Raw genomic sequence first — 103,620 nt, 5'->3', positions numbered from 1 at the left:
CCGCGCCGTCCGGAAGGGACCGCGTCCCACTGCATCTCGGGATCGAACCAGACGGTCAGCGAGCCGCGCTGCCTCAGCGCCTGGTTATACGCTTGCCAGTTGATCGTCTTGTAGATCGGCTTCGGAGGTCTGCTCATGCTGCCCGGCTAGCATGCTGCATTCACGAGATGAATCCCCTGGATTTGCGCAACAACGCCATCACGGCCTCATCGTCGTGGTTGCCGATGATCAGGTGCTTACGGCCGGGGAGACTGTGAAACCAGCTCTCGAACTGTGCCGTATCATCAGCGCGGCCGAAAGCGAAATCTCCCAAGATCCAGAGGCCGTCATCATGGGCGACACAGGCCTGGAAGTTGGCGATCAGGCTCGCGTTCATCTCCGCGGTTGAGGCGAAGGGGCGCTTGCAGAAGTCGATGATGCGGTGGTGGCCGAAGCGCAGGCCGGCCGAATACCAGCTGGCCATACCTGCGCCGTCCCGTGTTCGTCAGACCTCAGTCTAGGGGCGAGGTCGCACGGGCGCAAATGCCTGGTAGTTCAAAAGGATTCAGGACGATGAGGCGCTCGGAACGTCAGAAGATGCCAGTCTTGCCCGAGCAAGATGCCAGGTCGGACCGGATAGGCGTCAACCTTGGGCGAACATGGCAGAATGAGATTTGGCTGGGGCGGTAGGATTCGAACCTACGGTGCGCGGTACCAAAAACCGGTGCCTTACCACTTGGCTACGCCCCAACGGTGGAGGCGTAGATACGGGATGCCCGGACGGGCTTCAAGCCCAATTTGGCGAAAAAATGCGCCCGGGCCCCCAGATCTCAGACCGATAGAGGATGGGCCTTGGCCAGTCGGTCAAAGCCCATCAGCGTTTCGATCAGGCCGGGCATCTCGGCCAGCGGAATCATGTTGGGACCGTCCGAAGGCGCGCGGTCGGGCGCCTCGTGGGTCTCGATGAAGACCGCGGCAACGCCCACGGCCACGGCCGCGCGCGCCATCACCGGGGCGAATTCGCGCTGGCCGCCGCTCGACCCGCCCTGACCGCCCGGCTGCTGCACCGAATGGGTCGCGTCCATCACCACCGGGTAGCCCAGACGCGCCATGATCGGCAGGCTGCGCATGTCGGCGACCAGCGTGTTGTAGCCGAAGGACACGCCGCGCTCGGTCAGCAGGATCCGCCGGTTGCCGGTCGATTCGATCTTGGCGACCGCATTGGCCATGTCCCAGGGGGCGAGGAACTGGCCCTTCTTGACGTTGACCGCGGCCCCGGTTTCGCCCGCGGCCAGCAACAGGTCGGTCTGGCGGCAGAGAAAGGCCGGGATCTGCAGCACGTCGACCGATTCGGCCGCGGGCGCGCATTGCTCGGCGGTATGGACATCGGTCAGAACCGGCACGCCCAGCTGGCGGCGCAGCTCGGCCAGGATCTCGAGCCCCTTGTCGATGCCGACGCCACGGCGCCCCGACAGCGAAGTGCGGTTGGCCTTGTCGAAGCTGGCCTTGAAGATATAGCCCGCACCGGCCGCCGCGCAGGCGTCCTGCATGGCGCGGCCGATCATCAGGGCGTGGTCCAGGCTTTCAAGCTGGCAGGGGCCAGCGATCACCGTCAGCGGGCGGGCATTTCCGACGGGCAGGCCGCCGATCTCGATATGTTTCATGTCAGGCTGATACTTGTTCGCGTAAGATGGACAGGGTCAGCGAGATCATGAGGTAAATGCCGCCGAAGATCAAAAGGGCAAGCGCGGTATTTTCGAAGGCGCGCGGATAGGCCGCCTTGTCCGGCGCGACCGGGCTGACCCCGAGCGACAGGTAGCGGACCTGACGGTTGGCCTCGATCCGGGCGGTTTCAAGCTGTTCCAACGCCTGTTGCAGCAACAGCTGGCGGTTGCCCAGATCGGCTTCGGCGATCCGCAGCTCGGCCGAGACCCTGGCCAGCGAGCCACCGCTGGAACTGCCCTCTGTCATGACCGCGCGCAGTTCGCGCACCATGGCATCCAGCCGGCGGATGTCGCCCTCGACGCCCGAGACGCGCGCGGCATTGGGGGTGGCATTGTCCAGAAGCTGCTGCAGTTCCAGCCGCTTGTGTCGGAGTTCGATCTCAAACGTATTGATCTGGCCCATCAGCGCGGCGGTTTCGCTGGCGGGGTCGATCACGCCCAGCTTTTCCTGCAGTGCCAGCACCCGGTTCTGAGCCACGGCCACGCGCTCTTCGGCTGCATCGTAGCTTTGCCGGGCGCCCGCCATCTGGTCCTCGCGCAGGCGCTGGGTCAGGCCGTCGACCCGATCCTCGGCGTAGGAAATCAGCGCCTTCGAGAATGCGGCCGAGACCTGCGGGTCGGCCGCCAGAACCTCCATCTTGAGGATGCCCTCGGTCGGGTCGTAGCCGATCTCGACGGCGTGGCGGTAGACCTTGTAGGCGTCCTCGATCCCGCCGCTGCCGCGCAGGCGCTGGATCGGGTCGATCGAGGGCTGGCTGAAATGCGCGCGGAACTCCTGATCTTCGTCGAGGCGCAGCATCGCATCGCGCGATTGCAGATAACTCTGGACCGCGATCGAATCCTGCTGCATCGCGAGGCTGCTGCCCTGGAAAAGGCTGCCCAGCCCGCCGCCGCCGCTGGGCGCGTCGGCCTGCTGGATGACGAATTCGGACAGCGTGGCGTACATCGGCGTGGCCACGGCGAAGAAGTAATAGCCCGCCAGCGCGGCCGGCAGGACCACGAAAACCGACAGCCGGGCCATCAGCATGGTCAGCGCCCGGCGGCGCCGGTGGGCGATGTCGCGCTGGATGTCGCTGACCGCGCTGGCGCGTTCGGCGGCGGGCGAGGTCAGCGCGGCAGGACCCGGTGCCGGGGCAGGGGCGGCAGGGGTGGCCTGCGAACCGGAGGCCTTGGCGGGGCCGGGTGTCGCCCCCGCCGGAGCGGCAGGGTCGTTGGCCCCGGGCGCGATGGGCCGGCCCTCGCCGAAATTCAGCACGGCGTTGCGGCTGAACTGGTGGATCCCGCGGCTGCGAAGCTGCCGGACGGCGTCGAAGTCCGATGTGATCGACAGGCCCTGTTTTTGCGCGATGCGGCGGGCCATGCGCAATTCCCTGCCGGACAGACCTTCGCGGCGGATCTGCTCGATTTCCTGGAGCGGGGTTCTATCGGCTGAGGCAGAGGCCGGGGCCGGGGCAGGGGGGGGCAGCGCCGATCCCGCCACCGCCCGGCCGTCCCGGGCTGCGCGGGCACGCGCTGCCGCGGCCAGCACGGCCTCGGTGGTCCGGGTGTTGAACGTCCTAGCCTTGGCTTTGGTAGTCATAGAGGGATCTTGCCTCTTCCAGGGTATCGAACAGATGCAACTGGCCATCCCTGAGCACCGCTGCCGAGCGGCAGAACTTTTCAAGCGTCTCGGGTTGGTGCGAGACAATCACGACCGTGGTGGTTTCCAGCCGCTCGCGCAGGATCGCCCCCGCACGGCGGTTGAACTCGACATCGGTGGTCGAGGGCATGCCCTCGTCGATCAGGTAGATGTCGAAATCGAGCGCCAGCATCAGCGAGAAGGTGAACCGCGCCCGCATGCCCTGGCTGTAGGTGCCGACCGGCATGTCGTAATATTCGTCGATCCCGCACAGCCAGCGCGAGAACGCCTCGACATAGTCGGGGTCGAGCCCGTAAAGCCGGGCGATATAGCGGGCGTTTTCGGTGCCGCTGTGGCGGTTGACGACGCCGCCCATGAAGCCCAGCGGAAACGAGATCCGGCAATCGCGCTTGATCCGCCCCTCGTCGGGCTTCTCGATCCCCGCCATCATGTTGATCAGCGTGGTCTTGCCGGTGCCGTTCGGAGCCAGCACGCCCAGCGAATGGCCCAGCTCGACGCGGAACGAGGCGCGGTCAAGGATCACCTTGCGCTGCTTGCCCGTCCAGAAGCTCTTGCTGACCTCGATGAACTCCAGCATGCCCCGATCATCCGCGCGCCCACAGGGGGAACGGCGGTCCAGAATTGTTTCCGGATCGGAGCGTAAAGGACGATTTGGGCCAGATTATGTCCGGCAGCCGGAGCCGATCCCGGCTGCCGAAGCGGTCAGTCGCGCTTCTGCACGCGCATCAGCTTGCCCGCGCCGATGGCCATCAGGGCGGCGGCGAAACTGAACAGGGCGCCCATCTTGGCGGCTTCCTGCACGTCGATGCCGTCAAGCGTGATGCCCGAGTTGAAGGCGACGGATGCGATGAACAGCGACACCGTGAAGCCGATGGCGGCGACGCAGCCGACCACCAGCAGATCGGCGGTGCGCATCCCCTGCGGCAGGCCCAGCCGCAGCCCGCGCGCGGCGATCCAGCCGAAGACCAGCACCCCCACCGGCTTGCCGATCAGCAACCCGAGGAAGACCAGCCAGGTCGGCACCCCGATCGACGAGAACTCGACCCCGGCATTGCAGAGCCCGAAGAAGAACAGGACGATCTCGACCGGCACCTTCAGATTATGCTCGATATGGTTCAGCAGGTCGGTCAGATACTGCTCGGCCTCGGAGAAGATGCCGAAGGCGCGATCCGCATGCGGGATCGCGGGCACCACCGGCAGAAGCCCCAGCGCCGGGTGCAGGCCCGCCTCCTGAAAGCCGAACCAGCTTGCCGCCCCGGCCAGGGCATAGGGCCAGACGTTCAGATAACGCCGCACCCAGCTCGAGACCGGCCGCATCTGCCGGCCCCGGTCCAGCCGCCGCGGCAGCCAGTTGCACAGAACGAACACCGCCAGCGCCGCCCCGCCCGACAAGAGAAGCCACAAGGGCTGCAGGTCGCCCGACGGGTAGAAAACCGCAAGGATGATCAGCCCGGCCGCATCGTCGGCGATGGCCAGCAACAGCAGGAACCGCACCGCCGGATGCCCGGCCCCGAAGACGATCCGGCCGACCAGATAGGAAAAGGCGATATCGGTCGCCGTCGGGATCGCCCAGCCGCGATGCACCGCATCGAAGGTGGTCGAGCCGAGGATCGCCGCCAGCCCCAGATAGACCGCGATGGGACCAAGCATACCGCCCAGCGTGGCGAAAAGCGGCGTTGCTGCTTTCCGCCCCCGCAACGACCCGTTCCGGAGGATGATCGCCTCCCAGACCTCCTTGGCGGCGATGGCGAAGAAGAAAGCCATCAGCAGGTCGTTGACCAGATAATGCACGGTCAGGGTCCGGGTGACATGGCCCTCGACCTCATGCGCATGACCGATGAAAAAATCGTCGATCAGAACGTATTCGACGAAATCATGATACGAATTCGGGTGCAGGTTGACCCAGACCAGTGCCGTGACGGCGCCCCCGATCAGCAACAGCGAATAGGCCGTCACGAAATTCCAGACTCGGTACATTCCCCCGTCATTCCCTTCCGTTCCGTTTGCCGTGGCTTAATCGAACCCTTGCCGATGGGCAACCTGCCCTGCGGTCATATGCCCGCTGGTCCCCGGCCAAAGACCGCCGGGTGCCCGGCGGCCGACCCCGAGCCGCCAGATTTTCGGCACGACAGCGACAGCCCGGAGGCCCGGCGGCCAGGGACCGGGCCGCAGGGCCCCGCCCCTGTCCCCACCGCCTGCGCGCCTCGGGCGCGTCCGGTCCCCGCAGCTTCGGGGCGGGCGCGATTGCGCGGATGCCGGTTTCGCCCTAGGTCCGGGACATGACCGCCGCCCTTGACGATCTGCGCGACCGCATCGCGGCCTGCCGGCTCTGCGCCGACCGCTTCGCCGCGACTGCCACCGCCCATGCGCCGCGCCCGGTGCCCTGGTTCGGCCCGGCGCCGCGGGTGCTTGTCTGCGGCCAGGCGCCGGGGCTCCGGGTCCACAAGGCCGGGCGGCCCTTCCTCGATCCCTCGGGCGACCGGCTCCGCGCCTGGATGGGGATCGGCCCCGAGACCTTCTACGACCTCTCCCGGGTCGCGGTGCTGCCGATGGCCTTCTGCTTCCCGGGCTATGACGGCGCAGGCGCCGACCTGCCGCCGCCCCCGCTCTGCGCCGAGACCTGGCATCGCGCCGTCCTGGCCGCGCTGGGCCCGGTGCCGCTGACCCTGCTGATCGGCGGCTATGCCCAGCGCTGGCATCTCGGTCGCGCGGCCCGGCCGGGCGTGACCGCCACCGTCGCGGGCTGGCGCGCCCATGCGCCGCAAGTCTTCCCCTTGCCACATCCCTCCTGGCGCAATACCGCCTGGCTCAACCGCAACCCCTGGTACGAGGCCGAACTGATCCCCGCCCTCCGCCAGCGCGTCGCCGAGGTTCTCGCATGACCGCCGACACTCCCGCTTCCCAGCCGCGTGGCCGCGCCGCGGCCCTCGACCGCGCCCATGCCGCGATGACCGCCGCGCCCGACGATCCGGGCCCCCGGCTCGCCTATTACGGCCGCCTCGCCGCCGGTGAACTGGTGCTCCTGCTCGATCGCGACGCCGAGGACGACCGGATCGCGCCCCGCATCTTCGACCTCGATGAAGGCCGCGTGGTGCTGGCCTTCGCCGACGAGGGCAGGCTGACCGATTTCACCGGCACGCCCTCGCCCTATGCGGCGATGCCGGGCCGGACGCTGGCCGCGATGCTGGCCGGGACCGGCCTCGGCCTCGGCGTCGATCTCGGCACCGAGGCGGGCGAGCTTCTGCCCGCCGCGGCGGTCGACTGGTGGGCCGACATGCTGGCCGCGGCGCCCGAACCGCTCGATCTCGTCGCCGAGGCGCTGACCCCGCCGGGCGATCTGCCCGCGCCGCTTCTGGCCGCGCTCGACACCTGCCTGGCCGATGCGGCGGGGCTCGCCGCCTGCGCCTGGCTCGCCGGGCTCCGCCACCCTGCGGGCGAGACGACGCTGCTTCTGGCCTTCCTCGACCCGGCCGAGGGCGCCGAACCCGCGCTCGCCCGCGCGGTCTCCGAGGCGGTCCGCTTCAGCGGTCTCGACAGCGGCGCGCTCGATCTGGCCTTCTTCGCGTCCCAGGCACCGATGGCCGCCCGGCTCTCGCGTCTCGGCCTCCGCATCGACTTGCCCCAGCCCGAGCCCGAAACCGTGGCCCCGGTCGCCGATCCCGACGCGCCCCCCCGCCTACGTTAGACCGCCTACGTTAGACCGCCTCTTCTTCTTGGCGAAAATACCCCCCGCCGGAGGCGCCGCGCGCGCCCAGCGCGCGGCCGGGCCCAAGGCCGGACCAGCAGGGCGCAAGCCCTGTGCAGGCCGGCGGCGGGAGCGGCCGGGCCTGACGCCCCTCAATACCCCCGCGCGCGGTCGACCCGGAACAGAAGCGGCTCGCCCGCCTCCGAGCGGCGCACATTCTCGGCGATCACTCGCGCGGCCGAGGCAGGGCGGGTCTCCGAGGCGATATGGGGCGTCACCGTGACCCGCGGATGGGCCCAGAACGGATGATCGGGCGGCAGCGGCTCAACCCGGAAGACATCCAGCGTGGCATGGCTCAGCCGCCCGGCATCAAGCGCCGCCAGAACCGCCGTCTCGTCCAGCAGCGCCCCCCGGCCCGGATTGAGCAGCACCGCGCCCTGGGGCAGCCAGGACAGCCGCTCGGCGTCGATCAGCCCCTCGGTCTCGGGCGTACGCGGCAACAGCAGCACCACGATCTCGGCCCGTTCCAGCACCTGGCGCAGCCCGTCCTTGCCGTGATGGCACTCGACCCCCACTACGGACCGCGCCGTGCGGCTCCAGCCCAGCACCCGGAACCTCAGCGCGGCCAGCGCCTCGGCACAGGCCCGACCGAGTTCGCCCAGCCCCAGCACCGCGACCGTCCGGTCGCGCGCCAGCGGCGGCACGCGCTTGTCCCAGTGCGGGCCGTCGGCGCGGATGTAGCGGTCGATCCCCAGATGATGGCGCAGCACATGGCCCGTCACCCATTCGACCATGCCTTCCTCGAGGCCCGCATCGACCATCCGGCAAAGCGGCTGGGTCAGGGTCGGGTTGCCGACCACGGTCTCGACCCCGGCCCAGAGGCTCAGGACCGCCTTCGCCCCGGTGAAGGGCGTGAAATCCGAAATCCCGCCCCTCGGCGCGAAGACCACATAGTCGATGGCCGCCGGATCGCCGGTCTCGGTCGTCACCTCGGCCGCGATCCCCGCCTCGCCGAAGGCGCGGGCCAGCGGCGCGCGATACTCGGCCCAAAGCTCGGGCGGGGCCGAAAACAGGATCCTTGGCATCAGCGCCCCCGCGGCCGGTGGATATGCGCGCTCTGCACCAGCCCGAAGGCCGCCAGCAGCACCAGCATGGCCGAGCCGCCATAGGACACCAGCGGCAAGGGCACCCCCACCACCGGCGCCAGCCCCATCACCATCGACATGTTGACCGCGAAGAACAGGAAGAAGGTCGCCGCGATCCCCAGCGTCAGCAGCGACGAGAACCGGTCCTTGGTCTGCATCGCCGACGAGATGCAGAAGACGATGATCAGCACGTAAAGCGCCAGCAGCGAGACCCCGCCGACAAAGCCGAACTCCTCGGCCAGCGTGGTGAAGATGAAATCGGTATGCTTCTCGGGCAGGAAGTTCAGCCGCGACTGCGTGCCCTGCATGAAGCCTCGGCCCGCCCAGCCGCCCGAACCCAGGGCGATCTTCGACTGGGTGATGTGATAGCCCGCCCCCAGCGGGTCCGAGGACGGGTCGAGGAAGGTGTCGATCCGGCGGAACTGATAGTCTTTCAGCAACTGCCAGGGCGTGCCGCGGCTGGCGAAGACCGCCGAGACCAGCCCCACGCCCCCCGCGACCACCACCGCGAAATAGGCCCAGTGCACCCCCGCCAGAAACATGATGATCCCGCCGCCCGCGATCAGCAGAAGTGCCGTGCCCAGATCGGGCTGCTTCAGCACCAGCGCCGTCGGCAAGAGGATCAGCAAAAGCGGCAAGGCCACGAATTGCGGCTTCGAGACATGGCGGATATCGAGCCAGTCGTAATAGGCGGCCAGCATCATCACCAGCGTGATCTTCGACAGCTCGGAGGGCTGCAACCGGAAGACCCCCAGATCGATCCAGCGCTGGGCGCCCATCCCGACCGTGCCGAAAAAGTCGACTGCGACCAGCAGCAGGACCGAGATCCCGTAGGCCAGCGCCGCCATGTTGCGCCAGAACCAGATCGGCACGAAGGCGACGACGAACATCACCGTCATCCCCAGCGCAAAGCGTTTCATCTGCGGATCGGCCCAGGGTTCCAGCCGCCCGCCCGCCACCGAATAAAGCATCATGAAGCCGATGCCCGCCACCGCCGTCAGCAGCAGCACCAGCGCCCAGTTGACATACAGCACCTTCGACAGGCCGGTCGGCACGCGCTTGACGTTATATTCAAGATAGCTCACGCCCGGCTCCTCCCGCCCGACGAGAACGACCCGGGATCGCGCAGCGGCAAGTCGTTCAGGCGCCGTTCGGCCTCCCAGCGCTGGTCGCTCGGATAGGCCTCGCCCGGAGGCACCCGGCCATAGAGCGCGCGCAGCGTGATGTCGCGGGCGATGGGCGCGGCCACGGCCGAGCCGCCACCGCCATGCTCGACCACGACCGCGACCGCGACCTTGGGCGCCTCGACCGGGGCGAAGGCCACGAACAGCGCATGGTCGCGCCGCTCCCAGGGCAGGTCCTCGTTGCGGAAGACGCCCGCCGCGCGCTCGGCCGCGGTGATGTTGCGCACCTGGCTGGTGCCGGTCTTGCCCGCCATCGCCATGCCCTCGGCCACGACGCGCGAGCGGTGCGCCGTGCCGCGCCGCGAATTGACCACCGCATCCATGCCCTTGCGGATCCGGGCGAGGTTCGCGGGATGAATGTCCAGGGCCGCGCCCGCGCCCGAGGGCTGCTCGACCCCGTCGATCGAGCGCACCAGCCGCGGTGTCACCGCCCGCCCGCTGGCGATCCGCGCCGACATCACCGCCAGTTGCAGCGGCGTCGCCAGCACATAGCCCTGGCCGATCGAGGCGTTCAGCGTGTCGCCGACCTGCCAGTCCTGCCCGTAGCGCGCGCGCTTCCACGCGCGGTCCGGCGCCAGCCCTTCGGCCACGGCCGACATCGGCAGCTCGTGATGCACGCCGATCCCCAGCTTGCGCGCCATCGCGGCGATATTGTCGATGCCGACGCGCTGGCCGACGTCGTAGTAATAGACGTCGCAGGACTGCTGCAGGCTCTCGGTCAGGTCGACATGGCCATGCCCGCCGCGGCTCCAGCAATGGAACCGCCGTTCGCCAAGCTTGAGATAGCCCGGGCACCAGACAGTGTCCTCGGGCGTGATGACCCCGGCTTCCAGCGCGGCCAGCGCGGTCACGACCTTGAAGGTCGAGCCCGGCGGATAGGCCCCCTGCACCGCCTTGTTCGACAGCGGCCGGTAGGGCGTGCCGGTCAGCGCGCGGTAATCGGCGACCGAGATGCCCTGCACGAACTTGTTCGGATCGAAGCTCGGCGACGAGGCGATGCCCAGCACGTCGCCCTGCTCGATGTCCAGCACCACGGCGGCGGCACTTTCCTCGCCCAGCCGGGCCTGCATGAAGTTCTGCAACCCGGCATCGATGGTCAGCTGCAGGTCCGATCCAGGCTGTCCGTCGATCCGGTCAAGCTCGCGGATCACCCGGCCCGCGGCATTGACCTCGATCCGGCGGGTCCCGGCCTTGCCGCGCAACAGCTCTTCTTCCTTGGCCTCGACCCCGGTCTTGCCGATCTGGAACCGCGGGATCTGCAACAGCGGGTCGGGGTCCTCGAGCTTCGACAGGTCATAGTCCGAGACCGGCCCGACATAGCCCACCACATGGGCGAAATCGGGCCCCATCGGATAGTGCCGCGACTGCCCGACCTCGGGCGTGATGCCCGGCAGGACCGGCGCGTTGACCGCGACGCTCGCGACTTCTTCCCAGCGCATCCGGTCGGCGATCGTGACCGGCACGAAGGGGCTGTGGCGGCGGATCTCCTTCAGCGCGCGTTCGACGGTCTCGTCGTCCAGCCGCACCAGCCGGGTCAGCCGCGCCAGCGCCTGTTCGGGATCGCCCGCATCCTCGCGCACGATGACGATCCGGTAATTCTGCTCGTTCTCGGCGATCACATGGCCCTGGCGGTCATAGAGGATGCCGCGCCCGGGCGGGATCAGGCGGATGTTGATCCGGTTCTCTTCGGCCAGCAGGCGGAACTCGTCGGCCTGGGTCACCTGCAACTGCCGCATCCGCAGTGCCAGCACCCCGGCAAACAGCGCCTGGGCCCCGCCCAGCACCAGCGTCCGCCGGCCGATCCGGCGGCTGCTTTCCTCGGCCTCGCGTTGCGACCGCTTCATCGGTTCAGCCCCCTCGGGTCCAGATCGCCCGGCGTGACCCGGCGCACGCCCAGCGCATAGCGCGAGGCCAGGGCGACCAGCGGATAGACCAGCGCCGTCACCAGCGCGAGGAACATCAGCCGCCCGAAATCGGCCTCCGGCACCGAGAACAGCGCCAGCACCATCCCGTCGGCCAGATAGATTGCGAAGATCGTGCCCCCGGTCAGCAGCCATTCCGGCCCGAAGGCCGTCTCGACCGAGACCTGCTGGCGCGCGCGCAGGAATTCGGACCCGACCAGCACGAGCGCGGTCATCAGCCCCGGCGGGCGCATCAGCAGCATGTCGAGCATCAGGAACACGCCCGCGATCAGCCAGGGCGGCAGGTAGTCGGGGCGGCGCTGCAGCCAGGCCAGCGTCAGGCACAGCATCCAGTCGGGGGCGGGCAGGCGGCCCGGGCGGGTTTCCAGCGGCAGGATCATCACGAAGACCGCCAGCCCCGCGAGGCCCAGAAAGATCAGCCGGTACAGCCAGCGGTCCAGCGTTGTCGGGTCAACCATTGCCGGGCTCTCCGCCCGCATCGGCCGCCGGGGCGGGCATCGGCTGCGGCCCCACCGGGGCCGGGATCACCAGCGCGCCGGGATCGCGGATCACCTCGTTGGCGTGGCTTCTGAGCACCCGCAGGAATTCCAGCCGGTCGTATTCGGCGGCCAGCCGCACCCGCAGCCGCTGGTCGCGCCCAAGCGCCAGATGGCCGACCAGAAGCCCTGCCGGAAACACCCCGCCATCGCCCGAGGACACCACCCGGTCGCCGGGCCGCACCACGGCCGGGTCCTCGACGAAGTCGAGCACCGGCGCCGTCGAGTTGTCGCCCGCCAGGATCGCGCGCTGGCCCGAGGGCTGGATCGTGACCGGCACGCGGCTGTTGGAATCGGTCAGCAAGATGACCCGCGCCGTGGTCTCGCCCACGCCCGATATCCGGCCGACCAGCCCCAGCCCGTCGGTGGTGGCCCAGCCGTCGACGATGCCGTCGCGCGCGCCCACGTTCAGCAGCACCGACTGCCGGAAGGGCGACCCGCTATCGGCCATCACCACGCCCGTCACATAGGTCAGGCTGGGATCGAGCCGCACATTGTTCAGATCCAGAAGCTTGGCGTTTTCCTGTTCCAGCTGCAACGCCGCCTCTTTCCAGGCCTTCATCTGCCGCAGCTCGCGGCGCAGTTCCTGGTTCTGTTCGGCGAGGCGCGCATAGGACTGAAAGCCCTCGACCAGCTCGGCGCCCTTGGTGACCGGCGCCATCGCCCAGTCGAAGCTGGGGACCACCCGGTCGATCAGCGCGGCGCGCATCCGTTCGACGCGCGGGCTGTCGATTCGCCACAGCACGAACAGCGCCATCAGCACGAAAACGGTGCCGCCGATCAGGATGCGGCGGATCGGGCGGGCATAGTCGATCTGGGTGTTGCGATCTGCGGCCAAGTCAGCCTCGCTTGCGCCACGCGCGGCCCGCCGGTGTCATGCCGGGGTCAGGCCGGGCTCAGCTCTCGTAATCTATCACATGCCGGAGCTGTTTTTCGTATTCCAGCGCCTTGCCGGTCCCCAGCGCCACACAATTGAGTGACTCGTCGGCGACCGAAATCCCAAGCCCCGTCTGCTCGCGCAGCGCCAGATCCAGCTCGCCCAGCAGCGCCCCGCCCCCGGTCAGCATCACGCCCCGGTCGACGATATCGGCCGCCAGATCCGGCGGCGTCGCCTCAAGCGCGGTCATCACCGCCTCGCAGATCTGCTGCACGGGTTCGGCCAGCGCCTCGGCGATCTGGGCCTGGTTGATCTCGATTTCCTTCGGCACGCCGTTCAGAAGGTCGCGGCCGCGAATGTGCATGACCGCGCCGCGCCCGTCATCGGGCATCCGCGCCGAACCGATCGAGGTCTTGATGCGTTCGGCCGTGGCCTCGCCGATCAGGATGTTCTGCTGGCGGCGCAGGTAGTTGATGATGGCGTCGTCCATCCGGTCGCCGCCGACGCGGACCGAGCGGGCATAGACGATGTCGCCCAGCGACAGGACCGCGACCTCGGTGGTGCCGCCGCCGATATCGACGACCATCGACCCCGTGGGATCGGTGATCGGCATGCCCGCGCCGATGGCCGCGGCGATCGGTTCGGCGATCAGCCCGGCGCGGCGGGCGCCCGCCGACAGCACCGACTGGCGGATCGCGCGTTTCTCGACCGGGGTCGCGCCATGGGGCACGCAGACGATGATCTTGGGCTTGGTGAAGGTGGTGCGTTTGTGGACCTTGCGGATGAAGTACTTGATCATCTCTTCGGCCACGTCGAAATCGGCGATCACGCCTTCGCGCATCGGCCGGATCGCCTCGATGGACCCGGGCGTCCGGCCCAGCATCAGCTTGGCATCCTCGCCGACGGCCAGCACCTGCTTGCGCCCGTCCTTGACGTGGAAGGCCACCACCGAAGGCTCGTTGAGGATGATGCCGCGTCCCTTGACATAGACGAGCGTGTTCGCCGTGCCGAGGTCGATCGCCATGTCCGACGAGAACAATCCGCCAAATCCTGCCATGTCGTGGAGTCCCGCTATTGAAGTCTGGGTCCGCGAGTCAGCCACCGGGACCGGCCCACGTTATAGGCGGTCGGCGGCGGGGCGGTAAAGGGCGCATTCGGCTGGGTGGAAGCGTCTTTCCGCCGCTTTCACCAACCGAACATCTGCCTTGCGGGGTTCCCAAGGATCTGCGGAGCGGAATTTCAGTTTTCGAACATCGGCTGGCCGGGGCAGGGCGCTGGACGCTCCGCCCCGGCCGCCGGGGCGCGGATCAGATCGCGGCCAGGTTCCCTTCGGGCTTGGTCTTCTCGCGCCGGACCATCAGCCGATTCAGGGCGTTCACGTAGGCCTTGGCGCTGGCCACCACGGTATCGGTGTCCGAGGCCTGGCCGGTCGCGATCTTGCCATCCTCCGACAGGCGCACGCTGACCGTGGCCTGCGCGTCGGTGCCTCCGGTTACCGCATGCACCTGGTACAGCTCCAGATGGGCGTGGTGCTCGACCAGCTCCTTGACCGCGGCGAAGGTGGCGTCGACCGGCCCGTCGCCCTGCGCCGTGACCCGGTGCTCGACCCCGTCGATCGACAGGATCAGATCGGCCGATTGCGGCGCCTCGGTGCCGCAGATCACCCGCAGGAACTTGACCTGGATGCGGTCATGTTCGGCATCCAGATCGCTGTCGCGCATCAGCGCCAGCAGGTCGTCGTCATAGACCTCCTTCTTGCGGTCGGCGAGCGCCTTGAACCGCACGAAGACGTCCTTCAGCTGGTTGTCGCCCAGGTCGTAGCCCAGCTCCTTCATCTTCGAGCGCAGCGCGGCGCGGCCCGAATGCTTGCCCATCACCAGGTTCGTGGCATTGAGCCCGATATCGGCGGGGCGCATGATCTCGAAGGTCTCGGCATTCTTCAAAACGCCATCCTGGTGGATGCCAGATTCATGCGCGAAGGCGTTCTTGCCGACGATGGCCTTGTTGAACTGCACCGGGAACCCCGAGACGGTGGCGACCTTGCGGCTCAGCCCCATGATCCGGGTGGTGTCGATGCCGGTCTGGAAGGGCATGATGTCGTTGCGCACCTTCAGCGCCATCACCACCTCTTCCAGCGCGGTATTGCCGGCGCGTTCGCCAAGCCCGTTGATGGTGCATTCGATCTGCCGAGCGCCCGCCTCGACGGCGGCCAGCGCGTTCGCCGTCGCCATGCCCAGATCGTTGTGGCAATGCGTCGCAAAGACGATCTGATCGGCGCCGGGCACGCGTTCCAGCAGCATCTCGATCAGTTTCGCGCTTTCGCGCGGCGCGGTATAGCCCACGGTGTCGGGGATGTTGATGGTGGTGGCCCCCGCCTTGATCGCGGTCTCGACCACGCGGCAGAGGTAATCATGCTCGGTCCGGGTCGCGTCCATCGGCGACCATTGCACATTGTCGCACAGATTGCGGGCATGGGCGACGGTCGCCTCGATCCGCTCGACCATCTCGTCCTGCGTCAGCTTGGTGATGTCGCGATGCAGCGGCGAGGTGCCGATGAAGGTGTGGATGCGCGGCCGGGCGGCATGCTGGACGGCTTCCCAGGCGCGGTCGATATCGGGGAACTGGGCGCGGGCCAGCCCGCAGATCACCGCGTTGCGCGAATTCTTCGCGATGTCGCGCACCGCCTCGAAATCGCCTTCCGAGGCGATCGGAAAGCCCGCCTCGATGATGTCGACGCCCATCTCGTCGAGCATCGCCGCGATTTCCAGCTTTTCGTCATGGGTCATGGTGGCGCCGGGGCTTTGTTCGCCGTCGCGCAGGGTGGTGTCGAAAATCAGGACGCGGTCCTGGTGCGAATTCTCGGTCATGGCAGAATCTCTCTTGTCTTTAGCCTTAGCCTACGGGGGAGTGCGGCGCGGAAGATACCCTCTGAGCGGTCGCGCCTGTCCGGCACGCTCAGAGGCGGCTAAGGAGAAGAAGAAGGCCGAGGGACAGCGTCCGCGCAGGCTGCGCGGTAATGATCGCAATATGTCCGTGGCGTTCCATGGGACGAAGTATAAGCGGCCCGGCCGCGCAGGGGAAGGGGCTTTCGCGGGGCCCGCCGCGCGGTCTGGCCGCAGCCCGGTCCGCCCGGCGGAACGCGTTATAATATGACTTGGAGATTTCCCTTACGGCGTGCATTCGGAGAATTGAATATGTCAACGGCCAAAGCCGGGACGAGTCGCCGTCGGAGGAGGAGGGCGCCCGGCCCGGGGCCTCGCGGGAGGAGCGTGAATGGTGCATGTCGTCGTGTTGGGGGCGGGTCTCGGCGGCACGCTTCAGGCCTTCGAACTGAAGCAGGATCTTGGGCCGGACGACCGGATCACGGTGATTTCGGACAAGCCCTGATTCCAGTTCACGCCGTCCAATCCCTGGGCCGGGATCGGCTGGCGGCGCGGCCTTTCTGGCGATGCCGCAATTGCCGCCGCGCAATGTCGGCTGGTCCTCGAAGGGCCGCTGGGTGCATGATGCCAAGCTTGCCTTCGAATGGTATTTCCTGCGCAAGGTCCGCACCGGCATCAGCGAACCCTTCTACGAGAAATTCGTGATGAAGACGCTGAAGATCACCAAGATCAAGGCCTGAGAAGCCCTATTCGCGATCCTGGCCGAACCGACCGGGCGGACCGGATTTGCCGGGCGACGCTGCGTCGTTTTGCGTCGCGCCGCCTTTTTCTTTTGCGTGGCCCGGGTTTTCAGAGACTGTTTTCTCCGGTCCCTCCGATTGCGGGAGAGGGAAGGATCCCGCATTGGCGGACTTACAAAGAAAGCCGGTCGCCGTTTTCCGATCATTTCCCGGGAGCTCGGCCTCGCGGCGAAAGTCCGATTGCAATTTTTATCGCAGGTTGAAATCCGATGCGCATCGCAATTGTCGATCTGAACAATTTCTCCCGCTATCCCACGCTTTCGGTCGGCCAGATCGCCGCCATCCTGCGTCAGGCCGGCCACGAGGTCACGGTGATCTCGCCCTTTGCCGTGGGGGTCGGCAGCTACCGGCGCGTGACCCGGCCGCATGCGCTGGGCTATTACGACTCGGTCCTGCGCCATGCCACGGCGGTCAGCGGCGTCCAGGCGGTGCGCGCGCTGCGCCGGAAACTCGCCGCCGCCCGCAGTCCCGCCCGCGCCCGCGCCCAGGCCGCGACCCTGGCCGAGGTGCAGGGCGTGCTCGACCGCGGCACCGATCTCTTGCTGATCTCGGCCTACAGCATGTATCGCGAGGTGTGCGGGGCGATTGCCGCCGAGGCGGCGCGCCGCGGCGTGCCGGTGGTGGTCGGCGGGCCGATGTTCGGCATGCCCGAAATCGCGGCGCACTGGCTCGACCTGCCGGGGATGTCCGGCGTCTTCGCGGGCGAGGCCGAGGGGCATCTGCTGGATCTCGTCGACAGCGTCATGGGCGGCGGGCACGCGGTGCCCGGGCTGGCGACGCCCGACCGGCCGGACCTTGTCCCGGCGGCGCCCTTTGCCGATTTCGACGCGCTGCCCTTTCCCGACTATGCCGACTTTCCCTGGGACCGCTATCCCAACCGGATCGTGCCGATGATGACCGGCCGGGGCTGTGGCTGGGGGGTATGCACCTTCTGCAGCGACGTGCGGACAAGCGCGGGCCGCACCTTCCGCAGCCGGTCCTTCGCGCATGTGCGCGACGAGATGGTCTGGCAAAGCCGCCGCCACCGCACCGGCATCTTCACCTTTCTCGACCTCAAGCTGAATTCGGACCTCACGGTCTGGCACGGGCTGATCGACGAGGCCCAGAGCGTGGTTCCGGGCTGCGAATGGACGGCCTCGGTCCATGTCCAGACCAATGGCGAGACCGGGCTGGGGCCCGAGGCGCTGAAAGCGGCGCGCCGCGCCGGGCTGTCGCGCATCACGACCGGGCTCGAATCGGCGGCGCAGGGGGTTCTGAACGCGATGGGGCGGGGCACCACGGCCGAGGCGCTGTCGCGCTTCGTGCGCCACGCCTCCGAGGCCGGGATCAGCGTGCGCATGACCTCGATCCTCGGCTATCCCGGCGAAACCGCCGAGGATGTGCGGCTGACGGCCCGGTTTCTGGCTGACCACCGGCCCTATATCGACCGCGTGGTGGTCAACCGGCTGGCCATTGTCGGCGACACGCCGCTGGGCCAGGCGATCCGGCGCAACCCGGACCGCTATCCGCAGATCGGGGCGCTGGCGCCGAACCTCGAGACCGGGCTGATGGACCACGAGAACGCGACCTTTCGCAGTCCCGGGCATCTTTCTGCGGTCCTGCAGATGCTGCACGAGGTGCACCGGATCAACCGCAAGCCGCTGAAGGGCGCCTCGCTGACCTTCGAAGGGGTGATGTAGTCCGCCGCCCCGCCCGGCGCCCAAAGGCGTCGGGGCGCCGACGATCGTCACACGGTCCGAGGGGTTCAGCTGGCGAAAGCTCAGCCGGTGGAAGATCAGTCTGTGGAAGATCAGTCGGCGGGCGGCGGGGCGCTGGGTGCCTCGGGGCGGTCTGCCGTGCCCGCAGGCGCCGTCGTGAGCACCCCGTTGGTCCAAGTGCCCGAGCGGATCTCGCCATCCGAGTATTTCATCACGCCCTCGCCCTCGTAGCGGCCATCCGAGAACATGCCCTCGTAGATGTCGCCATTGGCATAGGTGGCGCGGCCGCGGCCGTCGAACTTTCCGGCCTTCCAGCCGCCGGTATAGCTGAACCCGTCTGGCATGGTGATGGTGCCCTGACCCTCGCGCTGGCCCTTGACGAAGCTGCCCGAATAGACCGAGCCGTCGGCATAGGTCGCGGTGCCCTCGCCATGGCGCAGCCCGCCCATCCAGTCGCCGGTATAGCTGTAACCGCCGGCATGGGTCATCGTGCCCTTGCCGTCATAGGCGGCATCCTTGAACTGGCCCTCGTAGACCAGCCCGTTGGGGAAGGTGGCCTTGCCCTCGCCGCCGATCACGCCGGCCGTCCATTCGCCCTCGTAGGTCGAGCCGTCGGCATAGGTGACCTTGCCGGTGCCGTCAGGCAGATCGGCCCGGAACTGACCCTCGTAGACCGCGCCGTCGGGATAGGTCAGCTTGCCCAGCCCCTCGATCCGGCCCGCGACCCATTCGCCCTCGTAGCGATAGCCGTCGGCGCCGATCAGCGTGCCCTTGCCGTGGCGCTTGTCGTTGCGGTATTCGCCCTCGTAGACGTCGCCATTGGCGAAGGTCACCTTGCCGGTGCCGTGCCGCTCGCCATTGACGAAGAGGCCCTCGTAGATGTCGCCATTGGGCTGGGTCAGGGTGCCGAGACCGTTCATCTCGCCATCCTTCCAGGACCCGGAATAGCTCAGCCCCTCGGGCGTGGTCAGCGTGCCCTTGCCGGACCGCTGGTTCTGGGACATCTCGCCTTCATAGACGCGCCCGCCCGGGTAGGTGATCTTGCCCTTGCCGTCCTTGACGCCGTTGACCCAGGTGCCCTCGTAGACATAGCCGTTGGGGCTGGTCATCTTGCCGATGCCGTGATGGACCGCGTTGCGGAATTCGCCTTCGTAGCGCACCCCGTTGGCATAGACCGCGACCCCGGTGCCGGTGATCTTGCCGTCCTGCCATTCGCCCTCGTAGGTGCCGCCATCGGCGAAGGTGATCTTGCCGGTGCCCTCGGGCTTGCCGTCCCGGAACTGGCCCTCGTAGACCGACCCGTTCACGAGCCGCGCGACCCCGGTGCCCTCGATCCGGCCGTCGACCCACTGGCCCGAATATTCGTAGCCATTGGGCAGCCGGTAGGTGCCGGTGCCGTCCTGCTTGCCGTTCTTGAAGGTGCCCTCGTAGATGCCGCCATTGTCGTATTGCTTCGTGACGACATCGCCATCGTCCTGGGCCAGAGCGGTTCCGCCCGCGGCCAGCGCCGCGACCAAAGCCAGACGCGCCGTGATCCTGCCTGTTTTCTGCACCCGAGCCCCCATCGCCCTGCCGTGTCGCGGTTCTCTTTGAAAGCGCGGAAACCCTAGTGGAGCCTCGGCGGGCTTACAACGCTTTTCACCACCCGATGTCTTTCACTTGGCCGTCAGTCTGCTAAGAGGCGGAACAGGACGCGACGAGGACTTCCATGGCCGACGACCGGTTCCGCCTGACCCTGGCCCAGCTCGACCCGACGGTCGGGGCGCTGGCCGAGAATGCCGCCAAGGCGCGGGCCGCCTGGGCGGCCGGGCGCGATGCGGGCGCCGACATGGTGGCGCTGCCCGAGATGTTCCTGACCGGCTATCAGGTGCAGGATCTTGTGCTGAAGCCCGCCTTCCTGGCCGATGTCGCCACCCATCTCGAGGCGCTGGCGCGCGAGTGCGCCGAGGGGCCCGCGCTGGGCATCGGCGCGCCGGTTGCGGATGAGGAGGGGCGCTACAACGCCTATTTCATCTGCGAGGGCGGCCGGGTCGCGGCCCGCATCCTCAAGCATCACCTGCCCAATGACGAGGTCTTCGACGAAAAGCGCGTCTATCGCAGCGGGCCGATCAGCGGCCCCTACCGGGTCGGGCCGCTCCGGATCGGCACACCGATCTGCGAGGATGCCTGGTACGAGGACGTGGCCGAGGCGCTGGCCGAGACCGGGGCCGAGATCCTGCTGGTGCCCAACGGCTCGCCCTATCACCGGGGCAAGCTCGACCAGCGGAAGACCATCATGGTCTCGCGCGTGGTCGAGACCGGGCTGCCGCTGGTCTATCTCAACCTCGTGGGCGGGCAGGACGACCAGATCTTCGACGGCGGGTCGTTCGTGCTGAACCCGGGCGGGGCGCTGGCGCTGCAGATGCCGGTGCTGGACGAGGCCCTGACCCATGTCGAGTTTCGCCGCACGCCCGAAGGCTGGCGGGCCGAGCCGGGCACGCTGGCCCCGCTGCCCGATGCCTGGGAACAGGACTACCGCGCGATGGTGACCGGGCTCGGCGCCTATGTGGCGAAAAGCGGGTTCTCGAAGGTGGTGCTGGGGCTGTCGGGCGGGATCGACTCGGCGCTGGTGGCGGCGATCGCGGCCGATGCGCTGGGACCAGGGAACGTCCATTGCGTGATGCTGCCCTCGGCGTTCACCTCGGCCGCGTCGCTCGAGGATGCGGCGGCGGTGGCGACGGCGCTGGGCTGCCGGCTCGACGAGGTGCCGATCTCGGGGCCGCAGGCCGCGGTCGGCGCCGCGCTTGGCCCGCTTTTCGACGGCACCGCGCCCGGCATCACCGAAGAGAACGTGCAGTCGCGGCTGCGCGGGCTGATCCTGATGGCGATCTCGAACAAGTTCGGCGCGATGCTCCTGACCACCGGCAACAAGTCGGAAGTGGCGGTCGGCTATGCCACGATCTATGGCGACATGGCGGGCGGCTACAATCCGATCAAGGATCTCTACAAGACCCGCGTCTTCGAGACCTGCCGCTGGCGCAACGCCCATCACCGGCCCTGGATGAAGGGACCGGCGGGCGCGGTGATCCCGCCCCGGGTGATCGAGAAGCCGCCCTCGGCGGAACTGCGCGCCGATCAGAAGGACGAGGACAGCCTGCCGCCCTATCCGGTGCTCGACCGGATCCTAGAGGGACTTGTCGACGAGGACCTGTCGGTCGCGGATCTCGTTGCGGAAGGGTTCGACGAAGAGACGGTGAAGCGGGTGGAGCATCTGCTTTACATCAGCGAATACAAACGTTTCCAGTCGGCTCCCGGAGCCCGTCTGACGCCGCGGGCATTCTGGCTTGACCGGCGCTATCCCATCGTCAACCGCTGGCGCGACCCGTCCTGAACGGGACCCCGATTTTTCGCAGAAAAATCGCGCCCGGTCGTTCCGTGCCGCGCCGCACGGATGCCCTGCGCCTGTGGCGACTGGACCCAAGGCGCCCGCCCCATATCTCAGGACGCAGAACCACCTGACTGCAACCTGACCGGAGGGACCCGCCATGGCCCAACCCAAAGTCGCCGTGATCTTCTATTCGACCTACGGAACCAACCACCAGATCGCCGAGGCCGCCGCCGAGGCCGCTGCCGCCGCGGGGGCCGAAGTGCGCCTTCGTCGGGTGGCCGAGACCGCGCCGGAAGAGGTCGTCAAGGGCCAGGAGGCCTGGGCCGCCCAGGCCGAGAAGATGGCCCATATTCCCGAGGCCACGCCCGAGGACCTGGCCTGGGCCGACGCCTTCTTCTTCTCGACGCCCACCCGGTTCGGTGTCGCCGCCAGCCAGTTGCGCGCCTTCATCGACACGCTCGGGCCGGTCTGGCAACAGGGCAAGCTCGCCAACAAGGCCGTGACCGCCACCTCCAGCGCGATGAACCTGCATGGCGGTCAGGAAGGGACGCTGCTGACGCTGTACCCGACCTTCATGCATTGGGGCTCGATCCTGGTGCCGCCGGGCTTTACCGACGAGTCCGTCACCGCGGCCGGGGGCAATCCCTATGGCTACTCCGCCAAGGCCGGCGAATTCGACGACGCGGGCAAGGCCGCTGTCACGTATCAGGCCCGGCGCCTGGTCGAGGTCGCGGGCAAGCTGATCGCCTGACCGCGCGGCGCCAGGCTGCCCTCAGAGTTCGGTGACCGGGCAGCGGTCGAGAAGCGCCTCGGTATCCTCGCGGGTGCAGAGCGCGGTGGCATCGGTCATCACCGCCGCGCTGGCCGCGGCCGCGCCCCATTGCAGCGCGCGGGCCAGTTCGGCGCCGCGCGCCAGCGCCAGCACGAAGGCCCCGACGAAGCTGTCGCCCGCCCCCACCAGCGAGCGCACCGGCACCTTGGCCGCCGCCACGTGCAGCCTCAGCCCCTCGGCCGCCAGCACGTTGCCCTCGGCGCCCCGCGCGATCACCACGACCGAGGCCACGCCCCGCGCCACCAGTTCCGAGGCGAAATCGACGCTGTCCTTGCGGTCGGGCAGGGCGCGCCCGGCCAGCTCCTCGGCCTCGAGCCCGTCCATGCGCAGCACATAGGGCACCGCGTCCCGCGCCTCGGCCAGCCGGGTCAGGGCCGGGCCCGAGGTGTCGGCGATGACCCGCGCCCCGCGCGCCCCGATCTTGGCGCAGACCCGTTCGGTGAAATCCTCGGGCAGGCCCCGCGGCAGGCTGCCCGAGACCACCACGTAGCCCGCCTCGGGCACCGCCGTCGTCACCGCCGCCAGCGTGGCCTTCAGCCCGGCCTCGTTCCAGATCGGCCCCGGCAGCACGAAGCGGAACTGTTCGCCCGTGGTGCTGTCGGTGACGGCAAGGCTCATCCGGGTCTCGCCCGGCGCCACCAGCGGAATGAGCCGGATGCCTTCATGTTCCAGCAACGCCCGCAGCTTGTCGCCGTTATGGCCGCCCAGCGCCACCAGCGCGAGGCTTTCGCCGCCCAGAAGCCTTATCGCGCGCGACACGTTGATGCCGCCGCCGCCCGGATCGGTCACCGGCGGGGCGCAGCGCAGCTTGTCGCCGGGCACGACATGGGCGACCGAAGTGGACAGGTCCACGGTCGGGTTGAGCGTGACGGTCAGGATATCGTGCATGGATGGGATGGTCCTTGGCATTCGCGCCGCGAGAGTGCCACCCCCGCCGCGCGAGGCCAAGCCCGTTTCCTGTCACCTCGGCCGTCCGGGCCGCAACGACCTTCTGCCTGCCGCCTAGTCCAGCATCATCTGATAGCTGGCGGGCACATAGCGATAGCCGTCGTCCAGCGACTCGACAAAGCCCAGCGCCGGGAACGGCATGTGATAGCCGATGAAGGGCATCCGTTCCGCCGCCAGCATGTCCAGAAGCCGGCGGCGGGTGGCCGCCGCCGCCGCCTTGTCGCGGTCGTAGCGCACCTCCCAGTCGGGATGGGCCAGCGACCAGACATAGTGATTGGCGAAATCGGCGCCGATCAGCAGCGCCTTGCCCTGGCTTTCCAGCCGGTAGGCCATGTGACCCGGCGTATGGCCGAAGGCCGCCACCGCGGTCACGCCCGGCGCGGCCTCGCCGCCATCGTCGAGAAACCGCGTCTTGTCGGCCAGCGGCCGCATCTTGGCCTCGAAGCCCTCGTCGCCCGACATGTCCCAGGCGTCGAACTCGACCGCGCCGGTGACATAGCGGGCGTTCGCGAAGGTCTCGGCCCCGTCCTCCATCAGTCCGCCGATATGGTCGCCATGCATATGGGTGATGACGACGGTGTCGATCTGGTCGGGAGTGTAGCCTGCAGCCTCGAGCGCGGCGACGGTGCCCTGGGGGGCGAGCCCGGTATCGAAGAGGATCAGCTCGGACCCGGTATTGACCACGGTCGGGGTGAAGAAGAATTGCGCCCGGTCGGCCGGGATCATCGCCTCTTGGGACACGGCGGCGAATCGTTCGGGCTCGACATTCAGCCCGAAGATCGTCTGCGGGTCGGGCACCGTGCGGCTGCCGGCGAGGATCGTCGTCACCTCGAACCCGCCCAAATTGAACCGGTTGAAGGGCGGCCGGGCCGGGCCCATCATCGGGGCGGCGGCCCGGGCCGGCGGGGCTGCGGCCGCGCAAAGCGGCAGCGCGGCCCCGGCCAGAAGCGCGTGGCGGCGGGTCATGTCGGTCATCGCGGGTCTCCCTCTGCTGTCCCGGCACACGTCCGGATCTTCCCTGCGGGGAAGGATAGGCGCGATCCGCCGCCTTGCCATGTCACGACCCTGTCACGACGGCGCGAGCCGCGGACAGGATCGCGGGCGGGCGCGCCCTGCAGCAAGAAGGCACCGGGGCGGATCATTCCCACCAGGGGTCGATCGAGGCGATGTCGTCGTCGGACCAGCCGAAATGATGCGCGATCTCGTGGATCAGCACATGGGTGACCAGTTCGGTCAGGGTGACCTCCTCGCGCTCGACCCACTCATCGAGGATCGCGCGGCGGAACAGCCAGATCGTGTCGGGCCGCTGGGGCTGGTCCATCACCGATTTCTCGGTCAGCGGGATGCCGTCGTAAAGCCCGGTCAGATCGAACGGGCTGTCGATGTCAAGCTCGTCCAGCATCTCGTCGGGGGCGAGATCCTCGACCCGGATCGCGACTTCGCGGGCCGGGCCGCGGAACGGCTCGGGCAGGGCGTCGCGGGCGGCCGCGGCAATGTCGGCGATATCGTCGAGCGAGGGCGGAAGGCCGTGGCGGATCGGGTCTGTCATGGGCCCGATATGGACAAAACGGCGCCGGTGTGGAAGAGCGGGCGCGCAAGGAGAATGCCCATGACCACCGTCACCCGTTTCGCGCCGTCGCCCACCGGCTACATCCATGTGGGCAACCTGCGCACCGCATTGTTCAACTACATGATCGCCCGCAAGGCCGGCGGGACCTTCATCCTGCGCTTCGACGATACCGACCCCGAACGGTCCAAGCAGGAATATATCGACGGCATCCGCGAGGACCTCGAATGGCTGGGCTTCAGCTGGGACCGCGAAGAACAGCAATCGGCGCGGCTTGACCGTTATGCCGAGGTCGCGGCCGAGCTGCGCGCCTCGGGGCGGCTTTACGAGTGTTTCGAGACCCCGACCGAGCTGGATCTGAAGCGCAAGAAGCAGCTGAACATGGGCAAGCCGCCGGTCTATGACCGCGCCGCGCTGGACCTGTCCGAGGACGAGAAGGCCGCACTTCGCGCCGAGCGTCCCGGGCATTGGCGTTTTCTTCTGGACCGCGAGCGGATCGACTGGACCGACGGCATTCTGGGCGACATCTCCATCGACGCGGCCAGCGTGTCGGACCCGGTGCTGATCCGGGGCGACGGGCAGGTGCTCTATACCTTCGCCTCGGTGGTCGACGATGTCGACATGGGTGTGACCTATATCGTGCGCGGATCGGATCACGTCACCAATACCGCGACCCAGATCCAGATCATCCGGGCGATCGGCGGCACCGCGCCGCGCTTTGCCCACCATTCGCTCTTGACCGGCGCCCAGGGCGAGGCGCTGTCCAAGCGGCTGGGCCATCTGTCGCTGCGCGATCTGCGCGAGCAGGGGGTCGAGCCGATGGCGCTGTTGTCGCTGATGGCGCGGCTCGGGTCCTCGCAGCCGGTCGAGCTGGCGGGCAGTCTCGACGAGCTGATCGAGGGCTTCGATATCGGTACCTTCGGCGCGGCACCGACCAAGTTCGACGAACACGACCTGTTTCCGCTGACTGCGAAGCACCTGCACGGGCTGCCCTTCGCGGCGGTGAAGGACGAGATCGCGGCGCTGGGCGTGCCGGACGATCTGGCCGAACGGTTCTGGCAGGTGATGCGCGAGAACATCGTCACCCGGCGCGACCTGCCGGGCTGGTGGGCGCTGTGCCGCGACGGCGCCGAACCGCTGGTCGAGGAGGAAGACCGCGCCTTCGTGACCGAGGCGCTCGCGCTGCTGCCCGAGCCGCCCTATGACGACGCGACCTGGGCCGCTTGGACGGCCGAGGTCAAGGCGCAGTCGGGGCGCAAGGGCAAGGGGCTTTTCATGCCGCTGCGCAAGGCCGTGACCGGCCGGGCCAAAGGCCCCGAAATGGGCGATCTGCTGCCGCTTCTGCAGAAGAAACCGGGCTAGGGGTTCCCGTCCGGGTCCCGGTCGCGGAAAATTCGACCGGCCCCGGCCGCGATCCCTTCAGGAAGTTTGCGCGAGGGGCCCTGCCGGGGCCCCTTTTCTTTCGTTTTCCAGCCGCTTTCGGACAGGGTCCGCCAGAACGGCCCTTGCCGGAAAACGACGCATGATCTACGTCTCGCGGCATCCGTCCCCGGGAGAATCCGGCGCTTGTCGCCGGTGCCGAAGGAGCAACCGCCCCGGTAAACTCTCAGGCAGCAAGGACCGCGGACGGACACGGACTCTGGAGAGAGGCGCGCGAGCGTCCGCCGAAGGGATAGCGATCTCAGGCAAAGGGACAGAGGGGGCATCGGATGGGACGTCCATGGGGGGCGTCTGCGATGCCGCGATGCAAGCACGCATCCGGCCAGGGGAATGGTTTGCCATGTTGGGCTTGCAGCGCACCGCGCTTTACGATCTGCATCTGGAACTGGGCGCGAAGATGGTGCCGTTCGCGGGCTACGAGATGCCCGTGCAATACGGGCTTGGCGTGATGAAGGAACACCTGCATTGCCGGGCGCGTGCGGGGCTGTTCGATGTCAGCCACATGGGCCAGGTCAGCCTGCGCCCGAAATCGGGCATGGTCGAGCATGCGGCCATCGCGCTGGAACACCTGGTGCCGGTGGATCTGGTCGGGCTGAAGCTCGGCCGCCAGCGCTATGTGATGTTCACCAATGAGGCGGGCGGCATTCTCGACGACCTGATGGTGGCGCGGCGCTGCGACGATCTGTTCGTCGTGCTCAACGCCGCCTGCAAGACGGCGGACATCGCCCATCTGCACGCCTCCATCGGCTGCGATTGCGACATCGTCGAACTGACCGACCGCGCGCTTCTGGCGCTGCAGGGGCCCGAGGCCGAGGCGGTGCTGGAAACCCTGGCGCCCGGCGTGTCCGACATGCGCTTCATGGATGTGGCGATCATCGACACGCTCGACGGGCCGCTCTGGGTGTCGCGCTCGGGCTACACCGGCGAGGACGGGTTCGAGATTTCGGTGCCGGTCGAGCGCGCCGAGGCGCTGGCCCGGCAGTTGCTGGCCCATGAGGCGGTGGAACCGATCGGGCTTGGCGCCCGCGACAGCCTCAGGCTCGAGGCCGGGCTTTGCCTGTACGGCCATGACATCGACACCACGACAACGCCGGTCGAGGCCGATCTGGCCTGGGCGATCCAGAAGGCCCGCCGCAGCGGCGGCGCGCGCGAGGGCGGGTTTCCGGGCGCTGCGCGCATTCTGGCCGAGCTTGACACCGGCGCCGCCCGCCAGCGGGTGGGGCTCCGCCCCGAAGGCCGGGCGCCGATGCGCGAGGGCACCGCGCTTTACGCCGCAGAGACCGGCGGCGATCCCGTCGGCACGGTGACCTCGGGCGGTTTCGGCCCGTCGGTCGAGGCACCGGTCTCGATGGCCTACGTGCCCGTTGATCTTGCCCTGGAAGGGGCCAAACTCTGGGGCGAGGTGCGCGGCAAACGCCTGCCGGCCGAAATCGTGCGCCTGCCGTTCCGCCCGTCGACCTACAAGCGCTGAGGGACACTAGCGATGAAATTCACCGAACAGCACGAATGGCTCCGCGTCGAGGACGATCTCGTCGTCGTGGGCATCACCGATCATGCCGCCGAACAGCTGGGCGACGTGGTCTTCGTCGATCTGCCCGAAGAGGGCACGACGGTCTCGAAGGATGACGAGGTCGTGGTGATCGAAAGCGTCAAGGCCGCGTCCGACATCCTGGCCCCGCTGGATGGCGAGATCGTCGAGGTCAACCACGCCCTGACCGACACGCCCGCCAAGGTGAACGAGGACCCGACCGGCGACGGCTGGTTCTTCAAGATGAAGATCGAGGACCTCTCGGCGCTCGACGAGTTCATGGACGAAGCCGCCTATCAGGCCTTCATCGACTGATTTCGGGACACTCATGCCTTATACCCCCAGCACCTACCTGCCCTACGATTTCGCGAACCGCCGCCATATCGGTCCCTCTCCGGAGGAAATGACCGAGATGCTGGAGGTGCTGGGGCTGCAAAGCCTCGAAGAGCTGATCGGAGAGACCGTGCCCGACAGCATCCTTCAGGCCGAGCCGCTCGATTTCGGCAAGCCCAAGTCCGAACGCGAGATGCTGTGGTTCATGCGCCAGATCGCGAAGAAGAACCGTGCCTTCACCACGCTGATCGGACAGGGCTATTACGGCACCGTCACGCCGCCAGCGATCCAGCGCAACATCCTGGAAAACCCCGCCTGGTACACCGCCTACACGCCCTACCAGCCGGAAATCAGCCAGGGCCGGCTCGAGGCGTTGCTGAACTACCAGACGATGGTGTCGGACCTCACCGGGCTTGAGATCGCCAATGCCTCGCTCCTGGACGAATCCACCGCCTGCGCCGAGGCGATGACCATGGCCCAGCGGGTGGCGAAATCGAAGGCGGGCGCGATCTTCGTCGACCGCGACTGCCATCCGCATAACATCGCGGTGATCCGGACCCGGGCCGAGCCGCTGGGGATCGAGGTGATCGTCGGCGACCCCTTCACCGATCTCGAGCCCGAAAAGGTCTTTGCCGGCCTCTTCCAGTATCCCGGCACCTACGGCCATATCCACGACTTCACCGGCCCGATTTCCGATCTGCACGCGGCCGAGGCGCTGGGCATCGTCGTGGCCGATCCGATGGCGCTGGTCGTGCTGAAGGAGCCGGGGGCGATGGGGGCCGACATCGCCGTGGGCTCCACCCAGCGCTTCGGCGTGCCGATGGGCTTTGGCGGTCCGCATGCGGCCTACATGGCCTGCCGCGGCGCCTACAAGCGCGCCATGCCCGGCCGGATCGTCGGCGTCTCGGTCGATTCGCGCGGCAACAAGGCGTACCGCCTGGCGCTGCAGACGCGCGAGCAGCATATCCGCCGCGAAAAGGCGACCTCGAATGTCTGCACCGCCCAGGCGCTGCTTGCGGTGATGGCGGGCTTCTATGCCGTCTTCCACGGGCCGAAGGGGCTCAAGGCCATCGCCCAGCGCATCCACCGCAAGGCCGTGCGCACCGCGCGCGGGTTGCAGGAGGCGGGGTTCACCGTGGAACCGGCCGAATTCTTCGACACCTTCACCGTCGATGTGGGCCCGATGCAGGGCGTGATCTACAACGCGGCTCTGGCCGAAAAGATCAACCTGCGCCGGATCGGCACGACGAAGCTTGGCATCGCGCTGGACGAGACCACCCGCCCCGCGTCGATCGAGGCGCTGTGGCGCGCCTTCGGGATCGTGCGCAAGGACAAGGGCGGCGACGGTGAATACCGCTTCCCCGAGGGCATGATCCGCGAGAGCGATTTCCTGACCCATCCGGTCTTCCACATGAACCGGGCCGAGACCGAGATGATGCGCTACATGCGCCGTCTGGCCGACCGCGATCTGGCGCTCGACCGGGCGATGATCCCGCTGGGGTCCTGCACCATGAAGCTGAACGCCGCGGTCGAGATGATGCCGATCACCTGGCCCGAGTTTTCCAACATCCACCCGCTGGCCCCCGCCGATCAGGTCCGGGGCTTTGCCGAGATGCTGGACGATCTGGCCGACAAGCTCTGCCAGATCACCGGCTATGACGCGATGTCGTTCCAGCCCAATTCGGGGGCGGCGGGCGAATATGCGGGGCTCATGACCATCGCCGCCTATCACCGGGCGCGGGGCGAGGGGCACCGGCGGATCTGCCTGATCCCGACCTCGGCCCATGGCACCAACCCGGCTTCGGCGCAGATGGCGGGGATGAAGGTCGTCGCGGTCAAATCGGCCGCGAATGGCGATATCGACCTCGAGGATTTCCGCGCCAAGGCCGAGGCCGCGGGCGGCGATCTGGCGGCCTGCATGATCACCTATCCCTCGACCCATGGCGTCTTCGAAGAGACGGTGCGCGAGGTCTGCGAGATCACCCATGCCCATGGCGGGCAGGTCTATCTGGACGGCGCCAACCTGAACGCGCTGGTGGGCCTCGTGAAACCCGGCGAGATCGGGTCGGACGTGAGCCACCTGAACCTGCACAAGACCTTCTGCATCCCGCATGGCGGCGGCGGGCCGGGCATGGGACCGATTGGCGTCAAGGCGCATCTGGCGCCCTATCTGCCCTCGGACCCGGTGACGGGCGAGGGCGGCGCGGTCAGCGGGGCGATGCACGGCTCGGCCTCGATCCTGCCGATCAGCTATGCCTATGTGCTGCTGATGGGGGGTGCGGGGCTGACCCAGGCGACCAAGGTCGCGATCCTGAACGCCAATTACATCGCGAAACGGCTTGAGGGCGCCTATGACGTGCTCTTCAAGGGCCGCAAGGGCCGGGTCGCGCATGAATGCATCGTCGATACCCGCGATTTCGTGGACACGGCCGGGGTCACGGTCGATGACATCGCCAAGCGGCTGATCGATTGCGGCTTCCATGCGCCGACCATGAGCTGGCCGGTGGCGGGCACGCTGATGATCGAGCCGACCGAGTCGGAAACCAAGGCCGAGCTCGACCGCTTCATCACCGCGATGCTGGCGATCCGCGACGAGATCCGCGAGATCGCCGAGGGCCGGATCGAGAAGGGCAACAACCCGCTGAAGAAGGCGCCGCATACGGTCGAGGATCTGGTGGCCGACTGGGACCGTCCCTATTCGCGCGAGCAGGGCTGCTTCCCGCCGGGCGCGTTCCGGGTCGACAAGTACTGGCCGCCGGTCGGACGGGTCGACAACGCCTATGGCGACCGCAACCTGATCTGCACTTGCCCGCCGGTCGAAGAGGTCGCGGACGCGGCCGAATAGGCCCGCGCGGTCAGGAACGCGGCCCCGGCATCTGTCCGGGGCCGACGCCGTTTCGGGCTACGATCCGGCCAGACGTCTCAGCGCGGCCTTGTCCTCGTCGATCACCAGCGCGGCCTCGGCATGGGTCAGCGCCCGGCGGGTCATCGCCGCGGCGGCGCGGGCCAGGGCAGGATCGTCGCCCTGGCGCAGCGTGTTCAGCGCATGCATGAGCCGCAGCGCCACCTCGCGCATCGGCGCACCGTCGCGGGCGATGGCGGCGAAGGCGTCCTCGACCAGATCGTCGGCGCGGAGCGCCGGGGCATGGAGCCTTGGATAGCGGATCTCGTTGCCCGCCGCCGGGCATTCGGCCAGAAGCCGTTCCAGCCGCCCGAGAATGTCGATGGCGGTGCCCGGGTCGTTGATCCCGGGAGACAGCGCGCGCGAGGCAATTTCGGACAGCACGATCAACGCGAAGCGCGCATCCTGGTCGAAGCTGCGCACCGCCTCGATCTCGAAGGCTGTGGCAATGCGGGCGGCGTCGAGCGCGCCGGGCGGATGGACATGGGCCAGAGCCCGCCCCGAGACGAGAAAGCTGCCGGGCACGGCCGTGATCCAGATTTCGGCCCCGGCCTTTTCGGCCTGCTCGGACAGGGCCGCCATGTCGACCAGCTGGACATAGCCGCCGCGCGGCGCGGGCACGGCCTCGGCGCCGTCGGGCGGGGTTTCGCCGTCGGGCAGGGGAGTGGCCAGCAGGCTTGGGGCGGTGCGGGCCGCGGTCAGCGTCGCGCGGGCGCGAAGGGTCGCCTGGGCGATGGTCTCGTCCATGCTGCCGAGCCGCGACAGATGGTCGATCCAGCGCAGGATCGCGATCACCACCAGCGCCACCACCAGCACGGTGAAGGCGAACAGCACGAAGGGCGCGGCGCCGGTATAGGCGCCCGCCCGGAACAGGATGATCGAGACCAGCGCGAAGATGAAGGCGCCGATGAAGGTCGCCAACACGGTCTGGGTCGTGGTGTCCTCCAGCAGCAGCCGGTGCGAGCGCGGCGTCACCTGGCTTGAGGCCTGGCGGTGCGTCGTGACCATGATCGACAGCGAGAAGGTCGTGACCGCCAGCATTGACGAGGCCAGCACGTCAAGCACCGGCATCACCGCATCCTCGCCCAGCCGGTCCGCGAGCCCCTGCGGGATGACCGGACCCAAAAGCGCCGCGGCCCCCGCCGCGACGATCCCCAGCACCGCGATCAGGCTGCTGCGCACCCAGAGCCGGCGCGACAGGCGAACGACCTGCCAGAGCCGAAGCGATTTCATCCGTGGGTCTCCCGCTGCCGTTGCATGGGGTCGATCCTAGCCCGCGACCCGGACGGGTAAAGCCGGATGCGGGCCGGACGCCCGGGCGAATCTCCTTGAACGGGACAGGGCCGCCCCGATATATTCATAACACGGAATGTCTCGGAGGCTCGCCCGATGGCCGATGCGCTGAAACTGACCTGCCTTGCCTGCGGAACCGCCAACCGCCTGCCCGCCGACCGGCTGGGCGAGGCGCCCAGATGCGGCGTTTGCGGCACCCGGCTTGCCGACGGGCGGGTGCACGAGATCGACCTCGCCACGCTCGAGAAAAGCCGCAAGGACGATCTGCCGCTGCTGGTCGATTTCTGGGCCGCCTGGTGCGGACCCTGCCGGATGATGGCGCCGCAATTCTCGGCCGCGGCGCGGATGTTGCTGCCCGAGGCGCGGCTGGCCAAGCTGGACACCGAGGCCCATCCGGGGGCGGCGGACCGTTTCGATGTGCGCGGCATCCCGCTTCTGATCCTGTTTCACCGGGGCCGCGAGGTCGCCCGGCTGACCGGGGCGCGGCCCGCGGAAGAGATCGTGAAATTTGTGCGCCATCACGTGGGGCAGACCGCTTGACATCCCCCGCGCCATACTGCAAATGACCGCTCACCGGGGCCGTAGCTCAGTTGGGAGAGCGCGTCGTTCGCAATGACGAGGTCAGGGGTTCGATCCCCCTCGGCTCCACCAGATCACCCATGAAATTTGTGCAGATCAAGCCCTTCGGGGCCCGTCCGGCAGGTCACTGCCGGCAAGCGTTGCGCTTTTGCGCCTTGTTCCGCTTATCGGGAGGCGGACGGCATGACGCGCCTTTGCCCGCGTGACGTCCTGTGCTTTTCTGTCGCTGGTTCGGCCGCGTCGGCACCCCCTGCCATTGGGTCGGACCGGGGCGCCGGTGCGGCAGACCCCATCGTTGCCTTAGCCGAGTTGCCGTGTTTTTGGACCCTCAGACAGCCGCGGATCGCCAGCCATGACATACCCTTCCCGGGAGGGCGGAGCCGTGGCGCCATTGCGCCATGAGGCGGTGCTTGAGGCGGTGGCGGCCATCCGTGCCGCCGGGGTGCTCGGGCGCAGCCCGCGCCGCGCCCGCCTGCTGGATTACCTGATCGACCGCGAACTTTCGGGCCATGGCGAGGATATCAAGCCCCATGCCATCGCGGTCGAGGTGTTCGACCGCGACCCGCGGTTCGATCCCGGCCGCGACAGCATCGTGCGGACCGAGATCGGGCGGCTGCGCGAGGCGCTGGCGCGGTTCTATGCGCTGGCCGATCCCGAACTGCCGGTGATCGAGATCCCGAGGGGCAGCTGCCGCCCGACGCTTCGGCCCGGGCCGGGCGAATCCGGGCCGCCGCCTTCGCCCTGGCCGCGCCGCCTTGCGGCTCTGGCCGGGCTGATGATGCTGATCGCGATCGTGCCGATGCTCTGGCAGGCCCATGTCCGCCACACTCAGGAGCGGGTCTTCGCCGCAGCGGCGCGCCCGATCGAGGAGGCGCCCTACCGGGTGCTGCGGGTCGCGGTGCTGCCGTTCCGGGCCGAGGGTCGGCTCGACGGGATCGAGGATCTGGCCTATGGCTTCGGCGCCGAGATCGCCACCGATCTTGCCGCCCATCCCTGGATCGCGACCAGCGCGCCGCGCGATGCCGCGCGGGCGGCCGAGACCGCCGATTACCTTCTGCGGGGGCGGCTGATGTGGCGCCGCGACACGCTGCTGGCGCAACTTGAACTGATCTCGTTTCCCGGCCGCCGCACGGTCTGGACCACCTTCCAGCGGATCGGCGACTCGGCGGATGCGCTGCAGGAGACCGAACGCACGGTGCTGGGTCAGATCGTCCGGCGGCTGGGAGCGGCGCATCGCGTGCGCCCCGAACTGATGCGCGCGCCGCCCCCGCGCTATGCCGAGTCGGACCTGCCCGATCTGTCCTGCCTGATGGGCATTCACCGCTATCTTGCCGCCCCGGCCGCGCCCTCGCATGCGGCGCTGAGCAGCTGTCTGGGCCGGGTCGTCGACAGTCACCCGCGCTATGGCGAGGCCTGGGCGGCGCTGGCCTTGCTGCGTCTGGACGAGGCGCGGTTCGGGCGCAACCTGCGGTCCGGTCCGGGGGCGGTGGCGTCGGCCTGGGGCGATGCGGCCCGGGCGACCTCGCAGGCGCTGCGGCTGGCGCCGCAGGGGCTGATGACGCTGCACGCGGCCGCGATTCTGGCCATCGAGGGGCCGGGGCGCGACACGGCGGCGTTTCAGGCCCATGCCGCGCGGCTTTTGGAGCTTTACCCCCACCATCCGCCGAGTCTTGCGCTGGTGGGTCTGGATCTGGCCGCCTATGAGGGGCGCTGGGACGAGGGGCTGGCGCTGGTCGCGCAGGCGCTGCGGCTTGAACCCGACGCGCCGGGCCGGTTCCATCTCGCGCCCGCGTTGAAGGCGCTGATGGGGGCCGACGATGCCGCCGCGCTGGCGGCGGTCGGCCGGCTCGATCCGGCGGGGGCGCCCCTCGAACGTCTGCTGGTCGCGCTGGCGCGGGCGCGTCTGCCCGGGGCCGCCCCGGCCGGGCCGCCCGCCGCGCTGGCCCTGGCCGCGACCGCCACCGATGCGCCGCCGCCGCCTGTCGTGGCGGGCGCATTGTTCGACCGCGCCGCGGCCGAGGCCTTCGTGCGCGGGCAGCGCTATACGCCCGGGCTCGAGACCGAATTGCTGCGCCAGATCGCCGCCGCCGACCCGGCTCCGGCCGCGGCCCTGCCCTGACCGGGCGTTCGCCCCGCGACCGGGCTCAGGTCCGGCACCGGCTCGGTCCCGGTTCGGAAGCGCCCCGCGGGGCCTTCCCGTTCCGGCGCATTGAACTCGGCAATTGTATGCCTATTATTTTCGCGCTATGGCAGAGTCTTGCGCATCAGGCGCATGGCGATGACTGGAAATCCGCTCGCGGCCGAGCGGGGGAATTGCAGCCGTTGTCAGATGCTCCAGATTCTGCGCAAGCATTGGGCTTTTCCGGCATGATTCTGCCACGCAGCACCCCTAATGGTGCGACGGGTCGGGACAAACGGAGAGTCTGGTGGCAATCAAGAATGACGAGCCTTGGTTAAGGGGTCCATTAATGTTTCCAGTCAGTTCCAGTGCCGCGGTCCGTTCCGGACGTTTCGGACCGTCCCGTCGTCGCCTGCTGGCGGCGCTGGCTGGCTCTGCTGCGTCCGTTGCCCTCGGTCTTCCCCGTTTCGCTGCGGCGCAGGAGGCGTCGCCCGAGCCCGAATCCGAGGCGCCTCTGCCGGTCCCCGAAGCCGCACCGGAGCCGGTGCCCGAGCCGGTGCCGTTCTCCTTTGACGTGTTGAGCGACCAGATGCAGGCCCGGGCGAAGGAGGCCTACAAGGCCGCCTCGCTGCCCGAGGGGCCGATCTCGGGGCTTGATTACGATGCCTACCGGTCGATCCGCTTCCGGCCCGATCACGCCCGCTGGGCCGGGGACGGGTCGTATTTCCAGCTGCACGCCTTCCATCCGGGCTGGCTGTACAAGGAGCCGGTCGAGATCTTCGAGCTGGTCGAGGGCGTCGCCCAGCCGATGCATTTCTCGGGGGCCGACTTCCAGTATGACGGCAAGGCCGCCGACCTGATCCCGCCCGATTTCGAGATGCCGGGCGTCGCGGGCTTCCGGCTGCATGCGCCCTTCAACCGGGCCGACACCTTTGACGAGGTCGTGGTGTTCCAGGGCGCCAGCTATTTCCGCGCCCTCGGCCGGGCCAATGTCTACGGGCTGAGCGCGCGCGGGCTGGCGGTCAACACCGCGTCGGGCAAGACCGAGGAATTCCCGCGGTTCAGCACCTTCTGGCTGGAACGCCCGGCGCCCGGCGCGACCTCGATCACGATCTATGCCGCGCTCGACAGCAAGTCGCTGACCGGCGCCTACCGCTTTATCGTCACCCCCGGCGCGACCACGGTGATGGACGTGACCGCGCGTCTGTTCATGCGCGAGGATGTCGATCAGCTGGGCATCGCGCCGCTGACCTCGATGTTCCTGCTGGGCGACAATGACCGCGGCGATTTCGACGATTTCCGCCACCGGGTGCATGACAGCGAGATGCTGATCCTGAACACAAGCGAGGGCGGCACCTTTGTGCGGCCCTTGAATAACCCGCCCCGGCTGGCCAGTTCCTATCTGGCCGCCCGCGATCCGGAAAGCTTCGGGCTGATCCAGCGCAACCGGAACTTCGACGACTATCTCGATGCCGGCGCCCATTACGAGCGCCGCCCCTCGATGATGGTCGAGCCGGTGGGCAACTGGGGCCGCGGCACGGTGCGGCTGGTCGAGATCCCCTCGGATCTCGAGGCCAACGACAACATCGTCGCCTTCTGGGTGCCCGAGGAGAAGGCGCGCAAGGGCGACACGATGGAATACGATTACCGCCTGCACTGGGGAACCAACCCTCCCGGTGCGGTCGGGGAACGCGCCCATGTGGTGCGGACGCTTGTGGGACGGGGCGGTGTCGCAGGCGCCGCCAGCGGTCCCGGACTGCGGAAATTCGTGGTCGATTTCGAGGGGGGAACGCTCGGGGAACTTCCCGACGATGCGGACGTTAAGGCTGATGTATACGCAAGCACGGGACGAATGGAGAAGCCCGTCTTCAGCCGAATTCCGGGGTCTGATACCTGGCGTCTCGTCGTCGATATAACGGCCGACACGGGCGCTCTGGTTGAACTGAAGGCCGAAATAACGGGGTACGGGCAGACCTTGACTGAAACCTGGCTCTACCAATGGATCAACGAATGAGTGCAGATTCCACCTTCGATGCGCAGAACGCGATTGCGGTAGAAGGCCCGCATTGGGCCCCCCCGGTCGCTCCGATGGACATGCCCCAGCAGGTGCTGGAGGCGCGGCGCGAGCTGCGCCTGCCGATCTGGCTGGCCCGTCTGATGCGGCCGCTGCAGCTGGGCTGACGGCGGACCAGATGTCCCGCATCCTTGCGTCCGGCCTCCGGACCCGCGTGCTTCGCGGGCTCGCGATCGGCTTTTCCCTTGCAGCCGCGACCGTGGCCGCGTCGCTTCTGGCAGAGGCCTCCACGCAGGATGGCGTCGATGCCTGGGATGTGGCGCGCACGACGCTGATTTTCATCACCACGGCCTGGCTGGCCTGGGGCGCGGCGGGGGCCTTCCTCGGCCTGCTCGGCCATCTGCGCCGCGCGCCCGAGCCGCAATTGCGGCTGCCGCACGAACCGACCGTGGTTCTGGTGCCGATCTGCAACGAGGACCCGGTGACGACCTTCGCCCGGATCGCGGCGATGGACGGGTCGATCCAGGCGGCGGGGCTGCGCTGCGACATCGCCGTGCTGTCCGACACCCGCGACCCGGCCAATGCGGCGCGCGAACGCGACGCCTTCGCCCGGCTTCTGGCCGAGACCGGCGGGGCCGGGCGGATCTTCTACCGCCGCCGGACCGACAATCGCGGGCGCAAGGCGGGCAATATCGAGGATTTCATCCATAACTCGGGTGGCGCCTACGAATTCGCCCTGATCCTCGATGCCGACAGCCTGATGGAGGGCGTGACCGTCCGCCGGATGATCGCGCGGATGCAGGCCGACCCCAGGCTGGGGCTGTTGCAGACGCTGCCGAAGATCATCGGCGCGAGTTCGCTGTTCGGGCGGGCGATGCAGTTCTCGGCCAGTTTCCATTCGCCGGTCTTCGCCCGCGGTCTGGCGCGGCTGCAGGGCAATACCGGGCCGTTCTGGGGCCATAACGCCATGGTGCGGGTCCGCGCCTTTGCCGAAAGCTGCGGCCTGCCCGCGCTGGAGGGCAAGCCGCCCTTCGGCGGCCATATCCTCAGCCATGACTATGTCGAGGCGGCCCTGCTGGCGCGGGCCGGCTGGCGGGTTCGGCTGGACGAGACCATCGAGGGCTCGTTCGAGGAAGGCCCCGACAACATCCTCGCCTATGCGAAGCGCGACCGCCGCTGGTGCCAGGGCAACCTGCAGCACATGCGGCTGGTGCTGGCGCCGGGGCTTGCGGCCTGGAGCCGGTTCGTCTTCGTGCAGGGGATCTTCGCCTATCTCGTGTCGCTGCTGTGGGGGGCGTTCCTCATCGCCTCGCTGTTGGCCACGATCTTCGCGCCGGCACCGGACTACTTCCCCGAACCCTATCAGCTGTTCCCGGTCTTCCCCTCCGACCGCACGAAAGAGATCATCACCCTGGTGATCGGCATCTGCGGGCTGCTGCTTCTGCCCAAGCTGTCGATCCTCGCAGGTGCGATCCTGACCCGCCGGGCGCGGGGCTTCGGGGGCGGGGTGCGGGCGGCGGCCTCGGTTGTGACCGAGATCCTGCTGAGTTCGCTTCTGGCGCCGGTAATGCTGATGTACCAGTCGCGTGCGGTGCTGCAGGTGCTGTCCGGGAGCGATGGCGGCTGGCCCGCGAACCAGCGCGGCGAGGGCAAGCTGACGGTCCTGCAGGGGCTGCGCGCCGGGCTCTGGATCTCGCTGACCGGGGCGGCGGCGCTGGCGCTCGTCACCCGGATCGCGCCCGGCCTGACGGTCTGGATGCTGCCGGTCTGCCTGCCGATGCTGATCGCGCCGCTTCTGATCGCCTGGACCTCGCGCCCCCTGACACACACGCTTTTCGCCGTTCCGCAGGAAGCCGACGCGGCCCCGGTGATCCGGGCCTACCGCGACTGCGTCCGCCGCTGGATCGCCGAGGATGCCCGCAAGGAGGCTCTGGATGCAGCGGCCTGACACGGTTTCCGTGCCGAAGAAGCGGCCGCGCGATCCGCGGATCGACGCGTTCCGCGGCCTCGCGCTGGTGATGATCTTCATCGACCATGTGCCCGGCAACCCCTATGAAAACTGGACGATCCGGAATTTCGGCTTTTCCGACGCCGCCGAGGCGTTCTTCGTGATGTCGGGCATCGCCGCGGGGATGGCCTATTCGGGCCGCTTCGCCGCGCCGCAGATCCGGCTGAACGGGCTTTGGGCCGCGATCCGGCCGATCTGGGGCCGGTCCTGGACGCTTTACATCGTGCATGTGCTGCTGAGCGCCTGGGCCATTGCCATCTTCGCCTGGGGCGCGATGGCGTTCGACGTGCCGGACCTGCTGACCAAGATCAACCTGCGGCAGGTCTTCGAGAATACCGGAGAGGCGCTGATCGGCATTCCGCTGCTGACCCACCAGTTCGGCTATGTGAACATCCTGCCGGCCTATTCGGTGCTGCTGCTGTTCGCGCCGCTCGCGATCCTGATCGGCATGCGGGCGCCGCTTCTGATGGTGTCGATCTCGATCGCGATGTGGTTCGTGGCGGGGATGTGGCGGATCGACCTGCCGAACTACCCCAATCCCGGCGGCTGGTTCTTCAACCCGTTGTCCTGGCAGATCATCTTCGTTCTGGGCCTGCTGACCGGCATCCAGATGCGGCGCGGCGAACGCTTCGTCGCGCGGCGGCGCTGGCTGTTCTGGGCGGCAGCCGGGTTCCTGGGCTTCGTGCTGGTCTGGGCGCAGGTTCCGGCGCTGGGCGAGCGGCTGAACGCGATGATGCGTCAGGCGGCCGAGGCGGGGTTGCCCTTCCATGTGGTGGGCTTCGACAAGACCTATGTGTCGCTGCCGCGGATGCTGCATGTGCTGGCGCTGTTCTATGTGCTGTCCTGCCTGCCCTGGGTCACCCGGATCGCGGGCAGCGCGCTGGCCGCGCCGCTGCGGCTGATGGGGCGGCAGGGGCTTCTGGTGTTTTCCTTCGGTACGGTGGTGTCGCTGGCCTTCCAGGCGCTGATGTACGGGCGTCCCGATCTGGCGCTGCTGCCCTGGCTGCTGCCGCCGCTGGGCGTGGCCGCGATGCTGGTCGCCGCTGCGCTGGGCGAGGCGTCCCGCCGGGACCGGCGGACCAGTCCCGTTGCCGCGCCGGTCGAGGCGACGGTCGAGCCGCCGGCCGCGGTGCCCGTACCGCATCCGGGCCTGCTCGGCGATCCGCGCCCGGCGGCCGTTCCGGCTACGGACCGCGCCCCGGGGTTGCAGCCGGCCGAATAGCGCCGGTCCCGGCCATGAGGCCACAAGGCGTCCGGCGATCCGGGCGCCTTTGTCTTGTCCGGCGGTCTTGTCCGGGGACGCCGATCAGGCGTAGTCCGACACCAGCAGCCGGGTCGCGGGCACGTCTTCCTCGATGTCGGGAAAGCGCCCGATCGGGTCGGCGAAGACATTGTCGGTGCGGTCGTCATTGACCGTCGAGACCTCGGCCAGCAGGGCGTCGTCGCCTTCGGCCCAGAAGGCATGCCAGATGTCGGGCGTCAGGGTCACGCTGCTGCCCGGCGCCAGCCGCAGCAGGCCGCCGGGCGGCAGGTCCTGCGCGATCCCGTCGGACATCACCCGCGGATCGGCGGCGCGGTCGATCCCGCCTTCGGCATCGGCGGCGTAAAGCTGCAGCACCAGCGTGCCGCCGCCGCGATTGATGATGTCCTCGGTCTTCAGCCGGTGCCGGTGCAGCGGCGACAGCTGACCCACCCGCGAGATCATGATCTTCTCGGCATAGACCATGCCGCGCCCCCGGGCGAGATCTTCGGCGCGCCCGTTTCGCGCGGTGAAAAGCACAAGCCCCAGCGTCGCGAACCGGCCCTGACCGTAATCGGTGATGTCCCAGCCAAGGCCCCGGCTGCGGATCTCGGCGGCCTCGGGTGCGGCGATCCTGTCGGGGCTCCAGTCGGCGAAGGGCGGCAGGGGCAGGCCGAAGGACCGGATGAAGGCCTGGCTGTCCGCAAGGATCGCGTTGATGTCCGAGCGTTTCACGCGGGCGTCCTTGTGCCGGGCAGGGGCTCGGCGGTGCCCAGCGTCAGGTCGGCGGGCAGGCGCCGCGCGGCCAGCAGGCGGGCATTGGCCATGTCGTTGCGCTCGGCCCTCTCGCGCGCCGCCTCGGGGGCCAGCCCGTGGTCGAGCCAGCGGGTCGTGAGGCGGCTCAGCAGGTCTTCGTCGGGGACGGCCAGGAAGACCGAGACATCCCAGAACCCGGCCAGCGCGCGCCAGGGCGGGGCGTCGAACAGCAGGTAGTTGCCCTCGAGGATCACGGTCCGGTCGGTTTCGGCCACCACGCCGGCCCCGGCGATGGCGATGTCGCGGGCGCGGTCGAAGACCGGATGGATCACCTCGCCGCCTGCGGCGAGCGCCTCGACCAGCCTCAGAAGCCCGGCCGCGTCGAAGGTTTCGGGCGCGCCCTTGCGGGCCAGCAGGCCGCGCGCGGACAGCAGCCGGTTGTCGAGGTGGAAGCCGTCCATCGGTACCACCGGCGCGGCTTGGCCCGTTTCGGCCAGCCGCTCGGACAGCCGCCGGGCGAGGGTGCTCTTGCCGCTGCCGGGCGGCCCGGCCAGCGCCACCAGCCGCCGCGCGCGGCGGGGGGGCGCGGCGAGCACGCGGGCGGCCAGGGTCTGGAGGTCGGGCGGGGCGCTCATGCCGCCTCCATCACGTCGGGCGGGGTGCGCGCCCCGGTCATGAAGGCCACCGCATCCGACATGGAATGATCGGCCGGGCGGATCGTGCACAGCCGCCGCCCGAGCCTGTGGATGTGAATCCGGTCCGCAACTTCGAAGACATGGGGCATGTTGTGACTGATGAGGATGATCGGCAAGCCCCGCGCGCGCACATCGAGGATCAGGTCCAGCACCCGGCGGCTTTCCTTAACCCCGAGCGCTGCGGTCGGCTCGTCCAGAATGATCAGCCGGGACCCGAAAGCCGCAGCCCGCGCGACCGCCACCCCCTGGCGCTGCCCGCCCGACAGGGTTTCGACCGGCTGGGTGATGTTCTGGATGGTCATCAGTCCCAGATCGTTCAGCTTTTCGCGGGCGAAGGCCTCCATCGCCCGGCGGTCGAGCCTGCGGAAGAGGCTGCCCATGATCCCCGGACAGCGCAGCTCGCGGCCCATGAACATGTTGTCGGCGATCGACAGGGCGGGCGACATCGCCAGCGTCTGGTAGACCGTCTCGATGCCCGCCTGCCGCGCCTCGATGGGCGAGGCAAAGCGCACGGGGCGGCCCTCCAGCCGGATCTCGCCCGCGTCGGGGATCACCGCGCCCGAGATCGCCTTGATCAGCGTCGACTTGCCCGCGCCGTTATCGCCGATCACCGCCAGGATCTCGCCCGGCATCAGGTCGAAGTCGCAGCGGTCAAGCGCGGTGACGCGGCCATAGCGCTTGACCAGTCCGCGGGCGGAAAGGACGGGGTCCGTCATGCCGAGACCTTTCGGATCCACTGGTCCACCGCCACCGCGCCGATGATGAGCGCGCCGATCAGCAGGAACGTCCATTGCGGGTTGGCGCCGGCCATCCTCAGCCCCAGCTCGAAGACGCCGACGATCAGCGCGCCGAAGAACGCGCCAAGGATCGAGCCGCGCCCGCCGAAAAGCGATATTCCCCCGATCACCACGGCGGTGATCGACTGGATGTTGCCGATGACGCCGGTGGTGGCCGAGGGCGAGACCGACCCGAACCGGCCGATCATCACCCAGCCCGCCAGCGCGCAGATGAGGCCCACCAGCAGGTAGACCGACATCAGCGTCCGGTGCACGTTGACCCCGGCCAGCGCCGCCGCCTCGGGATCGTCGCCGACCGCGTAGACATGTCGCCCCCAGGCGGTCGAGCGCAGCGCATAGGCCAGGACCAGCACCAGCAGCAGCATCAGGATCACCCCGAAGGTGAGGGTGGCGCCGCCCAGTTGCAGCTTGCCGCCGAGGAATTGCAGGAAGGGCGCGGTCGCCTCGATATCCTGGGCGCGGATGGTTTCGTTGCCGGAATAAAGATAGGTCGCGGCCAGCACGATCTGCCACATCCCCAGCGTCACGATGAAGGGCGGCAGGCGGACCCGGCTGACCAGCCAGCCGTTCAGCCCGCCGATGGCGGTCCCGGCGATCAGCCCGGCCAGCACCGCTAAGGGCGCGGGCAGGCCGACCTCGAAGACGAGCTTGCCCATGATGACCGAGCAGAAGACCGCGGTCGCGCCCACCGACAGGTCGATGCCCGCCGTCAGCACGATCAGGCTTTGCGCCGCGGCCAGCACGCCCACGATCTGCACCTGCTGCAGGATCAGCGTCAGCGCGAAGGGCGAGAAGAACTTGCCCCCCAGCACCAGCCCGAAGACCGCGACGGCGGCGATCAGCACGATCATCGGCACCAGCGCCGGGGTGGCATGCAAGAGGTCGTGGGCGCGCCCCATCGCGCCCTTGCGATGCGGCTGGAAGGCCGCATGCCGGTTCGGGGCGCGGGCCGCGATGCCCTCGAAATCGTCTGTCGGTTCGGCTTGCGACGACATGGTTCCTCCTTCCCCTGGAGCGGTCCGGCTCCGGCAGGGCCGTTGGCGCCTCCCCGCGCGGACGGGGAGGGGACCGGTCAGCCCCAGCAGAGGCCAAGCGCCTCTTCGGCCGAGATCGACTCGACGCCCTCGACGGGGGCGTCCGTGACCAGGGTGACGCCGGTGTCGAAGAAGCTCTTGCCCTCGGTCGCCTCGGGCCGGGTGCCATCCGCCGCGAAGGCGGCGATGGCCTCGATGCCCTTCGAGGCCATCAGCAGCGGGTATTGCTGCGAGGTGGCGCCGATCACGCCCGCCTTGACGTTCTCGACGCCCGGGCAGCCGCCATCGACCGAGACGATGGTGACGGCGCCGTCGCGGCCGACCGCCTTCAGCGCCTCATAGGCCCCGGCGGCGGCCGGTTCGTTGATGGTGTAGACGAGGCTCAGCGACGGATCGGTCGCCAGCAGGTTCTCCATCGCGCGGCGGCCGCCTTCCTGATTGCCCTGGGTGACATCGTGCCCGACGATCCGCGGGTCGCTTTCGTCGCCCCATTTCTTCGGATCGGCGATGTCGATGCCGAAGCCCTCAAGGAAGCCCTGGTCGCGCAGCACGCCCACCGTGGGCTGGCTGATGTCGAGGTCCAGAAGCGCGATGCGGGCGGTGTCCGCGTCGGTGCCAAGCCGGGCGCGCGCCCATTGGCCGATCAGCTCGCCCGCCTTGAAATTGTCGGTGGCGAAGGTCATGTCGGCGGCCTCGATCGGATCGAGCGGCGTGTCGAGCGCGATCACCAGAATGCCCGCCTCGCGCGCCTGCCGCACCGCGGGCACGATGGCCGAGGTGTTCGACGCGGTCAGCAGGATGCCCTTGACCCCGTTGGCGATGCAGGTTTCGATCGCCGCGACCTGGGTCTCGTTGTCGCCGTCGACCTTGCCGGCATAGCTGTCGAGGTCGATGCCCAGCTCGCGGGCCTTGGCGGCCGCGCCCTCGCGCATCTTGACGAAGAACGGATTGGTGTCGGTCTTGGTGATCAGGCAGGCCCCGACGGGATCGGCGGCTGCCGCCCCGGAACCCAGAAGCGCAAGGGTAACAGCCCCCAGCGTCAGGCCCGGCCTTCTGGCGGGTCGTTGCATGGTCTCTCCTCCCAAAGCAGCGACTCGGCCGGTTTTCCGGTTCCGGGTCGCGTGATTTTGGGGGGAGTCGGATGTCTTTTGTCAATAAATAAATCCGCGTGAATTATTTATTGACAAAATGGCATGCCATGGGCATTTTCGCGGCGATTTCGGGATGGAGACCCCTGTGAACAAGCTTGCGCTGCTGCAACGGCCCATGGTCCGCGGAACCAATCAAAGCGGGATGCGGGCGCATAACGAGCGGCTGGTGCTGACCATCCTGCGCCGGACCGGGCCGTTGCCGAAGGCGCAGATTGCGCGCATGACCGGGCTGTCGGCGCAGACCGTTTCGGTGATCATGCGGGCTCTCGAGGCCGACGGTCTGCTGGTGCGCAACGCGCCGGTGCGCGGCAAGGTGGGCCAGCCCTCGGTGCCGATCGGGCTGGCGGCGGACGGGGCCTTCTTCTTCGGGCTCAAGGTCGGGCGGCGCAGCCTGCAACTGGTGCTGACCGATTTCCTGGGCGATGTGCTGGCCCGGGTCGGCGCGCGCCATGCCTATCCGACCCCCGATTCGGTGCTGCGATTCGCGCTGGCCGGGATGGAGGAGATCATGGGGCAGGTGCCGCAGTCCCATGCGGACCGGATCTCGGGTCTTGGCATCGCGATTCCGTTCCGGATGTGGGACTGGATCCAGTCGATCGGGGCGCCGCGCGCAGATATGGATGCCTGGCGGGTGCGCGATTTGCGGAGCGAACTGGCCGAGCGGGTCGATTTTCCCGTCTATCTGCAGAACGATGCCTCGGCGGCCTGCGGCGCCGAGCTGGTGCTGGGCAGCGCCGAGGTGCCGCCCGATTTCGTGCATTTCTTCATCGGCTCCTTCATCGGCGGCGGCATCGTGCTCAATGGCAGCCTGTTCACCGGCAACACCGGCAATGCCGGGGCGCTGGGCTCGATGCCGGTGCTGTGCGACAGCCGCAAATGCACGCAGCTGATCGATGTCGCGTCGCTGGCGACGCTGGAACGGATGCTGGCCGAGAACAACGAGGATGCCGAGGCGCTCTGGACCTCGCCCGACGCCTGGGCGATCGACGAGATCATCCTGCAGGAATGGATCCTGCTGGCCGCGCAGGCCATCGCGGTGGCCATCGCCGCCACCGGATCGGTGCTCGACATCGGCGCGGCGCTGATCGACGGCTGGATGCCGGCCTCGGTCCGGGCCCGGCTGGTCGAGGAGGTGCGCGTGGCCTTCAGCCGGATCGACACGACGGGCATCCAGCCGCCGGTGATCATGGCGGGCACCGTCGGCCCCGATGCGCGCGCCCTGGGCGGGGCCTGTCTGGCCATGTCGGAACGCTTCCTCGTCGATCAGAACGCCTTGCTGGCGCCGCTCTGAGAGACTGCGCCGCCGGGGTCAATCAAACGATTGAATTTGGTCAATCGTTTGATTAATGTCGGGCCATGTCCGACGATCCCGCCCCCCGCAGCACGCCCGAGACCCTGATCGAGGCCGCCCTCCATCTGTTCGGCCATCGCGGCTTTGCCCCCACCTCGACGCGCGAGATCGCGGCGCGGGCGGGTACCAATGTCGCCTCGATCGCCTACCATTTCGGCGGCAAGGCCGGGCTGCGCCGGGCCTGTGCCGAGGCCGTGGCCGAGAGGATCGGCAGCGCCATCGGCCCGCTTGACGGGGCCGGGGCATTGCCCGAGACGCCCGAGGGCGCGCAGGCGCTGCTGGATGCCGCGCTGCGCCGCTTTGTCCGCTTCATCGTCGCGGACCCGGCGGCTGCGGATGCGGTGGCCTTCATGCTGCGCGAGCTGACCGACCCGGGCGAGGCCGCCGACGTGATCTATGCCTCGGTGCTGGAACCCCGCCATCGCGCGCTTTGCGCGCTCTGGGGCCGGGCGACCGGGCAACCGGCCGAGAGCGACGCGGTCAAGCTGGCCGTCTTCGCGGCCATCGGCCAGGCCGTCTATTTCCGCATCGCCCAGCCGGTGATCGCCCGGCGGCTCGACTGGACCGCCGTCGGGCCGGACGAGGCCGAGGCCATCGCCGGGCTGCTGGCCGCGAACCTTTCCGCCATGATCGAAAGCCAACGCCGATGATCGGGTTTCTCTGCGCGCTTCCCGTCCTGTCCGCGCTGCTCCCGGCCTGTCTGCCGCCGCCGCTGGCGACGGGCTATGTCGAGGGCGAGTTCACCCTGGTCGCCCCGGTCGAGACCGCGCAGATCGTTTCCGTCGCCGTGGCGCGCGGCGACCGGGTCCCGGCGGGCGCGGTGCTGGCGCGGATGGAACGCCGCGATGCCGAGATCGCGCTGACCCAGGCCGCCGCCGCCGAGGCCCAGGCCGAAAGCCATCTGGCCGACCTGCGCCAGGGCAAGCGCCCCGAAGAGATCCGGGTTATCGAAGCGACGCTGGCCTCGGCCCGGGCCGAAGCCGCCGAGGCCGACCGTCAGCGTGAACGGATGACCCGGCTGGCCGCCCGGGGCGTTGCCAACGAGGCCGACCGCGACGATGCGATCACCGCGGCCGAAGTGGCCCATGCCCGCGTGGCGCAGGTCGAGGCCGATCTGGCGGTCGCGCGTCTGCCCGCCCGCCCGCAAGCCATCGCCGAAGCCGAGGCCGCGCTTCTGGGCGCCCGCGCCGCCCGCGACAGGGCCAGCTGGGCCCTGGACAAGCGGACGCTCAGCCTCGACGAGCCGGTCACCGTCTTCGACGTGATCCGCACCGCGGGCGAGATCGCCGGGCCTTCGGCGCCGGTGCTGTCGGTGCTGGGCGAGGGGGCGGTCAAGCTGCGGCTTTATATCCCCGAACCCGCGCTGTCGTCAGTGGCGGTGGGCGACCGGCTGGAGGTCGGCTGCGACGGCTGCGCGCCGGACCTGTCCGCCCGCATCACCTATATCGCCGACGCGGCCGAGTTCACGCCGCCGGTGATCTACTCGCTCGAGAGCCGCCAGAAGCTGGTCTATCTGGTCGAGGCGCGGCCTGAGCAAGGGGCCGAGCCGGGGGCCGAGCCGGGGGTCGGGGGGCTGAAGCCCGGTCAGATCGTCGATGTGCGGCTGGCGGAGCCCGGCAGATGACCGACCCCTCCGCCGAACCTGTCCCCGAACCCGCAATCGCCGTGACCGGTCTGACCAAGCGGTTCGGCGACCGGGTGGTGGTGGACCGTGTGACGCTGTCGGTCGCACGCGGCGAGATCGCGGGGTTTCTGGGGCCGAACGGATCGGGCAAGACGACCACGATCCGGATGATGTGCGGGCTGCTGGAACCTGATGGCGGCGAGGGCCGGGTGCTGGGCCATGACATCCGTCGCGAGCGCCGCGCGATCAAGCGCCGGGTCGGCTACATGACCCAGCGGTTTTCCTTCTACGAGGACCTCACCATCGAGGAAAACCTGCGCTTTGTCGCCGGGCTATACGGCATGCGGCCGGTGGGCCGCGCGGTGCGCGACACGCTGGCCGATCTGGGGCTGACATCGCGCCGGGGCCAGCTGGCCGGGGCGTTGTCGGGCGGCTGGAAGCAGCGGCTGGCGCTGGCGGCCTGCCTCATGCACAAGCCCGACCTCTTGCTTTTGGACGAACCCACCGCCGGGGTCGACCCCAAGGCCCGGCGCGAATTCTGGGACGAGATCCATGCCCGCGCGGCCGAGGGCCTGACGGTGCTGGTCTCGACCCATTACATGGACGAGGCCGAGCGCTGTCACCGCATCGCCTATATCTCTTACGGCAGGCTGGTCGCGCATGGCACGGTGGCCGAGGTGGTGGCGGGGGCCGGGCTTTCGACGCTGGTGCTGACCGGCGGGCGGACCGCAGAGGCGGCGCGCGCGCTTGACGGTGCGGAGGGCGTCGAGCAGGTCGCCCATTTCGGCGCGACGCTGCATGTGGTGGGCCGCGATCCGGACCGGCTCCGCCGCGCGGTCGCGCCGGTGGCGGCCGAGACCGGCGCGCGGATCGACCCGGCCGAGACCAGCCTTGAGGACGTCTTCATCAAGCTCATGGGCGAGGCGAGGGACAACGCATGATCGGGCGGGTTCTGTCCTTCGGGCGGCTCATGGCGCTGCTTGCCAAGGAGACGATCCAGATGCGGCGCGACCGGCTGACCTTCGGCATGATGCTGGGGATCCCGCTGGTCCAGCTGATGCTGTTCGGCTTTGCCATCAACACCGACCCCAAGGAGCTGCCCGCCGCGCTTGTCGCGCCGACCCAGGACCGGTTCACCCGGGCGATGGTCTCGGCGCTGGAGCTGACCGGCTATTACCGCTTCGTCGCACCCGACGCGACCGCGGCCGAGGCCGAACGGATGATCGCGCGGGGCGATGTGTCCTTCGTGGTGACGATCCCGTCCGATTTCGGGCGCCGGGTGATGCGGGGCGAAAGCCCCTCGATCCTGATCGACGCGGACGCGACCGACCCTTCGGTCGCCTCGGGCGCGATCTCGACGCTGGGCACGGTGGCGGCCCAGGCGCTGTCGCGCGAGACCGGAGCGGCGGCGCCCGCGCCCGGGCTCTCGGTCGTCGTGCATCGCCGCTACAACCCCGAGGGCGTCACGCAATACAACATCGTGCCGGCCCTTCTGGGGGTGATCCTGCAGCTGACCATGGTGATGATGACCGCGATGGCGCTGACCCGCGAGACCGAGCGCGGCACGATGGAGAACCTGCTGTCGATGCCCGCGACGCCGCTTGAAATCATGCTGGGCAAGATCGTGCCCTATCTGGGCGTGGGGGCAGTGCAGGTCGTGGTGGTGCTGGCGGCGTCAAGGCTGGTCTTCGGCGTGCCCTTCGTCGGCAGCCCGGCCGTGATCCTCGCGGGGGTCTTCGTCTTCGTGGTGGCGCTGGTGATCCTCGGCTATCTGATCTCGACGGTGGCCCGGACCCAGATGCAGGCGATGCAGATCACCTTCTTCTTCTTCCTGCCCTCGCTGATGCTGTCGGGGTTCATGTTTCCCTATCGCGGCATGCCGGGCTGGGCGCAGGCGCTGGGCGAGGTCTTTCCGCTGACCCATTTCCTGCGGCTGATCCGGGCGGTGATGCTGAAGGGGGCGGGTCTCGCGACGGTCTCGGGTTCGTTCCTGGCGCTGGGCGTCTTCGTGCTGGTGCTGGCGCTGGCGGCGCTGACGCGGTTCCGCAAGACGCTGGACTGATCCGCTCAGCCGCCAAGGGCGCGCGGCAGCCACAGCACCAGCGCCGGAAAGGCGAGCAAGAGACCCACGCGGAAAAGCTCGGCCAGAAAGAAGGGCAGCATGCCCCGGAAGGTCTCGGCCATCGGCACGTCGCGGGCGAGCGACGAGATCACGAAGACATTCATGCCGACGGGCGGGGTGATCAGCCCCAGTTCCACGACGATGAGGGCGAGGATGCCGAACCAGATCTTCAGATCCTCGGTGCCCATGCCGAAGCCTGCGCCCTCGGCCATCTGGTAAAGCCCGCCATTGACCTCGACCAGCACCGGCCAGAAGAACGGGATGACCAGAAGGATCATCGACAGGCTGTCCATCAGGCAGCCCAGCACGATCAGCGCGGCCAGCAGAAGGACCAGCACCGCGAGCGGCGCGAGCCCCGCGCCCGCGATCCATTCGGCGCCCGCCTGCGGCAGGCCCGCGCGGGACATGAAGATCTTCATCAGCTCGGCACCCAGCAGGATCAGGTAGATCATGCCCGAGGTCGCGGCGGTTTCCAGCACCGAAGCGCGGAGCGCGCCAGGGCCGAGCCTCCCCCGGAGCGTGCCATAGGCCCAGACCAGCGCGACGCCCACGGCCGCCCCGGGCGTGGGGTTGTAAAGCCCCAGATAGATGCCGCCCAGCACCAGCGCGAAGATGCCCAGCACCGGCAGCACGCCCAGGGTCGCGGCGCGGAACTCGGCCCGCCCGGCCGGGGCATGGGCGGGACCGGCGCCGGGGCGGAGCGCGACATAGCCCGCGATGGTCAGCAGAAACAGCAGGACCGCCAGCGCGCCGGGCAGCAGCGCCGCCATGAACATGGTGACGACATTGGCCTCGACCAGGATCGCATAGAGGATCAGCACCACCGAGGGCGGGATCAGGATGCCGAGCGTACCTCCGGCGGCCAGCGTGCCGGTGGCCAGCGCGCCCGAATAGTTCTGGCGGCGCAGCTCGGGCAGGGCGACCTTGCCCATGGTCGAGGCGGTGGCCAGCGACGAGCCGCAGACCGCGCCGAAGCCCGCGCAGGCGGCGATGGCGGCCATCGCGGTGCCGCCGCGCATCCAGCCAAGCCAGGCCGCCCCCGCCCGGAACAGCGCCGCCGACAGGCCCACCCGCCCGGCAAGCGCCCCCATCAGCACGAAAAGCGGCACGACCGTCAGGTCGTAGATCGAGAACTGGCCCCAGGCCAGCGTCTTGAGCTGGTTCAGAAGCAGCGCCGGGCCGTTCAGCGCGGCGATGCCCGCGCCGCCGACCAGGATCATCGCATAAGCGATGGGCATCCGCGCCGCGATCAGCAGGACCAGCGCGCCAAGCCCGATCAGGCCCAGCATCATCGGATCAGGCATTCCGCCTCCCGCGCGCCGTGGCGGCATCTTCGGTCAGCGTCGCCACCGCCGCCAACGCCAGTAGCGCCAGCGACACCAGCACGGGCAGGAAACAGGGCCAGAGCGGGATCTGCAGGATCGCGGTGGTGTAGCCATAGGCCTGCTGATCGCCGAGCCCGAGGCTCATCCGCCAAAGCAGGACCCCGGCCACGGCAAGGGCGGCCAGCGATCCGGCAAGGCTCATCCGCGCGGCCCAGATCCGCGAGGCGCCCATGGTGAAGACATCGGCGGTGACATTGGCGCGGGTCAGCTGGCACCAGGGCAGGAAGGCGAAGACCGCGATGGCGGTGCCGATCTCGGTCAGCTCGAAATCGCCCGGCACCGGGCGGCCGAGCAGCCCGCCGAGGATCGAGATCACGTTCAGCGCGACAACACCCGCCAGCACCAGCCCGCCGAGGATCGCCCAGATCTCGACCGCGGCGGCCAGCGCGCGCCGCAGCCTCATCGGCTGGAATGGGCCGCCACCGCGGCGCGGGCGCGGGCGACCAGACCGGCGCCGTCGATGCCGCGGCTGTCGGCATCCTCGATCCAGCGGTCGACCACGGGCTCGAGCGCGGTGCGGAAGGCCTCGGTTTCGGCAGGGCTCAGCACCTGATGGGCCTTGCCCGCAGCGGTGGTGATGGCGACGCCGGTCTCTTCGGTGCCGCGCCAGATCCGGCCCAGCTCGGCCAGCCATTCCGGCCCCGAAGCCTCGCGGAACGCGGTCTGGATCTCGGGCGGCAGGCTGTCCCAGCGCGCCTTGTTCATCGAAAGCTGGAAGGTGGTGGTGCCGAAGCGGGTGTTGCGGTCGCCCTCGATCAGCCGGTCGGTCTGGTCCTGCAGCTTCAGCGCGGGCACGATCTCGAAGGGCACCAGCGCGCCGTCGACCACGCCCTTCTGCAACGCCTGCGGCAGGTCGGGCACCGGCATCGCCACCGGCACCGCGCCCAAAGCCTCGAGCACCCAGGCGCCGGTGCGTGACGGGATGCGCATCTTGCGGCCCGCCAGATCGGCGGGGGCATGCACCTCGGGGCCACGCAGCGCGATGCCGTTTCCGGCATGGACATGCAGGAACATCACCTCAAGGCCCTTGTAGTCGTCCTTGAGGTCGGTCTCGAACAGATCGGCCAGCGCCAGATTGGCCGCACCCGGATCGTTCACATAGACGTTCGGCAGTTCCATCACCTCGGTCCGGGGGAACAGCCCCGGGGTGTAGCCGTTCACGACCCAGATCAGGTCCACGACCCCGTCGCGGGCCTGGGTGACCAGTTCGGGCGGGCGTCCGCCCAGCGTCATCGAGGGATAGATCTCGATCCTGACCCGGCCGCCCGAGCGGGCCTCGACCGCGCGCGCCCAGGGGGCCAGCGTCTCGGTCTGGGTGGGCGAGGTGGCGGGCAGGAAATGGTGCAGCTTGAAAGTGTAGTCCTGCGCCAGCGCGGCCCCGGCGGTCCAGATCGCGGCGGCGGCCGAGGCCAGCAGCCCGGCAAGGCGTCGTCCCGGTTCCATCCCTGTCTCCCCCGTCTGCGGCCGCATGCGGCCGGTCGCCTCGGCCTACACCGGGACGGGAATCCGGTCAACGTCGCGGGGCGGCAGGCGCCGCGCGGCATTGACTGTGCGTTGACGCGTCGGGAGCAGGATCGCCTTGTCCGCAGTCGGGATCGGGGCGGCGCAGGGCGGATCTGACAGGATCGTGAGCCGCTGTGACCGTGCCCGTGAAACGGGATCGCGCCGGGCCGCGTTGAGGGTCTGTCGCGAACGCAAGAACCGAAGAAGGGAGACGAAAATGACCCGCAAACGCGAACGCCGCACCCCGAAACCCCGGGACGAACGGGAAACGCCGCCGACCTGGCGCTTTACCGACTGGGCCATGATCTGACCGGGAAACTGTTCTGATCGGAAGGATACCGGATCGCACCGCCCGGCAAGGGGCGGCGGATCGACGGCAATCGGGCCGGGCTGCGCGAAAGGCGCGTCCGGCCCGTCGTGTGTCTGCGGTCTTTAGAGAGCGACCAGCTTGACAGCCGATTCACGGCCGTCGCGGCCGGCTTCGATCTCGAACGAGACCTTCTGGCCGTCTTGCAGGCCGGTCAGGCCCGAGCGTTCCACGGCAGAGATGTGCACGAACACGTCCTTCTTGCCGCCGTCCGGGGCGATGAAGCCGAAGCCTTTGGTGCTGTTGAACCATTTCACGGTGCCGGTAGCCATCCCGTGTGTCTCCTCATGTGGTGCCGCTCGCGGAAGTGCAGCGGCTCGGCTCGTCAGGGATCGATCGAGGTACTGACGGCCGCTTGAGCGAAGACAGTGGTCGATAGAGGTAACGTCGCGACGTGCCATATGGGGCTTTTCGCGAGTCGCTGCAAGAAAATTCCGTGACAGCGGCCGGTCTTTGCGGTCGCGGGACGCGCTGCCGCAGGGGGCATCCGGTCGCACGGCTGTCGCGCGACGGTTGCAGGGCAGATGACGTGTCGCGGCGAAAGCGGACCCGGCAAGGCGTTGGAGCGTCTGTTAATCCCGCAATCGCTCCCTATCTTGCGCAGGAGCGATTAGGATCGTCTCAGGACCGCTTCCACGGGAAGGTGCATGGTACGGCAAATCGGGTTCTCCGTCCTGCTCCTGGCAGGGACGCTCGCGCTCTGGATCGCCTTCGTGCCCGGAGCGCGGCCGGTGCTTGACCGTCTGGGCGTGTCCGCGCTGATCGGGCTCGACCCGGCCGCGCCTGCCGGGGGTGCGGGATCGGGTGCCCGGCCGGGCGGCCCCGCCGCTGTCACCGTGTCCGAGGTCGGCGAGGGCCGCATCCAGGACCGGGTGGCGGCCATCGGCGACGGCCGGGCGTTGCGCGCGGTGACGGTGCGGTCCAAGGTCGCGGGCGAGGTGGTCGAGATCGGCATCCGCGACGGCGAACGGGTGGCGGCGGGCGCTCTGATCGTGCGGCTCGACGACGAGGCCGAGCGGATCGCGCTCGACCGTGCGCGGCTGGTTCTGGAAGACGCCCGCGACGAGGCCGACCGGGTGACCCGGCTGGAAACCACGGGGGCCGTGACCGAGGTGCGGCGGCGCGAGGCCGATCTGGCGCTTCGCACCGCCGAGCTGGAACTGCGCCAGGCCGAATTCGATCTGTCCGAACGCACCGTGCGCGCGCCCTTCGCGGGCTGGGCGGGGGTTCTCGACATCGCGGTGGGCGACCGGGTGTCCAGCCAGGACGCGCTGGCCACCATCGCCGACCGCAGCCGCATCCTGATCGACTTTCACGTCCCCGAACGGGTGGTGGGCCAGATCAGGGAGGGGCTGCCGCTGACCGCGCGGCCGCTGGGCATGCCCGACCTGACCCTGAAGGGCCGGGTTCATGCCATCGACAATGCCGTCGACGCGGCCAGCCGGACCTTGCGGGTGCAGGGCGAACTGGACAATTCCGACGATCTTCTGCGCGGGGGCATGTCCTTCGAGGTGACGCTGAATTTCGAGGGCGAACCGCTGCCGATGGTCGATCCGCTGGCGGTGCAATGGTCCAGCGCGGGCGCCTATGTCTGGGCGGTGCGCGACGGGCGCGCGGCGCGGGTGCCGGTCGCGATCCGCCAGCGCAATGCCGACAGCGTGCTGGTCGAGGCCGATCTGGCGGTGGGCGATCAGGTGGTGGCCGAGGGGTTACAGACGCTGCGCGAGGGCGCGGAACTGCGCATCGTCGGGCCGCAGGCGGGGCTTGGCCTGCCGCGCCCCCCGGGCGACGCGGGCTAGGGAGGCGGGGCCATGCTGCAAGAGGCGATGCGCGAGGCCGAAGCCGGGGGCACGTCGCTTTTCGTGCGCCGTCCGATCCTGGCGCTGGTTCTCAGCGCGCTGATCGTTCTGGCGGGGCTCGCCGCGCTCTTCGGGGTCGAGATCCGCGAGTTGCCCAATGTCGACCGTCCGGTCGTCACCGTCACCACCGAGTTCACCGGCGCAGCCCCCGAGACCATCGATCAGGAGATCACCAGCCGGATCGAGGGCGCGGTCGGCCGGGTCTCGGGCATCCGCTCGATCGAGTCGAATTCGCGCTTCGGGCGCAGCCGGGTGACGCTGGAATTCGCCGAGAACGTCGATATCGACGTGGCCGCGAGCGACACCCGCGATGCCGTCGCGCGCATCCAGCGCGACCTGCCCGACGAGGCCGACGACCCCCGCGTGGTCAAGGCCGATGCCGATGCCCAGCCGGTGATGCGGGTCGCGGTGACCTCGACCCGGCGCTCGGCCGAGGCGCTGACGGAGATCGTCGAGGACCGGATCGAGGACCGGCTGGTCTCGTTGCCGGGCGTCGCCGATGTGCAGGTCTATGGCGACCGGGCGCCGATCTTCCGGGTCGATGTCGATCAGGCGCGGCTGGCGAGCCGCGGGCTGACGCTGGCCGATCTGGCCGAGGCGCTGTCCGATGCGGGCTTCAACGCTGCCGCGGGCGATCTCGAGGGCGGACGGCAGAGCCTCAGTGTGCGCACCACCGCCATGGTCGTGTCGGCCGAGGCCTTCGAGGATCTGCGCATCGCCCCCAATGTCTTCCTGCGGGACGTGGCGCGGGTCGATCTGGGCCCCGAGCCCAACACCTCGGTCCTGCGCGCCAATGGCCGGACCGGGATCGGCATGGGGGTGATCCGGCAGGCGGGCAGCAACACGCTCGACATCTCGCGCGAGGTGCGCCGCACCGTGGCCGAACTGGACCGCAGCCTGCCCGACGACATCTCGATCTTCGTCACCTCGGACGACGCGGTCTTCATCAAGGGCGCCATCGCCGAGGTGCTGAACACGCTGGGGCTGGCGGTCGCCATCGTGGTTCTGGTGATCTTCCTGTTCCTGCGCGACATCCGCGCGACGCTGATCCCGGCCTTGACCATGCCGGTTTCGCTGATCGGCACGCTGGCCGCGATCTATCTGGTGGGCTTCTCGGTCAATATCCTGACGCTGCTGGCGCTGGTGCTGGCGACCGGCATGGTGGTCGACGACGCCATCGTGGTGCTGGAAAACATCGTCCGCCGCCGGGCCGAGGGGATGGGGCCGCGCGCCGCCGCTGTGCTGGGCACCAAGCAGGTCTTTTTCGCGGTCGTCACAACCACGGCGACGCTGGCTGCGGTCTTCGTGCCGCTGTCGTTCCTGCCGGGGCAGGCGGGCGGCTTGTTCCGCGAATTCGGCTTCACGCTGGCAATGGCGGTGGCGATTTCCTCGGTGGTGGCGCTGACGCTGTGTCCGGTGCTGGCCAGCCGGATGCTGGCCCGCGCGCCCGGGACCGAGCGGGGCCTTGGCGCGCGGATCGGCGCCGGGCTGGCCGGGCTGTACCGCCGCACCCTCGGCGGGGCGCTGGCCATGCCCGTCGTGGTGGTGCTGGCGGCCGGGCTGTTCGCCGCGACGGCCCTGCTGGTGGCGGGCGGCGTGCGGCAGGAGCTGACGCCCAAGGAGGACCGGTCGGTCGCGCTTTTGCGCATCCAGGCGCCGCAGGGCGTGTCGCTGGACTATACCCAGTCCAAGATGGCCGAGATCGAGGACGCCATCGCGCCGCTGCGCGACAAGGGCGAGATCGTAAACATCTTTTCCATCGCGGGCTCGGGCGGGTCGGACAGCCGCGGGTTCATGGTCTTCACGCTTGCCCCCTGGGAGGCGCGCGCGCGCAGCCAGGACGAGATCGTGACCGATATCAACGCCCGGCTGCGCGGCGTGATCGGGGTGCGCGCCTTCGCGATCCAGCCCAATTCGCTGGGCATTCGCGGCGCGGGCAGCGGCATCAGCGTGGCGCTGACCGGCGAAAGCTACGACCGGCTGGCCGAGACCGCCCAGGCGCTGGTCGAGCGGATGCAGGATGACGGCGCCTTCGGCGAGGTCCGGCTCGATTTCGAGCGCACCCAGCCCGAGCTGTTCGTCGAGATCGACCGCACCCGCGCGGCCGATCTGGGCATCGACATCTCGGGGCTGGGCGAAGCGCTTCGGGCCTTCCTGAACGGGCGCAGCGTCGTGTCGGTCTTCGTCGGCGACCAGAATTACGACGTGCAGCTTGTCTCGTCGGCCGAGCCGGTCGACGACCCGGGCGATCTGGAGAACATCTTCGTCAAAAGCGCGGGCGGGCGGATGGTGCCGATGTCGACCTTCGTGCGGCTTGAGGAACGCCCCGTTGCGCCCGATCTCGACCGGCTGGATCAAAGCCGCGCGGTCTCGATCTCGGCCGATCTGGGGCCGGACCAGTCGCTGGGCGGGGCGTTCGAGCGGATCGTTCAGCTGTCGGACGGGCTGCTGACCGACGACAACCGCATCCTGCCCAAGGGGGCGGCGGCCACCATGGGCGAGACCAATTCCGGGCTTCTGATCATCTTCGGCTTTGCCATCGCCGTGGTGTTTCTGGTGCTGGCCGCGCAGTTCGAAAGCTTCATCTCGGCCATCGTGGTGATGGCGACGGTGCCGCTGGGGCTGGCCTGCGCCATCTTCGCGCTGCTGCTGACGGGCCAAAGCCTCAATGTCTACAGCCAGATCGGGCTGGTGATGCTGGTGGGCATCATGGCCAAGAACGGAATCCTGATCGTCGAATTCGCGAACCAGCTGCGCGACGGCGGCGCGACGGTGCGCGAGGCCATCTATGAAGCGGCGACGATCCGGCTGCGCCCGGTGATGATGACCATGGTCTCGACCGTGCTGGGCGGCGTGCCGCTGATCCTGTCCTCGGGGGCGGGCGCCGAGGCGCGCGAGGCGCTGGGCTGGGTCATCGTCGGCGGGCTGGGGCTGGCCACGCTCTCGACGCTGTATCTGACGCCGGTCGCCTATCTGCTGCTGGCGCGGTTCTCGCCGCCCCGGGCCGAGGAAAAGCAGCGCCTCGCGCGCGAGCTCGAGGAGGCTCTGGCGGGCTGAGCGGGGGCGCCTGGCGACAGGTGCCGGAAGGTCGGGGAAATACGGCCCGGGCGGGGACGTGCGCCCGGGCCGCGACGGCGGGGGGAGGCCATTCAAGAGGCCGGTGAGGGGGCCGGCCCGAGGTGCATCCGTGAACGTGACCCTGTCCGCTATCGTCCCTGTCCAACGCCTTGGCGCGCCATCGGTTCCCGGCCCCGTGCAAAATTCGGGTGGGGCGGGGCGCGGGGGTTTCCTTCCGTCGCGGCGGCTGAGATGCTGGGCGTCGCCCGAAATACCGCGAAAGGGACCGGAATGATCGGCCGACCCCGTGCAGGATCCGCCTGTGCCCGCCCACCGGGGCGGGTGGGCGTTGTCGGGGGGCTCTGATGGGCGGTTGGGCGGAATTCGCGGCGGCCTTCGCGCTGTTTCTTCTGTCCCATGCGGTGCCCGCGCGACCCGGGGTCAAGGCGCGGCTGACCGGGGCACTCGGGCAAAAGGGCTATCTGGCGGCCTATGTGACGGTCTCGCTGGCGCTCCTGGCCTGGCTGATCGGCGCGGCGGGGCGCGCGCCTTTCGTCGCGCTCTGGCCGCCTGCGCCCTGGCAGCCCTGGCTGCCGAACCTGATCATGCCGGTCGTCTGCCTGCTGATCGCGGGCGCGCTGGGCGCACCGAACCCGCTGAGCTTTGGCGGCGCGGGCGATGCGCGCTTCGATCCGGCGCGGCCGGGCATCGTCGGGCTGACCCGGCATCCGCTGCCCGTGGCGCTGGCGCTCTGGGCGCTGGCCCATGCCGCGGCCAACCCCGATCTGGCGCATCTGCTGCTGTTCGGCGGTTTCGCGGGCTTTGCGCTGGCCGGAACGGTCGTCATCGACCGGCGGAACCGGCGCCGGATGGGCCGCGACTGGGACCGCCTTGCCGCGCGCACCGCGACCCTGCCGCTGGCGGCGCTCGTCTCGGGGCGCTGGTGCCCGTCGGGGCGGCCGCCGCTCGGGCGGCTGGGGCTGGGCCTTTTGCTGTGGGCGGGGCTTCTGGCGGCCCATCGCCCGGTGATCGGGGTCTCGCCGCTGCCTTTCTAGCCAAGGCGCCCCCGTCAGTCCTCGACGGCGTCGGCTGCGGCGCGCGCGCTGCGCCGGCCGGCCCAGGCGGGCAGGATCACGACGAGAACCGCCAGGCCGTAGAGCGCGATGCTTTTCCAGTCCTCGATCAGGATCCCCCAGTCGCCCGCCGAGATCGACAGCGCCCGGCGCAGGTTGTTTTCGAAGAGGCTGCCCAGCACGAAGCCCAGAATCACCGGGGCCAGGCTGAAATCGAGCTTGCGCAGCACCCAGCCGAAGATCCCCAGCAGGATGATGAGGTACAGGTCGAACGGGTTGCCGACGATGGAATAGACGCCCACGAAGGCCAGCATCGCGATCAGCGGCGTCAGGTAATGCTGCGGCAGGGTCAGCATCCGCGCAAACAGCCCCACCAGCGGCAGGTTGATGATCAGAAGCGCCACATTGCCCAGATACATCGAGGCGATCAGGCCCCAGGCGATCTCGGGGCGCTGGGTGAACATCAGCGGTCCGGGCTGGACGTTGAACATCAGAAGCGCCCCCAGCAGGATCGCCGTGGTGCCCGATCCGGGGATGCCCAGCGTCAGCATCGGCACCAGCGCGCCGCCCGCCGCGGCGTTGTTGGCCGCCTCGGGCGCGGCCAGCCCGCGCATGTCGCCGGTGCCGAAGCTGTCGCCCGACTTGCCCGCCAGCCGCTTTTCGGTGCCGTAGGCCACGGCCGAGGCGACCGAGGCGCCGGTGCCGGGCAGGATGCCGATGAAGAACCCGATGACCGAGCAGCGCAGGATCGTCCAGCGGGTGCGCAGCAGATCGGCGCGGCGCAGGAAGGACCGGTCGACCGGCAGCGTCTTCAGCCGCCCCGAGACCTGCTGTTCGACCAGATGCAGAAGCTCGGCCATGCCGAAGAGCCCGATCACCACCACCAGGAAGTCGATGCCCGCCAGAAGGTCGGGGATGCCGAAGGTGTAGCGCGGCACGCCCGTATTGGCGTCGATCCCCATGGTGGCCAGCATCAGCCCGATCACCGCGCCAAGCAGCGTCTTGATCCCGTTCCGCCCGACCAGCGAGGCGAGCGAGGCGAAGGCAAAGACCATCAGCGCGACATAATCGGCGGGCGAGAAGGTGACCGCGAATTTCGCCAGAAGCGGCCCGAACAGCGACAGCCCGATCACCGCCAGCGTGCCGCCGACGAAGGAGGCGACGGCCGACAGCGACAGCGCCCGCCCGGCCTCGCCCTTCAGCGCCATCGGGTGGCCGTCGAGCGTGGTCATCACCGCGCCCGCATCGCCCGGCACGTTCAGCAGGATCGACGAGATCCGCCCGCCATATTCGGCGCCGTAATAGATGCCCGCCAGCAGGATCAGCGCGCTTTCGGGCGGCAGGCCCAGCCCGTAGGCGATGGGCAGCAGGATCGCCACGCCGTTGATCGGCCCGATCCCGGGCAGCGCGCCGATCAGCGTGCCGGAAAAGCAGCCGATCAGCACCAGAAGGATGTTGAGCGGGGTCAGCGCGACGGCAAAGCCGGTGGCAAGGCCGCTCAGGACGGTTTCCATCGACGGTCTCCTAGAGCCGGGGCAGGGGGCCTTCGGGCAGGTTGAGGTCGAGAAGCCCGGCGCAGAGCAGATAGCCCAGCACTCCGGCGGTCAGTCCGAACAGACCCGCCCGAAGCAGGGAGGCGCCCAGCAGCCGGGCGGCGATCGTGCCGAAAAGCAGCGTCGCCAGCACGAAGCCGAGCGGCTCGTAAAGACCGGCATAGCCGATCAGAAGCGCCACGATCGCCGCAAGCCTCAGCCAGGTGCCGCCCCGGGTGTCGAACCGCTCGACATCGGGTTTCCAGAGGATGCCCGCGAGGCAGATCGCGGCCAGGACCGACAGGATCCGGGGCCAGCTTTCGGGGCCGAGCGGGTCGTATTGAAAGGGCGCCCGGATGACGGCGAAGGCGAGCCAGCCATAGCCCAGAGTGACGGCCAGCAGAAGCCCGGCAAAGATGCGGTCGACCATTCGGGGTCCTCCAGGAACGGGCAGGGATCGGGGCAGGGATCGGGGCCGGCGCAGGCCGCACCCGGCGCGTGGGTCCGGACGCGGGGCGCCGGACCCGGGGTGGGGCTTTCGGGATTACTGGATCAGCCCTGCGTCGCGGGCGATGTCGCGCAGCTCGCCGATCAGCTGCTTGACCTGGGCATCCATCTCGGGGCCCGACAGTTCCAGCGGCATCAGCCCCTTGCTTTCGCGGGCCTGCCGGTAGGCCTCGGTCTTGTAGGCGGCAGCGAAGGCGTCGGCCCAGGCCTGATAATCGGCGTCGGGCACGTTCTTGCCCATGTAGAAGCCGCGCATGATGGTCCATTCGGTGTCATAGCCCAGCTCTTTCGCGGTCGGATAGGCGTCGAAGGGCGGCTCCAGCCGCTCGGGCGCCAGCACCGCGAGGATGCGCATGCTGCCATCGCCGATATGCGCCGCCATCTCGCCCACATCGCCGGTATAGACCTGGATCGCGCCGCCCAGCAGCCCGGCAATGGCGTCGCCGCCGCCGTCATAGGCGACATAGCGCATCTGGCGCGGATCGGCGCCGACCGATTTCAGCAACAGCGCGCCCTTCATCCAGTCCTGCGACCCGACCGAGCCGCCGGCGCCGACCACGACGCTGCCGGGATCGGCCTTGAATGCGTCCATCAGCGCGCCGAGGTCGGCATAGGGGCTGTCGGCCCGCACGATCACCGCCCCGTAATCGGCGCCCGCGGTGGCCAGAAAGCGCACGTCGTTCTCGGTGAAGGTACCGAACTTGCCGGTGGCGATGTTCAGCAGCGAGCCCGAGGAAAACGCCACGATGGCGTTGGAATCGTCGGTGCGGGTGGTGTTGAACTGGTTGAAGGCCACGGCGCCGATGCCGCCTGGCATGAAGGTGACCTCGATGGGCCTGCCGAACGCGCCATCCAGCCCCTGCTGGGCGATCCGGCAGGTCAGATCGAACCCGCCGCCGGGCTGGGCCGGGGCGACGCATTCGGGGGCGTCGATTTCGGCGAGGGCAGGCAGGGCCGCTGCCAGCGAAATGCATGCCGCTGCCGCGGCGCTCTTCAGGCTCATGATAGTCCTCCCATCGAGACGGGCAGGGCCGAAGAGGTTGCCCGCGTCTTGCGATGGGTCATTCTTCGTCGGAGGAAGGGGTTGCGTCAAGCCGCCGCAGGTCCGGCGCTGAAACACCCCTGCGTTCCGGCCGGAAGACCCCTGGAGCGGGCGATGAGATTCGAACTCACGACCCTTACCTTGGCAAGGTAATGCTCTACCCCTGAGCTACGCCCGCATCCGTTGGGTGAGGGGGGATTTATAAACTCCGGCCGGGGCCTGCAAGGGGAAAATCGCGGGATCACATGGGCGCAGTCCGGCGCGCGGCGGACCGCCCTGCGGAGGCGCGCCAAAAACCGCGAAAGCACCGGTCTGGTGCCGCGACTGTCGATCCTGTCGAGAGAAACTGGAGCGGGCGATGAGATTCGAACTCACGACCCTTACCTTGGCAAGGTAATGCTCTACCCCTGAGCTACGCCCGCATCCATTGGGTGAGGGGGGATTTATAAACTCCGGCCGGAGCCTGCAAGGGGAAAATTCGGCCCGGTGCGAAAAAACGCGGGAGATGCCGGGCGCAAGACCCGGTGCTCTCGTCGGGCCTGCCGCCCGGGCCGCCCGAACCGCCCGGCGGGGGGGGCGGTCCGGGCGGGCAGCGATCACTCGAACTCGACCAGCAGGTCCTTGGCGTCGATCTGCTGGCCCGGGGAGACATGGACGGCCTTGATCTTGCCGTCGCGCTCGGCATGGAGCCCGGTTTCCATCTTCATCGCCTCGATGGTCAGGAGCAGGTCGCCCTCCTTGACCTCCTGCCCGGCCGCGACCGCGACCGTGGCCACCGCCCCCGGCATCGGCGCGCCGACATGGGCGGGGTTGCCGATCTCGACCTTCGGGCGGCGGGCGACGCTGGCCTTGGCCTTGCGGTTCGGCACCCGGATCACCCGGGGCTGGCCGTTCAGTTCGAAGAACACCCGCGCCTCGCCGTCCTCGGCGGTCTCGCCCACCGCCTGCAGCCGGATTTCCAGCGTCTTGCCGGGGTCGATCTCGGCCTCGATCTCCTCGCCCGGCTCCATCCCGTAGAAGAAGGTGCGGGTGGGCAGGGTGCGGACCGGCCCGTATTGCAGGTGCCGCGTGGCGTAATCGGTGAAGACCTTGGGATACATGAGATATCCGTTCAGGTCCTCGTTATCGAGGGTCAGATCCTCGAACTGGCCTTCGACCTCGGCGCGGATCTTGTCGATATCGGCCGGGGGCACATGCTTGCCGGGCCGGTCGGTGAAGGGCTTTTCGCCTTTCAGGATCTTCTTCTGGATCGCCTCGGGGAAGCCGCCCGGAGGCTGGCCCAGATTGCCGCGCATCATGTCGATGACGGAATCGGGGAAGGCCACGTCGCGGTCGGGGTCCTCGACATCGGCGCGGGTCAGGCCCTGGCTGACCATCATCAGCGCCATGTCGCCCACCACCTTCGAGGACGGCGTCACCTTCACGATGTCGCCGAACATCTGGTTCACGTCGGCATAGGTCTCGGCCACCTCGTGCCAGCGTTCTTCCAGCCCCAGACTGCGCGCCTGCGCCTTGAGGTTGGTGAACTGCCCGCCGGGCATCTCGTGCAGGTAGACCTCGGAGGCGGGCGCCGAGAGGCCCGATTCGAAGGCCGCGTATTCCTGGCGCACGGCCTCCCAATAGTCCGAGATCTCGCGCACCGCGGCCATGTCGATGCCGGTGTCTCGGGGCGTGTTGCGCAGCGCCTCGACGATCGAGCCGAGACAAGGCTGCGAGGTGCCGCCCGAGAAGGCGTCCATGGCGGCGTCGACCGCATCGACACCCGCCTCGGCGGCGGCCAGGATGGTGGCCGCGGCGATGCCCGAGGTGTCATGGGTGTGGAAATGGATCGGCAGCCCGACCTCGTCTTTCAGCGCCTTGACCAGAACCGTGGCCGAGGCGGGTTTCAGCAGCCCCGCCATGTCCTTCAGCCCCAGGATATGGGCGCCGGCGGCCTTCAGCTCTTTCCCCATCGCGACGTAGTAGTTCAGGTCGTACTTGGCCCGCGCCGGGTCGAGGATGTCGCCGGTATAGCAGATCGTGCCCTCGCAGACCTTGCCGGTTTCCAGCACCGCATCCATCGCGACGCGCATGTTCTCGACCCAGTTCAGGCTGTCGAAGACGCGGAAGACGTCGACGCCGGTCTCGGCCGCCTGCTTGACGAAGCCCTGCACCACATTGTCGGGATAGATGGTGTAGCCGACGCCATTGGCGCCCCGCAGCAGCATCTGGGTCATCAGGTTCGGCATCGCCGCGCGCAGGTCGCGCAGCCGCTGCCAGGGGCATTCCTGCAAGAAGCGATAGGCCACGTCGAAGGTCGCGCCGCCCCAGCATTCGACGCTGAAAAGCTGCGGCAGGTTATGGGCATAGGCGGGCGCCACCCGGATCATGTCGATCGAGCGCATCCGCGTCGCCAGCAGCGACTGGTGGCCGTCGCGCATCGTGGTGTCGGTCACCAGCAGCTGTTTCTGCGAGGCCATCCAGTCGGCCAGCGCCTCGGGGCCGAACTGCTCGAGGATCTGGCGCGTGCCCGGGGCATAGCTTTCGCGCCGGGGGACCGGCGGACGCAGGGCGCGGGCCTCGGCGGGCGGTTTGGCGCGGCCCGCCGTCTCGGGATGCCCGTTGACGGTGATGTCGGCGATATAGGTCAGGATGCGCGTCGCCCGGTCGCGCCGCTTCTCGAAGCTGAACAGCTCGGGCGTCTCGTCGATGAAGCGGGTCGAGTATTCGTTGTTCAGGAAGGTCGGGTGCTTCAGCAGGTTCTCGACGAAGGCGATATTGGTCGAGACGCCCCGGATGCGGAATTCGCGCAGCGCCCGGTCCATCCGGGCGATGGCGGCCTCGGGGGTCGGCGCCCAGGCGGTGACCTTCTCCAGCAGCGAGTCGTAATAGCGGGTGATGACCGCGCCCGAATAGGCGGTGCCGCCATCCAGCCGGATGCCCATGCCGGTCGCGCCGCGATAGGCGGTGATGCGGCCGTAATCGGGGATGAAGTTGTTCAGCGGGTCTTCGGTCGTGATCCGGCATTGCAGGGCATGGCCGGTCAGATCGACGTCATACTGGCTGGCGACGCCGGTCGCCTCGATCAGGCTTTTCCCTTCGGCGATCAGGATCTGGGCGCGGACGATGTCGATGCCGGTCACCTCTTCGGTGACGGTATGTTCGACCTGGACCCGCGGATTGACCTCGATGAAGTAGAAATTGCCCGTCTCCATGTCCATCAGGAACTCGACGGTGCCGGCGCATTCGTAATTCACCGCCTCGGCGATCTTCTTGCCGAGATTGCAGATGGTTTCGCGCTGGGCGTGGGACAGGTAGGGGGCGGGGGCGCGTTCGACGACCTTCTGGTTGCGGCGCTGGACCGAACAGTCGCGTTCCCAGAGGTGATAGATGGTGCCGTGCTGGTCGCCGAGGATCTGCACCTCGACATGGCGGGCGCGGGTGATCATCTTTTCCAGATAGCCCTCGCCGTTGCCGAAGGCGGCCTCGGCCTCGCGGCGGCCCTCGCGAACCTTCTCGGCCAGCTCCTCGGGGCCCTTGATCGGGCGCATGCCGCGCCCGCCGCCGCCCCAGGAGGCCTTCAGCATCAGCGGATAGCCGATCTCGTCGGCCTGGCGGCGGATCTCGTCCATGTCATCGCCCAGGACCTCGGTCGCGGGGATCACCGGCACGCCTGCCTTGATCGCCACCTTGCGGGCGCTGGCCTTGTCGCCGAGCGCGCGCATGGTTTCGGCCCTGGGACCGATGAAGGCGATGCCCTCTGCGGCGCAAGCCTCGACGAAAGCTGGGTTTTCCGACAGAAGCCCATAGCCCGGATGGATCGCGTCGGCGCCCGACATCTTGGCGACGCGGATGATTTCCTCGATCGACAGATAGGCCTGAACCGGCCCCAGCCCCTCGCCGATCTTGTAGGCCTCGTCGGCCTTGAACCGGTGCAGCCCCAGCTTGTCTTCCTCGGCATAGACGGCGACGGTGCGCTTGCCCAGCTCGTTGGCGGCGCGCATCACGCGAATGGCAATCTCGCCCCGGTTGGCGACGAGGATCTTCTGGAAATCGGTCAAGGGCGGGGCCTCCATCGGGTCGGTTCGGGCTGCGACAGCGGCGCGCAGCCGATTGTTAACGGTATAAAGCTGCGTTGCAGCGAAGCAAGGGGAGAGCGGGGGCGGGGCCGAGACCGGGCATGCCTGCCTTGCGACGGGTGCCGGTCTGTGCCGATGGCCGCAAGGCACCCGCCCGTGCCGCTGTTCCGCGACGCGGCCCTGTCAGGACGACGAGATCGGGGTGACGGTGACGACCCGGCCCTCGCGCGTGGTCTGACAGCGCCAGGTGCCGTCGCGCCCGGCCATCTTCATGTCGATCCAGAACCCGGCCGCGGTCGGGCCGGTGCCGATCTGGAAGATCCCCGCCTCGGGCTGATGGAATCGGGCCGCCATTTCGGCGGTGCAGGCCGGGGCCGAGGCCGCAGGCGCGTGCGGCAGCATTTCGGGGGTGATGACCTTCGGAACGCCGGTTTCGGGCCGCTCGGGCGTGCCGCAGGCGGCCAGCGCCGCCAGCCCCAGACCCGACAGAAGGATGCGATATCGACTCATTCGCGCTTTCACCCCCGTTTGTTCCGACTATTCGCCTTATGCGCGAAATTGCAACTGCGATGGCAAAAAACGCCTCAAAACGGGAACGGAACGGGAACGGTTCTTTAACTCGTCTCCGGGCCGCGCTAGATTGGGCGCCATGTGTCCCATCGACGATTTTGACGCCTTCGAGGCCGCCGCCCAGGTCCCCCTGTCCGTCCGTGCCATGGCGGCGCGGCCAGCGCCCTATCTGGACGGGTTGAACCCCGCCCAGCGCCAGGCGGTCGAGACGCTGGACGGCCCCGTGCTGATGCTGGCGGGGGCGGGCACCGGCAAGACCCGGGCGCTGACCGCGCGGATCGCGCATCTGCTGGTCACCGGCAAGGCCCGGCCGAACGAGGTCCTGGCGGTGACCTTCACCAACAAGGCCGCGCGCGAGATGAAGGAGCGGGTCGGGCGGCTGATGGGCGAGACGGTCGAGGGCATGCCCTGGCTTGGCACTTTCCACGCCATATGCGTCCGGCTGCTGCGTAGGCATGCCGAGCTGGTGGGGCTCAAGTCGAATTTCACCATCCTCGATCCCGACGACCAGATCCGGCTGCTGAAACAGCTGATCGCGGCCGCCAACATGGATGAAAAGCGCTGGCCCGCGCGCCAGCTGGCCGGGCTTCTCGATCACTGGAAGAACCGCGCCTGGACGCCCGATACGGTGCCCGCCTCCGAGGCCTCGGGCTTCGACGGCCGGGGCGTGAAGCTGTACGCCGCCTATCAGGAGCGGCTGAAGACCCTGAACGCGGCCGATTTCGGCGATCTGCTGCTGCATGTGGTGACGATCCTTCAGGCCCATCCCGACCTGCTGGACCAGTACCGGCGCTGGTTCCGCTATATCCTGGTCGACGAGTATCAGGATACCAACGTGGCCCAGTATCTGTGGCTGCGGCTGCTGGCGGGTGGGCACAAGAACATCTGCTGCGTCGGCGACGACGACCAGTCGATCTATGGCTGGCGCGGCGCCGAGGTCGGCAACATCCTGCGGTTCGAAAAGGACTTTCCCGGTGCCGCGGTGATCCGGCTGGAACAGAATTACCGGTCGACCGCGCATATCCTCGCCGCCGCCTCGGGGCTGATCGCGGCCAACAAGGGGCGTCTGGGCAAGACGCTCTGGACCGAGGCCGAGGGCGGCGAGAAGGTCCGCCTGATCGGCCATTGGGACGGCGAGGAAGAGGCCCGCTGGATCGGCGAAGAGGCCGAGGCGCTGCAGGGCGGCAGCCGCGGGATGCGGCCCTTCTCGCTGGACGACATGGCGATTCTGGTGCGCGCGAGCCATCAGATGCGGGCTTTCGAGGATCGCTTCCTGACCATCGGGCTGCCGTACCGCGTGATCGGCGGCCCGCGCTTTTACGAGCGGATGGAGATCCGCGATGCGATGGCCTATTTCCGCCTCGCCGTCAGCCCCGATGACGACCTGGCCTTCGAGCGGATCGTGAACACCCCCAAGCGGGGCCTCGGCGACAAGGCGCAGCAGAAGATCCAGTCCGTGGCCCGCGCCGAAGGCGTGCCGCTGGTCGAGGGTGCCCGAATGCTGCTGGACGCGGGCGGGCTGGGCGGCAAGGGCGGGGCCCAGCTGCGCAAGCTGATCGAGGCGATCGGGCGCTGGCATGGCGAGGTGCGGGCGGCGGGCCCGTCGGTCGTGCTGGATGAGGCCGCGCTGATCGACGACGAGACCGTGCCGCTTGGGCGCGGTGCGGGGCTGAGCCATGTCGAACTGGCCGAGCGCATTCTGGACGAGTCGGGCTATACCGCGATGTGGCAGGCCGACAAGACGCCCGAGGCGCCGGGACGGCTGGAAAACCTCAAGGAGCTGGTCAAGGCGCTGGAGGAATTCGACAACCTGCAGGGCTTCCTCGAGCATGTCGCGCTGATCATGGACAATGACAGCGAGGCGACCGGGGCCAAGATCTCGGTGATGACGCTGCATGCCGCCAAGGGGCTGGAATTTCCGGTGGTGTTCCTGCCGGGCTGGGAGGACGGGCTGTTTCCCAGCCAGCGCGCGATGGACGAGACCGGGATGAAGGGGCTCGAGGAGGAACGGCGCCTCGCCTATGTCGGGCTGACCCGGGCCGAAGAGCTGTGCACGATTTCCTTCGCCGCCAACCGCCGGGTCTACGGGCAATGGCAGTCGCAGCTGCCGTCGCGCTTTATCGACGAACTGCCCGCGTCCCATGTCGACGTGCTGACGCCGCCCGGGCTTTACGGCGGCGGCTATGGCGCGGCGGCGCCGTCCCATGGCGGGGGCTCGGGGATCGAAGAGCGCGCCTCGCGCGCGGATGTCTACAAGTCGCCGGGCTGGCAGCGGCTGCAGGCGCGCAGCGCCGCCCGGCCGCTGGCGCAGCCGAGCCAGGCGCGCCACATGGTGATCGACGCCGAGGCGGTGCCGGCCTTCGAGCCCGGCGCGCGGGTGTTCCACCAGAAATTCGGCTATGGCCTCGTGACCGGAATCGAGGGCGACAAGCTCGACATCGCCTTCGAGAAGGCGGGCGCCAAGAAGGTCGTGGCCCGGTTCGTGGTGGCCGCGGCCAGCGCCGACGACGTGCCCTTCTAGGCGCCCTTCCGGCGCGGGCCCGCGGGCGGATCGGGCGTGTCGCCGCGTCGGATGGCGGAAGGCCCGCTGTCCCCTTGCGCAGTTAACCCTTCTTTCGCTGGCGCCGGGCAAAACTCGGCCGGAAGAGGACCTTCATGCGCATCAGATTTCCGGCCAGGGACACAGAATTCGCGATCTCCAGCGGCGCCAATGTCGGCAGCAATGCCGGCGGCGCGGGCACGTCGACCTTCGACGGCCCGCCGGGCGCGGCCCATGGTCTGGTCGTCACCGCGCGGCCGGGCGATCCCGATCCCGGGCTGTTCGAGCCCGGCGATCTTTACGACCTCGCCTGGCAGGGGGCCGGGGCCGGGCGGCTGCGGGAGGCGGTGGTGATCCGGTCGGACGAATCGGCCGACGGCGCCGGGCATGTGGTGGTCTTCGAGGGAACCGACCGAGACGGTGCGCCGGTTCAGGTGGTCTGGACCCCCGGCGTCGATCTGGCGGCCTGGTACCGCGCCCATGCCGAAGGCGGCCGCGCGCCCGCGTTCTTTGTCTATGACGTCCGTCCGGGAGGCGATCCGGGCCAGCCCGGGCTTTGCTTTGCGGGCGAAACGCCGATTGCGACGCCGCGCGGGCCGGTGCGTGCCGCAAGCCTGGTGCCGGGCATGACGGTCGAGACGGTCGATCACGGGCCGCAGATGCTGCTTTGGGTCGGCCAGCGCGTGATGCCGGGCAGCGGTCGCTCCGCGCCGGTCGAGATCCCGCCCGGCGCCTTCGGCAATGCGCGTCCGCTGTTGCTGGCCCAGCTGGCCCGGGTGCTCTATCGCGCGCCAAGGGTGCAGACCCTGTTCGGCGTGCCCGAGGTGCTGGTGCCCGCCCGTGTCCTGGCCGCGCTGGGCGTCGGCGGCGCCGCGCTGCGCGAGGCCCCGGTGATGATACGCTATGTCCATCTGCTGTTTGCCCGGCACGAACTGGTGCGCGCCGGGGACGTGGTCTGCGACAGTCTTTTCCTTGGCGATCTCTTCCGCCACCGCTCGGCCCGGCCGGTGCCGTCGGGCCCGCTCGGGCGCGAGGGGCTGGGATTTCTCCCCGACCTCGATCTCGACGCCGACGAGGCCGCGCACTTGCAGCCGGTCCGCCCGGTGCTGCGCGGCTGCGAGGCGCGCGCGTTGTTCGAGCCCGGCCCCGGCTTCGGCGCCGCCGCCATCGCCTGACGCGGCCGCTGCAAGGCCGGTCCCGGCTTCCGATCACTGGACTGCTGAAAAGAGAAACGGCGACGCCAGGGAGGAGGGGCGCCGCCGTTCTGCACAACGGCAGTGTCAGGGAGGAGGAGACAAACTGCCGTATTCCGATGGGGCCGGGGCCCCGAATGAAAAGTGCGGCGACACCTGGGAGGAGGTAGGTGTCGCCGCGAGATGAGGAAACCCAGGGAGGAGGAGGGGTTTCCTATCTCTGCACGGTGGGATGTTGGCTATGCCGAACGATCCCAACCGCGCCGTTGGTCCTATAAATACGCTTTTGCTGCACCTGCACAATGGCAAGACGCTGAATTGCTGCCATGCGGAATCTGCATAAGTCGTTCTGACATAGTTTTGGGCGAGATCGGCGCGATTGGTGCAGGAACGGGCAATGATGAAACGGCTCTTGCCCTTTTGGGGCATCCGACCAAGGTAAAGGGAGGTCTCGCGCGAAACGGAGTCTCAGATGCCTCTTTCCAATGACGTCATCCTTGCCGAATTGTCCCGAATCGTTTTGCCCGGCGGGGGCGATCCGGTCTCGCGCGACCTGATCCGCGCACTGTCGGTCGAGGGCGATACCGTGCGCTTCGTCATCGAGGCCGACTCGGCCGAGATGGCGCGCGGGATGGAGCCCGTGCGGGCCGCCGCCCAGGCCGCGGTCGAGGCGATTCCCGGTGTTCGCCGGGCTTCGGTGGTGCTGACCGCCCATGATGGGGGGCAGCGCGGTGCGCCTGCGGCCCCCGCGCCCGGGCCACGGATCGGGCGCCACCCGACGCCCGATGACGGCCCGCGCAACCCTTCGGGCGTCGACCGCATCCTGGCGGTCGCCTCGGGCAAGGGCGGCGTCGGCAAGTCGACGGTGGCCAGCAACCTGGCGGTCGCGCTGGCGCGGCAGGGGCGGCGCGTCGGCCTGCTGGATGCCGACATCTACGGCCCCTCGCTGCCGCGGATGATGGGCACGACGCGCCGGCCGGCCTCGCCCGACGGCAAGATCATCGAGCCGGTCCGGGCGCATGGCGTGGTCATGATGTCGATCGGATTGCTGCTGAAGGAAGAGGAAGCGGTCGTCTGGCGCGGGCCGATGCTGATGGGCGCGCTTCAGCAATTGTTGGGCCAGGTCGACTGGGGGCGGCTCGATGTGCTGGTGGTCGACCTGCCGCCGGGCACCGGCGACATCCAGCTGACACTGTGTCAGCGAACCCGCCTGACCGGCGCGCTGGTGGTCTCGACCCCGCAGGATGTGGCGCTTCTGGACGCGCGCAAGGCGCTGGACATGTTCGCCAAGCTCGGCACCCCGGTTCTGGGGCTGATCGAGAACATGTCCACTTATATCTGCCCCAATTGCGGGCATGAGGCGCATATCTTCGGCCATGGCGGGGTCGAGGCCGAGGCCCGCAAGCTGGGACTGCCCTTCCTGGGCGCCCTGCCGCTGGCGCTGGAGGTGCGGCAGGCGGGCGATGCCGGGCATCCGGTCGCGCTGGACGACGGCCCGATGGCCGACGCCTATGCCGTGATTGCCGCCCGTCTGATCGGCGGCGGCATGGCCTGATCCCGCCGCCCGAGCGGGACCGGATGCTTTCTGGCCGGGATCGGAGCGGGATTGGAGCGGGATCGGGCCGGGTCTTACGGGAATTCATGGCCCCGCACGGAACCAGCCTCTCGCCCACGTGATTCGGCGCGATTTTCTAGGGAGTTTCGCGGGGTCCGGCCGGGAATGACCCGGACGGGCCTGCGCGGCGCATCTTCCGCAACCATGGCGTGAAGACTTTTTCCGGCTTCGCGTAAATGTCGCAAGCCACCCGTTAACCACGACATCTAGGTGTTGGAGGCGCGGCATCCGCAATTGGCGGTGTGCTGGCTGGTCGACGCCCTCGGCAAGCAAGGCGTATTTCCGCCTTCGGAGGGGACCAGGTCCACCATATTCCCGCCAAAGTCAGTTGATCTCCATGAAATCCCATGGCATAACGATCACACAAAGGCGATGGCGGTCGAACGGATCAAGGGGCGAAAACAGCCTCCCAACGACAAGAAAGCAGTTTCATACAGGCACCCGCCATTGCCTCCATACGAGATCCGGCGCGCGGGCGAGCAGACATCCCCCAGGTGGCACGCGCAGCCGGGCACCCCGGAACGGGACGAGGGCGGCGGATTGGGCGGTGGCAGCAGCCCAATCCGCCGTTTTCGTTGAAACGGCCGCGCGGCGGTCGCGGACGGCGAGGCAAGGGAGCGTCGGGCAGGTGGCGCGCAGGTTCAGAGGCGAAAGCCAGCACAAGGTGGATGCGAAGGGCAGGGTGTCGATCCCGGCCCTCTTTCGCCGTGTGCTCGAGGCCTGCGACCCGGACTGGACCGAGGGGCTGCGCCCGCAACTGGTGATCGTCTATGGCGACCACCGCCGCAAATATCTGGAATGCTATACCATCGAGGCCATCGACGAGGTCGACGAAAAGATCGCGGCGCTGCCGCGCGGGTCGATGCAGCGGCGGATGCTGGAACGGATGTTCCATGGCCAGTCGCACCCGACCGAGGTCGACAATGACGGCCGTCTGACCCTGCCGCAGAAGCTGCGCGACAAGATCGGGCTGGAAGGTGAGGCCTTCTTCATCGCCTCGGGCGATACCTTCCAGATCTGGAAGCCAGAGACCTACGAGTCCGAGGAACTGGCCAAGACCGAGGCCTGGCTGGACGACCTGCCCGAGGATGTCGACCCGCTGAGCTTCCTCGACGGTGCCGGGGCGCTGGCCGGTCCGGCCGGGGATGGCTGACGCCATGGCTGCCGCGGACCGTTCCGTTCCCGCCGATCCGCCGCATATCCCGGTCCTGCTGCGCCCCCTGCTCGAGGCGGTGTCGCCGGTCGCGGGGCTCTGGCTGGATGGCACCTTCGGCGCGGGCGGCTACAGCCGCGGGCTTCTGGAAGCCGGCGCGGACCGGGTGATCGGGGTCGACCGCGACCCCAGCGTCGCCGATCTGGCCGCGTCCTGGGCCGGAACCTGGGGCGACCGGCTGGCTCTGGTCGAGGGCGTCTTCTCGGAACTCGACCGCCATGCCGATGCCCCGCTCGACGGGGTAGTGCTGGACCTTGGCGTGTCCTCGATGCAGCTGGACCAGGCCGAGCGCGGGTTTTCCTTCGCCAAGGACGGCCCGCTCGACATGCGGATGGGGGCCGAGGGGTCGTCGGCCGCCGATCTGGTCGCCACCGCTTCCGAAGCCGCGCTGGCGGACATCCTCTTTCATTACGGCGAGGAACGCGCCTCGCGCCGGATCGCGCGCGCCATCGTCAAGGCCCGCGCGGTGGCGCCCATCGTGACCACGGCCCAACTGGCCGAGGTCGTGGCCCGCTGCCTGCCGCCGCAGCGCCCGGGCCAGAGCCACCCGGCGACCCGCAGTTTCCAGGCGATCCGCATCGCGGTGAATGACGAGCTGGGCGAACTGGTGGCCGGGCTCGAGGCGGCCGAACGGGCGCTGAAGCCCGGCGGCAAGCTGGCGGTCGTCACCTTCCATTCGCTGGAGGACCGGATCGTCAAGCGCTTCCTGCAGCTTCGCTCGGGCCAGGCCGCAGGCGGCAGCCGCTATGCGCCCGAAACGATCCCCGAGCCCGCGCGGTTCGATCTGCTGACCCGCCGCGGGGTGGCGCCCGATCCGGTCGAGCTTGACGCCAACCCGCGCGCGCGGTCTGCCAAGCTGAGGGTCGGGGTCCGCACCGACGCCCCGGCGGGGCCGGTCGACCGCGGCCAGCTTGGCCTGCCCAAGATCATGGAGGACTAGATGCGCAGCCTCGTCTACGTGCTGACGGCCCTGGCGGTGATGGCGCTGGCCTTCTGGGCCTATCGCGAGAATTACCGCACCCAGGCGGCGCTCGACAATGTCGAGAGGCTGAACCGCGCCATCGGATCGCTGCGCGAGCAGCTGGCGATGCAGAATGCCGAATGGGCCTATCTGAACCGGCCCGAACGGCTGCGCGAACTGGCGGCGCTGAACTACGACCGGCTGGCGCTTGGGCCGCTTGCGCCCGAGCAGTTCGGCCAGATCGACCAGGTGTCCTATCCCGAGATGGTGCTGCCCGACATCGTCCTGCCCGACGAGCTGTTCAAGTCGATCCTGGCCGAGGCCGACCAGCCGGCCCAGAGCGCCAGCCCGACCGTGCCGGTCGAGGAGGCCGCCGCCGCCTCGGCCGTGCCCGAGGCGCTGGATGCCGGGGATGAGGAGACCGCGCAATGATCCGCACCCCGCTGCGCCCGCTGGCCCGCATTCTCGAGGCCCGCGCCCGGGGCGAGAATCCCGATGCCATCGAGCGCGAGAACAAGCGCCTGCGCCATGAGACGATGCGCGATCAGGCCCGCGCCCGGGCCGAGGGGCGGCTTCTGGTGCTGGGCGTGGTGTTCTTCGCGGCCTTTGCGGTCGTCGGCGTGCGGATGGGGCTTCTGGCAGGGTCGGACCCGTCCGAGCCGCGCGCCATCGCCTCGGGTGCCTCGATCGTGGCGCAGCGGGCCGACATCGTCGACCGCAACGGCAACATCCTGGCCACCAACCTCGCCACCCATTCGCTTTACGCCCAGCCGCCGCTGATGATCGACCCGAAGGCGGTGGCCCATGAGCTGGCGCAGATCTTCCCCGATCTCGACGAGGCGCGGATGGTCAAGGACTTCACCGGCAGCCGCAAGTTCGTCTGGATCAAGAAGAAGATCAGCCCCGAACAGATGCAGCAGGTGCACGATATCGGCGATCCCGGGCTCAGCTTCGGCCCGCGCGAGATGCGGCTTTACCCCAACGGCGCGCTGGCCGCCCATATCCTCGGGGGTGCCGGGTTCGGGCGCGAGGGCGTGCAGTCGGCCGAGGTGATCGGCGTCGCCGGGGTCGAGAAATACTTTGACGACTATCTGCGCGATCCGGCCAATGGCGGTCAGCCGCTTCGGCTGTCGCTGGACCTGACGGTGCAGGCCGCGGTCGAGCGGGTGCTGGCGGGCGGCATGAAGCTGATGGATGCCAAGGGCGCGGCCGCCGTGCTGATGGATGTGCATACGGGCGAGATTCTGTCGATGGTCTCGCTGCCCGATTTCGACCCGAACGAACGGCCGCGCCAGCAGGTGAAGGGCGATCCCTCGGACAGCCCGCTGTTCAACCGGGCGGTGCAGGGGCTTTACGAACTGGGCTCGACCTTCAAGACCTTCACCCTGTCGCAGGCGCTGGACGAGGGCATCGTCAACCCCAACACCATGATCGACACCAAGGGGCCGCTGGTCTGGGGCCGCTACCGCATCCGCGACATGCACAATTACGGGTCCAGCCTGTCGGTGACCACGGTGCTGGTCAAAAGCTCGAACGTGGGTACGGCGCGGATCGCCCAGCGCATCGGCGGGGTCCGGCAGAAGGAGTTCCTGGGCAAGCTCGGTCTTCTGGAACCGACGCCGGTCGAGCTGGTAGAGGCTGCGGGCGCCAAGCCGCTTTATCCAGCCAACTGGAGCGAAATCTCGACCATGACGATTTCCTACGGGCACGGTCTGTCGGCCAGCCCGCTGCATCTGGCGGCGGGCTATGCGACGCTGGCCAATGGCGGCCGGCGGGTGCGGCCGACGCTGCTGGCGGGGGGCGGGACGCTGGGCGACCGGGTGGTGTCGGAAGAGACCTCGCGTCAGATCCGCTCGATGCTGCGCGAGGTGGTGGTGCACGGCACCGCGACCTTCGGCGACGTGCCGGGTTACCGGGTCGGCGGCAAGACCGGCACCGCCGACAAGCCCAAGCCCACCGGCGGCTATTACGAGAAGAAGGTGATCGCGACCTTCGCCAGCATGTTCCCGGCCGAGGCGCCGCAATACGTGCTGATCGTCACCCTCGACGAACCGCAGGATACCACCGGCCCGCAGCCGCGCCGCACCGCGGGCTGGACCGCCGTGCCGGTCGGCGCCGAGATCATCCGCCGCGCCGCGCCGCTTCTGGGGCTCCGGCCGGAGATTGAACAGGCGCAGGGCTTCGGGGTAACACTGACCGCGAACTGAAGGCGCGGGGATCATGAAAATCCGGACTGAAACGACGCTCGCCGATCTGGGGCTGACGGCCCAGGGCGGGCGAGAGGCGCATATTACGGGGCTGTCGGTCGACAGCCGCCACACGAAACCGGGTCATCTTTTCGCGGCGATGCCGGGGACGCGGGCGCATGGCGCCGAATTCGTGTCCTTCGCGCTGCGGATGGGGGCTGTGGCGGTGCTGACCGACCGCGCGGGCGCACGCATTGCGGCCGAGGCTCTGGCCGGCAGCGAGGCCGCGCTGGTGGTGGCCGAGGACCCGCGCCAGGCGCTGGCCTGCGCGGCGGCGCTGTTCTACGGCGCCCAGCCCGCGACCATGGTGGCGGTCACCGGCACCGCGGGCAAGACCTCGGTCGCGAGCTTCACCCGCCAGATCTGGACCGGGCTTGGCCGTGCGGCCTGCAATCTGGGCACGATGGGGGTGCAGGGCGCCTATGAGGCGCCGCTGGCCCATACCACGCCCGAACCCATCACCCTGCACCGGCTGCTGGCCGAGATGGCGCGCGCGGGCGTGACCCATGCGGCGATGGAGGCCTCGAGCCACGGGCTTGAACAGCGGCGTCTGGACGGGGTGGCGCTGAAGGCCGCGGCCTTCACCAATTTCAGCCAGGATCACCTCGATTATCACGCGGGTTTCGAGGAATATTTCGCGGCCAAGGCGGGGCTGTTCGACCGGGTGCTGCCCGAGGACGGGACCGCGGTGATCAATATCGACGATCCGCGCGGCGCGCAGATGCTGGGCCATGCCCGGGCGCGCGGCCAGACCATCCTGACCGTCGGCCGTGCCGAAGAGGCGGATCTGCGCATTCTGGCCCAGCGCTACGACGCCATCGGGCAGGATCTGCGCTTTGCCTGGGAAGGCCGCCCGCAGCAGGTCCGGCTGGATCTGATCGGCGGCTTCCAGGCCGAGAACGTGCTGGCCGCGGCCGGGCTTGTGATCGCTGCGGGCGAGGCGCCCGGGCGGGTCTTCGCGAACCTGCCCGAACTGGTGACCGTGCGCGGCCGGATGGAGCTGGCGGCGACCCGCGCGAACGGCGCCACCGTCTTTGTCGACTATTCGCACAAGCCGGGCGCGCTGGCTGCGGCCATCGCCTCGCTGAGGCCCCATGTGATGGGCCGGATCGTGGTCGTTTTCGGCGCGGGCGGGGATCGCGACCGGGGCAAGCGGCCGCTGATGGGGCAGGTCGCCTGCGAGAAGGCCGATGTTGTTATAGTGACAGACGACAACCCCAGATCCGAAGAACCGAAGGGTATCCGTGCAGAAATACTGCAAGGCTGCGCCGAGGCGATCGAGGTCGGAGACCGCGCCGAGGCGATCCTGCGCGGCGTCGATGCGCTGGAGCCGGGCGATGCCTTGCTGATCGCGGGCAAGGGCCACGAAACCGGCCAGATCGTCGGCGACGCGGTCTATCCCTTCGACGATGCCGAACAGGCCAGCGTGGCCGTCGCGGCGCTTGACGGGCGGCTTTCGTGACCGCGCTCTGGACCGCGGCCGAGGCGGCCCGGGCGACCGGCGGGCGCGTCACCCGGGACTGGTCGGTCACCGGCGTCAGCATCGACACCCGCAGCCTCAAGCCGGGCGATCTGTTCGTGGCGCTGAAGGACCAGCGCGACGGGCATGATTTCGTCGCCGATGCGCTGGCGCGGGGGGCGGGGGCTGCGCTGGTCTCGCGGCTGCCCGAGGGGGTCGACGAAGGCGCGCCGCAGCTGATCGTGGACGACGTGCTGGCGGCGCTGGGTGCGTTGGGGCAGGCCGGGCGGGCACGCAGCGACGCCCGGGTCGTCGCGGTCACCGGATCGGTCGGCAAGACCTCGACCAAGGAGATGCTGCGCGCCGTGCTGGCCGGGCAGGGGCGGGTCCATGCCGCCGAGGCGAGCTTCAACAACCATTGGGGCGTGCCGCTGACGCTGGCGCGGATGCCGCGCGACGCCCAGTTCGCCGTGCTCGAGATCGGCATGAACCATCCCGGCGAAATCGCGCCGCTGGCGCGGCTGGCGCGGCCGCATGTGGCGCTGATCACCACCATCGCGCCCGCGCATCTGGAGGCCTTCGACGGGCTTGCGGGCATCGCCGCCGAGAAGGCCGCGATCTTCGAGGGGTTGGAGCCGGGCGGCATCGCGGTTTATCCGGGCGATCTGGACACCAGCCCTGTGCTGGCGGCGGGCGCCGCCGCCCATGCCGCGGCCGAGACCCGTTTCGGCGCCGCCGAGGGCTGCGAGTTCCGCCTGATGCGGGCCGACCTGCATACCGAGTCGACCGTGGTGCAGGCCGAGGCGCGCGGGCATGAGCTTCTGTTCAAGATCCACGCCGCCGGGCGCCATTTCGCGACCAATGCGCTGGGCGTGCTGGCGGTGACCGAGGCGCTGGGGATCGATCTTGTGGTCGCGGCCTGCGATCTGGGCCAGTGGCGCCCGCCCGGCGGGCGCGGCGCGCGGCTGAGGATCCCGCTCGACCCGGTCGAGGAGAGCCTGTCGGTCGAGGTCATCGACGACGCCTTCAACGCCAATCCCGCCTCGATGACCGCCGCGCTCGAGGTTCTGGCCGCGGCCCGGCCGACCGACGGGCTCGGGCGGGTGGCGCGCGGGCGGCGGATCGCGATCCTGGGCGACATGCTGGAGCTTGGCCCCGAGGAACAGGCGATGCATGCGGGCCTGGCCGATCTGGCCGCCATGGCGCGCGTCGATCTGGTGCATTGCGTCGGGCCGCGGATGCGCGCCCTTTATTTTGCGCTGCCGCTCTCGCAGAGAGGGCAGTGGTTCGACGAAGCCGATCCCCTGGCCGCCAAGGTCCATTCGCTGGTCGATGCCGGCGATGTGGTGCTGGTCAAGGGATCGAAAGGCAGCCGCGTGTCGGTCGTGGTCGACGCGCTGAAAAGGCTGGGGCAAGGCGGCTCCGGCTCCGACGAGGATCTTTCGTAATGCTCTACTGGCTTGCCGACCTGTCCGATGGCGGTGGCGTCTTCAACCTGTTCCGCTACATCACCTTCCGGGCAGGATGCGCGTTCTTTACCGCGCTCGTCTTCGGCTTCCTGTTCGGGCGGCCGCTGATCAACCTGCTGCGCAAGCGGCAGAAGAACGGCCAGCCGATCCGCGCGGACGGCCCCGAAAGCCATATCGCCTCGAAGGCGGGCACGCCCACGATGGGCGGCGTGCTGATCCTGGGCGGGCTGATCGTGTCGACGCTGCTGTGGGGGCGGCTCGACAATGCCTATGTCTGGCTCTTGCTGTTCGTGACGCTGTCCTTTGGCGCTATCGGTTTTGCCGACGACTATGCCAAGGTGTCGAAGAACAACACCAAGGGCGTGCCGGGACGGGTGCGCTTCGGGCTGGGGCTGCTGATCGCCGCCATTGCCGGGCTTTGGGCGGCCTGGGTGCATCCGGCCGATCTGAGCTTCAACCTGGCGATGCCGGTCTTCAAGGACACGCTGATCCATATGGGGGTGCTGTTCATCCCCTTCGCGATGCTGGTGATCGTGGGCTCGGCCAACGCGGTGAACCTGACCGACGGGCTGGACGGGCTGGCGATCATGCCGGTGATGATCGCGGCGGGGGCGCTGGGTGTCATCGCCTATGCGGTCGGCCGAGTCGACTTCACCGACTATCTCGATGTGCATTACGTGCCGGGCACCGGCGAGATCCTGGTTTTCACCGCAGGGTTGATCGGCGCGGGGCTTGGGTTCCTGTGGTATAACGCCCCACCCGCCGCCGTCTTCATGGGCGATACCGGGTCGCTCGCGCTGGGCGGCGCGCTGGGCGCCATCGCCGTCGCGACCAAGCACGAGATCGTTTTGGCCATAGTAGGCGGGCTTTTCGTGGTCGAGGCGCTGTCGGTCATCATCCAGGTGGGCTACTTCAAGGCGACCGGCAAACGTGTGTTCCTTATGGCACCCATCCACCACCACTTCGAGAAGAAGGGCTGGGCCGAGCCCCAGATCGTGATACGATTCTGGATCATCAGCCTGATCCTTGCGCTGATCGGTCTGGCGACCCTCAAGGTCCGGTGAGTGGTCGGGCGGGGGTCCGAGGAGAAGAGAGATGCAGATGAACCCGGTCGAAGACACCTACAACTATCTTTCGCCGGCCGCCCGGCTCGGCACCCCGTCCCTGCACGCGGTCACGCCCGACGTGAAGCTTAGGTCCTGGAACGGCGTCCCGCCCTATGCGGTCTGGGCGGGCCTTGGCTACCTGCTGGTCCTGGCGGTGATCTTCTCCGATCAGATCGTGCCTTACTGTGAGGCGAATTTCGCCCAGCCGCAGAACTGCGCGCCGATCTTCGGCAAGATCATCCCGATCTTCGTGGCGGGCATCATCCTGGCCCCGGCGCTTGCGGGCGCGGTGCAGCGGATGGGCGGCAACAAGGCCGCGGGTCTGGCCTTCTCCTTCGCCGTGGCGGTGGTGCCGCCGGTGATGCTGGGCTGGTCCTACCTGCTGGGCTGAGTTTTCCGGTCCCGGTCCGGGGTTAGGCCCCGGAGGTGCGTTGCGACGCGTGATCCCTGGCGCCCGCCTCCTGACCGGAGCGGGCGCCTTTCCGTTCCGCCATCCCGTGTCCGGGGCCATCGCCCGGCCAGCCGCCGCTTGCGCCCGATCCGGGCCGGGGGCATCGTCGCGCCGCTGAAAGCGAAAGGACAGGGCATGATTCCGGTGCGTGGGGTAGAGGGCCAGAGGCTGGCCGTTCTGGGGCTGGGCCGCTCGGGCCTGTCGGCGGCGCGGGCACTGCGCGCGGGCGGCGCCGAGGTGCTGGCCTGGGACGACAACGAGGCTGCCCGCGCCGCCGCCGAGGCCGAAGGCTTCGTGCCCGTCGATCTGACCCGCGCCGGGGCGCTGGAGGGGGCCGCGGCGCTGATCGTCAGCCCCGGCATCCCGCATCTTTACCCCGCTCCGAACCGCGTGGTCGCGGCTGCCTGGGCGGCGGGCGTGCCGGTCGACAACGATATCGGGCTGTTCTTCCGTTCGCTCGCGACGCCCGACTGGGACCGGCTCGAGGCGACCCCCAAGGTCATCGCGGTGACCGGCTCGAACGGCAAGTCGACGACCTCGGCGCTGATCCATCACGTGCTGGAAAGCGCGGGCCGGCCGAGCCAGCTTGCCGGCAATATCGGCCGGGGCGTCCTCGACATCGACCCGCCGGGCGAGGGCGCGGCGGTGGTGCTGGAGCTTTCGTCCTACCAGACCGATCTTGCCCGGGCGCTGACCCCCGATATCGCGGTCTTCACCAATCTCTCGCCCGACCATCTGGACCGGCATGGCGGCCGGGGCGGCTATTTCGCGGCCAAGCGCAGGCTATTCGCCGAAGGCGGGCCGGACCGCGCCATCATCGGCGTGGACGAGCCCGAAGGGATGTTCCTGGCCAACCAGCTGGCCGAGGGCGCGGCGGATGACCGGGTGATCCGGATCTCGTCGGGGCAGAAGCTGTCGGGGCCGGGCTGGCTGGTCTTTGCCCGCAAGGGCTTCCTGACCGAATGGCGCAAGGGACGGCAGGTGGCCAGCATCGACCTGCGCGCCATCGCCGGGCTGCCGGGGGCGCACAACCACCAGAACGCCTGCGCGGCCTATGCGGTGGCGCGCTGTCTGGGGCTGGGGCCGAAACAGATCGAGGAGGCGCTGGCCTCCTTCGCCGGGCTGCCCCATCGCAGCCAGCTGGTCGCCGAGGCGGGCGGCGTGCGCTTTGTCAATGACAGCAAGGCCACCAATGCGGCGAGCGCCGCGATGGCGCTGGCGGCCTTCCCGAAGATCCGCTGGATCTGCGGCGGGCTGGAAAAGGAGGGCGGTCTGGGACCGCTTCTGCCCTATCTCGGCAATGTGTCCCGCGCCTATGTGATCGGCCGCGAGGCGGCGGCCTTCGCGCTGCACCTCAAGGACATCCCGCACGAGGTCTGCGGCACCATGGAGGCCGCCGTTGCGCGCGCCGCCGACGAGGCCGAGCCGGGCGAGGTCGTGCTGCTGGCGCCCGCCGCGGCCAGCTTCGATCAGTATGACAGCTTCGAGCGCCGCGGCGAGGATTTCATCGCCCGGGTGCAGGCGCGGCTCGGCGCCTGAGGCGCCTCACAGCCCCAGCGCGTCCGAGGTGTCGCGCAGCATCCGCGCGCTCGCGGCCAGCGCCGCGATCTCGTCGGCGTCGAGGGTCGGCATCAGCGTCGAGCGCAACCCGCCCGCGCCCACGACGCGCGGCAGCGACAGGGCCACGTTCTGCACCCCCGCGACTTCGGGCGTGACCAGCGACAGCGACATCACCGCGCCCTCGTCGCGGCCGATGGCCTGAACGATCCGGGCCAGCCCCGCGCCGATGCCGTAATTGGTGGCGCCCTTGCCCTCGATGATCCGGTAGGCCGCGCGCCGCACCCCGTCGTCGATCCGGGCGCGCACATCGGCGGTGATGGCACAGCCAAGCTGGGCCGCGACCGAGGCCAGCGGTTCGGACCCGACCCGCGCGCCGGACCAGCCCAGCACCTCGCTGTCGCCATGCTCGCCCAGCACGTAGCCGTGGATCGAATGCGGCGCGATGCCCAGATGATGCGCGACGAGGCTGCGGAACCGGGCGGTGTCGAGGATCGTGCCCGACCCGAAGACCCGCCCCGGCGCGAGCCCCGCAAGCTTTGCCGTGACATGGGTCATCACGTCGACCGGATTGGTTGCGACCAGCAGGATCGGGTCGGGCGTGGCCCGCAGCACCGCCGCGATCACGTCCTCGAAGACCGCGGCGTTGCGTTCCAGAAGCGCCAGGCGGCTTTCGCCGGGTTTCTGACCGACGCCCGCCGCCAGGATCACCACATCGGCGCCCGCGAGCGCCTCGTAGCCGCCCGCCTCGACCGCCACCGCCGAGGCGAAGGGCACCGCATGGGCGATGTCCTGGGCCTGCGCCAGCGCTAAGGCCTCGCTGCGGTCGACCAGCACGATCCGGCTGGCCGCCCCGGTCAGCGCCAGCGCATAGCCCGCCGCCGACCCCACCATGCCCGCACCCACGATCCCAACCTTCATCCGCCTCTCCTTTCCAATAGCGATACAACCGGGGCGTGGCCTGACCGCCAGCGGCCCCGGGCGTAACGGAATCTTAAACAACCCTTGGTTCTTCTTGGCAAAAATACCCGATTCCCCGGCCGATCCCGAGCTCTTCGGATCACGCTTTCGTGTAGCCGGCGGAAAACGACGACTCGCCTCTGATTTTCTCTTGCGTCGACTCAGGTCCGGCCCTATTTGGCCGATTTACAGACGCCAACGCACGCGCCTCTGGCCCTCATGGTCACGTAGCGACGGTAACGTCTCCCTTGGAACTGAGCGGTCATAGATGGCCGGGTCTATTGGAGATGACCATGTACGCTACGCAAGCCGACTTCGTCGGCGGCACCGATGTGCTGTCGAACTCCCGCGTCGAATCCTACATTCGTGCCAACAGCTTCGAGCGCCCGACCCTGGTGCTTGACACCGATCGCGTCGCGGACCGCTTTCATGCGCTGCGCGCGGGCCTCGGTCAGGCCGCCATCCATTACGCGGTCAAGGCGAACCCCGCCCGCGAAGTGATCGAGCGCCTTGTCGGCCTCGGCTGCCATTTCGACGCCGCCTCGCGCGGCGAGATCGAACTGTGCCTCGGGCTCGGCGCCGCGCCGCATCAGATTTCCTTCGGCAACACCGTCAAGCGCATCGCCGACATCGCCTTCGCCCATCGCGCGGGCGTCACCCTCTTCGCGGCCGATGCCGAGGAAGAGCTGGACAAGATCGCCGAACACGCCCCGGGCGCCGAGGTCTATATCCGCGTGCTGGTCACTGCCTCGCAGGCCGACTGGCCGCTCAGCCGCAAGTTCGGCTGCGCGCCCGCGAAGGTCGCGCCGCTGATGGCCCGTGCCGTCGCGCTGGGTCTGCGTCCGGCCGGGCTGTCCTTCCATGTCGGCAGCCAGACCCGCCGCGCCGACATGTGGGTGCCGGTGCTGAACGAGGTGGCCGAAATCTGGCACGCCGCCCGTGCCGAGGGCTACGATCTGGACCTGCTGAACATCGGCGGCGGTTTCCCGGCTTATTACGGCGAAGACGTGCAGCCGCCCGCGCTTTACGCGGCCGAGGTGATGCGTCTGGTGACAGACCGGTTCGGCGCGGTCCCGCGCGTCATGGCCGAGCCGGGCCGTGGGATGGTGGCCGAGGCCGGTGCCATTGCGGCCGAGGTGATGCTGGTCTCGCAGAAATCCGACGACGACACCTATCGCTGGGTCTATCTGGACATCGGCAAGTTCTCGGGGCTGGCCGAAACCATGGACGAGGCGATCCGCTACCAGTTCGCGACCGACCGCGATCACGAGGCGACCGGCCCCTGCATTCTTGCCGGTCCGTCCTGCGACAGCGCCGACGTGCTGTATGAAAAGCGCCCGGTCCAGCTGCCGGTGGGGCTTCGCTCGGGCGACAAGGTCATCATCCGCAACTGCGGCGCCTATACGTCCAGCTATTCCTCGGTCGGCTTCAACGGCTTCCCGCCCCTGGACGTCGTCGTGATCTGATATCACAGCGCGATCACCGGGCCGTCTGCCGCTTCGGCATCGGCCCGGTCATGGGTGACCAGCAGGACCGGCAATCCCCGGTCCCGCGCGCGGGCAAGGACCAGCGCGCGGATCTGGTCCCTCAGCGCGGCATCGAGCCGCGAAAAGGGTTCGTCCAGCAACAGCGCCTGCGGCTCGGCCAAGAGCATCCGCATCAGCGCGACCCGGGCCTTCTGCCCGCCCGACAAAGTGGCCGGGTCGCGGTCGGCAAACCCGGTCATGCCGATCTCGTCCAGCGCGGCCTCGATCCGCGCGCGGCGGGCCTTGCGGCCGCGCAGTGCGCGGGGCAGGGCGAAGGCGAGGTTGCCGCCGACGCTGAGATGGGGAAACAGCAGCTCGTCCTGATAGAGGATGCCGATCTTCCGCGCCTCGGGCGGCAGGGCGGTCACGTCGCGCCCGTTCAGCACGACGCAGCCAGTCATGGTGAAGGCCGGAGGCAGGGTGCCGATCACCGCGGCCAGCAGCGTCGACTTGCCCGAGCCCGAGGGCCCCATCACGCTGAGAACCTCGCCGGGGGCGACATGGGCCTCGACCGTGATCAGCGGTTCGGCCCCCCGGGCGAGGACGATATTCTTAAGCCGCAGTCCCGTCATCCGGCCCCCCGCATCCCGCGGCGGTGGCGGAAGACCAGCCGGGGCGCCGCCAGCGCCAGCGCGAAGGGCGCCGCGACAAGGACGGTCTGGACCAGCACGGTCACGCCGATGATCCGCCGGTCGCCGCCTGCGGCCAGTGCCACCGCCTCGGTCGTGAGGGTCCTGATCCGCCCGCCACCGGGCAGCAAGGTCGGCAGATATTGCCCGACCGAAACCGCGAAGCCCACCGCTGCGGCGGTCAGGACCGGCGCCAGCAGCATCGGCAACCGCACGGTCCGGAAGATGCGGCCGGGACCGGCGCCAAGGGCCGCGGCCACGGTGGCATGGCGCGGGTCCCAGGCCCGCCAGGGCGCCGAGAGCGCGAGAAAGACATAGGGAAGCACGAAGACCAGATGGGCCAGCACCACCGTGCCGCGCCCGGTCCCCGCGCCGAGGCTCAGCGCAAGGGTCTGCAACCCCGGCAGGAAGGCCACTTGCGGCACCAGCAGCGGCAGGTACAAAAGCCAGAGGCTGCGGCTGCCGGGGGCAAGCCCGAAGCGATGCTCGGCCTCGAGGCAGGCCAGCGTCAGGGCCAGCGCGAGGGCCGTCGCCAGCGCTGCGAGGACCAGCGTCTCGCGCGCGGGCGCGATCAGGGCCGGGCCGTGGTGCGCCCAGCTTCGCAGCCCGATGCCGTCCGGCAGGGCGTCGGGAAAGCCCCAGAAACCCGCGACCGACCAGAGCGCGAGCCCCGCAAGCCCGAGGATCACCGCCGCTGCCGCCAGCGCCGCAAGCCCCAGACCGGCGGCGCGCAGCAGGGGCTCGGCCAGACGCCGCGCGCCGCCCTCGGCCCAGCGGCGCCCAAGCCGCGCCGCCGCCAGCTCTCCCAGCCGCCACAGCGCAAGGACCGCAAGCACCAGCCCCAGTTGCAGGATCGCCCCGGCCGCGGCCTGGAACCTGAGGCTCAGGTCGGGATCGGACATCCAGCGCACCACCTGCACCGCCAGCGGCGGCGGCGTCGAGGGGCCCAGCACGATGGCCACATCGACCGCCGACATCGAATAGGCCAGCACCGCATAGACCGGCAGCCGGATCTGGGCATAGACCGCCGGAAAGACCGCCTTGAGCCAGCCGGTCGTCCGCCCGTATCCCAGCGCGCGCGCTATGGTCAGCCGCCGGGCGGGTGCCGCCTGCGGCAGGGCGGCCAGCGTCATCAGAAACAGAAACGGGATTTCCTTGGCGGCGAGCCCCGCGATCATCGCCAGCCCCATCGGGTCCTGCAGGATCAGCAGATCGGGCGGGCGCTGCCAGCCGGTGGCCCAGGGCGACAGCGCCCGCGCGATCCAGCCCGAGGGGGCGATCAGGAAGGCCAGCCCCAGCGCGGCGGCCACATGCGGCACCGCCAGCAGCGGCGACAGCAGCCTCTCGAGCAAGGCCATCGCCCGCGTGCCGGTCCATCCGGCGGCGAACAGCGTGACCGTGACCAGCGCGATCAGCGTCGCGGCCAGGCCGGTCCCGACCGACAGCGCCACCGCCTGCCAAAGGCCCGGCCAGGCGGCGAGCGCGCGGGCGGGCCCGAGGCCGAGCGTGTGGCCGCCCAGCGCCGGGAACACCCCCAGTGCCGGGGCGAGGGTTCCGGCAAGTCCGGCCAATACCGGCCCTAGCATCAGGACAAGCGTCAGCGCGGGCGCGGCGCGCAGCGGGCGCATGGGCTACCGGGCCGTGCCGTAACGTGCGGTCCAGTCGGCCTCGATCCGGGTGGCCCAGGAGGGATGCGGCTCGGGCAAGGCGGGGCCAAGCTCGGCCGGTGAAAGTGTGGCGATGCCAAGATCGAGCGCCTCGAACAGGGCCCGGTCCTCGGGGGCGAGCTTGTCCATCGCCAGCACCGTGCCATAGCCCAGAATGTCGGGGTCCTGGGCATGGGCCTGCGCCTCGGGCGACAGGAGGAAATTCGCCAGCACCATCGCGCCTGCCTTGGCCGAGGCGTTGTAGGGGATGGCGACGAAGCTGGCATTGCCGATGGTGCCGCCCTCCAGCACGAAGGTCCGGACGGTGTCGGGCAGTTGCCCATTGGCGATGGCGGTCGAGGCCTCGCCGGGGCTGAACGAGATCGCAAGGTCGATCTCGCCATCGGCCATCAGTTGCAGCTGTTGCGGGCCGGTTTGCGGATAGGCCCGGCCCTGCCGCCACAGATGCGGGGTCAGATCGTCGAGAAAGGCCCAGAGCGGTGCGGTCACGGCGTCATATCCGGCCTCGTCGGCGGGGGTTTGCAGAACCGACGGGTCGGGGGCCAGCTCGTAGAGCGCCTGCTTGAGGAAGGTGGTCCCGAGGAAGTCGGGCGGCTGCGGATAGGTGAAGCGGCCCGGATGGGCGCGGGCCCAGTCCAGAAGCGCGGGCATGGTCTTCGGCGGCTCGGCCAGCCGGGCGGTGTCATGATAGAAGACCACCTGTGCCATCGCCCAAGGGGATTCGAATCCCTCGGTCGGGACGGTGAAATCGGCGGTGACGGCGGGCTTGCCCTCGGTATCGACGAAGCGCCAGTTGGGCAGATCCCCGGCCCAGGGGCCGAAAAGCAGACCCGCCTCTTTCATCGCGGCGAAATTGGCGCCGTTGATCCAGATGAGATCGACCGCGCCGCCAGTGTCCTTTCCGGCGGTCTTTTCGGCCAGCACCCGGCTGACCGCATCGGCGGTGTCGGCCAGCTTCACATGCTCGACCGTCACGCCGTAGCGGTCCCCGACCTCGTTTGCGGCCCAGCGGATGAAGTCGTTGGTGGCCGCAGCCCCGCCCCAGGCGTTCCAGTAGACGGTCTGGCCCTTGGCCCCGGCCAGCACGGCGGGCCAGTCGGCCGGGTCCGGGTCGGCGGCCAGCGCAGGCAGCGCGAGGCCTGTCAGCAGGCCCGGAAGGCAGGCCCGGGCAAGACGGGAGGCGGTCAGGCGCATGCGGCAGTCTCCTTCATGGCGCCCCGGCGCGGGGGCCGGGAAAGATCAAAAATGAAACGGACCTGTCGCACAAGCCCGTGTAAACCCGGCCCGCCGGGACCGGAACGGGTCCCGCAGGTGTCATCTGTCAGGGTAAGGGGGCGAGGATGCAAGGCAAGGTGGTGACGGTCGCCCGGGACGGCACGCACCGGTTTTCCAAGACCTGCCAGCCGTCGATCCGGCTGATCGCGGGGCTTGGCGTCGAGGGCGATGCCCATGCCGGGGCGACGGTGCAGCACCTGTCGCGCGTGCGGCGGGACCCGACTGCGCCCAACTTGCGGCAGGTTCACCTGATCGGGGCCGAATTGCTGGAAACGCTGGCCGCAAAGGGCATTGCGTTGGCGCCGGGCGATCTGGGCGAGAACGTCCTGACGCGGGGGCTCGATCTTCTGGGCCTGCCGCAAGAGACCGTGCTGCATCTGGGCGCGACGGCCCGCGTCAGGGTGACCGGGCTGCGCAATCCCTGCGCCCAGATCGAAAGCTTTCGCCCCGGGCTTCTGGCCGAGGTGCTGGAGCACCGGGCGGACGGAAGCCTGCGGCGGAAGGCGGGGGTGATGGGCGTGGTCGAGACGGGCGGAGAGCTGCGGCCGGGCGATCCGGTCGGGGTCGAGCTGCCGCCCGGGCCGCACCGCCCGCTCGACCGGGTCTGAAAGTGGCCTGAATTGCCCTCCCGAGGGCGGATCTGCGGGTTTTCCCTAAGTTGCCTCGCAGGCGGCGTCACGAGACACTGTGCCCGGGAAAGGATGCGTCCAAACGGGGTCCAGTCATTCTTTCCAGATCATTCGGTCAAGTTGCGCGGGTTAGGCGCAGCCTCGCCGACGGTTCCTTTCCCGCCTTTCCGCTCCCGGGCCACCGTGGCCCGGGTGGTAGGCCATCGCCGGGGCGCAGGTCAGGCGGCCAGCGCCTCGGGCTGCCGCCCCTCCGAGACGAGGGCGGTGTGCAGCGCGCGGATCGCATCGTCCATGGCCTCGCGCGGCACCACGAACTGGGCATCGACATCGCGGGTGGTCTGCTGCACGGCGACGGGGTCGATCCCGCCCGCCTCGAGCGCGGCAAGCCCGCCGGCCAGAACCTTCAGCCCCTTCAGGTCGCGCCCGATGGCGGCCACCACCGCCAGATTGCGCGCGGTCAGCGTGGCGCCCGGGAATTTGGCCTCGAGATCGCGTTCGACCCGGCGCACCGATTTCAGCGGCGCATCGAGATAATGCGTGATGGTGTTCGCGTTCGAGGTCTTGGCGACGATCCGCACCTGATGCCGGGTCAGCACGTCGAGAATCGCGCTGTCATAGCCCTTCACGCCGACCATGTCCTGTTCGAACAGCTCCAGCGCATAGACGCCAAGCCCGGTCACCATCTCGACCCGCGGCGCCCCGGCCTCGGCATCGTCGATCAGCGTGCCCGGGTCCTCGGGCTCGAAGGCATTGGTCACGCGCAGCGGAATGCCCGCCTGCCGCAGCATCTTGGCGGCCTTCGGATGCACCGCCTCCATGCCCATGTTCGACAGCTGGTCGGCCACGTCGTAATTGGTGTGGCCGAGCTTCACCACCGCATCGGCGCCGACCAGTTTCGGATCGGCCGAGGACAGATGGAACTCCTTGTGGATGATCGCCTCGCCCGCGCCGGTCAGGGCCGCGATCCGGGCGAAGGTCACTTCGGAATAGCCGCGGTCGAATTCGGCCATCAGCCCTTCGGAACACTGCGCATAGCCGGTCACGATCGGCATCTCGTGGAAGATGTCGACATCGCGCAGCCCCTCGACGATGCGGTCCTCGAGCGTGCATTCGGTTTCGTCCCGCCAGCCCGACAGATCGACGAAGCGCGCGTCGATCCCGCGTCGCCGCAGGAGCGCGGCCGTGGCAAAGGCGGAATGCGCCTCGCCCAGCCCCGACAGCAGCTCGCGGATGAGGCCCATGTGATGGGCCAGCCGGAAATGCCCGTAGGAACACAGCCGTTGCAAGTCGATCAGGCAGGAGCGCGCGCCCTCGATCCGCTCGCGCACGAAATCGTCGGCGGCGGCGATGTCGGCCGGATGGTCCAGGACCTTGCCATGGGCCTCGCGCATCGCGCCCGCGACGCGGTTCAGCGCGTCCGACCAGGCGTGGTCGTTATCGGCATTGGCAAAAAGCCCGTAGACCCCGGGCTCGCCGGTTTTCTTCTGTTCCAGCAGCAGGTCGGTAATGCCGCCGAAGGCCGAGACCACGAAGATGCGGCCGTACTCCGGCGCCTCTCGGCCCCGGGTGAAAAGCGTGTCCACCAATTCGTGGACCCGCGCCATGGATGTGCCGCCGATCTTCTCGACGGTATGATGTCGCTTGGTCACTGTTTCTAAGCCCGCCGGGTTGCCCCGGGGACGTCCTTTATTGGGATCAGTCGGCGAGTTCGGCGACGGGCGCGTAGGACCCGTCTTCGCGGTGAACCTCGGTGCCGGTGACCGGCGGGTTGAAGCAGCAGGCCATCACCAGTTCTTCCTCGGCCCGCAGGGTGTGGTGGTCGTGCTGGTCGAGCGCGTACATCACACCGGGCCGGATCTGGAAGGTTTCGCCCGAGGCCAGGTCGGTGATCGAGCCCTTGCCCGAGATGCAGTAGACGCTTTCGAAATGGTGCTTGTAGTGGAAGGTGTGTTCCGAGCCCGCCTGCAGCGTCGTGATGTGGAAGGAAAAGCCCATCCCGTCATCGGCCAGCAGCATCCGGACCGAGGTCCAGCGCGCATCCGACACGGCCTTGTCGGTGTCCTTGAGCTTGTGAAAATCGCGTACAATCATTGTCTTACTCCGCTGCGATAGGAAAAGGGGCGCAGGCTTCGACGGCGGCGTCGAGGATGTCGAGCCCCTTTCGGAACTGCTCCATCGGGATGGTCAGGGGGGCCAGCACCTTGACCACCTCGTCCTGGGCGCCCGAGGTTTCGATGATCAGCCCGCGCCGGAAGCAGTCGGCGCAGATGCGGGCCGCGAACTCGCCGTCACCGACGTCGATGCCGCGCATCATGCCGCGGCCCTTCAGCGCCGCGCCGTCGATCCTGCCGGCGATCTGGCTCAGGCGTTCTTCCAGCACCTGCGACTTGCGCGCGACCTCGTTGCGCAGGTCGTCATCGGCCCAGAATTTCTCGAGCGCGACGCGGGCGGTGACGAAGGCATGGGTGTTGCCGCGGAAGGTGCCGTTATGTTCGGCCGGCTTCCAGATGTCGTGTTCGGGCCGGACCAGCACGCAGGCGAACGGAAGCCCGAAACCCGACAGCGACTTGGCCAGCGTCACCATGTCGGGCTCGATGCCCATGTGATCGAAGCTGAAGAAGCTGCCGGTGCGGCCGATCCCGGCCTGGATGTCGTCGACGATGAACAGCGCGCCGTGCTTTTCGGCAAGCCGCGCCAGCCCCTGCACCCATTCGCAGGAGGCGGCATTCAGCCCGCCTTCGCCCTGCACCAGCTCGACGATGAAGGCGGCGGGCGCGTCGATGCCCGAGGACGGGTTCGACAGCATCGTGTCGAGATAGTCGAGCGTGTCGAGATCGCCCATCGAGTTCTCGAAGGGCATGTGGGTCACGTCGGGCAGCGGCACGCCCGCGCCGCCGCGCTTGCCCGCATTGCCGGTCAGGGCCAGCGCGCCCAGCGTCATGCCGTGAAAGCCGTTCGAGAAAGCGATCACGTTGCGTCGCCCGGTGACCTTGCGCGCCAGTTTCAGCGCCGCCTCGACCGCGTTGGTGCCGGTCGGGCCGGTCATCATCACCCGGTGCTCCATCCCGCGCGGGCGCAGGATGTGGTGTTCGAAGGCGGTCAGGAACGCCGCCTTCTCTTCGGTATGCAGATCCAGCGCATGGGCCAGCCCGTCGCGCTCGATATGGGCGATCAGCGCGGCCTTCATGTCGGGATCGTTATGGCCGTAGTTCAGCGACGAGCACCCGGCGAGGAAGTCGGTATAGCTGTTGCCGTCGGCATCGGTCAGGGTCGCGCCCTCGGCGCGGGCGAAGCTGACGGGAAAATTCCGGCAATAGGACCGGACCTCCGATTCGCGGCGGTCGTAAATGGCGGTTTCGGCTGTCTCAACAGTCGACATGGGAATGTCCTCGGGTTTCTGGAACGGGAAAAAACGAAACGCAGGTAAAACGCCGTCACGCCGCCCGGGGCAGGGCCTCGGCCAGCCGGATCGTCACCATGTGTTCGGTGGCGTGGCGTCCGTCGAAATGGTCGGACCGGGTGAAATGGGGTTCGTCCTCAATGCGGGCGCCCAGACGCCGGGCGATGCCGCGGAACAGCCCCCAGGAGGCGTCGTTGTCACGGGTGATTGTGGTCTTGAGCCGCATCACGCCGTCGCAGGCCTCGCGGTCCAGCAGTTCGAACAGCATCCGCCGCCCCAGTCCGTGGCCGCGTGCCTTGTCCGACACCGCGACCTGCCAGACGAACAGCGTCTCGGGATCGTTCGGCAGCAGATAGGCCGAGATCCAGCCGACGATCTCGCCGTCCATCTCGGCCAGGATGCAGGTATCGGCGAAGTGATCGCACTGGATCAGGTTGCAATACATCGAGTTCTCGTCGAGCGGCTTGCAGGCGCGGATCAATGCCCAGACGGCGGGACCGTCCGCGCCGGTGGGCGATCGGAAGGTGATCGGCGCCGACTTGCGCCGGGGAGTCGCTTGGATCGTGGTGGCCATGGCTCTGCTGTCCTCCTTGTGGCACGGGCTGTCTGACACGCGCCCTCAATATAGTTAGCCTTACGAAATTTCAACATGCCGATGTAAAAGGCGCAAAATTTGGTACATTGACGCAAAAATGAACTACGATGCACCGAACATGTCGCGTTATGCCAACCTGCAGTTGCTGAAAATGTTCCCTTGAATTTTGCCTGTCTAAGCGCATTCCGCTTGCGCCTGCCGTCGATTGGTGAAATCCGTGCGCGGTCAACGGGCTGCCGACAGATGGAGGGGGCGTGAAACGGTCCGAACTGAGCCTGATAGCGCTGCGGCGCATCCTGCGAGCTACCGAACTTTACGGGCGCGAACTGGCCCGCGCCGCCGGGCTGACTGCGGTGCAGATCCGCGTCTTGCAGATCGTGGCCGAGACCGGGCAGAGCACGCCCAAGACGATCGCGACCCGGATGGGCGTGTCGCAGGCGACCATGACCACCCTCATCGACCGGCTGGTGGCCAAGGGGCTGGTCGACCGGCGCCGGTCCGAAACCGACCGCCGTCAGATGAACATCGCGATCACGTCCGAAGGCCGCGCCGCCATCGACCGGGCGCCCGATCCGCTGCATGATCGCTATGTCACCGCCTTCGAAAAGCTGCCGGACTATGAACAGGCCATGCTGGTCGCCGGGCTCGAACGGGTGGCGGCGCTGCTGGATGCGGGCCATCTCGATGCAGCCCCCGTCCTCGATCTGGGCGATATCCGGAAAACGCTGCCCGAAGAATAGGCAGCTGCCCGCGGCGACGCTGCGTCGAGGTGCAGCAGTCGGGGGCGCCGACCGCCCCTGGAGACGGATCGCTAACGCGCCGCGGCGCAGCCTGGGCAGGCCGTCCCCGACCTTTGCGGCCGCGCCCCGGGCGGGGCAGGGGGCAGGCGCGGCGGAAAGGAAAAGATCCCATGGCCCTTGCAGGGGGTCTGGCGCGAAACTAAGACTCGTTCTGACACGCGGGGCGCATCCACGCCCGTCAGCATCCAACGGCCGAACGTACCCAGAGGCAGGCGACTATGACCGACATGATCCAGCATTACATGAACAACCTGGTACCCATGGTGGTCGAACAGACCTCTCGTGGCGAGCGGGCCTATGACATCTTCTCGCGCCTCCTGAAGGAGCGGATCATCTTCATCACCGGGCCGATTCACGACGGCATGTCGAGCCTGATCGTGGCCCAGCTTCTGCATCTCGAGGCCGAGAACCCGTCGAAAGACATCTCGATGTACATCAACAGCCCGGGCGGCGTTGTGACCTCGGGCCTGTCGATCTACGACACGATGCAATACATCAAGCCGAAGGTCTCGACCCTGGTGGTCGGGCAGGCCGCCTCGATGGGTTCGCTGCTGCTGACCGCCGGGGCGCCGGGCATGCGCTTCTCGCTGCCCAACAGCCGGATCATGGTGCACCAGCCCTCGGGCGGGTTCCAGGGGCAGGCGACCGACATCATGATCCATGCCCAGGAAACCCAGAAGCTGAAGGACCGGCTGAACCAGATCTATGTCAAGCATACCGGGCAGGATCTTCAGTCGGTGATCGACGCGCTGGAACGCGACAATTTCATGGATGCCGAAACCGCCAAGGGCTGGGGCCTGATCGACGAGATCGTCGAAAGCCGCAGCGCGCTCGAAGACGCGAAGTAACCGCTTCCGCCCGGCGCGGGGCCCGATCCGGCCCCGCCAAGGGTAAGGAATTTGACATTGTGCCCCGGTGCGCCTTGGCCTACGCTGACCCGAGGCCGAGGCAACCGAGGTAAGCCAGCCGCTCCTGCCCGGACAGGGTGGCACAGACGACGACCGCAGAGGACCGACATGGCGACGAATTCAGGCAGCGACTCGAAGAACACGCTCTACTGCTCGTTCTGCGGCAAGAGCCAGCACGAAGTCCGCAAGCTGATCGCCGGACCCACGGTGTTCATCTGCGACGAATGCGTCGAGCTGTGCATGGACATCATCCGCGAGGAAACCAAGACCTCGGGGCTGAAGGCGACCGACGGCGTGCCGACGCCGCGCGACATCTGCGACGTGCTGGACGATTACGTGATCGGCCAGATGCATGCCAAGCGCGTGCTGTCCGTCGCGGTGCACAACCATTACAAGCGCCTCAATCACGGCGCCAAGTCCGCCGATATCGAGCTGGCCAAGTCCAACATCCTGCTGATCGGCCCCACGGGCTGCGGCAAGACCCTGCTGGCGCAGACGCTGGCGCGCATCCTCGACGTGCCCTTCACCATGGCCGACGCGACCACGCTGACCGAGGCGGGCTATGTCGGCGAGGATGTCGAGAACATCATTCTCAAGCTGCTGCAGGCGTCGGAATACAACGTCGAGCGCGCGCAGCGGGGCATCGTCTATATCGACGAGGTCGACAAGATCACGCGCAAGTCCGACAACCCCTCGATCACCCGCGACGTGTCGGGCGAGGGCGTGCAGCAGGCCCTGCTGAAGATCATGGAAGGCACCGTTGCCTCGGTGCCGCCGCAGGGCGGGCGCAAGCATCCGCAGCAGGAATTCCTGCAGGTCGACACGACGAATATCCTCTTCATCTGCGGCGGCGCCTTCGCCGGTCTTGAAAAGATCATCGCGCAGCGCGGCAAGGGGTCTGCCATCGGCTTCGGCGCCGATGTGAAGGACAACGACTCGCGCGGTGTCGGCGAGATGTTCAAGGAACTGGAACCCGAAGACCTGCTGAAATTCGGCCTGATCCCCGAATTCGTCGGCCGTCTGCCGGTGATCGCCACGCTGACCGATCTGGACGAGGCCGCGCTGGTGCAGATCCTGACCGAGCCGAAGAACGCGCTGGTCAAGCAGTATCAGCGGCTCTTCGATCTGGAAGACACCAAGCTGACCTTCACCGACGATGCGCTGTCCGCCATCGCCAAGCGCGCCATCGCGCGCAAGACCGGCGCACGCGGCCTGCGGTCGATCATGGAAGACATCCTGCTCGACACCATGTTCGACCTGCCGGGCATGGATTCGGTGCAGGAAGTGGTGGTCAACGAGGAAGCGGTCAATGCCGCGGCCGCGCCACTGTTGATCTATGTCGACTCCAAGAAGGAAGGAAAGACCGCGGGCTGAGCCTTGGCCCGCCGTCTGATCTCGACCGGATCGCCCTTCGAGGCGAAGATCGGGTATTCCCGCGCGGTTGACGTCGACGGCTGGATCTTCGTGGCCGGGACGACCGGCTATGACTATGCCACCATGACCATGCCCGCCGCGGTCGAGACCCAATGCGCCAATGCGCTGGGGACCATCGCGGCGGCGCTGGCCGAGGCGGGGGCCACGCTCGACGACGTGGTGCGGGTCCGCTACATCCTGCCCGATCCGGCCGACTGGCCCGCCTGCTGGCCGGTCGTGTCCGCGGCCTTTGCCCGGGCCCGGCCCGCAGCCACGATGATCTCGGCCGGGCTGCAAGAGCCCGAGATGAAGATCGAGATCGAGGTCACTGCCCGGCGGATCGCCGCGCCCCAGGGGCCGATGCCCTGACCCGGCTCCCCTGGACCCGAAGCGCCTGACCCGACTGTCTTTGCCCGACCGCTCACCGCTTCGTGACGCACCGTGGCCGCGGCCGATGCATCCGCCGGGGGCTCGGCTGCGTAGTGCTCTTGCGTGACCCATGACAAGGGAGGGATCTCATGGACCGTCTGAGCCTGCTTCTGACCCCGATGACCGGGGCCGTCATCACCGGGATGCTGGTGATCGTCATGTTCTCGCTGGGCTTTTACAGCTGGATCTCGGTCGCCATCGGCGCCGGGATCGGCTGCATCCTCGCCTGGCCCTCGGCCTATGTCGTCTCGCGCCGGATCAAGCAAGCCGATCCGCGCTGGCCGACCCGCGCCGAGGCTGACCGCCTGCGGAGCGGCCTGCCCGAAGTCTGACCGACCGTCTGATTGGCCTCGGCAGGCGCGCTGTCGGGGCCTCTAGCCGGCGCCCCGGGCAGCGTCGGGATGAGCGATCAGGAAGGCGTGCAGCACGCCGTAAAGGGCGCGCGCGCCGTCCAGATCGTCGGCATGCAGGGCGGCACGGATGTCGTCGCAGATCATGGCCGTCACCCGCTGCGGGCCGTTATGGACATGCATGAGATACTCGCCCAGCAGCGAGGCATCGGCCTCGGGGACATGCTCGTGAAGTGCAATGGCCGCGATCTCGTCGCGGGTCAGGCTGGTCATGTCCTCGATATCGTCGAGTGAAATCATCCCTGTCTTCCCCTGATGCGTGCGGCCAAGCCTACCACCGATACCGTGGCGTCCGTTTGATTCCGGTCAAGTGCTATTCCGCGCGTCAACTCCGGCCGCGGCCTTGTCTCCGCGTCTCTGTGCCTTAGTCACTGCCCGGTCCGGCCCGGCGGTCTATTCCCTTTAGGCAAGAGTTTCGAGAACAGGGAGAGACCTCATGACACCCAGAAAAACGGCCCTGATCGCGGCGGTCGCACTGGCGCTGGCAGCGGCCCCGGCGGCGGCCAGGGATGTGCGCAGGCTTGTCACCGTGCTGACCGATCCGAACCCGCAGACCCAGCTGATGGGCCTTGTCCTGACGCTGCAGGCGCTCGATCGCGGGACGGCGGTCAGGGTCCTGCTGTGCGGGCCCGCGGGCGATATCGCGCTGGCAGACCCGCCCGCAGCGGCCACAGCGCCCCAGCCCCCGGCGGGGTTGAGCCCGCAGACCGCCCTTGCGGCCGCCATCGGCAAGGGGGCCCGGGCCGAAGTCTGTGCGATCTATCTGCCCGGGCGGGGCGCCGGACCCGAGGCGCTGATCGAGGGCGTGGGCGTCGCGAAACCCGATGCCATGGCGCGCGATCTGCTGGACCGCCAGAGCCGGGTCTGGTCGTTCTGAACGGCCGCGCCGGTCGGCGCGCCCGGTGGCGCCCCTGCGCCCCGGACGGGCGGGATGCTTCGCCAAGCCGCACTGCCCGCCGCGCGGAATTCCACTACCTTTGCGGGCGTGAGCCTTGCCGCCGTCTCCGCCCCGGGCGACGGCACGCCGATGCCGGGTCCCGCCCATTGCGGCAGCGGGGAGGGCGGTGGCCGTGCCGGTGTTCTGGCGAATGGCGCAGGCCATCTTCCGACCGCCCGCGACGCCGGCGGTCGTTTCGGGCAAAGGACCATCGGAGGGCCATCGATGTCGGTCAAGGGCTATTCAAGGATGCAAATCCGCCTGCATTGGGCGGTGTTCGGGCTGGTCGTGGTGCAGTTCCTGTTCGGGGACGGCATGGGCCATGCCTTCGGGCAATACATGGATACGGGCGAGAAGGGCTTCACCGTTCTGGTGGGGCTGCATATCCTGATCGGGCTGTCGATCCTGGTGCTGGCCTTCTGGCGGCTGGGGCTGCGGTTCCTGCACGGGGTGCCGGCGCCCGATCCGACCCATTCGCCCGCGCAGATCCTGCTGGCGCGGGTGATCCATGGCGGGCTTTACGTGCTGATGGTGGCGCTGCCCGTCTCGGGCATGCTGGCCTGGTCGCTGGGCTCGGGCCTGGCCGCGGGGCTGCATGCGGGTCTGCGCGTGATCCTGGTGCTGCTGATCCTGCTGCACGTGGCGGCCGCCCTGATGGGGCAATACGTCAAGAAGGACGGCACACTGACCCGGATGCTCAAGGCCGAGGGCTAGGCGCCAGATCGAGGAAGGCGCGCACCGCCGCCTCGAACTCTCTCGGTTTCTCGGCGTGGAGCCAATGCCCTGCGCCGGGGATCTTCGCAAAGCGCGCGGCCGGGAACAGCGCCTTGATACGGTCGCGATGTTCGGGGCGGATATAGGTCGAGTTCGCCCCGGCCAGCACCAGCGTCGGGCCGTCGAACTGCCCGTCGATGGCCTCGGGCCAGTCCATGATCCGGGGCATCTCGGCCTCGAGCGTGTCGAGGTTCAGCCGCCAGCGATGCGGCTTGGACCGCAGATCCAGCGATTGCAGCAGGAAGGCCCGGGTCGAGGCGTCTTCGACCGTGGCGGCCAGCGCCCGGTCGGCGTCGCCGCGCCGCTCGATGGCGGACGGGTCGAGCCTGCGCATCGCATGGATCAGCCCGACCTGGGTATGGTCATAGGCCACCGGCGCGATGTCGGCCACGATCAGCCGGTCGACCAGCCCGGGGCGGGTCAGCGCCAGTGCCATCGCCGCCTTGCCGCCCATCGAATGACCCAGAACGTCCGCGCGCCCGCCCTCGGCCTCGATCACCTCGGCCAGATCGGCGGCCAGCTCCGGATAGCCGTGGGTCGAGGTCCAGGGGCTGTCGGCATGGTTGCGCATGTCGACCGCGACCACCCGGCGGCTGTCGGACAGCCGGCGGGCGACGGCCCCCCAGTTGCGGGCCGACCCGAAAAGGCCATGGACGATCAGAAGGGGCGGGGCGGCGGTGGCGTCGCCGTGAACATGTGTCGCGAGCATGGGGCAGAGATAGCGGCCCCCCGCGCCCGGGACCAGTGCCTTGCACCGCCCGCGCAGCGATCCCGGGGCGGGGGCCCCGCGCAGGCACTGCACGATTTCGGCCGACGCCCCCCGGGCCGATCGAGCCGGTCGGTCCTAGCGCGGTTTCGCGGTCCCGGTCCCGCGCCAGAGGATGAATAGGCCCGACACGAGGATGAGGGCCGAGCCGACGAGGGTCGCGGCGCCCGGACGTTCGCCGAAGAGGGCGACCCCGAGGCCGATGCCGAAGAGCAGCCGCGTATAACGGAACGGGGTGACCGCCGACACGTCGCCGGTGCGCATCGCCCGCATCAAGAGCCCATAGGCCGCCACGCCGACCAGCACCGCCCCCAGAAGACACATGGCAGCTTCGGGGTCCGGCAGGATGAACCGTGTCCCCTGCAAAAGCGAAAAGATCGCCCCCGCCGCCAGGGCGGCCAGGAAGCCGTAGACTCCGAGGATCGAGGTCGACAGCGACCGGGGCGCCGCGCGGCTGGCCAGATCGCGCCCCGCGAAGCCGATCATTCCGAGCACCGCCAGGACCGAGAGCAGGGAAAACTCGTCCGTCCCCGGCTTGACGATCACCAGAACGCCGGTCATGCCAAGCAGGATCGCCGCCCATCTGCGCCAGCCGACCCGCTCGCCGAAGAGAGCCGCCGCCCCGGCCACCACCAGAAGCGGGGTGGCCTGCAGGATGACCGTGGCGGTCGACAGCGGGATCAGCGCCAGCGCGAGGACGTAGAAAAGCCGCCCGGCGACCTCGAACAGCACGCGAAGCAGCATCGGCCGCGAGACGGCGTCGGCGCTGACCAGGGGCTGCCCGCCGAGCCGGGCCAGCCCCGCGAAGAGAAGCGCGCCCCCGAGGCCGAAGAGCATCAGGATCTGGCCTGGCGGCAAGGTTTTCGATGCCGCCTTGATCAGGGTGTCCTCGACGGCGAAGCCCGCCATGGACCCGATCATGCAGGCCCCGCCCAGCAGGTTCTGGCGGTGATCCGCGACAATGGTCTTCACGCTCGGTCCTTCCTGCGGCCCCGAGCGGCGCCGTTTGCCGGCCCCTTCCTTCGGGCGGGGGCCATGATCGGGCGTTGCCGCCGGCTTTGCAACACCGGCGTCCCGCCTTGCCCGCATCGCGCCGGCGGTCCTTGCGCCGCGGCGGCGGCCGGTCGGCGGCCGATGCCGGGGTGGGAAAGCCCGCCGGTGGGCCCTTCGCTCGCCGCCGGTTCCGCGGCGCCCCTGAGCTTTTCGCGGGGCCGAACGACGCGTCACCTGACCCGAAAGAGCCTTCCCACAGGGCGGGCCACGGCCGTCAGGCCGCCTTGTCCGCCCGCGCCGGCACGAAGCGCAGGTCGAAGCGCGCGGCGAGCGCGTCCAGGGCCTGCGGGTTTTCCGGCGTTTCGGTCTCGACCGCCGAGAAGAAGCCCTCGAAACCGCCGGGCGTCATCACGACCATCAGCCGTCCCGGCGCGGCGCCGATATTCTCGAAGCGGTGGACCGCGCCGCGCGGGATCGCGATCACGCCGCCCGCCCCAGGATCGACGCGGATGCCGTTGCACCAGAAGGCGAACGCGCCCTCGAGAACCCGGAAGAGTTCCTCCTCGCGTTCATGGACATGCAGGGGCGGGCCGGAGCCTCTGGGCACCTCCGCCTCGAAGACGCCAAGGCGCCCGGCGGTATCCCCGGATGCGAGGCGGATCCTGTGCGGCCCGAAGCCATGCGCGACATGGCCGGCACCCGCGGCCGAAAAGACGGACTGGTCGGAGGGGTTCATTTGCGTCTTCATCAGGATTTTCTTGCTCCAGGCCAGCGATTTGATCCTTTTCAGGAGGCCGATAAACGGGGTCCACCTGGCATGATTGTCCGGATGAGCTGACAAATGAAGACGGTCGATCCTCTGCATGGCGTGGCGGTTTTCCTCGCGGTGGCCCGACACGAAAGCTCTACCGCTGCCGCCGACGCGATGGGCCTGACCCGCTCGACCGTCAGCGCGCAGGTGGCGGATCTGGAGGCGCGGCTCGGGTTGCGGCTGTTCCACCGCTCGACGCGCCTGGTGCGCCTGACGCCCGCGGGGCAGGTCTGTCGCGCTCGTCTGGACGATCTGTCCGAGCGCGTGGCGACGGCCGAACGCGCGGCCCGGGCCGAACATGCCGCGCCCGAAGGACGGCTGCGCATCTCGGCGCCTCCGGATTTCGGCCAGCGCTATCTGGTGGGCCGGGTGACCGAGTTTCTGGAAGAGCATCCGGGGATGCGGATCGAGCTCGATCTTTCGAACGTGGCCGGGAACCTGATCGAGCGGCGCTTCGATCTGGCCATCTGCGGCACGCTCGAGGTCGCGCCGACCCTGATCGCGCGCAAGCTCGGCGCGTCGCCGCTGCTCTTGTGTGCAGGTCCCGGCTATCTGGCCCGGCGCGGACCTCTCCGGACGCCCTCCGACCTGGCCGGCCATGACATCCTGCATTTTTCGGCCCTGCGCACGGGGTGGATCCGGCCATTGATGCGCGGCGCCGACCGGATCGACGTCCGGTCGCGCCGAGGCTGCAATCGAACGAGGGCTGGGCGCTTCGGATCGCGGCCGAGGCAGGCGCCGGCATCTGCCAGCTGCCGAGCTTCCTGGTGGGCGACGCGCTGCGGTCGGGTGCTCTGGTGCCTGTCCTTCCCGACTGGAGCGCGGGCGAGGTTCCGCTGCATGCGGTCTATCCCGACAATCGCCTGATCGCCGAGCGCGTCCGCACCTTCGTCGGCTTTGTCGCCCGAAAGTGGAAAGCGGACCCGGATCTGGCTGGCGGGTAAGTCGGGTCGGACGCCGGCCGTCCGCCACGTGCCGTGCGCGCCATATCCGTTTTCCGCCAACCCTTAGAAAGAAAACGCAATTCGGCAACCGGCATCCGGGCCGCAGGCACTTTGCATCCGGCCGGATCATGCGCCGCGCTTGCGAGGGAGGGGGCCTGGTGGCGCCAGAGCAGGCGCCCGCGGATATATTCATGGACGCGTCGAATCGGTTTCTATCTTAACTAATTCAACTCGAAAATTTCAGGTGACTCGATGCACGTCCCGGCCTCGCGTTCAGTGGGTCTTTTTGTTGTGGTCTTTTCATCAGGCGCTGCCCTGGCGCAGGACAATTGCCGGGATACGGCCGAGGGCCGCATTCGCAGCGTGCAACAGCCGATCACGTCCGGCACCCCCGTGGATCCGACCACGCAGCACCGGCTTGGCCTGATCCGGGTCAACAACGGCTGTTCGGGCCGTTTGCTCAATCGCAACTGGGGGCTGACCGCGCGGCATTGCGTGACGACGGACGGCCGGGTGTCCGGACCGCTGATGGCCCCCGATCAGGTCTCTGTCTCCGCCGCCTGGGCTTCACGAAGAACCTGGTGACGATCCTCGCCGAGAAACGCCTCGCCCTGGCCACCTATCGCCCGGGCGCCTTCATCTACGGCGATTTCGGCCGCGAAGGCTGATCGGCTCTCCGAGAGGGCGGGCGAACCGCCCTCTTTCCTGAGCCGATAGGAGGACGACATGCCGACATACACGGTCCTGCGCCAGCATCTTGGCGAGCGCATGTATCTGGAAGGAGAGATGCGCGAGGCTGCCGAGGCCGAGGTGGCCCATCTCATCGCCGCTGGCGTGCTGGGCGCGTCAGATCCCGAGCCTGAGCCCGCCCCCAAACCGCGCCGCGCCCGGAAGGCGGGCGACGCATGAGGGCGATCCCGGTTCTGGTGATGCCGCCCGCGCGGCCGGTGGTCTCGCTGGAAGACGCCAAGGCGCATCTGCGGATCGCCGAAGATCTCGGCCCCGAGCTCGGCCCGGTGCTGGGCCGGGTGATCTCGGCCTGCGGCTTCCTGGCCGATCTGTCCGATCTGGCGAGCGAGGCCCCCGCGCCGGGAAAGCCCGAGGGGGCCGAGGCGGCGAACGGGTCGGCCGGGACGGGCGCGGCGAGCGTGTCGGGCAAGGCCTGCCCCCCGCGGGCTGGCTCGATCTGCTGAAGGACTATTGCGCGGCCGGGTTCGATCCG

General features: G+C 68.8%; 91 protein-coding genes, 4 tRNA genes, 2 pseudogenes and 2 riboswitches. Of the genes and pseudogenes, 50 read left to right on the top strand and 47 right to left on the bottom strand.

Annotation, left to right across the window (positions count from 1 at the left end; genetic code table 11):
- The 7 genes and pseudogenes from BYZ73_RS14185 to BYZ73_RS14155 form a co-directional block, all read right to left on the bottom strand.
- Positions 1 to 137 (bottom strand): annotated as a pseudogene (locus BYZ73_RS14185) (IS5/IS1182 family transposase); the annotation flags it as partial.
- 23 nt (positions 138 to 160) lie between these two features.
- Positions 161 to 463, bottom strand: a complete 303-nt coding sequence (locus BYZ73_RS14180) for a metallophosphoesterase family protein (RefSeq protein ID WP_245943155.1) — start codon at positions 461 to 463, stop codon at positions 161 to 163.
- Positions 464 to 654: 191 nt separating this feature from the next.
- Positions 655 to 729, bottom strand: a tRNA-Gln gene (locus BYZ73_RS14175).
- Positions 730 to 809: 80 nt separating this feature from the next.
- Positions 810 to 1,643 carry a 3-deoxy-8-phosphooctulonate synthase gene (gene kdsA, locus BYZ73_RS14170; protein ID WP_108028171.1) on the bottom strand — a complete coding sequence of 278 codons (834 nt, stop codon included), beginning with the start codon at positions 1,641 to 1,643 and terminating at the stop codon, positions 810 to 812.
- Between the two features lies 1 nt (position 1,644).
- Positions 1,645 to 3,063 (bottom strand): KpsE/RkpR family capsule polysaccharide export protein, encoded by a 1,419-nt coding sequence (locus BYZ73_RS14165; RefSeq protein WP_245943154.1) that lies wholly within the window; start codon positions 3,061 to 3,063, stop codon positions 1,645 to 1,647.
- Positions 3,064 to 3,259: 196 nt separating this feature from the next.
- Positions 3,260 to 3,919, bottom strand: coding sequence for an ABC transporter ATP-binding protein (locus tag BYZ73_RS14160; protein ID WP_112316449.1), 660 nt, complete (start codon positions 3,917 to 3,919; stop codon positions 3,260 to 3,262).
- 125 nt (positions 3,920 to 4,044) lie between these two features.
- A complete protein-coding gene (locus BYZ73_RS14155) occupies positions 4,045 to 5,319 on the bottom strand; it encodes a Na+/H+ antiporter NhaA (RefSeq protein ID WP_112316448.1) in 1,275 nt (424 codons plus the stop codon).
- A gap of 302 nt (positions 5,320 to 5,621) precedes the next feature.
- Here BYZ73_RS14155 and BYZ73_RS14150 point away from each other — a divergent pair, with 302 nt between their 5' ends.
- Together BYZ73_RS14150 and BYZ73_RS14145 are read left to right on the top strand one after the other, a co-directional pair.
- Positions 5,622 to 6,224, top strand: coding sequence for a uracil-DNA glycosylase family protein (locus tag BYZ73_RS14150; RefSeq protein WP_112316447.1), 603 nt, complete (start codon positions 5,622 to 5,624; stop codon positions 6,222 to 6,224).
- Positions 6,221 to 7,027, top strand: a complete 807-nt coding sequence (locus tag BYZ73_RS14145; RefSeq protein ID WP_112316446.1) for an SseB family protein — start codon at positions 6,221 to 6,223, stop codon at positions 7,025 to 7,027. Before BYZ73_RS14150 ends, BYZ73_RS14145 begins: the two co-directional genes overlap by 4 nt.
- Before the next feature lie 152 nt (positions 7,028 to 7,179).
- Here the strand turns inward: BYZ73_RS14145 and BYZ73_RS14140 are convergent, their stop codons facing one another.
- The 7 genes from BYZ73_RS14140 to BYZ73_RS14110 all read right to left on the bottom strand — a co-directional run bounded on the left by BYZ73_RS14140 (position 7,180) and on the right by BYZ73_RS14110 (position 15,558).
- On the bottom strand, positions 7,180 to 8,112 hold the full coding sequence (locus BYZ73_RS14140) for a 2-hydroxyacid dehydrogenase (RefSeq protein ID WP_112316445.1): 933 nt from the start codon (positions 8,110 to 8,112) through the stop codon (positions 7,180 to 7,182).
- On the bottom strand, positions 8,112 to 9,257 hold the full coding sequence (rodA, locus tag BYZ73_RS14135) for a rod shape-determining protein RodA (RefSeq protein ID WP_108028178.1): 1,146 nt from the start codon (positions 9,255 to 9,257) through the stop codon (positions 8,112 to 8,114). Before rodA ends, BYZ73_RS14140 begins: the two co-directional genes overlap by 1 nt.
- The gene (gene mrdA / locus BYZ73_RS14130) at positions 9,254 to 11,200 is read right to left on the bottom strand and encodes a penicillin-binding protein 2 (RefSeq protein WP_112316444.1); all 1,947 of its coding nucleotides are present in this window, start codon (positions 11,198 to 11,200) and stop codon (positions 9,254 to 9,256) included. The genes rodA and mrdA overlap by 4 nt, the downstream gene beginning before the upstream one ends.
- Positions 11,197 to 11,736, bottom strand: coding sequence for a rod shape-determining protein MreD (locus tag BYZ73_RS14125; protein ID WP_112316443.1), 540 nt, complete (start codon positions 11,734 to 11,736; stop codon positions 11,197 to 11,199). Before BYZ73_RS14125 ends, mrdA begins: the two co-directional genes overlap by 4 nt.
- Entirely contained in the window at positions 11,729 to 12,652 is a 924-nt protein-coding gene (gene mreC, locus BYZ73_RS14120; RefSeq protein WP_112316442.1) for a rod shape-determining protein MreC, read from the bottom strand. The genes BYZ73_RS14125 and mreC overlap by 8 nt, the downstream gene beginning before the upstream one ends.
- Positions 12,653 to 12,710: 58 nt before the next feature.
- Positions 12,711 to 13,748: a rod shape-determining protein gene (locus tag BYZ73_RS14115; RefSeq protein WP_108028182.1), complete on the bottom strand. Its 1,038-nt coding sequence runs from the start codon at positions 13,746 to 13,748 to the stop codon at positions 12,711 to 12,713.
- A 250-nt stretch (positions 13,749 to 13,998) separates the two neighbouring features.
- The gene (locus BYZ73_RS14110) at positions 13,999 to 15,558 is read right to left on the bottom strand and encodes a 2-isopropylmalate synthase (protein WP_112316441.1); all 1,560 of its coding nucleotides are present in this window, start codon (positions 15,556 to 15,558) and stop codon (positions 13,999 to 14,001) included.
- A gap of 590 nt (positions 15,559 to 16,148) precedes the next feature.
- On the opposite strand from BYZ73_RS14110, the gene BYZ73_RS14105 reads away from it, so the two are divergent.
- Both BYZ73_RS14105 and BYZ73_RS14100 read left to right on the top strand, forming a co-directional pair.
- On the top strand, positions 16,149 to 16,313 hold the full coding sequence (locus BYZ73_RS14105; RefSeq protein WP_342768208.1) for a hypothetical protein: 165 nt from the start codon (positions 16,149 to 16,151) through the stop codon (positions 16,311 to 16,313).
- Positions 16,314 to 16,582: 269 nt separating this feature from the next.
- The gene (locus tag BYZ73_RS14100) at positions 16,583 to 18,052 is read left to right on the top strand and encodes a B12-binding domain-containing radical SAM protein (RefSeq protein WP_112316440.1); all 1,470 of its coding nucleotides are present in this window, start codon (positions 16,583 to 16,585) and stop codon (positions 18,050 to 18,052) included.
- A 110-nt stretch (positions 18,053 to 18,162) separates the two neighbouring features.
- Here BYZ73_RS14100 and BYZ73_RS14095 read toward each other — a convergent pair whose 3' ends face one another.
- The gene (locus tag BYZ73_RS14095) at positions 18,163 to 19,623 is read right to left on the bottom strand and encodes an MORN repeat-containing protein (protein ID WP_245943153.1); all 1,461 of its coding nucleotides are present in this window, start codon (positions 19,621 to 19,623) and stop codon (positions 18,163 to 18,165) included.
- A gap of 155 nt (positions 19,624 to 19,778) precedes the next feature.
- Between BYZ73_RS14095 and BYZ73_RS14090 the strand changes: the two genes are divergently transcribed.
- Together BYZ73_RS14090 and wrbA are read left to right on the top strand one after the other, a co-directional pair.
- Positions 19,779 to 21,440 (top strand): NAD+ synthase, encoded by a 1,662-nt coding sequence (locus BYZ73_RS14090; RefSeq protein WP_112316438.1) that lies wholly within the window; start codon positions 19,779 to 19,781, stop codon positions 21,438 to 21,440.
- A 154-nt stretch (positions 21,441 to 21,594) separates the two neighbouring features.
- On the top strand, positions 21,595 to 22,188 hold the full coding sequence (wrbA, locus tag BYZ73_RS14085; protein ID WP_112316437.1) for an NAD(P)H:quinone oxidoreductase type IV: 594 nt from the start codon (positions 21,595 to 21,597) through the stop codon (positions 22,186 to 22,188).
- Positions 22,189 to 22,209: 21 nt separating this feature from the next.
- On the opposite strand, the gene BYZ73_RS14080 is transcribed toward wrbA, so the two are convergent.
- The 3 genes from BYZ73_RS14080 to BYZ73_RS14070 form a co-directional block, all read right to left on the bottom strand.
- Positions 22,210 to 23,157 (bottom strand): 1-phosphofructokinase family hexose kinase, encoded by a 948-nt coding sequence (locus BYZ73_RS14080; RefSeq protein ID WP_112316436.1) that lies wholly within the window; start codon positions 23,155 to 23,157, stop codon positions 22,210 to 22,212.
- Positions 23,158 to 23,271: 114 nt separating this feature from the next.
- A complete protein-coding gene (locus tag BYZ73_RS14075) occupies positions 23,272 to 24,192 on the bottom strand; it encodes an MBL fold metallo-hydrolase (RefSeq protein WP_112316435.1) in 921 nt (306 codons plus the stop codon).
- 163 nt (positions 24,193 to 24,355) lie between these two features.
- Entirely contained in the window at positions 24,356 to 24,766 is a 411-nt protein-coding gene (locus BYZ73_RS14070) for a metallopeptidase family protein (RefSeq protein WP_112316434.1), read from the bottom strand.
- 54 nt (positions 24,767 to 24,820) lie between these two features.
- Between BYZ73_RS14070 and gltX the strand changes: the two genes are divergently transcribed.
- The 4 genes from gltX to gcvP all read left to right on the top strand — a co-directional run bounded on the left by gltX (position 24,821) and on the right by gcvP (position 30,930).
- Positions 24,821 to 26,146, top strand: a complete 1,326-nt coding sequence (gltX, locus tag BYZ73_RS14065; RefSeq protein ID WP_112316433.1) for a glutamate--tRNA ligase — start codon at positions 24,821 to 24,823, stop codon at positions 26,144 to 26,146.
- Between the two features lie 178 nt (positions 26,147 to 26,324).
- Positions 26,325 to 26,417, top strand: a riboswitch (glycine riboswitch).
- Between the two features lie 4 nt (positions 26,418 to 26,421).
- Positions 26,422 to 26,483, top strand: a riboswitch (glycine riboswitch).
- A gap of 81 nt (positions 26,484 to 26,564) precedes the next feature.
- Entirely contained in the window at positions 26,565 to 27,695 is a 1,131-nt protein-coding gene (gene gcvT, locus BYZ73_RS14060; RefSeq protein ID WP_112316458.1) for a glycine cleavage system aminomethyltransferase GcvT, read from the top strand.
- Positions 27,696 to 27,707: 12 nt separating this feature from the next.
- Positions 27,708 to 28,067 (top strand): glycine cleavage system protein GcvH, encoded by a 360-nt coding sequence (gene gcvH / locus BYZ73_RS14055; protein ID WP_108028192.1) that lies wholly within the window; start codon positions 27,708 to 27,710, stop codon positions 28,065 to 28,067.
- Positions 28,068 to 28,080: 13 nt separating this feature from the next.
- Positions 28,081 to 30,930, top strand: a complete 2,850-nt coding sequence (gcvP, locus tag BYZ73_RS14050; RefSeq protein WP_112316432.1) for an aminomethyl-transferring glycine dehydrogenase — start codon at positions 28,081 to 28,083, stop codon at positions 30,928 to 30,930.
- Positions 30,931 to 30,987: 57 nt separating this feature from the next.
- Here the strand turns inward: gcvP and BYZ73_RS14045 are convergent, their stop codons facing one another.
- A complete protein-coding gene (locus BYZ73_RS14045) occupies positions 30,988 to 32,220 on the bottom strand; it encodes a DUF2254 domain-containing protein (protein ID WP_112316431.1) in 1,233 nt (410 codons plus the stop codon).
- A gap of 156 nt (positions 32,221 to 32,376) precedes the next feature.
- On the opposite strand from BYZ73_RS14045, the gene BYZ73_RS14040 reads away from it, so the two are divergent.
- The 7 genes from BYZ73_RS14040 (at position 32,377) to BYZ73_RS14015 (ending at position 40,222) form a co-directional block, all read left to right on the top strand.
- Entirely contained in the window at positions 32,377 to 32,820 is a 444-nt protein-coding gene (locus BYZ73_RS14040; RefSeq protein ID WP_112316430.1) for a thioredoxin family protein, read from the top strand.
- 35 nt (positions 32,821 to 32,855) lie between these two features.
- Positions 32,856 to 32,931, top strand: a tRNA-Ala gene (locus BYZ73_RS14035).
- 280 nt (positions 32,932 to 33,211) lie between these two features.
- A complete protein-coding gene (locus BYZ73_RS14030; protein WP_146746305.1) occupies positions 33,212 to 34,978 on the top strand; it encodes a hypothetical protein in 1,767 nt (588 codons plus the stop codon).
- A 349-nt stretch (positions 34,979 to 35,327) separates the two neighbouring features.
- Positions 35,328 to 36,992, top strand: coding sequence for an OpgD/OpgG family glucan biosynthesis protein (locus BYZ73_RS14025; protein ID WP_112316428.1), 1,665 nt, complete (start codon positions 35,328 to 35,330; stop codon positions 36,990 to 36,992).
- Positions 36,989 to 37,159 (top strand): hypothetical protein, encoded by a 171-nt coding sequence (locus BYZ73_RS22805; RefSeq protein ID WP_158272371.1) that lies wholly within the window; start codon positions 36,989 to 36,991, stop codon positions 37,157 to 37,159. The genes BYZ73_RS14025 and BYZ73_RS22805 overlap by 4 nt, the downstream gene beginning before the upstream one ends.
- Before the next feature lie 11 nt (positions 37,160 to 37,170).
- Positions 37,171 to 38,940: a glucans biosynthesis glucosyltransferase MdoH gene (mdoH, locus tag BYZ73_RS14020; protein ID WP_108028198.1), complete on the top strand. Its 1,770-nt coding sequence runs from the start codon at positions 37,171 to 37,173 to the stop codon at positions 38,938 to 38,940.
- Entirely contained in the window at positions 38,927 to 40,222 is a 1,296-nt protein-coding gene (locus BYZ73_RS14015; RefSeq protein WP_112316427.1) for an OpgC family protein, read from the top strand. The genes mdoH and BYZ73_RS14015 overlap by 14 nt, the downstream gene beginning before the upstream one ends.
- Before the next feature lie 84 nt (positions 40,223 to 40,306).
- Here BYZ73_RS14015 and BYZ73_RS14010 read toward each other — a convergent pair whose 3' ends face one another.
- The 5 genes from BYZ73_RS14010 to BYZ73_RS13990 all read right to left on the bottom strand — a co-directional run bounded on the left by BYZ73_RS14010 (position 40,307) and on the right by BYZ73_RS13990 (position 44,592).
- On the bottom strand, positions 40,307 to 40,975 hold the full coding sequence (locus BYZ73_RS14010) for a D-lyxose/D-mannose family sugar isomerase (protein WP_112316426.1): 669 nt from the start codon (positions 40,973 to 40,975) through the stop codon (positions 40,307 to 40,309).
- The gene (locus BYZ73_RS14005) at positions 40,972 to 41,631 is read right to left on the bottom strand and encodes a nucleoside/nucleotide kinase family protein (protein WP_112316425.1); all 660 of its coding nucleotides are present in this window, start codon (positions 41,629 to 41,631) and stop codon (positions 40,972 to 40,974) included. The genes BYZ73_RS14010 and BYZ73_RS14005 overlap by 4 nt, the downstream gene beginning before the upstream one ends.
- On the bottom strand, positions 41,628 to 42,407 hold the full coding sequence (locus BYZ73_RS14000) for an ATP-binding cassette domain-containing protein (protein WP_112316424.1): 780 nt from the start codon (positions 42,405 to 42,407) through the stop codon (positions 41,628 to 41,630). The genes BYZ73_RS14005 and BYZ73_RS14000 overlap by 4 nt, the downstream gene beginning before the upstream one ends.
- Complete coding sequence (locus BYZ73_RS13995; protein WP_112316423.1) at positions 42,404 to 43,483, bottom strand: ABC transporter permease; 1,080 nt, start codon at positions 43,481 to 43,483, stop codon at positions 42,404 to 42,406. Before BYZ73_RS13995 ends, BYZ73_RS14000 begins: the two co-directional genes overlap by 4 nt.
- 77 nt (positions 43,484 to 43,560) lie before the next feature.
- Complete coding sequence (locus tag BYZ73_RS13990) at positions 43,561 to 44,592, bottom strand: sugar ABC transporter substrate-binding protein (protein ID WP_112316422.1); 1,032 nt, start codon at positions 44,590 to 44,592, stop codon at positions 43,561 to 43,563.
- A gap of 166 nt (positions 44,593 to 44,758) precedes the next feature.
- On the opposite strand from BYZ73_RS13990, the gene BYZ73_RS13985 reads away from it, so the two are divergent.
- The 5 genes from BYZ73_RS13985 (at position 44,759) to BYZ73_RS13965 (ending at position 49,710) form a co-directional block, all read left to right on the top strand.
- Positions 44,759 to 45,964 (top strand): ROK family transcriptional regulator, encoded by a 1,206-nt coding sequence (locus BYZ73_RS13985; protein ID WP_342768207.1) that lies wholly within the window; start codon positions 44,759 to 44,761, stop codon positions 45,962 to 45,964.
- Positions 45,965 to 46,029: 65 nt separating this feature from the next.
- Complete coding sequence (locus tag BYZ73_RS13980; protein WP_112316421.1) at positions 46,030 to 46,674, top strand: CerR family C-terminal domain-containing protein; 645 nt, start codon at positions 46,030 to 46,032, stop codon at positions 46,672 to 46,674.
- Positions 46,671 to 47,648 carry an HlyD family secretion protein gene (locus BYZ73_RS13975; RefSeq protein WP_112316420.1) on the top strand — a complete coding sequence of 326 codons (978 nt, stop codon included), beginning with the start codon at positions 46,671 to 46,673 and terminating at the stop codon, positions 47,646 to 47,648. The genes BYZ73_RS13980 and BYZ73_RS13975 overlap by 4 nt, the downstream gene beginning before the upstream one ends.
- Positions 47,645 to 48,589, top strand: coding sequence for an ABC transporter ATP-binding protein (locus BYZ73_RS13970; RefSeq protein ID WP_112316419.1), 945 nt, complete (start codon positions 47,645 to 47,647; stop codon positions 48,587 to 48,589). Before BYZ73_RS13975 ends, BYZ73_RS13970 begins: the two co-directional genes overlap by 4 nt.
- Positions 48,589 to 49,710: an ABC transporter permease gene (locus tag BYZ73_RS13965; RefSeq protein ID WP_112316455.1), complete on the top strand. Its 1,122-nt coding sequence runs from the start codon at positions 48,589 to 48,591 to the stop codon at positions 49,708 to 49,710. Before BYZ73_RS13970 ends, BYZ73_RS13965 begins: the two co-directional genes overlap by 1 nt.
- Positions 49,711 to 49,715: 5 nt before the next feature.
- Here BYZ73_RS13965 and BYZ73_RS13960 read toward each other — a convergent pair whose 3' ends face one another.
- The 4 genes from BYZ73_RS13960 to BYZ73_RS13945 all read right to left on the bottom strand — a co-directional run bounded on the left by BYZ73_RS13960 (position 49,716) and on the right by BYZ73_RS13945 (position 53,297).
- Positions 49,716 to 51,074, bottom strand: coding sequence for a TRAP transporter large permease (locus BYZ73_RS13960; RefSeq protein ID WP_112316418.1), 1,359 nt, complete (start codon positions 51,072 to 51,074; stop codon positions 49,716 to 49,718).
- Complete coding sequence (locus BYZ73_RS13955) at positions 51,067 to 51,558, bottom strand: TRAP transporter small permease (RefSeq protein WP_112316417.1); 492 nt, start codon at positions 51,556 to 51,558, stop codon at positions 51,067 to 51,069. The genes BYZ73_RS13960 and BYZ73_RS13955 overlap by 8 nt, the downstream gene beginning before the upstream one ends.
- The gene (locus BYZ73_RS13950) at positions 51,555 to 52,598 is read right to left on the bottom strand and encodes a TRAP transporter substrate-binding protein (protein WP_112316416.1); all 1,044 of its coding nucleotides are present in this window, start codon (positions 52,596 to 52,598) and stop codon (positions 51,555 to 51,557) included. Before BYZ73_RS13950 ends, BYZ73_RS13955 begins: the two co-directional genes overlap by 4 nt.
- Before the next feature lie 492 nt (positions 52,599 to 53,090).
- Positions 53,091 to 53,297, bottom strand: a complete 207-nt coding sequence (locus BYZ73_RS13945; protein ID WP_075785262.1) for a cold-shock protein — start codon at positions 53,295 to 53,297, stop codon at positions 53,091 to 53,093.
- A 375-nt stretch (positions 53,298 to 53,672) separates the two neighbouring features.
- Here BYZ73_RS13945 and BYZ73_RS13940 point away from each other — a divergent pair, with 375 nt between their 5' ends.
- The 3 genes from BYZ73_RS13940 (at position 53,673) to BYZ73_RS13930 (ending at position 58,996) form a co-directional block, all read left to right on the top strand.
- Entirely contained in the window at positions 53,673 to 54,824 is a 1,152-nt protein-coding gene (locus BYZ73_RS13940) for an efflux RND transporter periplasmic adaptor subunit (RefSeq protein ID WP_108028211.1), read from the top strand.
- 12 nt (positions 54,825 to 54,836) lie between these two features.
- A complete protein-coding gene (locus tag BYZ73_RS13935; protein ID WP_112316415.1) occupies positions 54,837 to 57,941 on the top strand; it encodes an efflux RND transporter permease subunit in 3,105 nt (1,034 codons plus the stop codon).
- A gap of 365 nt (positions 57,942 to 58,306) precedes the next feature.
- Positions 58,307 to 58,996, top strand: coding sequence for an NnrU family protein (locus tag BYZ73_RS13930; RefSeq protein ID WP_112316414.1), 690 nt, complete (start codon positions 58,307 to 58,309; stop codon positions 58,994 to 58,996).
- Between the two features lie 14 nt (positions 58,997 to 59,010).
- On the opposite strand, the gene BYZ73_RS13925 is transcribed toward BYZ73_RS13930, so the two are convergent.
- From BYZ73_RS13925 to BYZ73_RS13895, 7 genes are all read right to left on the bottom strand, one after another.
- Entirely contained in the window at positions 59,011 to 60,528 is a 1,518-nt protein-coding gene (locus tag BYZ73_RS13925) for a tripartite tricarboxylate transporter permease (protein ID WP_112316413.1), read from the bottom strand.
- 10 nt (positions 60,529 to 60,538) lie between these two features.
- Positions 60,539 to 60,976: a tripartite tricarboxylate transporter TctB family protein gene (locus BYZ73_RS13920; RefSeq protein WP_112316412.1), complete on the bottom strand. Its 438-nt coding sequence runs from the start codon at positions 60,974 to 60,976 to the stop codon at positions 60,539 to 60,541.
- A 114-nt stretch (positions 60,977 to 61,090) separates the two neighbouring features.
- A complete protein-coding gene (locus BYZ73_RS13915) occupies positions 61,091 to 62,056 on the bottom strand; it encodes a Bug family tripartite tricarboxylate transporter substrate binding protein (protein WP_112316411.1) in 966 nt (321 codons plus the stop codon).
- Between the two features lie 142 nt (positions 62,057 to 62,198).
- A tRNA-Gly gene (locus tag BYZ73_RS13910) sits at positions 62,199 to 62,273 on the bottom strand.
- A 169-nt stretch (positions 62,274 to 62,442) separates the two neighbouring features.
- Positions 62,443 to 62,517, bottom strand: a tRNA-Gly gene (locus tag BYZ73_RS13905).
- 174 nt (positions 62,518 to 62,691) lie between these two features.
- On the bottom strand, positions 62,692 to 66,135 hold the full coding sequence (locus tag BYZ73_RS13900; RefSeq protein WP_112316454.1) for a pyruvate carboxylase: 3,444 nt from the start codon (positions 66,133 to 66,135) through the stop codon (positions 62,692 to 62,694).
- Positions 66,136 to 66,336: 201 nt separating this feature from the next.
- Complete coding sequence (locus BYZ73_RS13895) at positions 66,337 to 66,663, bottom strand: hypothetical protein (RefSeq protein WP_108028217.1); 327 nt, start codon at positions 66,661 to 66,663, stop codon at positions 66,337 to 66,339.
- A gap of 139 nt (positions 66,664 to 66,802) precedes the next feature.
- On the opposite strand from BYZ73_RS13895, the gene BYZ73_RS13890 reads away from it, so the two are divergent.
- The 12 genes from BYZ73_RS13890 (at position 66,803) to murD (ending at position 82,514) form a co-directional block, all read left to right on the top strand.
- Positions 66,803 to 69,244 carry an ATP-dependent helicase gene (locus tag BYZ73_RS13890; protein ID WP_112316410.1) on the top strand — a complete coding sequence of 814 codons (2,442 nt, stop codon included), beginning with the start codon at positions 66,803 to 66,805 and terminating at the stop codon, positions 69,242 to 69,244.
- A gap of 134 nt (positions 69,245 to 69,378) precedes the next feature.
- Complete coding sequence (locus tag BYZ73_RS13885) at positions 69,379 to 70,437, top strand: Hint domain-containing protein (protein ID WP_112316409.1); 1,059 nt, start codon at positions 69,379 to 69,381, stop codon at positions 70,435 to 70,437.
- A 490-nt stretch (positions 70,438 to 70,927) separates the two neighbouring features.
- Positions 70,928 to 72,010, top strand: a complete 1,083-nt coding sequence (locus BYZ73_RS13880) for an Mrp/NBP35 family ATP-binding protein (RefSeq protein WP_112316408.1) — start codon at positions 70,928 to 70,930, stop codon at positions 72,008 to 72,010.
- Positions 72,011 to 72,698: 688 nt separating this feature from the next.
- Entirely contained in the window at positions 72,699 to 73,223 is a 525-nt protein-coding gene (gene mraZ, locus BYZ73_RS13875; RefSeq protein ID WP_112316407.1) for a division/cell wall cluster transcriptional repressor MraZ, read from the top strand.
- A 4-nt stretch (positions 73,224 to 73,227) separates the two neighbouring features.
- Positions 73,228 to 74,223 (top strand): 16S rRNA (cytosine(1402)-N(4))-methyltransferase RsmH, encoded by a 996-nt coding sequence (gene rsmH / locus BYZ73_RS13870; RefSeq protein ID WP_112316453.1) that lies wholly within the window; start codon positions 73,228 to 73,230, stop codon positions 74,221 to 74,223.
- Positions 74,224 to 74,676 (top strand): cell division protein FtsL, encoded by a 453-nt coding sequence (gene ftsL / locus BYZ73_RS24170; RefSeq protein ID WP_425440051.1) that lies wholly within the window; start codon positions 74,224 to 74,226, stop codon positions 74,674 to 74,676. It begins immediately after the preceding gene.
- A complete protein-coding gene (locus BYZ73_RS13860) occupies positions 74,673 to 76,451 on the top strand; it encodes a peptidoglycan D,D-transpeptidase FtsI family protein (protein WP_108028222.1) in 1,779 nt (592 codons plus the stop codon). The genes ftsL and BYZ73_RS13860 overlap by 4 nt, the downstream gene beginning before the upstream one ends.
- A gap of 13 nt (positions 76,452 to 76,464) precedes the next feature.
- Positions 76,465 to 77,952 (top strand): UDP-N-acetylmuramoyl-L-alanyl-D-glutamate--2,6-diaminopimelate ligase, encoded by a 1,488-nt coding sequence (locus BYZ73_RS13855; RefSeq protein ID WP_112316406.1) that lies wholly within the window; start codon positions 76,465 to 76,467, stop codon positions 77,950 to 77,952.
- On the top strand, positions 77,949 to 79,397 hold the full coding sequence (locus BYZ73_RS13850; protein WP_112316405.1) for a UDP-N-acetylmuramoyl-tripeptide--D-alanyl-D-alanine ligase: 1,449 nt from the start codon (positions 77,949 to 77,951) through the stop codon (positions 79,395 to 79,397). The genes BYZ73_RS13855 and BYZ73_RS13850 overlap by 4 nt, the downstream gene beginning before the upstream one ends.
- Positions 79,397 to 80,482: a phospho-N-acetylmuramoyl-pentapeptide-transferase gene (mraY, locus tag BYZ73_RS13845; protein ID WP_108028225.1), complete on the top strand. Its 1,086-nt coding sequence runs from the start codon at positions 79,397 to 79,399 to the stop codon at positions 80,480 to 80,482. The genes BYZ73_RS13850 and mraY overlap by 1 nt, the downstream gene beginning before the upstream one ends.
- Before the next feature lie 31 nt (positions 80,483 to 80,513).
- Positions 80,514 to 80,915 (top strand): hypothetical protein, encoded by a 402-nt coding sequence (locus BYZ73_RS13840; RefSeq protein WP_112316404.1) that lies wholly within the window; start codon positions 80,514 to 80,516, stop codon positions 80,913 to 80,915.
- 195 nt (positions 80,916 to 81,110) lie between these two features.
- Positions 81,111 to 82,514, top strand: coding sequence for a UDP-N-acetylmuramoyl-L-alanine--D-glutamate ligase (murD, locus tag BYZ73_RS13835; RefSeq protein ID WP_112316403.1), 1,404 nt, complete (start codon positions 81,111 to 81,113; stop codon positions 82,512 to 82,514).
- Positions 82,515 to 82,520: 6 nt separating this feature from the next.
- On the opposite strand, the gene BYZ73_RS13830 is transcribed toward murD, so the two are convergent.
- Positions 82,521 to 83,453, bottom strand: a complete 933-nt coding sequence (locus BYZ73_RS13830; protein ID WP_108028228.1) for an L-lactate dehydrogenase — start codon at positions 83,451 to 83,453, stop codon at positions 82,521 to 82,523.
- Positions 83,454 to 83,779: 326 nt separating this feature from the next.
- On the opposite strand from BYZ73_RS13830, the gene BYZ73_RS13825 reads away from it, so the two are divergent.
- Positions 83,780 to 84,958 carry a type III PLP-dependent enzyme gene (locus BYZ73_RS13825; protein ID WP_112316402.1) on the top strand — a complete coding sequence of 393 codons (1,179 nt, stop codon included), beginning with the start codon at positions 83,780 to 83,782 and terminating at the stop codon, positions 84,956 to 84,958.
- A gap of 2 nt (positions 84,959 to 84,960) precedes the next feature.
- On the opposite strand, the gene BYZ73_RS13820 is transcribed toward BYZ73_RS13825, so the two are convergent.
- Genes BYZ73_RS13820 through BYZ73_RS13810 form a run of 3 tightly spaced genes read right to left on the bottom strand, consistent with a single transcriptional unit; the run spans position 84,961 to position 88,508 of the window.
- Positions 84,961 to 85,590, bottom strand: coding sequence for an ATP-binding cassette domain-containing protein (locus BYZ73_RS13820; RefSeq protein WP_112316401.1), 630 nt, complete (start codon positions 85,588 to 85,590; stop codon positions 84,961 to 84,963).
- Positions 85,587 to 87,275 (bottom strand): ABC transporter permease, encoded by a 1,689-nt coding sequence (locus BYZ73_RS13815; RefSeq protein ID WP_112316400.1) that lies wholly within the window; start codon positions 87,273 to 87,275, stop codon positions 85,587 to 85,589. The genes BYZ73_RS13820 and BYZ73_RS13815 overlap by 4 nt, the downstream gene beginning before the upstream one ends.
- Positions 87,276 to 87,278: 3 nt before the next feature.
- Positions 87,279 to 88,508, bottom strand: coding sequence for an ABC transporter substrate-binding protein (locus BYZ73_RS13810; RefSeq protein WP_112316399.1), 1,230 nt, complete (start codon positions 88,506 to 88,508; stop codon positions 87,279 to 87,281).
- A gap of 146 nt (positions 88,509 to 88,654) precedes the next feature.
- Between BYZ73_RS13810 and BYZ73_RS13805 the strand changes: the two genes are divergently transcribed.
- Positions 88,655 to 89,197, top strand: a complete 543-nt coding sequence (locus BYZ73_RS13805) for an MOSC domain-containing protein (protein WP_108028232.1) — start codon at positions 88,655 to 88,657, stop codon at positions 89,195 to 89,197.
- Positions 89,198 to 89,436: 239 nt separating this feature from the next.
- On the opposite strand, the gene BYZ73_RS13800 is transcribed toward BYZ73_RS13805, so the two are convergent.
- Genes BYZ73_RS13800 through ectA form a run of 4 tightly spaced genes read right to left on the bottom strand, consistent with a single transcriptional unit; the run spans position 89,437 to position 93,192 of the window.
- Complete coding sequence (locus BYZ73_RS13800) at positions 89,437 to 90,867, bottom strand: aspartate kinase (protein WP_112316398.1); 1,431 nt, start codon at positions 90,865 to 90,867, stop codon at positions 89,437 to 89,439.
- A 46-nt stretch (positions 90,868 to 90,913) separates the two neighbouring features.
- The gene (locus tag BYZ73_RS13795; protein WP_108028234.1) at positions 90,914 to 91,309 is read right to left on the bottom strand and encodes an ectoine synthase; all 396 of its coding nucleotides are present in this window, start codon (positions 91,307 to 91,309) and stop codon (positions 90,914 to 90,916) included.
- Positions 91,310 to 91,313: 4 nt separating this feature from the next.
- Positions 91,314 to 92,597 (bottom strand): diaminobutyrate--2-oxoglutarate transaminase, encoded by a 1,284-nt coding sequence (ectB, locus tag BYZ73_RS13790; RefSeq protein ID WP_108028235.1) that lies wholly within the window; start codon positions 92,595 to 92,597, stop codon positions 91,314 to 91,316.
- 55 nt (positions 92,598 to 92,652) lie between these two features.
- The gene (gene ectA, locus BYZ73_RS13785) at positions 92,653 to 93,192 is read right to left on the bottom strand and encodes a diaminobutyrate acetyltransferase (protein ID WP_108028236.1); all 540 of its coding nucleotides are present in this window, start codon (positions 93,190 to 93,192) and stop codon (positions 92,653 to 92,655) included.
- 275 nt (positions 93,193 to 93,467) lie between these two features.
- On the opposite strand from ectA, the gene BYZ73_RS13780 reads away from it, so the two are divergent.
- The 5 genes from BYZ73_RS13780 (at position 93,468) to BYZ73_RS13760 (ending at position 97,095) form a co-directional block, all read left to right on the top strand.
- Complete coding sequence (locus BYZ73_RS13780; RefSeq protein WP_112316397.1) at positions 93,468 to 93,953, top strand: MarR family winged helix-turn-helix transcriptional regulator; 486 nt, start codon at positions 93,468 to 93,470, stop codon at positions 93,951 to 93,953.
- Positions 93,954 to 94,231: 278 nt separating this feature from the next.
- Positions 94,232 to 94,861, top strand: coding sequence for an ATP-dependent Clp protease proteolytic subunit (locus BYZ73_RS13775; protein WP_108028238.1), 630 nt, complete (start codon positions 94,232 to 94,234; stop codon positions 94,859 to 94,861).
- 168 nt (positions 94,862 to 95,029) lie between these two features.
- Positions 95,030 to 96,295 (top strand): ATP-dependent Clp protease ATP-binding subunit ClpX, encoded by a 1,266-nt coding sequence (gene clpX, locus BYZ73_RS13770; RefSeq protein WP_108028239.1) that lies wholly within the window; start codon positions 95,030 to 95,032, stop codon positions 96,293 to 96,295.
- 3 nt (positions 96,296 to 96,298) lie between these two features.
- Positions 96,299 to 96,703, top strand: coding sequence for a RidA family protein (locus tag BYZ73_RS13765; RefSeq protein WP_112316396.1), 405 nt, complete (start codon positions 96,299 to 96,301; stop codon positions 96,701 to 96,703).
- 149 nt (positions 96,704 to 96,852) lie between these two features.
- Positions 96,853 to 97,095 carry a hypothetical protein gene (locus BYZ73_RS13760; protein ID WP_112316395.1) on the top strand — a complete coding sequence of 81 codons (243 nt, stop codon included), beginning with the start codon at positions 96,853 to 96,855 and terminating at the stop codon, positions 97,093 to 97,095.
- 42 nt (positions 97,096 to 97,137) lie between these two features.
- Here BYZ73_RS13760 and BYZ73_RS13755 read toward each other — a convergent pair whose 3' ends face one another.
- The gene (locus BYZ73_RS13755; RefSeq protein ID WP_112316394.1) at positions 97,138 to 97,413 is read right to left on the bottom strand and encodes a hypothetical protein; all 276 of its coding nucleotides are present in this window, start codon (positions 97,411 to 97,413) and stop codon (positions 97,138 to 97,140) included.
- A 196-nt stretch (positions 97,414 to 97,609) separates the two neighbouring features.
- Here BYZ73_RS13755 and BYZ73_RS13750 point away from each other — a divergent pair, with 196 nt between their 5' ends.
- On the top strand, positions 97,610 to 98,050 hold the full coding sequence (locus BYZ73_RS13750; RefSeq protein ID WP_112316393.1) for a DsrE family protein: 441 nt from the start codon (positions 97,610 to 97,612) through the stop codon (positions 98,048 to 98,050).
- A 309-nt stretch (positions 98,051 to 98,359) separates the two neighbouring features.
- Positions 98,360 to 98,824 (top strand): cytochrome b, encoded by a 465-nt coding sequence (locus tag BYZ73_RS22800; protein WP_181498062.1) that lies wholly within the window; start codon positions 98,360 to 98,362, stop codon positions 98,822 to 98,824.
- On the opposite strand, the gene BYZ73_RS13740 is transcribed toward BYZ73_RS22800, so the two are convergent.
- From BYZ73_RS13740 to BYZ73_RS13730, 3 genes are all read right to left on the bottom strand, one after another.
- On the bottom strand, positions 98,808 to 99,593 hold the full coding sequence (locus tag BYZ73_RS13740) for an alpha/beta fold hydrolase (protein ID WP_112316391.1): 786 nt from the start codon (positions 99,591 to 99,593) through the stop codon (positions 98,808 to 98,810). The genes BYZ73_RS22800 and BYZ73_RS13740 overlap by 17 nt on opposite strands.
- Positions 99,594 to 99,728: 135 nt before the next feature.
- Entirely contained in the window at positions 99,729 to 100,571 is an 843-nt protein-coding gene (locus BYZ73_RS13735) for a DMT family transporter (RefSeq protein ID WP_112316452.1), read from the bottom strand.
- Positions 100,572 to 100,917: 346 nt separating this feature from the next.
- Positions 100,918 to 101,508 (bottom strand): cupin domain-containing protein, encoded by a 591-nt coding sequence (locus tag BYZ73_RS13730; protein WP_220086841.1) that lies wholly within the window; start codon positions 101,506 to 101,508, stop codon positions 100,918 to 100,920.
- Here BYZ73_RS13730 and BYZ73_RS13725 point away from each other — a divergent pair.
- From BYZ73_RS13725 to BYZ73_RS13710, 4 genes and pseudogenes are all read left to right on the top strand, one after another.
- Positions 101,485 to 102,398: pseudogene (locus BYZ73_RS13725) on the top strand (LysR substrate-binding domain-containing protein). The gene BYZ73_RS13730 and the pseudogene BYZ73_RS13725 overlap by 24 nt on opposite strands.
- A 252-nt stretch (positions 102,399 to 102,650) precedes the next feature.
- Positions 102,651 to 102,983 (top strand): trypsin-like serine protease, encoded by a 333-nt coding sequence (locus tag BYZ73_RS13720; protein ID WP_112316390.1) that lies wholly within the window; start codon positions 102,651 to 102,653, stop codon positions 102,981 to 102,983.
- A gap of 141 nt (positions 102,984 to 103,124) precedes the next feature.
- Positions 103,125 to 103,307 carry a hypothetical protein gene (locus tag BYZ73_RS13715; RefSeq protein ID WP_112316389.1) on the top strand — a complete coding sequence of 61 codons (183 nt, stop codon included), beginning with the start codon at positions 103,125 to 103,127 and terminating at the stop codon, positions 103,305 to 103,307.
- On the top strand, positions 103,304 to 103,591 hold the full coding sequence (locus BYZ73_RS13710) for a hypothetical protein (RefSeq protein WP_112316388.1): 288 nt from the start codon (positions 103,304 to 103,306) through the stop codon (positions 103,589 to 103,591). The genes BYZ73_RS13715 and BYZ73_RS13710 overlap by 4 nt, the downstream gene beginning before the upstream one ends.
- Positions 103,592 to 103,620: the final 29 nt, after the last annotated feature.

It is taken from the genome of Rhodovulum viride (assembly GCF_003265965.1).
Taxonomy (GTDB): domain Bacteria; phylum Pseudomonadota; class Alphaproteobacteria; order Rhodobacterales; family Rhodobacteraceae; genus Rhodovulum; species Rhodovulum kholense.
The sequence above is the reverse complement of the archived record's forward strand: the minus strand, read 5'-3'. Positions and strand labels throughout refer to the sequence as shown.

Coding starts and splice junctions, on each gene's coding strand:
- BYZ73_RS14180 (WP_245943155.1), bottom strand. CDS start 463: ATGGCCAGCTGGTATTCGGCCGGCCTGCGCTTCGGCCACCACCGCATC.
- kdsA (WP_108028171.1), bottom strand. CDS start 1,643: ATGAAACATATCGAGATCGGCGGCCTGCCCGTCGGAAATGCCCGCCCG.
- BYZ73_RS14165 (WP_245943154.1), bottom strand. CDS start 3,063: ATGGCCCGCCGCATCGCGCAAAAACAGGGCCTGTCGATCACATCGGAC.
- BYZ73_RS14160 (WP_112316449.1), bottom strand. CDS start 3,919: ATGCTGGAGTTCATCGAGGTCAGCAAGAGCTTCTGGACGGGCAAGCAG.
- BYZ73_RS14155 (WP_112316448.1), bottom strand. CDS start 5,319: ATGTACCGAGTCTGGAATTTCGTGACGGCCTATTCGCTGTTGCTGATC.
- BYZ73_RS14150 (WP_112316447.1), top strand. CDS start 5,622: ATGACCGCCGCCCTTGACGATCTGCGCGACCGCATCGCGGCCTGCCGG.
- BYZ73_RS14145 (WP_112316446.1), top strand. CDS start 6,221: ATGACCGCCGACACTCCCGCTTCCCAGCCGCGTGGCCGCGCCGCGGCC.
- BYZ73_RS14140 (WP_112316445.1), bottom strand. CDS start 8,112: ATGCCAAGGATCCTGTTTTCGGCCCCGCCCGAGCTTTGGGCCGAGTAT.
- mrdA (WP_112316444.1), bottom strand. CDS start 11,200: ATGAAGCGGTCGCAACGCGAGGCCGAGGAAAGCAGCCGCCGGATCGGC.
- BYZ73_RS14125 (WP_112316443.1), bottom strand. CDS start 11,736: ATGGTTGACCCGACAACGCTGGACCGCTGGCTGTACCGGCTGATCTTT.
- BYZ73_RS14115 (WP_108028182.1), bottom strand. CDS start 13,748: ATGGCAGGATTTGGCGGATTGTTCTCGTCGGACATGGCGATCGACCTC.
- BYZ73_RS14110 (WP_112316441.1), bottom strand. CDS start 15,558: ATGACCGAGAATTCGCACCAGGACCGCGTCCTGATTTTCGACACCACC.
- BYZ73_RS14100 (WP_112316440.1), top strand. CDS start 16,583: ATGCGCATCGCAATTGTCGATCTGAACAATTTCTCCCGCTATCCCACG.
- BYZ73_RS14090 (WP_112316438.1), top strand. CDS start 19,779: ATGGCCGACGACCGGTTCCGCCTGACCCTGGCCCAGCTCGACCCGACG.
- wrbA (WP_112316437.1), top strand. CDS start 21,595: ATGGCCCAACCCAAAGTCGCCGTGATCTTCTATTCGACCTACGGAACC.
- BYZ73_RS14080 (WP_112316436.1), bottom strand. CDS start 23,157: ATGCACGATATCCTGACCGTCACGCTCAACCCGACCGTGGACCTGTCC.
- BYZ73_RS14075 (WP_112316435.1), bottom strand. CDS start 24,192: ATGACCGACATGACCCGCCGCCACGCGCTTCTGGCCGGGGCCGCGCTG.
- BYZ73_RS14070 (WP_112316434.1), bottom strand. CDS start 24,766: ATGACAGACCCGATCCGCCACGGCCTTCCGCCCTCGCTCGACGATATC.
- gltX (WP_112316433.1), top strand. CDS start 24,821: ATGCCCATGACCACCGTCACCCGTTTCGCGCCGTCGCCCACCGGCTAC.
- gcvT (WP_112316458.1), top strand. CDS start 26,565: ATGTTGGGCTTGCAGCGCACCGCGCTTTACGATCTGCATCTGGAACTG.
- gcvH (WP_108028192.1), top strand. CDS start 27,708: ATGAAATTCACCGAACAGCACGAATGGCTCCGCGTCGAGGACGATCTC.
- gcvP (WP_112316432.1), top strand. CDS start 28,081: ATGCCTTATACCCCCAGCACCTACCTGCCCTACGATTTCGCGAACCGC.
- BYZ73_RS14045 (WP_112316431.1), bottom strand. CDS start 32,220: ATGAAATCGCTTCGGCTCTGGCAGGTCGTTCGCCTGTCGCGCCGGCTC.
- BYZ73_RS14040 (WP_112316430.1), top strand. CDS start 32,377: ATGGCCGATGCGCTGAAACTGACCTGCCTTGCCTGCGGAACCGCCAAC.
- BYZ73_RS14030 (WP_146746305.1), top strand. CDS start 33,212: ATGACATACCCTTCCCGGGAGGGCGGAGCCGTGGCGCCATTGCGCCAT.
- BYZ73_RS14025 (WP_112316428.1), top strand. CDS start 35,328: ATGTTTCCAGTCAGTTCCAGTGCCGCGGTCCGTTCCGGACGTTTCGGA.
- BYZ73_RS22805 (WP_158272371.1), top strand. CDS start 36,989: ATGAGTGCAGATTCCACCTTCGATGCGCAGAACGCGATTGCGGTAGAA.
- mdoH (WP_108028198.1), top strand. CDS start 37,171: ATGTCCCGCATCCTTGCGTCCGGCCTCCGGACCCGCGTGCTTCGCGGG.
- BYZ73_RS14015 (WP_112316427.1), top strand. CDS start 38,927: ATGCAGCGGCCTGACACGGTTTCCGTGCCGAAGAAGCGGCCGCGCGAT.
- BYZ73_RS14005 (WP_112316425.1), bottom strand. CDS start 41,631: ATGAGCGCCCCGCCCGACCTCCAGACCCTGGCCGCCCGCGTGCTCGCC.
- BYZ73_RS14000 (WP_112316424.1), bottom strand. CDS start 42,407: ATGACGGACCCCGTCCTTTCCGCCCGCGGACTGGTCAAGCGCTATGGC.
- BYZ73_RS13995 (WP_112316423.1), bottom strand. CDS start 43,483: ATGTCGTCGCAAGCCGAACCGACAGACGATTTCGAGGGCATCGCGGCC.
- BYZ73_RS13990 (WP_112316422.1), bottom strand. CDS start 44,592: ATGCAACGACCCGCCAGAAGGCCGGGCCTGACGCTGGGGGCTGTTACC.
- BYZ73_RS13980 (WP_112316421.1), top strand. CDS start 46,030: ATGTCCGACGATCCCGCCCCCCGCAGCACGCCCGAGACCCTGATCGAG.
- BYZ73_RS13975 (WP_112316420.1), top strand. CDS start 46,671: ATGATCGGGTTTCTCTGCGCGCTTCCCGTCCTGTCCGCGCTGCTCCCG.
- BYZ73_RS13970 (WP_112316419.1), top strand. CDS start 47,645: ATGACCGACCCCTCCGCCGAACCTGTCCCCGAACCCGCAATCGCCGTG.
- BYZ73_RS13960 (WP_112316418.1), bottom strand. CDS start 51,074: ATGCCTGATCCGATGATGCTGGGCCTGATCGGGCTTGGCGCGCTGGTC.
- BYZ73_RS13955 (WP_112316417.1), bottom strand. CDS start 51,558: ATGAGGCTGCGGCGCGCGCTGGCCGCCGCGGTCGAGATCTGGGCGATC.
- BYZ73_RS13950 (WP_112316416.1), bottom strand. CDS start 52,598: ATGGAACCGGGACGACGCCTTGCCGGGCTGCTGGCCTCGGCCGCCGCC.
- BYZ73_RS13945 (WP_075785262.1), bottom strand. CDS start 53,297: ATGGCTACCGGCACCGTGAAATGGTTCAACAGCACCAAAGGCTTCGGC.
- BYZ73_RS13940 (WP_108028211.1), top strand. CDS start 53,673: ATGGTACGGCAAATCGGGTTCTCCGTCCTGCTCCTGGCAGGGACGCTC.
- BYZ73_RS13935 (WP_112316415.1), top strand. CDS start 54,837: ATGCTGCAAGAGGCGATGCGCGAGGCCGAAGCCGGGGGCACGTCGCTT.
- BYZ73_RS13930 (WP_112316414.1), top strand. CDS start 58,307: ATGGGCGGTTGGGCGGAATTCGCGGCGGCCTTCGCGCTGTTTCTTCTG.
- BYZ73_RS13925 (WP_112316413.1), bottom strand. CDS start 60,528: ATGGAAACCGTCCTGAGCGGCCTTGCCACCGGCTTTGCCGTCGCGCTG.
- BYZ73_RS13920 (WP_112316412.1), bottom strand. CDS start 60,976: ATGGTCGACCGCATCTTTGCCGGGCTTCTGCTGGCCGTCACTCTGGGC.
- BYZ73_RS13915 (WP_112316411.1), bottom strand. CDS start 62,056: ATGAGCCTGAAGAGCGCCGCGGCAGCGGCATGCATTTCGCTGGCAGCG.
- BYZ73_RS13895 (WP_108028217.1), bottom strand. CDS start 66,663: ATGAGTCGATATCGCATCCTTCTGTCGGGTCTGGGGCTGGCGGCGCTG.
- BYZ73_RS13890 (WP_112316410.1), top strand. CDS start 66,803: ATGTGTCCCATCGACGATTTTGACGCCTTCGAGGCCGCCGCCCAGGTC.
- BYZ73_RS13885 (WP_112316409.1), top strand. CDS start 69,379: ATGCGCATCAGATTTCCGGCCAGGGACACAGAATTCGCGATCTCCAGC.
- BYZ73_RS13880 (WP_112316408.1), top strand. CDS start 70,928: ATGCCTCTTTCCAATGACGTCATCCTTGCCGAATTGTCCCGAATCGTT.
- rsmH (WP_112316453.1), top strand. CDS start 73,228: ATGGCTGCCGCGGACCGTTCCGTTCCCGCCGATCCGCCGCATATCCCG.
- ftsL (WP_425440051.1), top strand. CDS start 74,224: ATGCGCAGCCTCGTCTACGTGCTGACGGCCCTGGCGGTGATGGCGCTG.
- BYZ73_RS13860 (WP_108028222.1), top strand. CDS start 74,673: ATGATCCGCACCCCGCTGCGCCCGCTGGCCCGCATTCTCGAGGCCCGC.
- BYZ73_RS13855 (WP_112316406.1), top strand. CDS start 76,465: ATGAAAATCCGGACTGAAACGACGCTCGCCGATCTGGGGCTGACGGCC.
- mraY (WP_108028225.1), top strand. CDS start 79,397: ATGCTCTACTGGCTTGCCGACCTGTCCGATGGCGGTGGCGTCTTCAAC.
- BYZ73_RS13840 (WP_112316404.1), top strand. CDS start 80,514: ATGCAGATGAACCCGGTCGAAGACACCTACAACTATCTTTCGCCGGCC.
- murD (WP_112316403.1), top strand. CDS start 81,111: ATGATTCCGGTGCGTGGGGTAGAGGGCCAGAGGCTGGCCGTTCTGGGG.
- BYZ73_RS13830 (WP_108028228.1), bottom strand. CDS start 83,453: ATGAAGGTTGGGATCGTGGGTGCGGGCATGGTGGGGTCGGCGGCGGGC.
- BYZ73_RS13825 (WP_112316402.1), top strand. CDS start 83,780: ATGACCATGTACGCTACGCAAGCCGACTTCGTCGGCGGCACCGATGTG.
- BYZ73_RS13820 (WP_112316401.1), bottom strand. CDS start 85,590: ATGACGGGACTGCGGCTTAAGAATATCGTCCTCGCCCGGGGGGCCGAA.
- BYZ73_RS13815 (WP_112316400.1), bottom strand. CDS start 87,275: ATGCGCCCGCTGCGCGCCGCGCCCGCGCTGACGCTTGTCCTGATGCTA.
- BYZ73_RS13810 (WP_112316399.1), bottom strand. CDS start 88,508: ATGCGCCTGACCGCCTCCCGTCTTGCCCGGGCCTGCCTTCCGGGCCTG.
- BYZ73_RS13805 (WP_108028232.1), top strand. CDS start 88,655: ATGCAAGGCAAGGTGGTGACGGTCGCCCGGGACGGCACGCACCGGTTT.
- BYZ73_RS13795 (WP_108028234.1), bottom strand. CDS start 91,309: ATGATTGTACGCGATTTTCACAAGCTCAAGGACACCGACAAGGCCGTG.
- ectB (WP_108028235.1), bottom strand. CDS start 92,597: ATGTCGACTGTTGAGACAGCCGAAACCGCCATTTACGACCGCCGCGAA.
- ectA (WP_108028236.1), bottom strand. CDS start 93,192: ATGGCCACCACGATCCAAGCGACTCCCCGGCGCAAGTCGGCGCCGATC.
- BYZ73_RS13775 (WP_108028238.1), top strand. CDS start 94,232: ATGACCGACATGATCCAGCATTACATGAACAACCTGGTACCCATGGTG.
- clpX (WP_108028239.1), top strand. CDS start 95,030: ATGGCGACGAATTCAGGCAGCGACTCGAAGAACACGCTCTACTGCTCG.
- BYZ73_RS13760 (WP_112316395.1), top strand. CDS start 96,853: ATGGACCGTCTGAGCCTGCTTCTGACCCCGATGACCGGGGCCGTCATC.
- BYZ73_RS13755 (WP_112316394.1), bottom strand. CDS start 97,413: ATGATTTCACTCGACGATATCGAGGACATGACCAGCCTGACCCGCGAC.
- BYZ73_RS13750 (WP_112316393.1), top strand. CDS start 97,610: ATGACACCCAGAAAAACGGCCCTGATCGCGGCGGTCGCACTGGCGCTG.
- BYZ73_RS22800 (WP_181498062.1), top strand. CDS start 98,360: ATGCAAATCCGCCTGCATTGGGCGGTGTTCGGGCTGGTCGTGGTGCAG.
- BYZ73_RS13740 (WP_112316391.1), bottom strand. CDS start 99,593: ATGCTCGCGACACATGTTCACGGCGACGCCACCGCCGCCCCGCCCCTT.
- BYZ73_RS13735 (WP_112316452.1), bottom strand. CDS start 100,571: ATGATCGGGTCCATGGCGGGCTTCGCCGTCGAGGACACCCTGATCAAG.
- BYZ73_RS13730 (WP_220086841.1), bottom strand. CDS start 101,508: ATGCAGAGGATCGACCGTCTTCATTTGTCAGCTCATCCGGACAATCAT.
- BYZ73_RS13720 (WP_112316390.1), top strand. CDS start 102,651: ATGCACGTCCCGGCCTCGCGTTCAGTGGGTCTTTTTGTTGTGGTCTTT.
- BYZ73_RS13715 (WP_112316389.1), top strand. CDS start 103,125: ATGCCGACATACACGGTCCTGCGCCAGCATCTTGGCGAGCGCATGTAT.
- BYZ73_RS13710 (WP_112316388.1), top strand. CDS start 103,304: ATGAGGGCGATCCCGGTTCTGGTGATGCCGCCCGCGCGGCCGGTGGTC.